This window comes from Aquimarina sp. MAR_2010_214 (assembly GCF_002846555.1).
In the GTDB taxonomy this organism is placed as follows: Bacteria; Bacteroidota; Bacteroidia; order Flavobacteriales; family Flavobacteriaceae; genus Aquimarina.
Map to the genome: position 1 here is coordinate 3,517,957 of NZ_PJMS01000001.1, position 115,343 is coordinate 3,633,299.

Genomic DNA, 115,343 nt, shown 5'->3' on the forward strand with positions numbered 1-115,343 from the left:
ATAATTCATGATGAAAACATTTTACATTTTTCTATTTGTTATCACATCTATAGTAGGGCATGCCCAAACAGTAACTACAATTTTGGACTCACCCACAGAGGATATTGATGATGCCTTAGCACTTGATTCTGAAGGAAATTTATATGGCTCTAATTTTTCTGGCGATACCGTATATAAGATTACACCATCGGGAGAAATAAGTGCATTTGTAACAGGATTAAGTAACCCTAATGGATTGGCTTTTGACTCAGAAGATAATCTTTTTGTGGTAGAATATACAGGAGCGGCAATACGTAAATATGATAATGAAGGAAATCTTTTACATACATATCCTGTAGGGGACTTTCCGTCAGGGATAATCAAGGCATTTTGTAGTGATGCTATGATATTTACATATGCAGATTTTGGTAATGCAGAGAACAATAGCGTAAATGAGTTGTTGCCAGACGGAACTATAAGAGAGCTTTATCAAGGAGCACCATTAAGTGTTCCTGTGGGGTTAACTTTTGATCATAGCGGAGTACTCTATATAGGTAATTATTTAGATAGAAAAATTTATAGGTTACGTCCTGGTAAAAATGAATTAAAATATATAGCAACGGTTCCTGATTCTGGTACTAATGCTCCGTATTTAGCTTTTATTGCTTATGCCAAAGGATCACTTTATGGAACCGTATATGGAGAGCACAAGATTTATAAAATACACCCTTGGTTTACTGATCGTGTAGAAATATTTGCAGGTAGCACTTCAGGGAGTATGGATGGCGATATTTCTGAGGCTACTTTTTCTTTTCCTTCCGGAATTATCTCAAATAAGAGAGAAAACACACTTTATGTTTCAGAATTTAGCGGAGTAGGAAATGTTAGAAAAATATCGCTACGAAAAAAGAAGTGTAATCTTGATATAAAACTTAAAGCATATCCTAATCCAGTTTCAGAATTACTAAATATCAAAGTAGAATTGTCAGAAGAAACGAATTTTAGAATTAAAGTTGAATCTCTATTTGGAGGAAATGTAGTTTTTGAGAGTCAGGAAACTTATGACGGAGAAGATTTTTTAAAAACGATTTCTGTAGAGAATTGGTCGCCTGGTTTTTATAGAGTACTAATTTCTAAAAATAGTTGTAGGAAGTCTAAACTACTAATTGTTAGATGAAAAAATATTTAAAAGGCTGGTTGTCATGTCCAATCAGCCTTTTAATTTAGCTCATTTCCTACCAATTTCTAATTCTATATCATAAAAAAAAAGCATTATCCAATGCAAGAAACAATGCCGATTTAATAGCTACTTCTTAGGTGGCCAAAATGGCCCAATCATACTCGCTTTGTAAATCTCTTTTCTATTTCTTCAGTAAATATTTTAGTTATCTCATTTTATCAAATATTGGTGTTACAATTAGATCTACCATCATTGAATTGTCTTTTTATTTTTCGATAGTAATACGATGCATTTTGAAAAGACAAGAGGTGGGTGTATTTATTTGAATTACAGTGTTTTGTAGGAGGTATACTTCTCGGTTTAGATAAGGATATTTAACTGTTTATTGTTAAATAATTAAGTTTTTTTTAACCTGATCTTAAAAAAAAGTGAAAAAAAAATAGGGTACAGCATGAATTAACTGTTGTGTAAGAAAAGTAATAAACGTTTGAGAGTAAAATTAGGATATATTATTTTCTCATAAGAACGAAGGGAATAAAATTGCGATTGAGGATAATTATAGAGTAATAGCTATGGGAGTAACTAACCAATAGTCATTGTTCTATATAGGCTTGAATTATTAATTTTAATATATATACCTTATGAAAACTCAACTTTCATTAATGATGGTGCTATTTGTAGTAACCATTGGCTTTTCTCAAAATGACATTTGGAAAAGAACCTCAAATTCTAAAAACTTACAAAAAAACAAAAGTACAGCAAGTTATTTGCCGGGCAATATCCTTTATGAGTTGGATATAGAGCAAATGAAAAAAACGCTTAAAGCCTCTCCGCTCAGAAGTAAATCTAGTAAAGGCTCTGGCAAGGTAATGTCATTTCCGAATGATAATGGAATCATGGAATCCTATACCATATTAGAATCTCCGGTTATGAGTCCAGAACTATCGGCACAATATCCCGATATTAAATCTTATGTTGGATACGGAATTGAAGATCCAACCGCAACAATTCACTTTAGTGTTTCGCCAAGTGGTTTACAAACTATGCGTTTATCAGGGAGATCAAAAGCTGTATTTATCGAACCCTATACCATAGATGGTAATACCTATAGCGTGTATACAAAAGATAGCAAAATAAGTGAGATAAAAAGGTTTACCTGTGGAGCAATAGAAGATGATCATCAAAAATCTACACAAGGTATTAGAGCAAAAAACGCAGACGATGGTAGATTAAGAACATATGATTTAGCGATTTCTACGACAGATGAGTATACTGCTTTTTATGGAGGAGTAGCACAAGCACAAGCTGCTATTAATGCCACTATAAACAGAGTAAATGCAATTTTTGAAAGAGATTTTTCGATAACACTCAATTTAGTACATACCAAAATTTATCCAAATAACAGAGAGACCCCTGATCCATATAATTTTGTTCGAAGGGGACGTAACATAATCACTAATTATAGTACTATGCTACAAAGAGTGCTAGATGCAGAGAGAGTTGATAATAACCCCATTAATTATGATATAGGTCATCTTTTTGGAGGAGTAGATAGTTCTGGTAACGCAGGAGAGATAGCATCTGTATGTGATGCTGATAATAAAGGGAAAGGATATACAACTTCTAGGGAACCTAGAGGTGATACATTTGATATAGATTTTGTAGCTCATGAAATGGGACATCAATTTGGAGCTAATCATACCTGGACATTTGGACCAAATGAAAGAACCAATAGACAAGTGGAACCAGGAAGCGGTACTACCATTATGGGATATGCGGGGATAACAGGTGCTAATACAGATGTGCAGCAAAATAGTGATGCCTATTTTCATGCGGTTTCTATCAAACAAGTTACAGATTTTGTGAAAGCTTCACAATGTGCTACAGTTACTAATACTCGTAATAATGTTCCTGTAGTAAACGCTGGAGCAGATTATACCATTCCTAAAGGAACACCTTTTGTGTTAACAGGCGAAGGAAGAGATGCCGATGCTAGAGATAATCTTACCTATTGTTGGGAACAAATGGATGAAGATGATGCTAGGACCAAGTTACCTACTAAAAATGCAACAACAGGAGTAGCTTTTAGATCATATAGTCCTAAAGCTTCTAAAAAACGATATTTCCCTAGGTTAAGTACTATAAAAAAAGGGAAAACAGCATGGAAATGGGAGGCAGTTCCTGATGTTGCCAGAGCTTTAAACTTTAGGTTAACAGTAAGAGATAGGAGAGAAGGTGTTGGAGCAAATAAAAGTGATGATATGAGAGTGAATGTTATTGAAGCAGCAGGGCCATTTAAGGTTACTAATTTAAATCGTAAACATATAAGGTTAAGACCTAACACGATGCATACATTAACCTGGGATGTAGCAGAGACTAATCGAAATGGAATAAATGCTGCAAATGTTGATATTTTATTATCAGAGGATGAAGGGAAAACATACCCATTAAATAAAGCTTTGGCTAGAAACGTTAGAAATGATGGTGAACATGAAGTAAGACTTCCAGAAACATTAGCTAAAAAGTATAGAATCATGGTAAAACCTGTGAATAATATCTTTTTTGATATCACTAATGAAAACTTTGAAATCGCAAACTGTATTGATGCAACTATAACTATACGATTAGATAAATATCCTAAGGAAACTACTTGGAAAATTGTTGATAGCAATAATAATATTGTATCAGAAGGAGGTCCATACAAAGATGATCAAAAAGAAACAGAAATTGTTTTGCCTGATTGTTTTATACCTGGTAGATATACATTTACTATTAATGACTCTCAGAACGATGGTATATGTTGTGGTTATGGTAGAGGTTCATACGCTATAACTTCTGGAGGTAATCCGTTGATTTCTGGAGCAGAAAATATTGGTAGTTCAGAATCTAAAGAGTTTGAGATTGCTGCCCCAGCAGTTGTTGCTCGAAATGGAATTAATAATAAAAATGAAGTAACCAAAGTGTATCCTAATCCAATAATAAATAATGGGATTTTAAATGTAGCTACTCCTTCTGATAATACTCTTTTTGCTATACATGATGTATTAGGAAGGAAAGTATTACAAGGGAAAATAAATAATAATAATAAGATTGATTTAAACTCTCTTAAAGCAGGCTTATATATGGTAACGTTAGATCTCGATGGGAAAAAGTTTGTACATCAGGTTGTTAAGCAATAAATAATATTTACTTCATGAAGTGGTTTTTATTTTTTCAATAGGCTTCAAAAAGCTTCTCTTCATATTTTATTCCTTTACGAATAAAAGCTAGCTATTTCTTGCTTCAATAAAAAATTTAGACCACTTCTATTTTTTAAAGGCAATCAGAAAATTTTCTGATTGCCTTTATATTATATGTATCATTAGTTATGACCTAAATTAAACTTGAGTCATCCCGCCGTCAACTTCCAATTCTATACCATTGATATATGATGCATCATCTGATGCCAGAAATAATGCAGATTTAGCTATTTCTTCTGGGGTTCCGAAACGACCTAGTGGGACTTGCTGTGCAAAACCTTTTCCCATTTCTTCTGAAACATCTTTTGGTAACCCCATTTTACTGAAAATTGGAGTAGTAATAGGCCCTGGAGAAATAGAATTAACACGAATAAATCTGGACTTTACTTCTGATGTTAAAACCCGTTGATACGCCCGTAATGCACCCTTAGTAGCAGAATATATCGCCAGGCCATCAAAAGCTCGATGTGTAACGACAGAATTATTAAATAAAATAGTTCCCTCGTTATTGATATGAGGTAATGCTTCCTTTACTGCTAATATTGGTCCTTTTACATTAATGTTAAAGATCTCTTCATAATGTTCTTCTGTGATCTCATGTGTTGGAGTAGGGTGTAAAACAACGCCTGCATTAAGAAATAGGATATCAATTTTACCATATTTATCGATAGCTTCTTTAATTAATCTTTTATTATCCTCTGGTTTAGCTACATCTGCAGTAACGGTTATAAAATCACCTTCAAGTGTTTCTGCAACTTCATCTAGTGCCTCTTGACGTCTTCCCGAGAGTACCACTTTGGCACCTTCCTTTAAGTACAATTTTGCCGTGGCTAATCCAATTCCACTATTTGCTCCAGTTATCACGGCTACTTTGTTGTGTAATTTTTTCATTCTAATTGCTTTTTGGTTAATGAATATTTATATAGAGTAATTATTTTAATATATATTGGATGAAATAGATTATTCAAAATATGGTTAATAGTTTTTAGATAAGAAATAGAACTGTTTTTTTGAACTAATAACAGAAACTATCATTTCAACTATCAAGAGGTGAATAGTCATATAATTATGATGTATATCTACTATGGGAATTTTAGAATTCTTGAATATAGTATATATCCAGTACAATATATTTGAAGTCCTTTGATAGAACCACTTGTAATTATTTTTTCCCCTTCCATTGTGTATCATATTTTACGAAATATACACCAGATGGGATTTGTCTGGAAATTATGTGAAAAACCTCTATTTTTTATGTGATAACAGGTTTTAAATCGATAATATACAAATAATCAGTGTGTTATGCAAAAGTTTGATATTGTGAGTTTTTATGAGAATTTGATGTTAAGAAAGATTATGATGGAAATGAAGCAAATTTAAAAAGGCCGATTTTTATAGAAATCAGCCTTTTCTATTTTATAGAGAAGTATTTTATATTTGGCTTAATCCACCATCAATTTCTAAATCCACACCATTAATAAAAGATGCATCTTCTGAAGCTAGAAATAAAGCAGATTTAGCAACTTCTTCAGAAGTCCCGAAACGACCTAAAGGTACTTGTTGAGCAAAACTTTTACCCATTTCTTCTACAACACCTTCTGGTAGTCCCATTTTACCATAAAGAGGTGTTTCGATGGGGCCTGGGGCAATAGAATTAACACGAATACCTCTAGATTTTACCTCAGAGGTTAAAACGCGTTGGTAAGCTCTTAAGGCTCCTTTGGTTGCAGAATAGACACCTAATCCATCAAACCCTTTTTGAGTTACAACAGAGTTAGTGAATAATATGGTTCCACCATCATTTATATGTGGCAAAGCTTCTTTGGTAGCTAATATTGGTCCTTTTACATTAATACTAAATAGCGTATCGTAATGCTCTTCTGTTATTTCATGTACGGGAGCTACCGGTGCGATTCCTGCATTTAGAAAGAGAATATCAATTTTTCCGTATTTAGAAGTCGCTTCATTAATTAACCTTTTGTTGTCTTCTTCTATGGCGACATCGGCTTTTACTGTAATAAAATCCCCTTCCAGAGCTTTTGCAACTTCATCTAATGCCTCTTGACGTCTTCCTGAAAGTACCACTTTGGCGCCTTCTTGTAAATACAGTTTTGCTGTTGCCAATCCTATTCCGCTATTGGCTCCTGTAATAACCGCTACTTTGTTTTGTAACTTTTTCATTGTATCATTTTTAAGTTTATAAATAGTTTATTTGGAACAATCGTTTCAAATTAAGTTAAAAAAAATTAGTATAGTACTTTTAGTATAGTACGAATGAGATTTCTTAAATCTTCTTCGTTTTTGTTTAATATCCCTGTCATTCTAAGCCCTTGTATAGATGAAAAGAGGTAAAGTGCATATTGGCTAGCTGTTTGGTTCTGATTAAATATCTTTTCCATTTGTCCTTTGGTCACAATATCTTCAAGCATTGCAATCATTCTATCTTGATTTTTTTCCATAAAGGATTTGATTAAAGGCTCTTGATTTGTCATTTCGGACTTACAATTAACAACCAAACAACCTTTACGATTATTATCATTAATAATTTCATGAACATATAAATCAAAGATTGCTTCAATAGCCTCGGTAGCATTATATGATTGTGCTAATTTTTGACTAATATTATTTCCAAACGTAGATTGATAATACGAAAGAACCTCTAGAAACATATGCAATTTACTTCCAAAAGAGTTATAAATACTCGATCGATTTAAATCTGTTGCATCTACCAAATCTTGCATAGAGGTACCATTATATCCTTTTACATGAAATACTTCGGTAGCTTTTTGCAAAACTGTATTTCTATCAAATGTTTCTACTTTTGGCATATCTTAAATGAAATGATCGTTTCAAAATTAGCTAAAATTAGCAAGGAGTATTGTTATAAAAATCATAAAGTTTTATAAAGCAAGTTTCATCATCATATCAGTTTGGAGGTCTGTTCCTAACATAAATTGATGGGTATCAAAGATTTTAAAACCATTTCTTTTATAAAAGGTTATCGCTCTAGGGTTTTTCTCCCAAACACCTAACCAAATAAATTCAATAGATTTTTCTTTTGCTATTTGTAGAGTTTTTTGAAATAATAATTGCCCAATTTTCTTGCCCTGATGTTCCTTTACAACATATATTCGTTCTATTTCTAGAGTATTACCTTCTAGAGGTTCTGTTTGAGCATTACCTGAGTTTAGTTTTATATATCCAGCTATTTGATTATTTACCCATGCAAAATAAAACTCAGAGTTTGGATTATGAAGCTCTTTTGTAATGTTATCTAAAGTGAATTTTTTATTTAGATATTCATTGATATTTTTTTCTGTGTTGTGAGGAGGCCCAAAGGCATCATAAAATGTTTGACGGCCGATATCCAATAACTTATAGATGTCGTTTGATTGCACTGTTTTAATTTGAACTTCTTTTAATATCATTTTGACAATGAATTAGTAGCTAAACAGCATATATGCCTTTTTTGAATGATATACTTTCTTAGATAGCCTTTACAGGTCTTACTATTATAATTATACTAAAACGTACTTTTTAAACTAAATAATACGTTTGATTACTCTTAATTGATGAGTATGCGTACGTTTCTCGGCGTTATAGATTCCGGTGTGGTCAATTCGATCTACGCGCACTTTGCCATGGGCATGGATGATGTAGTTGTCTTTCATCATAATACCTACATGGGTAATTGCACCTTCTTCATTATCAAAAAATGCCAAATCTCCGGGTTCACTTTCTTCAATAAAACTTAAAGGATCGCCTTGAGTTGCTTGTTGAGATGCGTCCCGTAATAGCTTATAACCATTAAGTTTATATACCATTTGAGAAAACCCGCTACAATCAATACCAAAATTTGTTTTTCCACCCCAAAGATATGGAGCATTAAGAAATAGAAAAGCGGTATTCACTATATTTTCTTTGGATTGTTTTTCTGTAATTCTCGTACCTTCATAATGATGTCTAAAAAAATCTAATGCTTTCAGAGATGCCCCAAGAGGGATAGGCATTAGTTGATCATCATTGCAACTTACAAATTCGACCATATCTCCCACCAGACAGAGCGGTTGTTTATCAAAATTGATATATTCTTCCTCGGTGACCTCTATGTATTGTTTGTTATCAATCCAGCCTTCATAATGATCAAAGGCCAAACGAATTTTACTCCATTTTTTACGTTTTTCTAACACTTTAAAATGTTCGCCATATAATATCTGGGAAACCATTTCACTGGAATCCTGAGGCTCGAAACGTAATGGAACAATACTTAGATTACAAATACCGTATTGCATGAATTTTTATAGAAAAACAGACGAATAAACGTCAGATATTAAACAATTTGATTGAGATTCAGAAAATAGAAGTTAAGAGGAAAAACCTTTGATCTCTTAACTTCTATTTTCTGATTTATAATTATACTCTTTCGATTACCATGGCAGATGCACCACCACCACCGTTACAGATAGCAGCAGCACCAATTTTGGCGTTATTTTGTTCTAATACATTGATTAGAGTGATCAATATTCGTACTCCAGAACACCCTAGAGGATGCCCAAGGGAAACGGCACCACCATTTACATTAGTATTAGAATCATTAAGCCCTAGAATTTTTAGATTTGCTAGTCCTACAACAGAGAAAGCCTCATTAAATTCAAAGAAATCTATATCATCAAGTGAAATCCCAGCTTTTTCTATAGCCTTAGGTAATGCTTTTGCAGGAGCAGTCGTAAACCACTTTGGTTCCTGTGCTGCATCAGCATAACTTTTTATTCTTACAAGAGGTGCTAATCCTAGTTCTTTAGCCTTTTCAGCACTCATAACAACAACCGCTCCGGCTCCGTCATTAATTGTAGAAGCGTTTGCAGCAGTAACTGTTCCTTCTTTAGAAAAAGCAGCGCGTAAAGCAGGAATTTTTTCCATTTTCACATTTTTATACTCTTCATCTTCTGTAACCATAACTGGTTCTCCACGTCGTTGAGGCACTGCTACAGGAACTACTTCATTATTAAATTTTCCATCGGCCCAAGCCTTTGCAGAACGCTCATAAGATTGTATTGCAAAAGTATCTTGATCTTCTCTACTAAAATTATGTTCTGTGGCACAAAGATCTGCACAAACTCCCATTGCATTATGGTCATAGGCATCTACTAATCCATCTTTCTGCATACCATCTTCCATTGTCTGAGGCCCAAATTTATGCCCTGCTCTTAGTCGCACATAATGAGGTATTAAGCTCATGTTTTCCATTCCTCCGGCAACTACAATGTCTGCATCTCCTAAGGCAATAGTTTGTGCGGCATGCATAACAGCTTTCATACCACTTGCGCATACTTTATTTACTGTAGTACAAGGAACTGTATCCTTAATCCCCGCTGCTAATGCAGCTTGCCTAGCTGGAGCTTGTCCATTCCCCGCTTGCACTACATTACCCATGAATACTTCCTGAACTAATGAAGGGTCAAGGTTTATTTTATCTAATGCACCTTTAATTGCAGTAGCTCCCAATTGAGTTGCAGGAACAGTAGATAAACTTCCCATAAAACTTCCTATTGGTGTGCGTACTGCAGATACGATTACTACTTCTTTACTCATTATTTATGTTTTAAAAATGTGTGTATTGATTTTTGCGAATTTAGTGATTTTTAAAGGATATGCATAGTGAAGTTACTAACAAGAATACAAATGTGGTACTGACTTATTTTTTACTACTTTTGAGTAATTTAAATAATACTGTTGAAAAAATGAATATTATTAATGATAATCACCTTTTTTGTGAATTATTATCTGATTGTTTTTAATGAGAGAATGACCAAATGAAGATGTTATATGGAGTATTAAATTTTTAATCAGATTAGATTGATTAAAAAAGACAATATCATGAAAAGATTTTTAAATAGATTATATGAAAGACAATCCTCTATCTATAGGATTTTTCTTTTTATATGCACTACAGCACTTATTGTATATTTATTTCCTAAAGGAGGAATATTTAAATACGAATTTACCAAAGGGAAACCTTGGCAATATGAAAACCTATATGCCCCTTTTGATTTTGCAATTGCAAAAACTGAAGCAGAAATTGAGGCAGAGAAAAGACGAATTAATGATGATGTAATTCCATATTTTGAATATGATACTATAATTGCTAATACTGCTAAAGAATATTATGATACTGCATTTTCTAATTATTTAAAAGTATTAGATCAAAGTGGTAGTAGGGATCAGGCAAAACTTTTTGGTAGAATATTGCTAAATGATATATATAGACATGGGGTTTTGCAAGAAAAGTATTCCTATGATGATGATAGGCAAATTTTTTTAAATAAAGGAAACACAGCAGAAGCAATAACGTATGGTCAAATTCTAACTTCTAATGTCTTAACCAGAACAATTAATTCTCGTATTGATAAAAGTGAATATACGAAGTTTAAAAGTGATTATGTAGCCCTGTTTTATGATTTGATAAAGCCTAATGTAAGATTAAATAAAAGATTAACTGAGAGTACTTTAGAAATTGAACTAGAGAAAGTTCTTACTACCAGAGGAGGAGTGTCTAGAGGGAGTAGAATTATTGCTAAAGGAGAAGTAGTAGAAGGAGATAAACTGCAAATATTAAATTCGTTAAAAGCAGAATATGAATCTCAGGTTTGGAGCGATAAAAACTTCTATTGGATCGTATTGGGTTATTGTCTATTGGTTTCATTGGCACTTATGATGCTTTTATTGTTTATTAAAAAATATAGAGCAGATATATATGAAAATAATACTCAGGTAACCTTTATTTTTTTTAATGTTCTTTTTCTTGTGTTAATAACCACATTGGTGGTTAAATATCGATCAGATTATATCTATGTGGTTCCGTTGTGTATTCTTCCTTTGATTCTTAAAGCATTTTTTGATTCGAGATTAGGATTGTTTACCCATGTAATTACAGTATTGATACTGGGATTTGTTGTTCCCAATAGTTATGAGTATACCTTTTTGCAGATTATAGCAGGAATTGTAACGATATTAACAATTTCAGAATCTTTTAAAAGAGCTAATTTGTTTATTTCTGTGGGACAGATCACCTTAATTTATATCTTGGCATATATTGCATTTCATGTTATTCATGAAGGAAGTATAAGCAATATCGATTGGATGACAGTTGGATTGTTTGTGATAAGTGGGTTTGCAACACTTATAGTGCACCCTTTAATCTATGCATATGAAAAGATTTTCGGATTGATTTCTGATGTCTCGTTATTAGAACTTAGTGATACAAATTCGGTTTTACTTAAAGAATTATCGAATAAAGCACCTGGAACATTTCATCATTCCCTTAATGTAGCGAATATTGCAGAAGCAGCTGCCAATGAAATCGGAGCTAATGCAATGCTGGTAAGAGTAGGAGCTTTATATCATGATATTGGTAAAATGGCTAATCCTACTTATTTTACTGAAAATCAATTAACTTCGGGTAATGCGCATGATGTATTGTCCCCCAAAGAGAGTGCAAGAATTATTATTAATCATGTAATACGGGGTATAGAGATTGCAAAAAAGAATAATTTACCGGATCGTGTCATCGATTTTATCAGAACCCACCATGGAACAAGTACTGTGTATTATTTCTATAGCAAAGAAAAAGAAGCTAATGAAAATGTGAATATTGAAGATTTTCAATACCCAGGGCCAAGGCCATTTTCTAAAGAAACGGCCATTTTGATGATGAGTGATAGTGTAGAAGCAGCTTCAAAAAGTTTGAAAAACCCTACAAGTAGTTTGATTGATTCTTTCGTAGAAAAAATAGTAAGTAAACAAATGGAGGATAATCAGTTCTTGAACGCTAATATTACTTTTAAAGAAATTCAACAAGTTAAAAAAGTCTTTAAACGTAAATTAACCAATATTTACCATCTTAGAATAGAATACCCGGAGTAATTCTTAACTATAGACATCAATTATGATCTAATCTCAATTTTCAATTACTCTACTTTCTTTAAATATTTTCTATCCATCCAAAAGGTTCCGAAAGGAATAATAGAGCAAGCTAAAACAATCATAAGTGTTTTGATGTTCCATTGTTTTTCTGGTTTCACAAGAAATGCAAATACAATATAAATTAGGAAAAGAAACCCATGAGCCATTCCTATTATTTGATTAGGTTCTGGAGATTCGAAAATATATTTTAAAGGCATGGTTACAAAGAGGATAAGTAAGTAAGAAATACCCTCAAGATAGCTGATTAGTCTGAAACTGGTAATCATAAAATTATATTGATATTAAGTTATTTTTCTGAAGTATAATTTAGCTCGAATACCTCTAGATTAAAATACGGTATAGCAGATAATAAATGGTCAAAAATATCGGCCATTATTTGTTCATAGTTTTTCCAAATTTTATTATTACTAAAGGCATATATTTCTAAAGGTGTTCCTTGAGCAGAAGGCGGTAATTGACGACTCATAATTGTCATTTCTTTATTGATAAACGGATGGTTTTCTAAATATAATTCTACATACATTCTAAAAACTCCCATATTAGTTAGGTTTCTTCCATTCATCAATACACTTTTGTCAATCTTGGATTTCTGATTATAAGAGTCTATATCTTGTTGTGTGGTGGTAAGGTAAGATTCAATAAGCTCAATTTTTTTTAATTTATCGAGATCACCTTCAGATAAAAAGGAAATGCTGGATGTTTTGATTAACAGTGCTCTTTTAATTCTTCTTCCGCCCGAGTTCATCATACCACGCCAATTTTTAAATGACTGCGATGTAAGATAATATGTTGGGATCGTAGTGATGGTTTTGTCAAAATTTTGAACTTTTACTGATGATAGATTAATCTCGATGACATCGCCATCGGCCCCATATTTTTGCATAGTGATCCAATCTCCAATTCTAACGGTATCATTTACTGCTACTTGTATGCTTGCAACAAAACCCAGAATGGTATCTTTAAAAATTAGAAGAATAACGGCAGACATTGCTCCAAGAGCTGTTAAGAATGTCCATATCGACTTTCCTGTCATCAATGAAAACACTAGAATAGCTCCTATAAACCATACAAATATCATAAACACCTGTACATAACTATCGATAGGTTTATCTTTAAAAGAATCTAAAGACTTTAAAAAATCTCTAAAAGTTCTAAGAATACTTCTTAATACCCATATTATTAGTACGATAACCATAACATTAAACAGGGTTTCCAGATATTTTTCTGCTGTAGGAAAAGCAATAAATAACATAGGAACAATCCATATTGTTAGGGATAATGGTACTATATGTGCCAGATAATCAAAGGTTTTATTTTTGACTAGATAATCGTCGAAGGTATTTTTAGATTTTGAGGCATAGCTTTTAAAGATGGCTACAATAACTTTTTTCATTACAAAATCTAATAGAAAAAGAACAACTACCAGGATACATATCCCTATAAGAAGGTTTAAGTATTCTGCTGTATTTTCTGAAATACCTTTTGAAACAAGAAGGTTATAGAAGTAACGGGTTAAATCTTTCATGACTGTCTGGTACTAAAATTCATGCAAAAATAGGATTCTAGCTTTTTATAAAGTAAATAAAATGAAAGATTTTATTTTTTTAAAAGATATTGGAAGAGGTAAGGAGATCTGAAAAATTTATTTTCCTGCCATTTAGAGCAGCGTCGAAAGACAATCATCTTTTATTATTGGTATTTTTTGACGCTGCTCAACATGACAGAATGAATGTTTCTTAAACAATCTGTTTTAATATAATTTAATCTATGTTGTTACTATAGTTTATAATTTAAAGATAGATTAAACATAGTTCCTAATTGACTAAAATGAAAACCATCATAAGTCATCTGTGAATATCTTTGATTAAAAGTGATTAGGTTGGAAGCTGTTTTTAATTCTGCCGGATCATTCATCATTGCATCACCCGCGGCGTTAAGAGATTTAAACTCCCATTCTGGTAAAACATTTAATAGGTTATTAACATTTACGGCAACAGTAAATTTGTCTGTTGCATTAAAATTAATACCTAAATCTGTAACAATTTTAGGGATGAACTCGGTTTTTAAATTAGGACTTAAGCCCTGTTGTCTAAATTCTGTTTTTCCGAAATATGTATTATTTATAGAAAAACCAAATTTACCAATATCATAACTAGTTCCCAAAATCCATTTGGTTTTAGGTCTAGAAGTAAAGAATAAGGCTTCCTGAGTAAGGTTAACTACAGATTGTCCAGCACTAGCAACAATTGCTGGGTTTTTAACATCCCCATCTCTTTCGTTTTCTATTGTATAATTACCAGATAAACTAAATCCAAGGGAGCCACCAGCTAGATTTATATTTTTATAATTTGCAACAACATCTATACCAGAAGTTCTGGTATCGAGTGCATTAACAAAAAAACTTAGGTCATTTAAGTTATTGTCATTTAGTAATTGATCAAGGTTTGTATTACCAATACTATTACCAACAGCATCGGTAGCAGTTTTTCCAATTTCGGTACTTAGTACAATCCTGTCTTCAACCTGAATATTATAATAATCAATAGTAAAGTTTATATTACTATTAATCTTAGCACCAATACCAACAGTGATATTTGTGGATTCTTCTGCATCTAATTGTGGAATATCTAATAATTTTGCTTGCGGAGAAACATTATTTATTAATCCACCAACTTGAATCCCTGCTCCCGGAACAAAACTATACTGCGCTTTTTGAGTATAAATTTGATGAAGTGTTGGTGCTCTAAATCCTGTAGAAATTGAGGCTCTTAGAGTTAATTTATCGTCTAAAAATTTGTAGCGCGAACTTAGTTTCCACACAAAAGCGTCACCAAAATCACTATAATCTTCTAATCTAACCGTACCGTTAACTAGAAAATCTTCGGTAATATCATATGCTATATCCAAATATCCACCAAAATTATAACGATTAAAAGTTCCAGAATTTTCAGGACTATTCCCAGCAAAAGAATCGGCACCACCGCCATCATATGAAGCGAGATCTCCTTCAATAATTTCAAAGGTTTCTGTTCTAAATTCTGTTCCAAAACCAATGCTGATTTTATCAGTAACTAATTTTGCAATATCAATATTTCCTACACTATGTCTAAATCCAGTTCCTCCTGGATCAAACGATATAGGGCTATTTTCTCTATACAATTCAGAACCTTGTGTAAGTTCACCAGGATCTACAGAACCATTGTTATTTGTATCAATCCATGTAGAGGGAGAATAAACAGTATTGCGATTGTGCGAATTATTTACTTTATAGGTTTGTGTGTTTCCTCCAGTAGTGTAACTTAGATCATAATTCCAACCATTTCTTTTCGTTTTAAAACCAATGGTAGCATTATAATCATTAAGATCTCCTTCAAAAGTAGGTACATATCCAACATACTGACCATTTGGACCATCAGGAAAAAAATCAGCTAAATAAGGAAAATCGGCTTCCGTTCTCCAATATGGAGTTCTGTAATTAGCGAAGCTATTTATTTTCTTATATACATAGGCAGCATTTAAGTAGATCTGCGTATTTTTATTTATATCATATCCACCATTTACCAAAAATTTAGCTGCTGCTGTTTCTGGTGACCCATTGATATTTCCTGCATCAGGTTTGAGGGCCAAAAATTGATCAACATCTGCTCTTCCCTGTGTATTAGAAGCATTGATTTCTGCAAGTCTGGTAGTATGATTAGCAGTACCCACATAGTTATCGATAAATTCTTGCTGAGCTTGTTCTGCTGTAAGACCTGTTAGAGTAGCTCCTCCGTTTAAAGCTTGCCCTCCAGCATCTAAATAACTACTATAGCTATCAGGATTTGTGAAAACGAAATCATCAAATTCTCCTTGTCCATCTACAGTTCCTGGTCTATTGGCTAGGCTTACTTTAGAGAAATCTACAGTATAGTTAAAGAACCCTTTGTCTTCTCCAATAGAACTACCATTGTTTAAGCTAATTCCTATCGTTTCTCCGTCTCCTTCAGATGTAATTCCTGACCTAATAGTTACAGAACCTTCTTCGGGATTATCTTTTAGAATAATGTTCATTACACCGGCAATGGCATCAGATCCATATTGTGCTGATGCACCATCTCTTAATATTTCTACACGTTTTATGGCATCTGTTGGTATTGCAGAAATATCAGAACCAGTTTCACCTCTTCCAGGAGAAGTTTGAGTGTACAATAAAGCACTTAGATTTTTCCGTTTTCCGTTAATAAGAATTAAGGTTCTACTAGGCCCCATATTTCTAATCTCATAAGGGTCTAATAATGAGGTTGCATCATTAACTGGTGTTTGAACAGTATTAAATGATGGTATTTTATATTGTAATGCTTTATCAAATGTAATTTGACCTGTAGAAGTTAATTCTTTTGCAGGCAATACATCAACAGGGAGCGAAGAAGTAGTATTACTTCTAGGTAGTGCTCTAGATCCTACTAAAATGATCTCTTCAAGTTCTGCTCCGGCACTTAAGGAAATATTAATGGTAGTTTGAGAATTTACAGAGACTTCTTTAGAATTAAAACCTATATAACTAAAGACCAGAATACCTTCTGGATTGACTTCGATACTATATTTACCATCAAAATCTGTAGTAGAACCATTGCTGGTTCCTTTTTCAATAATATTTACTCCGGGTAAAGGAGAACCATCTGCATCTGAGACGACTCCTGTTACTGTCTGTTGCGAAAAGCACAGACTTGTGGATAGTGCGATTAAAATAAATGCGAGTTTTTTCATGTAATAATTTGTGTTTAAATAGTTGTTGATTTAAGATGATTGTTGGTTAAATATATTTAAAAATGATAGTATTTAACATAAAGTATTATGAATTTTTTAAAATATATGTGAAAAAATCATAAAAAATTATGTTTTTTGTTTTGAAAATATTGTGAATTTGTATTTACAATATTTAACAAATAGGAGTTGTGTTATAAGGCTAGTATCTAAGTTTTACTACTATATCTAAGATGTCAAAACGATGAACTAATCTAGGGAAATATCACAAAATTGTCAGAAAGAAGATGAGTACTATAATGGGTTTAAGTAAGCTTTACTTTTTATGCTCCAATGTGAAATAATAGTAAGTAGGAATTGAAAAAGATATTTCTTATTTCTGAATGTTCAAAAAAATAAAAAGACCGTCTAAAAACTTAGACGGTCTTACAAAATATGTTTTTAATGTTTTTTAGAAATTAAAATCTAATCTAGCATAGTAATAAGCTCCACCAAATCCCATTTGAACAGCATCCCAGTATCCACCAGCTTCTGTTTCTCCATCATTCTGTTGATCGGGATATTCATTAAAAATATTGTTTCCTCCAATGGTAAACTTTAGGTTATCAGTTAGCCTGTATCCTGCATTTAGGTCTGCAGTAATTTTAGCACCATATACATCTTCTGCGTCCGTAAAATCGATAAGAACAATCTCACTAAAGTGTGTTAAACCAACCCCAGCATTAAACTTGTTTTTGCTGTAATTGGCATTGAAAGCAAATTTGCTTTCTGGAGCAGAAGCTAATAAAAAGGCTTTTTCTCTTTCTCCAAAAAAGGTGGCTTCATCTAAGCTCCCATTGTTTACATCCTCAATAGTCATATTGTTGATGTTTCCTGCTAGTGTTGCTGATACATCACCAAAGTCAAAGTTTCCTTTCCAAGATAGTATTAAATCTAAACCAATAGTTTCTGTATCTACACCATTAACGAAGAATTGAGCTTCTGCAACATTTGGTATTTGAGGAGCAGCAAATGTTCCCGTCAATACAATTCTATCTTTAACACTAATATAATAACCATCTACTGTAGCTGTAAAACCACCAAAAGTAGCTGTTGCTCCTAAGGCTCCATTTAATGCTATTTCTTCGTCGAGTTGTTTGATCCCAAAAGAAGCTGTTACCGGGCTATTATTAGCAGATAATAAGGTTTCTGTTGCGACTCCACCCTGGAAATCAGTAAATCTAAGGTTGTAATATATTTGAGCTAGGGAAGGAGCTCTAAAACCTGTACTTACAGATCCACGAATATTAACACCTTCTGTAGCTTTAATTCTAAAAGCTAATTTACCATTAGTAGTACTTCCAAAATCACTATATTCTTCAAATCTTCCTGCAACTCCTAATAAAAAACTATCAGAAATATCTAATTCTGCATCCGCATATACAGATAGGTTAGATCTAGAACGATCTACCTCGTTTGCAGGGCTATATCCTGGGAACCCTTGAGATCCACCAGGTCTCAATGCTCCAGTAGGATCTGTAGGCTGTGTTTGAGTAGCAGGATTTGTAATAGGTAAGCCATCTACATCGTATGTTGCGTATGACGCTTCTTCACCAGCAAAAATCTCGAAATTCTCAGTTCTGTATTCTGTACCAAAAGCAATATTTAATCCTTTAAGGATATTTGGGTAATATCTGGAAAGGTCAAGACTGGTTGTGTTTTGACTAAGACTATGTCCTCCAGCATCAAAATCTGTTGGTGAAGAGTCTTGTAGAGAAGCATTCAAAGTTCCTTTTATGAAATAATGAAAATTATTTTTACCCCAAGTATTATTGATATCGATTTTCCAACCGCTTTCTGTTTCGGTTCTAACACCAGCAGAAACAGAATTATCGATAATATTTGATGTTATCCTTGGTGTAAAACCATTTGGAAAAATAGAGGTAACTACACGTTCTCCATCATTACGAGTAAATGCAAAAGCATCAGTATCCCGATAGTTTCTCCCTCCAAAAGCATATATTTCAGTTTTTTTAGATATAGGAATTGCAGCATTAGCAAAGAAATTAAAACCATCTATAGCGGCTTCACCAAAACCTCTCCTGAAATCAAAACCGGGACGTAGTGTTTTGTTTTTACTAAGATATTCTGTAGTGAAGTTTGCATAACCACCATCTCCAATCTCTACTCCATAGTTGGCAGTTATTTTTACGGATCCCCCATCAAAACTTTTATCATCAGCAATGATGTTTCCATCATTTTCGGTATCCAAACGATTTCCATCAGTATTAGGTGTTCCGGCAGGAAAATCTCCTTTTGCATTTGTGTTATACGTACCATAGCTGATACTTCCTGTTAATTTGTTAACGTTATCCTTTAGAACAATATTAATAACACCGGCAATAGCATCAGATCCATATTGTGCAGCAGCACCGTCTCTTAATACTTCAATTCTTTTTATAGCAGATGCCGGAATAGCATTAAGATCCGTTCCAGAATTACCTCTTCCACGAGTTCCGAAAACATTAATCAAAGAAGAAGAATGTCTTCTTTTTCCGTTTATTAAAACCAAAGTTTGATCAGGCCCAAGACCACGTAATGTTGCAGGATCTATATGATCTGCTCCATCAGATCCGGATTGCTTGTTTGCATTAAAAGAAGGAGCAGTATATTGTAAGAGTTCATTAATTTCTATTTTACCACTTTTGGTAATAATATCTTGCATATCAATGATATCAATTGCTACAGGAGTATCTGTTGCCGTTCTTTTAGGACTTCTGGATCCAACTACTACAATAGTACTTAAAGCCTCTCCTTCAAGAAGAACTACATCAATTTTTTCTTGCGTTCCTACTTCTATTTCTTGTGTCTCAAAACCTATAAAACTGAAAACAAGAATAGTATTTGCGTCTACGGTAATTGAATATATACCTTGATCATCTGTTGTAGTTCCTTTGGCAGACCCTTTTTCTATAATATTTACATAAGGTAATGGAGTTCCTGAAGAATCTGTAACTGTACCTGTTACGACCTGTTGACCAAAACACCAACTGGTGAATAAGCTCAATAAAATGAGTGTGAATTTTTTCATAAAAAAATAGTTGTTTAAGATGATTGTGTCCTTAAATATATCTAAAAAGGATGGTATTTGACATAAAGTACTACGTGTTTTTTAATTAAAGATGTAGTTTTATTTGTGAATACAATTGAAAAGAAGAGTAATTAGGAAGGTTTTTAAAATTAAAAAATATGCCCATTTATTTATATAATGAGGGTGTAAAAACTTGTAGAAGTATTTACACCTTCATTTTTAATTGTTTACTAATTATGCACATGGCGAATTCGAAGATAACGCACATAAGGGAGCACTCCATTCACCACCACAGGCAAGACAATCTTCTTCGTTTCTGGGCCATCCTGAGCCTTTAATGATTTGAAGTTGTGTTCTGTTAAGTTTTTGTACTCCTTTGAAGTTTAAAATAGTTTGTAACATGATTTTAGGTTTTAAGATTTATATTATGGTTTGAATACTCATTTAAATTAAGTTTTTTTATTACAATAATCGTTATTGTTTATAAATAAATGTTTAAATAAAAAAACCGAATCCACAGGATTCGGTTTTATCTATTAAAATTTTACTGATAAAGATTCAGTTTACTTTATATACAGTTGTAGTTACCTCATCGATTTTTGAATCATACATCTCTAGGATTAAGTTCTCATCTTTGTCAAAATGTCCAAGACAATTATTGTTATCTCCTGAGTTAACAATATAGTATCCATTACTTAATGGCCTTATCTTCGCAACCTTATTACCAGATTTATGTAAAAGAGTTACTATAAAGCCTTTTTCATCAGTAACTTTAGTATAACCTGCCATATCTGAAGTGGTTTGAAACTTTTGCACAACTACTTCATCATCTTCATAAATAGCTGATTGATTAATTTTGTCTTTTCCATCAGGGCTAAACTTTATTTTACCTTTTTTAGTAATAACTTCCTGTTTTTTAATGACTTTTTCTTCACCATTAGGCCCTTTGATGCGAATAATTTTGGTTACTGTTTCTTGTGACGAATTTTTATTGTCGCTTTTTTCGTCTGATTGCGCGTGGTTAACAGCAGTACAAATCATAAATACCACTGTGATTAGGGTTTTTAAAGTTTTCATTTGTGTATTTATTTAGACACAAATTTACATAAAAACTAAAATATGCTAAAATCTAAATATCAGGAAGAAGAGAATTTATATTTAGAAATGTAATTTTTACTGTAAATTATGTATTGAATAATCTTATGCATCTGTACTTGTTTACTATACATGAATAGCATTATCTTTGCACTCTTAAAAATTGGGAGTAAACTATAGAAAATATCCCAACCATTATTAATATACGTAACATGAAAGCAGGAATTGTAGGGTTACCAAATGTTGGAAAATCAACATTGTTTAATTGTTTGTCTAATGCAAAAGCACAGAGTGCTAATTTTCCTTTTTGTACCATAGAACCAAATATTGGGGTAGTGAATGTGCCAGACTCTAGATTGGAGAAGCTAGAAGAATTAGTAGTACCCGAACGGGTAATCCCCGCAACAGTAGAAATTGTTGATATTGCGGGTTTAGTAAAAGGAGCGAGTAAAGGAGAAGGACTAGGAAACCAGTTTTTAGGTAATATTAGAGAAACAGATGCTATAATACATGTATTACGTTGTTTTGATAATGATAATATTGTTCATGTAGATGGCTCGATCGACCCAATTAGAGATAAAGAAACGATTGATATAGAATTACAGCTTAAAGATCTAGAGAGCATAGAAAAAAAACTAGATAAAGTAAAAAGAGCTGCTAAAACTGGAAATAAAGAAGCCCAGAAAGAAGAAGCTATTTTATTAAAACTTAAAGAAGGATTAGAAGCGGGAGTATCAGTTAGAGCAATTGATGTCTCTGAAGATGACCATGAAGCATATGTTAAACCTTCTCAGTTTATAACAGACAAACCAGTACTTTATGTTTGTAATGTTGATGAAGGATCAGCAGTAGACGGAAATGATTATGTAAAAAAGGTAAAAGAAGCTGTTGCATCAGAAAAGGCAGAAGTGATAGTACTAGCAGTAGGTACCGAAGCTGATATTACTGAATTAGACGACTATGAAGAGCGTCAATTGTTTTTGCAGGATATGGGACTAGAAGAAGCAGGCGCATCAGTATTAATTCGCGCAGCATATAAGCTATTGAACCAGCAAACATATTTTACAGCAGGAGTGAAGGAAGTAAGAGCATGGACGATTAATGTTGGGTCTACTGCACCACAAGCAGCAGGAGTGATTCATACCGATTTTGAGAAAGGTTTTATACGAGCAGAAGTTATTAAATATGATGATTTTGTAAAATATGGTAGTGAGTCTAAAGCAAGAGAAGCTGGGAAACTTGGAGTAGAAGGAAAAGCATATGTTGTAAATGATGGAGATGTAATGCATTTCTTATTTAATGTATAGAAAATACGTTGTTTATTTATAGAGCCTTTCTGGTATTCCCAGAAAGGTTTTTTTGTTGGGTGTCGTAATTGATAGAAGTATAAGATTTTCTGTAAAATCAATACTACTATTTTTGAAAAATGCAAAACACTAAATTATCTACTTACGGAATTGCACTTGCAATTATAGGCATCATTTTATTTTCTGCAAAAGCAGTATTAGTCAAATTAGCATATAAATTTGATATAAGCTCAGAACATCTATTATTGTTTAGAATGTTGTTTTCTCTACCTATTTATGTACTACTTGCTTTTTTTAACAAACCTAAGGATAAAGAAAAGATCAAAAATGTAGATTACCTTTGGGTTTTGTTTTTTGGATTTGTAGGGTACTATTTAGCAAGTTATTTTGATTTCCTTGGATTGCAATACATTAAGGCTGGGTTAGAACGAATAATTCTTTTTATTTATCCAACACTAGTTATTATTATTTCACGGATTTTTTTGAAGAATATAATAACTAAGCGACAACTATTAGCTATTTTACTAACATATATAGGTGTGATTATTACGTTTTGGGGAGAGTTTCAAATCGAAACTACTCACATGGCTTTAGGAGGATTTTTAATTTTCTTGAGTGCATTAACTTATGCGATTTATCTAGTGGGAAGTGGGTGGTTAATACCTAAGTTTGGGGTAGTAACTTTTACTTCATATGCAATGATAGTTTCATCGTTATGTATTATTATTCAGTATTTGATCTTTGATAGACAAGATATAATGAATTATCCTTTAGAAGTATATCTTATTTGTATAATCATGGCAGTATTTTCTACAATTATACCTTCATATTTGGTATCTGCAGCTATTGCAAAACTTGGAGCTTCTAATTTTTCGATTATAGCAAGTTTAGGACCTGTATCTACAATTCTTTTGGCTTATTTCCTTTTGGGAGAAAATTTATCAATAGTCCAGATTATTGGAGCTACAATAGTGATTTTTGGAGTGTATGTAATCTCAAAGAAAAAATAAAATATGGCAAAATCTATTTACCAATAAAAAGTTTCAATGTTGTTTTTGAGCATTTATTAATGTTTTTTTATTAAATTAACAATCTAAATTCGTAAGTTTTCACTTACATTGATGGGGGACGCTTTCCAAAAAAACATTGGCAAAGTAAATTAGATTTGTAATATTTATGAGTAAAGGGGGCTTAAGGGTAATAATACTCTACTGTTTTGTATATATAGGTGTTTCCAGTTATGGACAAACGAACTATAAAGCTGATGGCGACAAAGTGGCATTAGTAGAGGAATCTAGTAAAGAAAAATCAAAACCCGTAGATGTTAGGAAAGGAAACTTTGATGATGCTATATATCAAAGTGAACTTGAAAATAATGAAAAAGAAGCATATTTAGCAGAAATAGCCAAAAAAAATACGGTTATCAATATACTATTGGTTAGTCTTGTTCTACTACTCATAGCGTTTCTTTTCTTTTATTGGAAATATAGGGTAAGAAAAAAAAATAGTGATGTCTTAAAAGAAAAAAATGAACAACTCATTGAAGCAAAGGCAGAAGCTGAAAAACTTACCAATACAAAATCTCAATTTATTTCTACCGTAAGTCATGAACTAAGAACACCTCTATATGGTGTGGTCGGAATTACTACATTATTATTAGAAGAAAAAGATATCTCCTTAAAACATAAAAAATTACTTAATTCATTAAAATTTTCTGGAGACTACCTTCTTGATTTAATAAATAAGGTATTGAAAATAAGTAAGATTGAATCTAATAATGAAAAACTTACAAAGACGCCTACAAATCTACTTCAACTTTCTCAAAATTTACTATATTCTTTTGAGTATCAGGCAAAAAACAAAAACAATGAACTTGTTTTAGAAATACCTAATGAATTACCCGATGTATTAGATGTGGATTCTCTTAAAATATCGGAAGTTCTAATTAATTTAATTGGAAATTCAACAAAGTTTACAGAAAATGGTAAGATATGGCTTAGAATAAAAATTCTCTCCATAGATAATGAAATGATTACGATACGATACGAAGTAGAAGATAATGGGGTAGGAATCCCTGAAGATAAAAAAGAGTTTGTATTCGAAAAATTTTCTCAAGTAGGTAGAGAGTTTAATAAATCCGAAGGAACAGGGTTAGGTTTGTCTATTGTTAAAAACCTTATAGAGATGATGGATAGCGAAATATATTTGGACAGTAAAGAAGGGAGAGGAACCAAATTTTATTTTGATTTACAATTAGAAATTATAGACGAAAAGGAAGAGAAAGAAATAGATCCAAATAGTAGTAATATCAATACTATTTATAGACGAATCTTGGTTGCAGAAGACAACAAAATAAATCAAATCGTTACCAAAAACCTTCTAAATATCATAGGATATGATTGTATTATTGTAGAGAATGGTTTTAACGCACTACAAATGGTTAAAAAAGAAGATTTTGATCTTATTCTGATGGATTTGAATATGCCATATCTTAACGGAACAGAAGCCACCAGACGTATACGAGAATTTAATCAGACCACACCTATTATTGCTCTTACTGCTTCAGAGTTAAGTGAAGTGCAAGAAGAATGTATGGGAATCGGAATGAATGATATTATTAATAAGCCATTAAATAAAAATGATCTCAAAAATATTATAACAAAGCACTTGCTGCCTTAAAGATATTCATGCTATAAAAAAAAATAGGTCTTTTGCACAAAAGACCTATTTTTTTATACTTCTAATTTGTTTCTTCTGTTTTAATTTTTTTTCTGTGTTTTACATATTTTTCTAACCACTGATCTTGTTCCCATAACAAATGTAATATAGATTCTTTTGCTCTATATCCATGACTTTCTTTAGGTAACATAACTAGTCTTGTAGTAGCACCCAATCCTTTTAATGCATTAAAATACCGTTCACTTTGAAGAGGATATGTTCCTGAATTATTATCAGCCTCTCCATGTATTAATAAAAGGGGAGTCTTCATTTTTTCTGCATGCATAAAAGGAGACATCTTATAGTATATTTCTGGAGCTTCCCAATAACTTCGTTCTTCACTTTGAAAACCAAAAGGGGTAAGTGTTCTGTTATAAGCACCACTTCTAGCTATTCCTGCCGCAAAGAGATTAGAATGTGATAATAAATTTGCTGTCATAAAGGCACCATAAGAATGTCCTCCGACAGCTACTCTATTTGGATCGATATATCCTAATGCATTTACAGCATCTATAGCAGCTTTTCCATTTGCAACTAATTGTTTTCTAAAAGAATCATTTGGTTCTTCAACTCCTTCTCCCACAATGGGGAATGAAGCATCGTCTAATACAACATACCCTCTGGTAACCCAATATAACATCGACCCCCAAAATGGATATGTAAATTCATTGGGATTAGAAGTAGATTGTGATGCACTAGTTTTGTTTTTAAACTCAACAGGATATGCCCATAGAATCATTGGCATTTTTTCTTTTTTTGATTTATCATAACCAATAGGAAGATATAGTGTTCCAGAAAGCTCTAATCCATCATCTCTTTTATATTTAATAACTTCTTTATGGATGTTTTGAATGCTAGTAAATGGATTTTTAAAAAAAGTAATCTGTTTTAAATCGTTTACCTTGTTGATGTTTCTTATATAATAATTAGGATACTCGGTAGGGGATTCTATTCGTATTAAAAATTCTCCTTTTTCCATATTAATAGCAGAGTAGATATTCTCTATTTTATCTGTAAATTCGGATTGATAAATTCGAGAAGTTTTGTTAGATTTTAGATCGAATTTATCAATGAATGGAAATTGTCCATTTTTAGTATAACCATCTCCAATCATATAAATATTGTTATTCTGAACATTAATAACAGAATATCCATATTTGTTTTTAATACTTACCGGATCTCCAGGATCATTATATTTATCTTGATAATTTCTATTATGAATAATATTAGGTTTTTGATTAGGTTTAGATGGATCAAAAACATAAGTTCTAGTGTTTCGAGTATTCCACCAATAATCATAAGCAATTGCTAATTCACTGTTCGTCCACTGTATTCCTGCATAACGGTCAATTGTTTTTAAAATAGATTTAGCAGGTTTGGTAAAAGGAGCACTGAGTTGGAATATTTCGTCACGAAACTCTACTTTTACTTTCGGATCCCCTTTATCTAATGCTTCGGCCCATACTAATGTAGCCGGATGATCTCTACGCCAAACCATTGATCTTTTACCTAATCGTGTAGACATAAATCCTTTAGGTAAAACTTCGTTAAGAGGTACTTTATTGATTGTTTTAATAACTTTTCCTGTTTTCTCATATAATTTTGTTTCCTGAGGAAAACGTCTATATGGAACCAAGTAAGAAAAAGGCTTTTGAATAGCTGTTGCTATAACAAAATTTCCATCTGGAGAAAAAGAAAAACCATTATACATAGCTGGAGGAGCCCAATTTGTGATCGTACCATCAAGAGTTACCTTTTTGATTTCTGAAATGGCTAGTTGTTCAAAGTTATACTCATCATTAGGGTTCTTTAATAAATCCTGATATGTACGATTTTGAGCTTTTGTTCCTTCGCTAATAGTTATTGTGGGACCTGTAGGAACAGCATCCAGTGGATTAATTAATGTTTTTTTGTCAGATGGTATAAATTTTACTAATAAAGATGAATTGTCCCTAGACCATCTATATGGCATTCCCATATTTGCATTTAGATTATCCTCTGTAATTTTATTAGCTTTTCTTTCAGAAATATCTAAAATCCATAACTCTACACCTTTTGATGTCGTATTTGTAAATGCAACTTTACTTTGATCAGGAGACCAACTAAAATTAGCTATTCTTGTATTTTCTGGCAATCCAATAATTTGATTAGCACTCTTATCATCTGTTTTTTTTAATTTGATTTTATTAAAATAATTAACTCTACTAGAAATATTAGTTTTTGGATTAATTCGTAATCCAGCCAATCGCATTTCTTTCTCTGATAACTCTGCAATAGTTTTATAGTTATCTCTATAAAGGAAAATTAGATTTTCACCTTTTTTATCAACACGAACGGAAGGAGCAGGAGATACATCTACAAGGTCTAAAATTTCTTTTGGAGGTTTTTGATAGTCGACACTTTCTTGAGCATTACTACTATATATAGCAAAGAATAAAAATAGAATTAACTTAATGGGTTTCATGAATAGAGTTTTAGATTAATGTGTTTGTAATATGATAAAATAACTTTGTTGTATTTGTTAATGTTCTTAAAAGAATAATTGTTACAAGTTTCTGTATAATTAAATAAAAAATATAGGTTTTACTATTCCCTTAACAAGATACAATTAGTCTGCTTATAAATCTACTTACTTTATCAATTACAATTTTTGCATTCTCTTTATGTGGCGTATGACCACTATCTGGAATTAATAAAGCTTTTGAGTTCCCTGATGTGTTTTTTATAATCGAATTTATCTGATCCAGTGTTCCATATTCATCTTTTTCACCCTGAATTATTAGTGAAGGACATTCGATTTTTGGTAAATATTTTTCAATATTCCAGGATTGAAAAGTTTCAGAAAGCCATGTCTCTGTCCACATTCTAAAAACAGCATCAGTCTTATTTCCGTGGTATTTATATAATTTCTCTTTCAGTGAAGTATTTTGATAGGCCAGAACTGCTGATTTAATACCATTAATGGTTTCTTCTTCTACAAATACATGAGCTCCTTCGGTGATAATACCTATAACTTTTTCTGGAAACAGAGCAGCTGTTAATAAAGCAATACTACCACCATCACTATGACCAAACAGTATTATATTTTTTAATTCTAGCTTCTGTATTATTTCCCCCAGAATATATGCCTCTTCTTTTAAATAGTCATTATTTCTTTTTGAAGTAATAAAAGGAGCAGATTTACCATACCCCAGACGATCATAAGAAAGAATGTTACAATCCGTTTTTGAAGCAATATGTTTGGGGAAATCTTTCCATAACTCGATACATCCTAAAGAATCGTGTAGGAAAATAATTGTTTTTTTTTCTGGTGAGAGTAACTTAGGGTTTTTAGAGAATCGTAATCGATGTTTGTTTATTATTAAATCCAAAGACAGTGGTTTTGTTATAAAAGTGCTAAAAATAAGCCAAAGTCTATGCAAATTGTATATTTTGCGCCACTAAATTTGAAACACTAGGCATTTTTTTAAGTCTAGCTATAGTAAATAGTTAATCCAATACAATGAAAAAAACATTAGCCAAGATTTCCATTGGTGTATTATTAATTGGTTGTGGAACCAGTAACCTTACAAATGATATAGCAACAAATGTACCTATAGCAACCGCTATAGATCTAACTCAGGTAAAAGACGATAAAGTCCCAGTTACTATAGATCCGGGACGCTTTATTCAGGATACTGTAAAATACCGTATTCCCAAAGTGGTTCAAGGTACTTATGCTGTAAGTGATTTTGGGAAATTTGTAGATGATTTCAAAGCTTTTGATTATCAGGGTAATGAGATTAAAGTAGAAAAAAAAGATACCAATACATGGTTAATTACAAATGCCAAGCAACTTGACAAAATTAGTTACCTGGTAAATGATACTTATGATATAGAGAATACAGATGTCGGGACACCTTTCTCTCCTTCTGGGACTAATATAGAACCAGAAAATTATGTATTGAATCTTCATGGGTTTATTGGGTATTTTGATGTGCTGAAAAATAACCAGTATGTATTAGAGGTAAAAGCACCATCAGAAATGAAAAGAACTTCTGCGCTACAAAAAGTAGGATCAGAACCAAGTGAAGATAAACTAGTTACTACAGATAAATATCTGGCAACACGTTATTTTGAAATTACTGATAACCCAATGATGTATGGAGATCTCGATGTCGAAGAGTTTATGGTAGGAGATATCAAAATTGTATTAAGTATATATTCTCCAAACAAGGTGCATACAGCAGCTAAGATAAAAGAGACGGTATTTAAAATGATGAAAGGGCAAAAGGCATATCTTGGAGATATCAATAGTACCCCTCGTTATGATGTATATTTGTATTTAGCACCCAGTACCGAAAATGCTCCTACAGGATTTGGAGCACTAGAGCATCATACATCTACCATAGTCGTTTTACCAGAGCAAATGCCCGATGAAGCATTGGCATCTGCAATGATTGATGTGGTTTCTCATGAATTTTTTCATATTGTAACTCCTCTTAGTGTACATTCTGAAGATGTACATTACTTTGATTATAATAAACCTACTTTTTCAAAGCATTTGTGGATGTATGAAGGGGTGACCGAGTATTTTGCAACCTTATTTCAGGTTAATCAAGAATTAGTAGACGAGCAAGAGTTTTATGATAAAATCATGGGTAAAATTCAAAGTGCAAGTGGATATGATGATACTATGAGTTTTACTACAATGAGTGAGAATATACTTGATCAACCCTATGCGGCTAATTATGCTAATGTATATGAAAAAGGAGCATTAATTGGTATGTGCATTGATATTCTGATGCGCGAAGAGAGTAACGGAAATCGTGGAATTTTATCATTGATGAAGGAATTATCTATTAAATATGGGAAAAACAAGCCTTTTAAGGATGATAAAATTATAGAAGAGATTACAACAATGACTTATCCAGCAATTGGTGAATTTTTGAAAACACATGTTGTAGGGAAGATTCCAATTAATTATGAAGAATTCTTTAAAAAAGCAGGATTAGCGATAGAATCAGAAAGAGTAGAAACAAATTATATTCAGAATTCTGGAGTTTTAATTGTAGCTGGAAATCAAGAAAAGGGAACGATATTTTTTACAGATTTAGTTTCTGATAATAGTTTCTGGAAAGAAAATGGTGTAAAACCCAATGATGATATCGTAGAAATAAATGGTACTAAATTGACGTTACAGAATGCTAATAGTATATTAGGTGCTACTTTTCAATGGAAAGAAGGTGATGATGTTGAAGTTAAACTTAATAGAGCAGGAGAGGAAGTTGTTATTAAAACTAAAGTAACAAAATCCTTCACCAAAGGAAAAAAACTTAAAGTAATTGATAATTCTACAGATGTGCAATCAGAGCTTAGAAAAGCTTGGTTAAAAGGGTAGATTTACATAGAACAAAACTAAAAAAGGCCCTTGTATAGGGCCTTTTTTAGTTTTAAACAAGTTCTTCTTCTTCTTCTTCTTTATATGGAATAGTATCTAAGACATATTGTATCGCTTTAATTCGTGCTTCGGTTTTACGATCAGCCTCGATAATAACCCAGGGAGAAAGCTCAGTATTGGTCTTTTCAAACATTTTTACCTTATACTTAGTATATTCATCCCAGAGTTCTTGAGCCTTTTCATCTACAGGGGTCATTTTCCATTTTTTTAACGGACTTGATTTAATATCTTTAAAACGAGAAGCTTGTTCTTCTTTAGTAATAGAAAAATAGAATTTGATGAGATAAGTGTCAGACTCAAGTATCATTCGTTCAAAATCGTTTACCTGCCCCATAAATGTATGATATTGTTCTGTGCTACAAAAACCATTCACAGGTTCTACCACAGCTCTATTATACCAGCTACGGTCAAAAAGAACCATTTCTCCTGGGGTTGGTAGTTGATTAACATAACGTTGGAAATACCATTGCCCTTCCTCTTCACTGGTAGGTTTTGGTAGTGCTACAATGCGAAAATGCCTGGGGTTTATATGAGAAGTAATACGGCGAATTGCCCCGCCTTTTCCTGCTGCATCACGACCTTCGAAAATGATAACTATTTTCTTTCCATTTTTTATGGTCCAGTTTTGTAATTTGATGAGTTCGGCCTGAAGCTTTTTTAATTGGATTTCATATTTAACCATCCTCAATACCTTTTCAACATCAGTCTTTTTATCCATATATAGATATTTTAAACCGATAGGAGAATTTAGTATTTCGAGATCTTCTTTAGAAAGATCAATATTTTTTATTTTTTGAGTTGTCGTCATAAATCAAATATCTATTTGTTCAATATATCTATAGTATCTTAGGATCACATTAGGATCAGGAAGTAATGTGGTTTTTGCTTTGGATTTACCGGTATAATCAAACCTCGATAACACATATCTCATACTTTCTAACCGAGCAGTTTTCTTGCTATTGGTTTTTACAATAACCCAGGGGCTAAATGTAGTATGGGTCTTTGAGAACATTTGTTCCTTGTACTTAGTGTATTTGTTCCATAACTGTTGTCCTTTCATATCTACAGGACTAAATTTCCATATTTTTAAAGGATTCTGTAGTCTTGCATCAAAACGTTTTTTCTGCTCTTCTTTTGATATCGAGAACCAAAACTTGATTACTATAACTCCATCTTCATATAACATATGTTCAAATTCTGGAACCTGAACCATAAAATTTTTATGTTGTTTATTGGTGCAAAACCCCATAACAGGTTCTACAACGGCACGATTATACCAGCTACGATCAAAAAAAACAATTTCCCCCGGATTAGGTAATTCTTTAATGTATCTTCTAAAATACCATTGTCCTTTTTCGACTTCGGTAGGTTTTGATAATGCAACGATACGCATAGAACGAGGATTAAGGTGCTCTGTAAATCGTTTTATAGAGCCTCCTTTACCTGCAGCATCTCTTCCTTCAAAAATGATTGCTACACGTAGCTTCTTTTTGGCGATCCATTGCTGAAGATTTACTAGTTCTCCTTGTAGAAAACGAAGCTCTTCTTCGTATCTGATTTTCTGTAATATTTTTTTAATGTCAATGTTTTTTTGATCAGCAATATTGATCAAATGCTTCCGTTTTTTGACTTGATTTAATTCTTCAAGTGTAAACATAAATTTTGTAATTTGTTATTCTAAATAAGTGAGGATTAAAGGTAAAAAGAAAATGAATTTTATCGATCTTTAATGATATTTTTTTTGCATAAAATCACTAGAAAAATATATTTAGTTATTTGTCTAATGATACTTTCCAGAAGAACCTTTCTTTGATTTTTGATTTCTACTTATTTTTGTGAAATATAGTAGTATCTCTATTAAAAATAGAAGTTTACCATTGAGTTAATATTACAATTTGCGTTGCAGCGTGTTCTCTTATTATAGTCATTATTTTTATGCCAATTTCTTTTTCAGAAACATTAAAAACGGTCTCTGTATATTAAGAGCCTTTAAAACCTAATATAATTATTCCATTTTAAATTTTTTGCTATCTCACTTATCGAAGTTTCTTTGGGAATAGTGAATACAAATAGGGAGTTATGTGTATGCCAAAATAGGCACTAAAATAATTTAAAGTTTCAGAAGATTTGAATTTTAACAGGATAGGAGTGTATGTATTATCTCATGGTAAGAAAGATAAAAACAAAAAGGATATTAATGGTTTTGTTTCAAGTTTTGAAGAAGAATTTTCAACCCTTAATGTTATTTGATATCAGATGTGATATTAAAAAACGCCTAATGAAATATAATCTTAGGCGTTTTTAGATTGATTAAGCTTTTGTTTTATTAAGTTAATTACGGAATAACAATAGAAAATGCATCTACAGTATTTGGATTAACATTAGGGAATACATCTCTTCCCAATTCAGAATCTAGATAAGTATTACTATAGAAATTTTCTCCATAAACTCTAAACCACAAGGTATCACCACTTTTAAAACCTAATGTTCTAAAAAAGGCAATAGAGAATGTTAAATTGGCAGGATTACCAGTAGTGCCAATAATTGGAGAATAATGAGAATGTACTTCGTTGCTAACATCATCACTAGAATGATAAAAAATTCGCATTCTTTTCACCAAAAGATTTTCTGTACTAGGACGATCCATAGTCAATATAAAAAAATTACCTTGTTGTCTAACAGAAGCCTTGGTGATCACGCTATTAGATATTTGACCTAATTTTAGCACATTGGCCATTAATGTAAATTCTCCTTCATCTTTATGCTCAACATCAAAAATTTTATAAGTTCCAAAACCTTCTTTCTCAAAGATCAGGTTATATGTCCCAAAAGGAACATCTTTTAATGAATAATTACCAGTGGGGTCTGTTGTAGCGGTAATTAGAGGATCACTTCCTTCTATACTAATAGTCATTCCAGAGTTATCTACCATATTTCGATCATCGTCAAATAAATCTACTGTTCCGATAATATCTGCAGAAGGTATTGGATCTGGTTCGGGCTCTGGCTCTGGTTCAGGTTCAGGCTCTGGTTCAGCTATTGGTTCAGGCTCTGGTATGGCAATAAAATTATCATCATTACTACAACTCGGTAGTAGTAAAAATGTGAAAAGTAAAAAGTAAATTGACTGTGTTTTCATGATTTGTATGTTTTAGTTTTCCAATTTGTATTCTTTAATTGTTACTTTAATTGTTGATTTTAAGGTTGTTACTGTTTTAATGAGCAAATATATGACGCAAAGTATACTAGAGTCCATACGTGTTTCTACGTATTTCTTATGTGATCCTTGTCTTTAAAAGCATATTTATGGGTTTGTCCATTTGACAAATATTAAAAACCATCTTCAAAATTGATTCAAAAAAACTATTGATGATTCTATTATGAAATAATGACTTTTAGGCTTCTTTTTTTATTTAAAAACGGTCTATTTAGATAGATCAAATGGCTGCATACCAAATAATCAACAAAATTCACTATCGATTTGTTAATTACTTTGTAGAAAGGCTATTTTAATTTTGTAAGTGAAACCTTATATTAGCGAGCATTCTACCCAAAATTTATGAGCAAAGAAACCAAATATACCGAAGATAATATACGATCCCTTGACTGGAAAGAACATATACGTATGCGACCCGGAATGTATATCGGGAAACTGGGTGATGGTTCTTCTGCAGATGATGGAATTTATATTTTAGTAAAAGAAGTACTCGACAATTCGATTGATGAATATGTAATGGGTGCCGGTAAGACGATTGAGATTTCTATACAAGGTGAAAAAGTAGTTGTTCGAGATTACGGTCGTGGAATCCCATTAGGTAAGGTTGTAGATGTAGTTTCTAAAATGAACACGGGAGGTAAATATGATTCCCGGGCATTTAAAAAATCAGTGGGTTTAAATGGTGTGGGTACCAAAGCGGTTAATGCATTATCTGCATTCTTTAAAGTAGAATCTACGCGAGACGGCAAATCAGCTTCGGCAGAATTCGAAAAAGGAAACCTCACAAATCAGGAAACATTAGAAGAAACTTCTCGTAGAAGAGGAACTAAAGTATCTTTTGTACCAGATAATACCATCTTTAAGCATTATAAGTACCGCGCAGAGTATGTGGCCAAAATGCTAAAAAACTATGTGTACCTTAACCCTGGTTTGACCATTATTTTTAATGGAGAGAAGTATTTTTCAGAAAATGGATTAAAAGATTTACTTTCTGACACGATAAATCAAGAAGATAGATTATACGATATTATTCATCTTCAAGGAGATGATATCGAAATTGCAATTACACATAGCAAAACACAATATAGCGAAGAATACCATTCTTTTGTAAATGGCCAACATACTACACAAGGAGGAACACATCAGGCAGCTTTTCGAGAAGCAGTAGTGAAAACAATTAGAGAATTTTATGGTAAAAATTATGAAGCCAGTGATATTCGTAAGTCGATTGTATCTGCGATAAGCATAAAAGTAATGGAACCCGTTTTTGAAAGTCAGACTAAGACAAAATTGGGATCAACAGAAATGGGAGGAGACTTACCAACAGTTCGAACCTATATTAATGATTTTGTAAAAACTAAGTTAGATAACTTTCTTCATAAAAATACTAATACGGCAGAAAGTTTACAACGTAAAATATTACAAGCAGAGCGCGAACGTAAAGATTTATCTGGAATTCGAAAACTTGCAAAAGAGAGAGCAAAGAAAGCCAGTTTACATAATAAGAAATTAAGAGATTGTCGTGTTCATCTTACCGATAGCAAGAAAGATCGTAATCTCGAAAGCACGCTTTTCATTACCGAGGGAGATTCTGCAAGTGGATCTATAACCAAATCCAGAGATGTAAATACCCAAGCTGTTTTTAGCTTACGCGGAAAACCGTTGAATAGCTATAACATGAGCAAAAAGATTGTGTATGAAAATGAAGAATTCAATCTGTTACAAGCAGCACTTAATATAGAAGAGTCATTAGAAGATTTACGTTATAATAATATTGTAATTGCTACTGATGCCGATGTAGATGGAATGCACATACGATTGTTATTAATCACCTTTTTCTTACAATTCTTTCCAGAAGTTATAAAAGAAGGACATTTATATATATTACAGACTCCATTATTTAGAGTACGTAATAAAAAAGAAACCATTTATTGCTACTCAGAACAGGAAAGAAGAGATGCAATAGAAAAGTTATCGGGTAAACCAGAAATTACACGATTTAAGGGATTAGGGGAGATTTCTCCAGACGAATTTGTGCATTTTATAGGGGATGATATACGTTTAGATCCTGTAATGCTAGATAAAGAAAAGTCGATCGAAGAATTACTGTCTTTTTATATGGGAAAAAATACACCACAAAGACAAGAATTTATTATCGATAATTTAAAAGTAGAATTGGATTCGGTAGAGGAAGAATTATAATTATTAGAAGCCCCAGAAGTTATATATGGATTTGGAAAACGAAAACGAAGAACTACATCACGATGTAAACCCTGAAGACCACGAACCACAAGAGGTGATTACTAAGGTCACAGGAATGTACAAAGACTGGTTTTTGGATTATGCATCTTATGTAATCTTAGAGCGAGCAGTACCGGCAATTGAAGATGGTTTAAAACCAGTACAACGTCGTATTCTTCATTCTATGAAGGATCTCGATGATGGTCGATATAATAAAGTGGCCAATATTGTAGGGCACACGATGCAGTATCATCCCCATGGTGATGCCAGTATCGCTGATGCGATGGTACAAGTTGGACAAAAAGAATTGCTGATTGATATGCAAGGTAACTGGGGTAATATCCTTACCGGTGATAGAGCAGCCGCATCGAGATATATAGAAGCCCGGTTATCTAAATTTGCATTAGATGTAGTATACAATCCCAAAGTTACCGATTGGCAATTATCATATGATGGTAGAAAGAAAGAACCTATTAATCTTCCGGTTAAATTTCCATTGTTGTTAGCACAAGGTGCAGAAGGAATAGCCGTTGGATTAAGCACCAAGATTCTTCCTCATAATTTTATAGAATTAATAGATGCATCTATAAAGCATTTGCAAGGAAAACGATTTACTATCTTGCCTGATTTTCCTACGTCAGGTATTGCAGATTTTACAAACTATAATGATGGTAACCGTGGCGGTAAAGTTAGGGTACGTGCCGAGATATCTCAATATGAGAAGAATACTTTGGTTATAAATGAGATACCATTTTCTACAACCACCACATCTTTAATAGATTCTATTCTTAAGGCTAATGAAAAAGGAAAGATAAAGATTAAGAAAATAGAAGATAATACTGCAGCAAAAGTAGAGATATTAATACATCTTCCTTCTGGTATCTCCCCTGATAAAACGATCGATGCACTTTATGCATTTACAAACTGCGAAGTGTCTATATCACCATTAGGATGTGTTATAGAAGATAATAAACCAAACTTTATTGGTGTTTCAGAAATGCTACGTCGTTCTACAGATAATACAGTAGAATTACTGAAAAAGGAACTGGAAATTCAATTAGAAGAATTACAGGAACAATGGCATTTTGCTTCACTAGAAAGAATATTTATCGAAAACCGTATCTACCGGGATATAGAAGAAGTAGAAACATGGCCAGGGGTGATTGAAGCTATTGATAAAGGATTACAACCTCATATTAAACATCTAAAACGAGCGATTACCGAGGAAGATATTGTACGTCTAACAGAAATTCGAATTAAGCGTATTTCTAAATTTGATATAGATAAAGCACAACAAAAAATAGATGCACTTGAAGAAGATATAGCCCAGGTAAAACACAATCTTGAGCACCTTATAGAGTTTGCTATAGATTACTTTAAAAGGCTAAAAACTACATATGGTAAAGGAAAAGAACGTAAGACCGAAATCAAGATTTTTGATGATATTGAAGCGACCAAAGTAGTAATTCGAAATACAAAACTATATGTAAATCGAGAAGAAGGGTTTATAGGTACTTCATTACGTAAGGATGAGTATGTAGCAGATTGTTCTGATATTGATGATATTATTTGTTTTACAGGAGAAGGAAAATTGATGATTACCAAAGTTGGATCAAAGACCTTTATTGGTAAAAATATAATTCATATAGCTGTCTTTAAGAAAAAAGATAAACGTACAATTTATAATATGATTTATCAAGATGGTAAGGGTGGAGCATCATATGTTAAGCGATTTGCCGTTACAGGAGTAACAAGAGATAAAGAATATGACCTTGCACAAGGAAAAAAAGGATCAAAAATCACTTATTTCTCTGCTAATCCAAATGGTGAGGCTGAGGTAATTACTATTTTCTTACGACAAGCAGGAAGTATCAAAAAATTAAAATTTGATCTCGACTTTGCAGATTTATTAATCAAAGGTAGAGGGGTAAAAGGTAATATTGTTACCAAATATAATATCAAGCGAGTTGAATTGAAAGAACAAGGAGTATCTACTCTAAAACCACGAAGAATCTGGTTTGACGATTCGGTACAACGCCTTAATGTAGATGGAAGAGGAGAATTATTAGGTGAATTTAGAGGAGAGGATCGTCTTTTGGTTATTACCCAAAAAGGGAATGCAAAAACAATAATTCCCGAAATGACATTGCATTTCAGTTCGGATATGATTGTTTTAGAAAAATGGAAACCCAAAAAACCAATATCTGCAATATATTGGGATGGAGAGAAAGAACGATACTATATAAAACGTTTCCTAATAGAACACCCAGAGCGAGAAGAAACTTTTATTACAGAGCACCAAAAGTCTTTCTTAGAAGTTGTCTCTACAGATTATAGACCTATGGCAGAAATAGTATTTACTAAGCTAAGAGGTAAAGATCAACGACCCAATGAAGAAATAAATCTCGAAGAATTTATATCCATAAAAGGATCAAAAGCATTAGGAAATCAATTAACTACACATAAAGTAAAACAGATTAATCTGCTGGATTCATTACCGTATGAAGAAGAAGAAGATCTTCCTACCGAAGAAATCGAAGTGATAGAAGAAGAAAATGTGTCTCCTGAAACAACCAACAATCAAGCTTCAGCAAAATCTTTAGATAATGATAATGATGCAGGTGAAGAAGGAGAGCAGGCGAGTTTATTTTGATAATAAAGTGGGTGATGATTTGGATTATTACTTTTGATTGAAGGAGTCATTCAAATTTGGGTTATTTCATACTACAACCAATACCAAATGTAAATCCCTGCACTGAAAGTGCAGGGATTTAGTTGTTTATATTTTTGTTTCAAAATCTGATATTTTAATAAATTTTTGAGAAGAGTATAAAAATATATCATTTTTCTTAATCAAAAATTTATCAACTCCTCCCCATTCTGTACCATAGCTACCATTATTACTATCTTTTAGTTTTATTTCACCTGTTAGATACTCCTCTAATGAGTTGTTTGAAATATTTAACTTATAGATTCCTTTGTTATCTACTAACACTAATATATTTCCGTTCTTATCAACTGCAATGTCATTAAAGCTGTTTGTATAATCAGAAATTACAGTTGTTACATTAAATTCATTTCCAGTTTTCTCAATTTTTCTTAAATTATTAGAATCATCTATAACATAGATAATTTCATTTGTAGATAATATTTTTGTAACAAATTTAAAGCTGGCATTTAACCCTGTTCCGTCTGTTATTGAAGAATCACCTGAACCAGCAATAATCATATCGGTCTCTAAATTTGGAAAATATCTTCTTAAACCTAATGCACTGTAATCAAAAGTTATATATGTTTCATCACCAAAATTTTCAATAGCACTCATTCTGATCGGCCCCACAAAAGGAGATGATATTGGTGTCATTGAGTAAGTTGAAGAAGATGAAGAATTAACAGAATAAATATGTACTTTATTTCCTTCATTATGTGAATCTGTAACATAATAGATGTTTTCATCACCCGAATTTGTAATTCCCATTTCATTTCCAAATAATGAAAAGTCCAATTCATCTAAAACAGTGATATCTCCAGTATTGCTCATTTTTCTAATTGAAAGATTAACTCCTCCATCACTATTACCTGTGTGTATATAATATATTTCATTATTTGCATTAATAGAAAAGTCCTTAATACTACCAATATTAGCAATATAATCTGCTAATATTGAGTCATCATTGGGTATATTAGATTCTGAATCATCAGAACCACAAGAAAAGATCGAAATTGAAATAATAAACACAAATAGGTTTTTTAGGGCACTTAATTTGTTCATAATGGTATTCTTATTAATTAATTTTTATTACTTTATTTAGTTAAGTATTATTGCATTGTAGGTATCATTTTATATTTGTGTCGTAGAAGAGCGAAATGTTACCTTGATTTTTGATTTTTTTGTGGAATGAATACTGTTTTTTCCTAGGAAGTATTATGATTTACCAAGGGTAAATCACTTATTCGATTAATCACTTAACTGCTATAAACACATGTCATATTGTACTACTTATATTTTTTAATTACCTCTGGTAAAAATATAAAATAAAGTTACCCAAAACTCACATTGGTTAATTACGGTTTTTTAGGCTTTCTTTACAAACTTTGTTAGGATAACAATATGTTGCCCATTTGCACGACCTTCAATTTGTTCTGCATTATCATGAACCAATGAGATGTTTCTAACATGAGTACCTCTTTTAGCGGTAAAATTTGCTCCTTTTACATCCAGATCTTTAATTAAAACAACAGAGTCTCCAGCTTGCAATAGTGCACCATTAGCATCTAAATGTTTAATGGTATTTTCTTTATCATCACCATCTCCAGTAGCATTTGCCCATGCTGCCATATCTTCATCGAGATAAAGCATATCTAATAAATCTTGCGACCAACCTGCAGATTTTAATCTATGTAACATTCTCCATGCCATAACTTGTACAGCAGGAACTTCACTCCACATACTATCATTAAGACAACGCCAGTGATTTACATCTACTTTTTCAGGGTCTTCTATTTGTTCTAAACATACTTGAGAGATAAGAATGTGAGAATCCAGATCTGTTCCTGGAGACTTAGGAACTTCATAGACTTTTAAATTTTCAGTTTCTCCTGATAATTCGCATACAGATCCGCTACGCTTATGTAATTCTCTTTCTAGACTCATTATAATAATATGTTTAATATATAGATTATTTAGTACTGCAAAAGTGCATTAAAATTTGTAATTATGAAATACCTGATAAACTATTTATTGATGATAGCAAATAATAACAAAATTCATTAGAATTAGAAAGCCTAATAGGTTTTTATTAACTGAAATTTTGCTACCAATATATTGATTAGTCTGGTAAACGGTCACGATCAGATTTTTTACGATTAAAACGATATGTAAGAGTTGCACTAACTCTTCTGCCACTTCTGGTAGTAGAAGAAACCAAACTGTAATTTTGTCCTGTAACTGTGGATTTATTAATTCTCGAATCAAAAATGTTATTCGCATTAAGTGTTAGAGAGACTTTGTCTTTAAATAAGTCTTTACTAATCCCAAAGTTTGCCCAATATTGTGATTTGATAAGTCTTTGCCCACTATTACTTTTTCCTTGATAAGTAAAATTTGTTTGTATAGAAAACCCTTTTGAAAACTTCATTCTAGAATTTACTCTTGTAGACCATTTTGTATCTTCTGTATCATAATTGATATTTTCATAAGTTCCTTCTTGTGTAAAAGTATAATAATTAAACTCACCAGATAAGCGCCACCATTTAAACGGATTATATGTTGTTGCCAGCTCAAATCCTAGACGTTCCTCATGAGATAAATTTACTGGTGTTGTTATAAAACCTCCTTCAGCAGTAGGAGAGGTAATAAATTGGAAGAAATCAGTATGATATTGATAGTAAATTGATGGATTGAGCGTTATTTTTGTCCATCTTTTTAATAATGCAAGTTCAAGAACATTTGCATATGCAGGGTTTAAATCAGGATTTCCTGCAAAGAGATCTCTAGGATCCGAAAGCCCTCCAAAAGGATTTAGTTGCCAAAATCGCGGTCGATTAATTCTTCTGCTATAACTTAATTGAAGATTGGTTCTTTCTGTAAAATTATAGGTGAAATGAGTGGTAGGAAATATGTCTGTGTATTTTTTCTTATTACTAAAAAGTGCTTCGCGATCACTAATACCGATATCAGAATGTTCTAGCCTAACCCCAAGAAGATAATTAAACTTTTTTCTATTGTTACCATATTGCATATATGTTCCATAAATACGCTCGTCATAATCCAGGCGGTTATCAAAACCTTCTAATATTTGATCGTCTACCCATGCAGTATAGTCACTTGTAATTCTCCTGATTTCTCCTCGAACACCTGTTTCTAATCTTGATTTTTCGGTCAAAGGAGATATAAAGTCAGATAGTATAAGGAGATCTTTACTACTTTCTACATCCCGAGTTCTGATTCTTGTTAGACCTCCTTCGGTAGGTAAAATACGTTGTTGAGTGATCATTTCATTTTCATCATCATTCCAAAAATCATACTGAACATTAGCTGTTAATTTTTGTCCCTTTTTATCAAATGTTTTTACATAGTTGATTTCTAACTGATTAAAGTTTTGTGGTTCTTTATAATCCTCTTTTCGTGATATGATACTATCTGTTTCTTTATTGGTATTTAGATAAGTATAAGTGAAATCAGTTTCATCAGTATTCTTTAATTTGTTATGATAAAAGCTTGTGGTAAGTGTATTTTTGTCATTAATGTAATAATCTCCTCCAAAGTAAATATTGTAGTGATCATCATTTCTTTTGGTGTCTGCATTAAGGTTTACACTATTAGTTATTGTGTTTGTTTGAGTTGTTTGTGTTTGTTTTTCTTCTCCAAAAAAATTAGCATATCTATATCCCAGATTAGCGAATACATTAATTTTTTCTGTTTTATAATTTAAGTTAATATTTGCATTGTGATTTGCAGGAATTCCTGAAGTAAGTTGAAAAGAACCACCAAAACCAGAACGTTTATTTTTTTTGAGAATAATGTTTATAATACCTGCAGCTCCTTCAGATTCATATCTGGCTGAAGGATTAGTAATTACCTCTACTTTTTCGATGTTTTCTGCCGGAATCTGCTCAAGCCCATTGTTTGCAGTAAGTACAGATGGTTTGCCATTAATTAGTATTCTAACACTTGGATTTCCTCTAAGACTAACAGCCCCTGCAGCATCTACACTTACCGAAGGAACATTGTCTAGTACATCACTTATTGTTCCTCCTTTATGAATAAGATCTTTTCCTACATTAAATACTTTTTTATCTAATTTATACTCTACAGTAGTTTTTTCTGATACTAATGTTACTTCTGCTAATTGCTCATTATCTTCCTCAAGTATTATAGTATCAAGAACCATATCGTCATCGATAGTGATGTTATTTATTATGTATGCTTTAAAAGAGATGTATTCTATTTTAATATTATATTTTCCAGGGGGAACTTCTATAACAAAATTTCCTTCTGCATTGGTGATTCCACCCGTAATGGTTTTTTGATTTACAGAGTTTATGATTGCTATTGTAGCAAACTCTAAAGGTTGTTTATATACTTTTTCTATTACCTTACCGCTAAGAGTTAGTTGTTTTGACATTTGTGCTTGTAAAGACATAATACAGCTTAACAAGAATATAAACGCTATTTTTTTCATCCTGACTAGTTTTTTAATTTTGGTCAAAAATGATTGTTTTATGAGTATGGGTTTTGAGTTATCGACCAATACCAGCAAAAAATCGTCGGATGATAAAAGATGATGAGTAAGAGATATTCGTCGTTTATTTTAACTGATTCAGGCAGTTTTTTTATGAATTCGTCTACTTCATTCATTTAAAGGCAATACAGGCTTTATTTTTGAATTGGGAATTAAAAATAATACCCAATATTGGCCATAATCATCGAAAAATGGGAGCATCTGCCGCCGAGTTCCTATATAAAAAGTAGTTGGCCTATAGTAAAAGATCTCTTCAAAAAAGCAGTAATTTGGAGTAAAATTATTGAATAATATTTTTTAGAGAATAAGTCGTATATAACAGCATATTTAGATTATGAATTTTAAAAAATTAAAAGAAGATTTTAGACAGTCAAGATTATCTTTCCATATTATATTTTGGTTGGTCGTGTTATTGTTTTTTATGGTTAGAGATGATTTTGAAGAAAATCATACAATGGTCGCTTCTTTGGTGTATAAGATTTGCATTATGATTCCCCAAATATTGGCATCTTATTCTTTGACATACATTTTGGTTCCCAAATTTATTTACACCAAAAAATATGTGCGTTTTACGATCTTAATGCTTCTTAGTGCTTACATATTTAGTGCGTTAAGTAGAGTTCTAATAGTTCATGTAGCAGAACCATTGGTACGAATACCTCCGTTTACTCAAGAAACGGTCGCTCAAATTTTTCTGGATGTAAAATTTTTGATGGCACACTATTTTCCTAGTATTTATATAGCAGCACTAATTTTTCTGGCAGTTCAGTTTATAGTAGATATTTCTAAGGTGAAACAGCAAAATTTGTTATTAGAAAAAGAGAAAGTAGGAGCAGAATTAAAAATGCTTAAGACTCAATTACATCCTCATTTTCTATTTAATACACTTAATAATATTTATATGTTGTCTTTGGATAATTCTCCAAAAACTCCAGAATCAATAAGTAAACTATCAGAGATATTGGATTATGTGCTATATAGATGTAATACTAAATTTGTTTCTGTTACAAACGAAATTTCTTTTCTAGAAAATTATATCGCCCTTGAAAAACTAAGATATGACGATCGTTTGCAGGTGACATTTAATACATCATTGGAGAAGGATATTGAAATAGCTCCACTTATTTTACTTCCATTAGTTGAAAATGCATTTAAGCATGGAGCAGGAGAGGATAGCGGATCCCCAAAAATTGATATTTCTATTAGTTATCAAGACACTATTTTTACCTTTGTAGTAGCTAATTCTATTGCTAACTCTACACAAGAGGGAGTTAAAGAATCTATCGGACTTAATAACATCAAGCAACAATTGGATTTAATTTACCCCAATGGTTATATCCTTAATATCGACGAAAAAGAAAGCTTATTTACAGTAACTCTAGAACTTACAGTATGAATACATTTACTACAAAGACAAGATGTTTAATTGTTGATGATGAGCCTTTGGCTGTACGACTTATAGAAAAGCACATTTCTCAAATAGAGTCTTTAGAAGTGGTTGCTTCATGTAATAATGCACTAAAAGCTTTTGAGATTTTGAATAATGAAGCTATTGATTTATTGTTTTTGGATGTAAAAATGCCTTCGGTTACAGGGATAGATCTTTTAAAAACAATAAAACATCCTCCTAGTACTATCCTAACAACTGCTTATAGAGATTATGCTCTAGAAGGGTATGACTTGGATATAGTAGATTACATTTTGAAACCTGTGACTTTTGATAGGTTTTTTAAAGCGGTAGAGCGTTATTTCAGAATAAAAAATGGAATTCAGAGAGATACAGAAGCACCTATTAATGCATTAACAGGAGAAGATCCCTATATTCTTATCAAATCAGGAAACAAACATCACAAAATACATTTAAATACCATTCTATATATTGAAAGTTTAAAAGATTATATAAAAATACATACCAATAAGAAATGTATTGTGGCTAAGTATAAAATCGGGGATATAGAACTTGAATTAATAGATAAAGAATTTTTAAGGACACATCGATCTTATATTATTAATCTAAAAAAAGTAACGGCTTTTACAATAAACGATATTGATATTGATACTGTAGAGATTCCTATAGGTGTTAGTTACAGAGATAAGGTATTTCCATTTTTAGAAAAAATATAATGTCGATGATTATACAATTCATTGAATAGGAACCCAGATTTCTTCTTCAGATTTTGGATGATGTGGGCCATGGTATTTGTCTCCCATAATTGCAAAATGATTTCTTTGATCTAATTCATAACCCGAATTAGGAAGCCATTTTCCGTGTATATAATCCATTGTTTTTTTGAAAGTATCAACAGGTCCTTTATGAATGAATATAGCGTATTTACCACCTGGTAGTAGATAAGAAACCATACCTTCTGGAACCTGATTAAAATCTGTGACTTCGACGGCAGCCCATTTTTCGAATATTACATCTTCTGTAAAAGTATCGAAAGTGATATCTTCATCATATGTTTGTACAGAATAATATCCCGTGTTTTTATTATTTTTGATCTCAAATCTTCTGGGCATAAATTGTTGCCACATTTGAGATGTTGTGTCATTAGATAGCGAAGTTTTTATTCGCATTCCTATTAATTTTCTATCTATAATCGTAATAATTTTTGGCTCCATAGAAACAAAATCACTTTGTAGTTTATTGATATCAGCTGGTGATAAAGTATATCGTTCAAAAGCTACGAATCGATGCCTTTTTTTTCGATATTTCCCAGGGCTTGTTTTAAAAACAGATTGAAAAGCACGAGTATATGCTTGCTGAGAATCAAATTGATAACGTTCTGCAATAGCTACAATAGGTTCTTGGGTAAGGATTAACTCATGAGCAGACTCAGATACTCTTCGTTTTCTTACATAGTTTACCACTGTTTCTCCCGTAACAGCTGCAAAAAGACGAATAAAATGATATTTAGAGTAACACGCTTCTTGTGCAATACGATCTAGTGTAAGTACGTTTTTTAGGTTTTCTTCTATAAAAGTAATTGCATTAGAAATTCTATATTGGTATGAGTCTTTAGCGCTTTCAGGCATAATTTGCTTTTTGAACACTACAATAGTACATCTAAAACTTTACTATTTTTTGACCGGTATTGCGGAAATAATTTAGAAAAACTAAATAATACACTTATTCTCTGGTAAAGTCAAAAAACCTATCTCAAAAATACGTGAATGATTATAGGTGTATCGATTAACTTAACTGCGGTTTAAATTTTCCTTTACTTTTTCTTATCCGAACAGCGACAACTTTATATTCTGGACACATCGCTTCAGAATCATGAATATCTCCGGTTAAATTATTAATCATAATTTCTGGGAAATGAAAAGTAGTACTCAATACTCCTTTTTTAACTTCATCCGTAATTCTGGCTTTTACATCTACTTTCCCTCTAGGAGATTCTAGACACACATAATCACCTTCATTTACTAAGTTTTCTTGTGCATCTTCTGGATGAATCATTAGATAATCATCAGATAGTATTTGTTCATTAGCCGTTCTACGAGTCATAGCTCCACAATTATAATGCTCTAGCTCCCTGTTTGTTGTTAAGATATATGGATAATCTTTGGCATGTGAAGTTAATTCTTTGGTTTCCTCCCAAGAATTAAATTCAAATAACCCTTTTCCTCGTTTAAAATCTGTTTTATGAAGAATTTGTGTATCTGTACCATCTTTTGCAACAGGCCATTGCAGTCCATTTACACCTAATCTATCCCATGAAATCCCTGCAAAGAAAGGAACAATTTGAGATATTTCTTCCAACATTCCATCGGGAGTATAGTCTGCTTGAGCATATCCCATTTTATTCATAATATCTACAATAATTTGTCCGTCTGGTTTAGATCCTTCAATAGGTTCAACAACTTTATGAACCGCTTGCACACGTCTCTCTCCATTGGTAAACGTTCCGTTTTTCTCCAGGAACGATGCGCCTGGTAAAATAACATCTGCATATTTTGCAGTCTCAGTCATGAATAATTCTTGAACAATTACCAGATCGGTTGCCTGAAGCGCTTTAATAACTTTTTGTGTGTTAGGATCTGTTTGTACTACATCTTCTCCTATAATCCAAATAGCTTTTAGGTCTCCAGCCAGGGCAGCATCAAACATTTCTGGTATTTTGTATCCTATGTTCATAGGTACATTTACACCGTAAAATTCATTATACTGTTTATTTACCTTATGGCTAGTAATATCCAAATATCCTGCTCCCTGATGTGGTTGTACACCCATATCGGCAGAACCTTGTACATTATTTTGCCCACGTAGCGGATTTACACCAACACCGCGTCTTCCAATATTACCTGTAAGCAAAGCCAAATCGGCAATTTGCATTACTGTAAATGTACCTTGAGAATGCTCTGTTACTCCTAATCCATGAAAAGACATAGCATTTGGAGCAGAAGCATAGGCAATGGCCGCTTCACGTACCTGATTGCGATCCACACCAGAAACAGCTTCTAGTTTGTCTATATTTATGGAAAGAATCTCTTTTTTATATTCTTCAAATCCTTCTGTTCTGCTTTCGATAAAAGAAGCATCTGCCAGTTCTTCGGTTATAATGTAAAACATCATCATATTAAGAACAGCCACATTAGTTCCTGGTCGTAATGCTAAGTGATGTGTTGCATATTTAGCCAATTCGGTACGTCTTGGGTCAATAACAATAGAAACATTGTCACTCTTCATGGCAAACTGCTTTAATTTGGCTCCTGTTACGGGGTGCGCATCGGTTGGGTTAGCCCCAATAACCATAATACAGTTTGTGTCTTTTAAATCATCAATAGAATTAGTAGCTGCTCCGGTACCATACGTACGCTGCATTCCTAAAGCAGTAGGCGAGTGGCATACTCGTGCACAACCATCTATATTGTTAGTCTGAATTACAGCTCTAAAGAATTTTTGCATTAAATAATTCTCTTCATTGGTACATCGTGAAGACGAAATCCCTGCCATAGAATCCGAGCCAAATTCATTTTTATAAGAGCTTAATTTTGAAGCGATATATTCATATACTTCATCCCAGCTAACCTTTTCAAATGCCCCATTTCTTTTGATCATAGGAGAATTTAAACGCTCAGGGTGATCGTAAAACTTAAATGCATAACGACCTTTTAAACAGGTATGCCCCTGGTTTACCTCGGCATCATAGGGAGCTTGAATACTTAATATTTCTCCATTACTGGTAGCAACTTCAAGATTACATCCTACACCGCAATAGGTACAAATAGTTCTCGTTGTATCGGTGGCTTTAATAGCTTTTGACTGAAAAACATCTGAAATAGCAGAAGTTGGGCATGCTTGAGAGCAAGCACCGCAACTTACACAATCAGAATCCATAAAAGATTGATCTAATCCTTTGATAATAGAAGAATCAAAGCCTCGACCAGACATACTCAATACAAATTGCCCTTGTACTTCATCACAGGCACGTACACATCGATAACAGTTAATGCATTTGGATAAATCTGAAGTCATATAGGGATGACTTAAATCTTTTGTTTTATAAAGGTGATTATCTCCTTCTGGATAACGTACTTCTCTAATTCCTACCTGGGCGGCAACTGTTTGTAGCTCACAATTTCCATTTACCTCACAGGTTAAACAATCAAGAGGATGGTCTGTTAGTACCAACTCTACGATATTTTTTCGTAATTCTTTAACCGATTCAGAATTTGTGTATATGTATTGTCCTTCTGAAACTGGTGTATGGCAAGAGGCCAAAGTCTTAACAGCTCCGTTTTCTTCTAAGGCCACTTCTACGCTACACACACGGCAAGAACCAAAAGGATCTAAATTTGGTGCATCACATAAGGTTGGAACAAGATTTTTTTCTTTATACCTTCTTATAAAAGAGAGCATAGTTTCTCCTTCAACTATTTCGAAAGCCTGATTATCTATATAAGCTGTTTTCATGATAATAAATGTTTAGTTGAAGTACGTTTTCAATTCATCTTCAAAATAGTGTAACGTATTTCGGATAGGTAGTGGAATACCACCTCCGTGCGCGCATAATGACCCTTGTTCGAGAGTAGTTAAAAGATCTGAGAACAATTTTTGATCTATTTTATAATCTGATTGTAATGCTTTGTTAGAAAGCTCATGCCCTCGTTTTGTTCCTAGTCTACAAGGAAAACATTTTCCGCAACTTTCATAAGAAGCAAAATCAAAAAGATGTTCTATAAATTTCATCATTGGAAAACTAGAAGGAATACAAATAATTGATGCATGTCCCAGTAAGAAACCTTCTTTTGAAAAAGATTCAAAATCTATTGTCAAATCATTAATTTTTGAGATGGGGACTACTCCTCCAAGAGGACCGCCAATCTGAAGCGCTTTAATATCGGATTTAAATCCACCACCCAAGTCGTTAATAACTACAGAAAGAGAGGTTCCCATTTCTACTTCATAGAGGCCAGGTCGATTAAAAAAGCTATCTAAGGAAACTAGTTTTGTTCCAGAAGAACGTTCAGTTCCAATTTGTTTCCAGGCATTTCCTCCATTACTTATAATGTAATGTAAAGCGGCTAGTGTTTCTACATTATTAACTACAGTTGGCTTATTAAATAAGCCTTTTTGAGCTGGATAGGGCGGACGAACACGAACTTCTGGTCGTTGTCCTTCTATAGAGTTGATAAGCGCCGTTTCTTCTCCACAAATGTATGATCCTTGTGCTTGTATGATTTTGAAATCAAAGTTAAATCCACTATCATGAATATTATCCCCGATCAATCCTTCATTTCGAAGATCATCGATAGCATCCTGTACGATTTTTGCAGCTTCAGGATATTCTGCACGTATATACACAATCCCGTAACTTGCATGTGTAACATATCCAGAAATAAGCATTCCGAATAATACCGAATGGGGTTGATGTTCTAATAAATATCGATCAGAAAAAGCACCGGGATCTCCTTCATCGGCATTACAAATAATAAATTTTGTTGTGTTTTCTACATTTCTGCAAAACTCTAATTTTAATCCCATCGGGAAACCTGCACCACCACGACCTCGAACATTTGAAGTTTTGATTTCTTCTAATATTTCTGCGGAATCTTTTTTAAGAGCACCTATAAACGGCTTATAAAAATCAGAAATAGTAGTGAATGATTGGGTAAGTATTGCTTTTCCACTAGCTTTTATATTGTAATTATCTTGATTTAACTCATTTTTTGAATTAATAATTTGATCAAGATTATGAAGTGCATCACCAGAATAATTTTTTCCATCATAATGAAATGCGTTATTTTCATGACACCTCCCAAGGCATGTCATATGCCCAATTTCATCTTCCTTAAAATGATTTTTAAGTGAATTGCCTAGAGTATCTTGGGTACCAGCACAAACACATGCGGTCCCATTACAAACATATACTTTTTTACCTTTGTTTTCGGGTTTTAAAAAATCATAGAAACTAGCTGTACCATAAGTATTGGCTTTTCCAATTAAGAACTCATCAGCCAATTTTACTAATTCTTCATCACTTGGTGTGCCTGTAGGTTTTGCCAGCTCTCCCATTTTATTGAAGAGACTCTGATCTACTTTTTTTCTACCTAATAATTCACTTAAATTATCTGACATATATTCTTTTTAACCTGCTTTTGTATCGATATCTCGAAATTGTTTAGTTGTTTTAGTTCGATAGGGATTAGAGTAACAGGTTGCTCTCTGATTACGGCAAAATGCTAATAATGTAATCCCTAGTTCTTTAGAGTAATCAACTGCTAAAGACGATGGTGCAGAAACTGCCGCTAAAAACGGAATTTTTGCTTTAAAACATTTAATAACGATTTCATAAGAAACACGTCCACTCACAGTAATTATTTTTGCTTGATCTAGTTTGTTTAATAAAATTAGTTTACCAATAACTTTATCTACCGCATTATGACGGCCAATATCTTCCATAGAACATAGTAGTTCTCCGGTATTAGTAAATGCAGCAGCAGCATGTGCACCACCTGATTGGTTAAAATTATCCTGCAAAGCACTCATTTTTGTAAATAATTGATGAATAATATTGACATCAATTATTTCGGTATCATCAATAGTTTTTCCTAGAAATGATAGATCTCCAAGTTCTGTTCGGCCACAAATACCACAAGAAGAGACAGATAATAAACTTCTGCTATTAGAATATCCATCACCTAGTTCTTCTTCAGGAATAGTAAGATTCACTATGGTTACAATACCATCGTCATTCTCTTTTTTTAAAACAATATCGGGCTGGAAATTTACATTTTTAATGATATCTTCAGAGTGAAGCATTCCTCGAATTAGGCTAATATCTTCTCCCGGAGTCCTCATAGACACCGTAAAGGGTTTATTGTTGATATTTATTTGCAATGCTTCTTCAATAGTAAGTGAATCTAATGTTTTATTCACTGAATCTACTTCATATTTCTTGCCTTCATAATTTCTAATTGCCATAAGAACTATTAATTAATAAAGAGCTATTTACACAAAGTTAATAGAAATAATTGTATTACATTAAACATTAACTATAACGTAAAAAGCGTATTTATTGATATCAGCTTCTAAAATAATCCTGTAATATTACCATCATTATCAATATTGATGTTTTCTGATGCTGGATGGGCAGGAAGACCGGGCATTCTCATCATGTTTCCTGTAATTGGAACTAAAAACCCTGCACCTGCAGCTATTTCTATTTCTCTAATAGTTATTGTAAAATCTTTTGGGCGACCTATTAATTTGGGATTATCAGATAATGATTTTTGAGTCTTGGCAATACAAACCGGAAGATTTTCTAATCCTAATTCTGCAATTGTTTTTAGGTTTTTCTTTGCTTTTGCAGTATAATCAACTCGATTTGCACCATATATTTTGGTAGCAATAGTTTCGATCTTATCGGTTACATCTGTTTCCCAATTGTATAAGGGAGAAAAGTTTGATTCACCAGATTCTACAATTTCTACCACATGCTTTGCAAGATCTAAAGCACCTTTTCCTCCTTTAGCCCAAACTTCAGCTAAAGCAACTCTTACGTTATTTTTTTTCGCAAACTCTTGAATAGCAGCAATCTCTTCATCACTATCAGATACAAATCTGTTGATAGCAATAACAGGAGTAATCCCAAACTGCTTTACATTTTCTAAATGCTTTTCAAGATTAGGTATTCCGTTTTTTAGCGCTTCTACATTAGGATCTGTCAACGATTTTAAATCTGCTCCTCCGTGATATTTTAATGCTCGTATTGTAGTAGTGATTACAATTGCTTTTGGTGAAATCCCTGCGCTTTGGCATTTTATATCCAAAAATTTCTCTGCACCCAAATCCGCACCAAAACCTGCTTCTGTTACGGTATAATCAGAAAGCGACATTCCCATACGTGTTGCAATTACAGAGTTGGTACCTTGGGCGATATTTGCAAAAGGTCCGCCATGAATAATTGCCGGGTTACCTTCGATTGTTTGTACCAGGTTTGGCTTAACCGCATCTTTAAGAAGGGCAGCCATAGCGCCTTCAACTTTTAAGTCTTTGGCATAGATTGGTTTTTTATCAAAGGTATATCCAATAAAAATATTACCTAATCGTTTTTTTAGATTTTCTAAATCATCCGCCAGACACAAGATTGCCATTATTTCTGATGCTGCCGTAATATCAAAGCCTGTTTCTCTTGGTACTCCAGAAGTTGTTCCTCCTAGTCCCACAACAATATTTCTAAGTGCTCTGTCATTCATGTCCATTACCCTTTTCCAGGTAACTGTTCTGGCATCTATACTCAATGAATTTGTTTTGCTTTGTATATTATTGTCAATAACAGCAGAGAGTAAATTATGTGCTTTTTCAATCGCTGAAAAATCACCAGTAAAGTGTAGGTTAATATCCTCCATAGGAAGTACTTGTGAGTAACCACCTCCTGTTGCTCCACCTTTAATGCCGAAAACCGGACCTAAAGAAGGTTCTCTTAAAACTACTGTAGTTTGTTTTCCTAATTGGTTTAAACCTTCAGAAAGACCAATAGACATTGTAGTTTTTCCTTCACCTGCAGGCGTTGGAGAAATAGCAGTAACAAGAATTAAGTTACTTTTGTTTACCTTATTTTTATCAATAACCGAATGTGGCAATTTGGCTTTATACTTACCATACATTTCGATATTGTCAGAATTTAATCCTAGTTTTTCGGCAATAGTACTTATGTGCTTGAGCTCTATCTGTTTTGCTATTTCTAAATCATTCATGTGAAAATTATTTTTTAGGAGTATAATATTAACCAAATTATTTTGATTCTAATATTATACTTGTGAAAAACATTTTCAAATATTAATAATTTGTCTTCATTATAATTAAGGAGGTGATTAGAATCTAATCCGAGATTATTTTTTAAATATAGGTTGCTTATGAAATGAGATTATTTTTATAATGAATATCCTTCTTTATTTTACATTCATCCTTTTGATCTAGAAGAAGCCTGCAATCGTAAAAACATGAAAATATCCCAAACTATAATTATATATGGATACAGTATAACATAAAACCAAAGTCTATTTTTTTTGATTTTTTATATGCATAAAATAAAAACATAGGAAATATTTTTTTCTTATGCTTCACTACTATTAAATTTACAATAATGAATGCAGTAAATAATTATAATTATTTTATTTTTAATTAGTTATGGTTATTTGTTTAACCTAATAATTTAAGAGTATTCAATATAAGCTTTAAGAGTGAAATCACTTCAAAATTTTTAGTTTGTAAGTATAAATCAAGTGATTATTTATCTTCTATTCTGAATTAAATCCTGTTTCATTTCAAAATATATATTCTATTGTGATTTTATTTTTTTTAATTCTATTGGGAATAAGAAAATTTTGTTAAAGCTTGTTTAACACATCTTCATAATAATAAATATCACAATCTATATCTTAAGCATTTTATTTAGCTACTTTTTGTTTTTTACGTAGTTTGAAGTTTAGAAACTCAACCAATAATGAGAATGCAATTGTAAAATAGAGGTATCCTTTTGGTATAGTACCAACTTCGCTTTCAAAAATCTGAAGATGAGCTAAATGTGCAGCTTCAGCAATAAGCATAAACCCAATAAGGATTAGAAAAGAAAGTCCAAGTATCTGAATTGATGGATGTTTGTTTACAAAACGTCCTACAGGAGTTGCAAATAGCATCATAATTAGAACAGATACTACCACAGCAATAATCATTAATAATAAAGCATCATTGGGATTATCACTTAATCCATTTGTCATCCCTACTGCGGTAAGGATAGAATCAAAAGAAAAGACAACATTAATTAGTGTAATCTGTACAATGGCATTAGAAAGAGAAGAAGAGCTTTTAGCTTGGATTTCTTTTTCTTCTTCACCCTTTTCATCGACTTTTTCATGGATTTCGTGAACACTTTTATATAATAAAAACATCCCGCCGCCAAATAGGATTAAAGCTTGACCGCTAATACCTGCTTCTATCCAGGGAAGGTTGATATGCCAGAAAGGAGCTTCCATAGCGACTAATAATGATATACCAAACAATAAAACAACACGCATGACCATAGCTAATAGCAGTCCAATATTGGTTGCTTTTTTTTGCTGCTGATCAGGTAGTTTACTAGATGCTAGGGAGATAAAAATGATATTATCAATACCAAGAACAATTTCCAAAAATGTAAGTGTTAATAGGGCGACCCAGGCATCTGCAGATGTAAAGATTTCGAACATTATTTTATTTTTTTTGCGGTTCCACGTTGTTTATTGGTTGCATCTACTAACCCATACTCAAAGGTGTAGATATCTTTATCGGTAGTTAAGATTTTCATATGTATGGCTTTTTTTTCAGCCATATTTTTGGGAGATAATTTCTGTACAATATATTCACAATTATTAATCCATCGAATACTGGCTGTGTCGGTCTTACCCCTGAAATAATCAATTTCTATGGTGTCATTGCGAATAAAAGTGGTTTTAACCAACTCACCATCCAGAAAAGTTTCGAATTCAAAAGTTCCTGTGTGAAAATTTGTACAGTTACGTTCTTGTTGGTAACAACCGCTGATACATAAAGTACAGAAAAATACTAAAGCAAATCGCTTCATAATAGTTATAAATAAAAAACGAAAATAATTCTATTTCCAGAAAGTTGATAGAAAGGAAGAGAAAAGTTGTTAAGTTTTTTTCATCTGATATGAATTGAAGGTGCCATCAGTATAAAAAATGACAATTCTGTCTATGTTATTTTCAGTAGAAATTCCTCGAGAAATTTTTTCTAGTGTAGGAGTATTTGGTGTTGCTGTTTTTTCTTCTGGGGATGATTGTGAAAATAAATCTTGTTTAGAAATTGTAGTTGGAGCAGATGTAGGTTGATTAATAGTTGAAGTATTTGGTAAAGGATTTTTTTTCTCCACAGAAACATTCTCAGATTTAGGAAATGTTCCTTTCCCATATAATAACCATTGTAAATCTACATCAGTATATGCATCAACAATCTTCATTACAAAATCAAGACTAGGTTTGTTTCGTCCGCTAAGAATATGAGAAATAGAAGAGCGACCTACACCCATGTAATCTGCAAAAGATGAAGCAGATACAGCATGGTAATCCATTATTTTTTGGATTCTTTTGCCAAAATCTTTATTGTTTACCATTGTAAACTAGTTTAAGAGTAAATATTGGTTACAAAGGTAAACAAATTTGTTGAAAACAGTGGTTTACAATTGTAAACCGACAATACGGAGTTTTAAATCTTTAATTTAGATAAATACCTATAATACCTTGATTAATAAGTTTTTATTTTGTTATGCTAAAACGCTTTATTTTTTTTGTTAATAACTAGAATACATTTGGAAACATAGTAAGAATCACTGTTTAACTATGTAAACAAACGAATCTATTTTAAGTGTTTACAAATGTAAATAAGGTGTTGTTACAGTTGTAAACAGTGCCTTGGTTTACAACTGTAAATATTAATCTAATTTGTTATGAATCTTCGGTAAACTGTAGTAATTTCGTAGCTTTATAAAACGAATTAATGGATACTCGTATACTGCATAACTGGTACAACACTTATAAAGAACTTTCCTTATTTGGACGTTATATTACTTCAGATCATATTTCCCCTTTATTGGATCTTTTCTCTTTAAAAACTGAAATTGAACAGATAGGACTTTCTGAAAATGATGCTCCTATACATCTTATTAAATTAGGTAATGGATCTAAAAAACTTTTGTTTTGGTCCCAGATGCATGGTAATGAAAGTACAACGACAAAAGCTGTATTTGATTTCTTAAACTTCGTTACAGACACCTCAAATGATTCGGCAAAAACTATTTTAGAAGAGTGTACAATATATATAGTACCTATTTTAAGTCCAGATGGGGCAAAAGCATATACGAGACTTAATTATAATCAGATAGATCTTAATAGAGATGCACAGCAGAAAACACAAAAGGAAAGTGTCGTGTTTAGTAAACTGGTTCAGCGTATCCAACCAGATTTTGCGTTTAATCTTCATGGACAACGTACTATTTTTAGCGCAGGAGAAACAAAATACCCAGCTACGGTGTCTTTTTTGTCACCGGCAAGTGATTTAGAACGGTCAATAACTCCAAGTCGTAAAATAGCTATGGAAATCATTGCAAAAATGAATGCTGTACTCCAGAAGTATATTCCAAATCAAGTAGGAAGGTATGATGATGGTTTTAATTTAAACTGTGTGGGGGATACTTTAGCTAATATGGGAGTGCCTATCATACTATTTGAAGCTGGACATTACCCAAATGATTATGATCGTGAAATAACCAGAGAATATATATTTTATTCCCTTATAACTTCTATAGAATATATAGCTACTACCAAAATCACAGGAGATATGTATAAAGAATATTTTTTAATACCAGAAAATGGAAAATGTTTTTATGATGTCATTATAAGAGATGTGGTGTTAGGAGGTGAAAACGTAGATATAGCCGTTCAATACAGTGAAGAATTGATCAAAAATAATGTGAAATTCATACCAAAAATTGTTAAAATTGATAATCTTCAAAAATTTTACGGTCATAGAGAGATTATTGGTAAAAAAAGAACAATACACAACGAAAACGTTACAGTAGAGATAGTTCCAGAGGCTGAGCTGTTAAAGTTTTACCTAAATTCTGAATTATTCTTAATAGAATCGGTAAAAAGTTAAAATAAAATGTATGAAAACTGTATTTTTCTGCTAAATTTGCAATGTAAACTAATCGGGAAAATTATATTAAAATACTATGGCAAAGTTTAAATTAGACGAAGTTGATCATCAAATTCTAGACATGTTAATCGAGAATACCCGTACGCCTTTTACAGATATAGCAAAAAAATTGCTGATTTCTGCGGGTACTGTACATGTGCGAGTTAAAAAAATGGAAGAAGCCGGTATTATTGAAGGATCTTCTTTAACATTAGACTATAAGAAATTAGGATATTCATTTATAGCGTATGTTGGTATTTATCTTCAAAATACTTCACAGACCAAATTTGTATTACAAAGAATTAATGAAATACCATTTGTAACAGTTGCTCATATTACGACAGGAAAATTTAATATTTTCTGTAAACTTAGAGCTAGAGATACTAACCATGCAAAGGAGATTATTTTTAAACTTGATGATATCGATGGTGTATATCGTACCGAGACTATGATTTCATTAGAAGAGAGTATTAATGATAAGAAACGATTAATGCATTCTATTTTCCAGGATTTATAAAGGGATATACTAAACAAATATAGATAAGCCCTTTAAGATTTTCTTAAAGGGCTTATTAATTAAAAAGACTTTTTATAACTAAGCATGAGATGTTTAAAAAATCTCTCTGCTGTATTTAGTAGAAAAGCATATTAACCATAAACAAGTACCACCACACCAATGGCTAGAAAACCAAAAATTGAACGTTTTAATGAAAACGTTCTTGCTAAGTATCAGATATACAATAGTATATTTATAACATTACCTTTTGATACGATAAGTAACACAGGGGTTTTATTACCTCTTTTTAAAGAAGTATGTGAAAAAGGTTATGATCAACACAAAAACCCTACAGAAATTGTAGAAGACTTTTTTTCATTGTATCAAGACAACCCCAAACCAAAAGAAAAACATGATTTACTATTTAGGTTTATCCAGTATATTGAGCGTCAAGTTGTGTTATTTGATGCAATAGAAGATGCGGCTTTTCCTGTTGTGAATAATATGGATGGTCGCGGAACTTTAAGAAGTATTAAAGAAGAAGCTCAGGCAAAAGGTAAATTAGAAGAATTAAAAGATTATCTGAGGAGGTTTAAAATTCGTCCAACCTTAACAGCCCATCCTACACAGTTTTACCCGGGAACAGTACTTGGGATTATTCATGATTTGGATGCAGCAATTCGTGATAACGATTCACCTAAAATAAAAAAACTATTAGCCCAGTTAGGTAAAACTGCTTTTTTTAAGAAAGAAAAACCAACACCTTATGATGAAGCAGTAAGTTTGATTTGGTATTTAGAAAATGTATTCTACCATTCGGCAGGAACCATATATAATTATGTGCAACAAAATATATTTGAAGGAGAGGATCTTGAAAACGATTTAATCAATTTAGGGTTCTGGCCTGGAGGAGATAGGGATGGAAACCCATTTGTAACCACAGAGATTACATTAAAAGTAGCAAAACGATTACGCAAAACAATTTTGATAAATTATTATCGAGATATTAGAGCATTAAAACGTAGAATTACTTTTGGTAATCTTCAGGATAAAATAGCGGTTTTAGAAAATGCATTATATGATAACTTTTATTATGCAAAAACTGCAGAACCGCTATCGATAGAAACATTAATGAATGGATTGCTAGAGATTAGAGAAGAATTAATAGAAGAGCATCAATCCTTGTTTCTAGAAGACCTGCAAGATTTAATTAATAAAGTGAAAATTTTTGGTTTTCATTTCGGGACATTAGATGTTCGCCAAGATTCAAGAGTTCATCATAAAGTGCTTACAGAAGTTGTGCAGAAGACTACCGAACTAGGGTTGGGTGTTTTTCCAGAACAATATGAATCTCTTTCTGAAAACGAACAAATTAATGTGCTTTCTACTCTTAAAGGAAAAATAGACCCTTCTATTTTTGATGATGATATAACAAGAGCAACAATAGAATCCATTTATGCTATCAAAACAATACAGCAAAATAATGGAGAGCGAGCTGCTAATCGTTACATCATTAGTAATAATGGAAATGAACTTAATATAGTCGAAACATTTGCATTGATACGACTTTGTGATTGGGAGTTTCCTACGGTAGATGTAATTCCTCTCTTTGAAACGGTACCAGATTTACAGGTTTCACATCAGGTAATGGAGTCGTTGTATAACAATCCAGAATATATGCAGCATCTGAAACGTCGTGGAATGAAACAAACTATTATGCTAGGTTTTTCTGATGGAACCAAGGATGGAGGGTATCTTATGGCGAATTGGGGAATCTTTAAAGCAAAAGAGATGCTAACCGAAGTTTCTAGAAAATATGATGTAAAAGTCGTGTTCTTTGATGGTAGAGGAGGGCCACCTGCAAGAGGAGGAGGAAATACAAACCAATTTTATGCTTCTCTTGGTCCAACAATTGAAGACGAGGAAATACAATTAACCGTTCAGGGACAAACAATCAGTTCTAATTTTGGTACACTGGATTCTTGTCAATATAATTTAGAACAACTGCTAGGGGCCGGAGTGGAAAATGAATTGACTAGTAATGAGGGTAATCTTTTCTCTGTAAAGAATAAGCAAACGATGCAGGAACTTGCAGATATAAGTTATAAAACATATGTTGATTTTAAAAACCACCCTAAATTTCTTCCATATCTTGAGCACATGAGTACATTAAAGTACTACGGAAAAGCAAATATTGGTAGCCGACCTTCTAAAAGAAGTAAAAGTGCAACCTTAGATTTTGGCGATTTAAGAGCAATACCTTTTGTAGGGAGTTGGAGTCAGTTAAAACAGAATGTTCCTGGGTTTTATGGAGTTGGAACAGCCTTAAAGACATTTGAAGAAAAAGGAGAATTTGATAAAGTAATGTCACTTTATAGAGATTCACCGTTTTTTAGAACGTTGATTGGTAATAGTATGATGAGTCTTACTAAATCCTTTTTTGAATTAACTTCTTATATGAAAGAAGATGAGGAATACGGTGTGTTTTGGGACATCATTCATGATGAATACTTGTTAACAAAAAGATTGTTATTTAAGTTAACCGGATATTCTGAGTTAATGCAAAACGAACCTGCAGGAAAAGCATCTATCGATATTAGAGAAAATATCGTATTACCTCTGCTTACCATACAACAATATGCATTGAAAAAAATTCAAGATCTAAGTAGGGATAAAGATGCAAACCCTGAAGATATTGCAATTTATGAGAAGATGGTAACTCGTTCTTTGTTTGGAAATATTAATGCAAGTCGTAATTCGGCATAATTTTTTAATAAAGTACTGTTAAGGATATTATATTATGAAGCTGGAATGATTAAATTTCAGCTTCATTTATTAACTCATATTATACTTCATGACAAAGTTTTATAGTGTAATGTGAGTTTATATACTATTACAAATAAATTGGAATTTAATCTATATCTAATACACTATGGTATCACAGTTAAAAGAAGGAGAATTTAATCCGTATTATGGAATATATATTGCTAAAGCAGAGTCACCTGATATTGTAAAGGGACTACAAAGCAGTCAAAAAGAATTTGTTGATTTTGTGCAATCCATTCCTGAGGAAAAATTCACTCATGCCTATGCAGAGGGTAAATGGACTGTAGCAGAGGTATTGCAGCATATAATTGATACCGAACGTATTTTTGCATATCGTGCTTTGTGCTTTGCAAGGAATGATAAAACATCAATTATGGGGTTTGAACAGGATGATTATGTTCCGTATTCAAATGCGAATAACTACAGTAAAGAAGAATTGATTTCAGATTTTGTATCAGCAAGAAGTAACTCTATTTCTTTATTCAAAAGTTTTACCGATGAAATGCTAACCAGAATAGGTGAAGCGAGTGGTAGTCCTATGAGTGCAAGAGCAGCAGGGTATATATTAGAAGGTCATCAAAAACACCATTTTGAGGTTATAAAAGAAAGGTATTTATAAGGTATGACAAAAGAAGAAGTTGCTAGGAATTACTTGTTGTTTTTAGAAAAAAATGAAGTGAATAAAGTTGTTAGTTTATTTGCAGACGATGGGATTGTTGAATCTCCATTGTATGGAACAATGCCAGCTAGTAAATTTTATAAAGCGTTGGCCGATGATACTACTACTTCAAAACTAAAATTTGATGGTTTATTCTCAGAAAAAGATTCGAATAGAATTTCATTACTTTTTGATTTTAATTGGGAACTAAAAGATGGGAAAAGAGTTGTGTTTAAGGTGGTAGATATTATAGTACTAAATTCTGAAAATAAGATTCAAAAGCTCACTATTATTTACGATACTGTTCATAGCAGATCAGCAATGGAACAGTTAAAAAAGTAATAGAGTAGATTTATAATAAATCGATCAAGGTTTTTGGTTCTAGCTCATGTCCACCTGGGTGAGTTCTAAACTCAATTTGCGGTAGTATTTGCTTTACTCGTACTTTCTCAGCTTCAACTTTTTCTATTTCAAAAAAAGGATCTTTTTCTCCCAGAATATGAGTGATTTTTGTCTGATCAGTAAGAAAAGTAAAATCTTCTCTAGATAGTTCTTTAGGAAAACCACCAGAGATCATGACCAAAGCATCACAATTAATTTTGCGACTGGCGATCCATCTACTGGCAATACTTACACCTTGAGAATACCCTAAAACGATTAACCTCGCATGCTCAGGAATTTCTTCAGATGATAATATTGCATCAACATATCGTAGTACATTTTTGGTTTCTGTCTGGGTGTTTTCTTTAGTTAACCAACTAGAACCAACTCTTCTGTAATCATCACCTTTGTAATATTTTGATGGAGCCTGCGGTGCAATAAAATAATTATCTTCTTTATTAAGACTTTCAAACAATCGTATAAAGTATCTGCTTAAATACCCAATTCCATGAAAAACTAACCAAACATTTTTAGTGCCAGGATGTAAAGTATTAAGTGTAGAATATGTGTTTGTAGCAGTGTAAGAAATTTCTTTTTCGGTAGCACTCATATGATATATGATAATAGATCTTTTGTGTTTAACTAAGATGAAACCAATCATCAATAATTGGCCACAAGATATCTCGATTTTTTGTTCTAAAAAAATCAAAATGACCAATATTTTTTAGGTTAAAATCACTTGGTTTTAGATGTTTCCTGGTCACTTTTGCATTTTTGTATACGCGCTCACCCAAAATGTCGACTGATTTTTTTGGAGCAAACGAGTCATCATCAATACTTAATAAAAGCATAGGCTCTTTGATTTCTTTATAATATGTGCTAGTGTCTTTTTGGGTAAAATATAACATTGAATCCGGGTGTAATAAAAAAATAGCCCAATCTTTGACCACTCTTGTGGTTAGGGGTTTTCCTAGTCCAAACCAACCAGAAGGGTAGTATTCTAAAAAGGAAGTGGTAAGCGGTACAAAAAACTTGAAATTAAGATAGATAAGTATTCTCATTTTTATGGTAAAATGTTTATAAAACCCAAATTGCGAAGCTACATTCAAGTATTTGTCATAATATTGATATGCATCGCTAAAACCAACACTATTACCGCCATAACTATGACCGATCATGTACTGTTCGTTTTTAGGAAATTCTTCTTTAGCATGTTTAGAAACTGATTTAAAATCCTGTGCCCAGAATAAAAAACCATGTTCTTTTAAAGATTGAATACTTTGAGAAATAGAATCTCCTATTCCTCGATAATCAAAAGTAAATACATTACATCCTTTGTTAGCAAGGTGTTCTGCCAGATTAAAATAAATTTTTTGAGGAACCGCTACTGCAGGAGCAAAAACGATTGTTTTGTGATTAGGAGATTTAGGAACAAACTCATGTACCGAAATGGGGTAGCCGTCAGAAGAACGGATAGTGTATGATTCCATAGTTTTACTTATTTAATATTGCTATTTCTGTTCTTTCAATGGCATTGTTAAGATATTTTGGATCGTCATAAATCTGCATCAATAAAATACCACCCTCGATATCCTGTACCATTTGTTCTGCCAGTAATAATGCTTTTTCTGTTGTGTGATTTACTTCTAGCAGTTGCTGTAGTCCTAAAATAAAATCCTTAAAAAATGATTGTATTTCTTTTTTATATATAGGGTCGAGGTGTATGGTTTCTAATGCGGTATTTGCCATGATACATCCACCATCCGAAGCTTTAAATAATTTGTTCAGAAGTAACTTCATTTTTAACACTTTTTCATTAAGAGTTAAAGTGCTACTTTCAATAATTCTAAATAGATTGTAATTAAAATAACTATGAACAGTTGCCAGAACTTCTCTAATTAGATCTTCTTTATTGCTGAAATAATAATAAAAATGAGACTTCTGTATACCGCAAACTTTAGAAAGTTCACTCATGCTACTGTTTTGAACTCCTCGAGAGCGCAGGATAGGGATTACTTTTTTTAGAACTTCTTCTTTAGATGTTTTTATCTTTGGCATTTTATTGAACGTTCGTTAAAATAATAATCAAATATAGTTAGAATTATTAGATAGCATTGTATATTTTTGGTCTAAATTATAAAGCTTATGAATTTGACACAGGCAGAGGTGCTAGAACAATGTGCTAAGATGTGTAAAAATACTTTGATGGAAACTTTGGAGATTTCTTTCTGTGAAGTTGGTAAAGATTATCTGGTGGCCAAAATGCCAGTGACTCCTAAAGTACATCAACCAGATGGTGTTTTACATGGTGGAGCGATGGTGGCACTAGCAGAAAGTGTGGGTAGTGCAGCATCATTTATTTTTCTTAATGCAGAAGATTTTTATATAAGAGGAATAGAGATTTCTGCAAATCATGTAAAAAGTGTTAAGCAGGGGTATGTATTCGCTAAAGCGGAAATTTTACACCAAGGGCGTACTACCCAGTTATGGGATATAAAGATAAAGGATGAAGAAGGTAACCTGGTTTCAATAGTTAAATTGACCACTATTGCACTTCCCAAAACCAAATAGGATGAACATAGAAGATGTTTATACTAAAATTGAAGAGCAGTTAGATCAAAATTTACCTTTTGTAGTGTATAGGAAAGCTGATTCTATGACATTACACGCTATTTTTCAGAAAAATAATCAAATATATGAAGTAGAGGATTATACCGTTTCGGGATTTGTTTTTGCTCCTTTTAGTGCTTCTGATAAAACGGTTATTATTCCTTCAGAGAAAAGTAACTATTGCAATGCTACTATTTCATCACAAACCATAAGTAGCGAAAAAAGAACTTCAGGAAAATTAGCAGATTCTTTTTTAGTAAAACCTGAAATCAAAAAAAAACATGTCGAGCTTGTAAAAAAAGGAATCAAAGCAATACAATCTGACCGTTTTAAAAAAGTAGTGTTGTCACGAAAAGAGGAGGTTTCAATACCAAATTCTTTTAGTAATCTACATATATTTAAAAATCTAATACATCATTATCCAAAAGCTTTTGTATACTTATGGTATCATCCTAAAGTTAGTACATGGATGGGAGCAACTCCAGAGACTTTGATTAGAGTAAAAAACAATGATTTTTTTACTATGGCTTTGGCAGGTACACAATCATATATAAACACTACAGATGTTGATTGGGGGGAAAAGGAGCTAGTAGAGCAAGAAATGGTAACTTCTTTTGTTACTAATGAACTATCTTCAATTATTAATAATATAAAACATTCTAAAACCTATACCCATAAAGCAGGTACACTTTTGCATCTGCGTACTGATATTAGTGGGGTTTTGGGTAATGAAAATTCAAGAATAGAAAAAATAATTAAAGTGTTGCATCCAACACCAGCTGTTTGCGGACTTCCTAAAGGCGAGGCTAAATCTTTTATTCTTGCTACAGAAGAGTACAATCGTAAGTATTATACGGGTTTTCTTGGAGAACTTAATATGAATAAAGAAGGTGTTGTTAAATCTGATCTGTTTGTAAACCTTCGGTGCATGGAGTTAAGTGATGGTAAAGCAATTCTTTATGTAGGAGGAGGGATCACAAAAGATTCTGATCCAGAGAAAGAGTGGGAGGAAACTGTAAAGAAAACAGAGACAATGAAAAGAGTTTTGTTTTAGCCAGGGTTAAATTACTTAAAATTCTGGTGTAAATTAGTTCGATATTGTAATTTAGCGATTCGAATGAAGAAACGCTTATATTCAAAAATTCCTTTAGCACAATCTATTGTTACCTTATGCGAAGCAAAAGGAATCACTCATATTGTTATTTCGCCAGGATCTCGTAATGCACCACTAATCATTGGTTTTAGTGAACATCCGGATATGCAGTGTTATAGTATCGTAGATGAGCGATGTGCTGCTTTTTTTGCATTAGGTATTGCGCAACAAACCCAAAAACCAGTTGCTTTGGTTTGTTCGTCAGGTAGTGCATTACTAAATTATTATCCTGCAATTTCAGAAGCATTTTATAGTGATATACCATTAGTAGTTTTAAGTGCAGATCGCCCTATTGAAAGAATAGACGTGGGAGATGGCCAAACGATTCGTCAAAAAAATGTGTTCGAGAACCATATTTTGTATTCGGGTAATTTATATTCTGAAGTTGTTGCAGAAACACAAATTGACGATCCCAAAGTACGCCAAAAACAGCATGAAGCTCAAAAACATAATGAAAGAGAAATTAATCTGGCATTAAATAAAGCAATAGAGCAAAAAGGACCAGTACATATTAATGTACCTTTTTACGAACCTTTATATGATAAACTGGAACACCCTACTATTATTTCCAGGAATATCCCTGTAGAAAAACCACATCATCAGTTTTCTGAAGGTTTACAACTAGAAATGCATGAAGAATGGAATCAGGCAAACCGTAAAATGGTATTAATAGGTGTCAATTCACCAGGAACAGTTGAGCAAAAGTGGATAGAATATTTTGCTGATGACCCTTCGGTTTTAGTATTAACAGAAACAACATCTAATATTCATCATGCATCTCATATTAATTGTATTGATCAATTGATTTCTACTTTGAATGAGGATGAATTTAAAGCATTGCAGCCAGATATTCTTTTAACTATCGGAGGGATGGTTATCTCTAAACGAATTAAAGCATTTTTACGACAATATCAGCCGAAATCACACTGGCATATTGATTCAAAAAAAGCATATGATACTTATTTCTGTCTCACAGAGCATATAAAATTGCAGCCCAATGTATTCTTCTCACGTTTTTTTCAAGACATGAAGAGCGTCGATAGTACTTATAAGTCTTTTTGGATTTCTGTAAGAGATCATCGCAGAGTAAGGCATGCAGCATATCTTGATAAAACCCCTTTTACTGACCTTAAAGCATTTGAAGCTATTTTTAATGTAATTACTGATGGACAAATGATACAGTTAAGTAATAGCTCTACGGTTAGATATGCGCAATTATTTACGTTAAATCCAACCTTTCAGGTATTTTGTAATAGAGGGACAAGCGGTATTGATGGAAGTACATCTACTGCTATTGGTGCAGCCCTGGCTTCGGAGATACCTACAACTTTGATAACGGGAGATCTTAGCTTCTTTTATGATAGTAATGGGTTATGGAATGAATATATTCCTTCAAATTTTAAAATCATTGTTATTAATAATGAAGGAGGAGGGATATTCAGAATTTTACCAGGAAAAGAGGAGAGTGTTAATTTTGAAAAATATTTTGAAACGAAACACCACCTTACAGCAATACATTTGTGTAAAATGTTTGGTTTTGAGTATCGTACAGCACATACCCTTGAAGAGTTAATTCAAGAATCAAAAAAAATGTATGAAACTAATAATACACCACAATTGCTAGAGGTTTTTACTCCCCGAAAAGAAAACGATAGTACTTTAGTCGGTTATTTTAGGTATTTTGTCTAATATCCTTATTTTATTGTGCTTTATAGATGAATTATTTATGAATAATTCATCTATATTTGATATATATAGAAAAAGTGAACTAAAAACCTAAAAACACAATTATCCTATGAGTAAAAGAGATGAGTTAATTACAAAATACGCCGCAGATATCAAAGATAAAATTGGGCAAACTCCGGATATGGATCTTTTAACCAAAGTTACAATTGGATGTGGTCCTTCAATTTACAATGCAGATGCTGCTACAGTATCTGGTTCGGATCAAAGTGAATTAGATACAGTAAAGAAAAACTTCTTAATCAAAAAATTAGGTCTTTCTGATGGACCAAAATTAGACGAAGGTATTGCTTCTGTAATTGAAGCTTATGGTAAATCAAACCGTAATAAATATAGAGCGGTTGTTTATTATCTTTTGACAAAACATTTTGGAAAAGAATCTACTTACAAATAGTAGATTGTTTTTATAATTTTAGAATAGTATAGCTATATGATTTATAGTCTGTTAATCTAGAATTATAAGATATGTATGCAAGCTATAAGGCCTTCATTAGTTAGTTGTGAATTTCAAAATTTGTAACAAGTAACTAATGAAGGTTTTTTTGTGAGCAATGTGAGTGCTATAGATCTAAATGCTAAAATTTTTACATTTTTGAAACTTCTTCTTTTATTGCACTTATAAGAAAATCTACATCTTGTTTTTTTCGTGTTGCAATTCTAAAGTGTTGTTTAGTAGAGCCCATTTTATTTTCACAATTTCTAATAAAACAGGATTTATCTTTCAGTAGTCTATTTCTTAATTCTTCTCCGTCGATTTGTGAATCTAATCGAGCAAATATGAAATTTGAATTTGTGGGGAAAACTTTAAAAAAATCTAATTCACTAAAACGATCTGCCAAATACATTGTGTCGTGAATTACTTTAATTCTACTTTCGTCGTATGTTGGTTTTTCTTCTTGTATGAGCATTAATAGCATTTCTGATATTCCATTAATGTTCCAATATGGTAGGTGTTTTTTAAGCTTGTTAATGTTATTTTCATTGCTAATGGCATATCCCATTCTAAGTCCATGTAAACCAACATTTTTTCCTAAACTTTTGATTACCCATGCATTGGAGAATAGATGGACATCATTTTTTATTGTTGGAGGGGTTTTAGAAGAAAAATCAATAAAAGATTCATCAATGATGATGTTATCCAAATGATCTAGTTTACTTAATATAAATAATAGTTCGGTTCTTGAGAAAATAGAACCCGTTGGATTGTTTGGGTTGCAGATAACAGCATTTTTTGCTCCAGATTTTAGTACAGCTTCTACAAATTTCTCTGAAGAGAGTAGTTGATTGTTATCATCACAATATTGTATGGTGTGTAGCTCTATACCTAAGTTTATTGGTTCTTCTATCCATCTTCCAAAAGAAGGTACAGGTACAAATAGGCTATCTTTTATGAATATAGAATTAAGCCAAGAAATGATTTCAGTTGATCCATTTCCTGCAATAATTCTTTTTGGATTTTCAATATTAGAGAAACTTGCAATATATTCTGTGATGTGGTTGTTAGAACTGGGATAATATTTTAAAGCACTCGGTATTTTTTCATATAGACTATCCATTAATGATTTTGAAGGGAAATAAGTATTTACAGGAATACAAAAATCTTTTAACCCGTTTATTTTTTCAAAATTGTCTGTTAGACTTGCATAAGAAGGATTATGAGTTGTTTGGTTAAATAGATTAAGGTCAATGTGTGTATTGTTATTTTTAGGTTTAGGGAGTAAGTGAGTTTTGTGGGTCATCTTTTGTGATTTATGTTTGTTTTCGTATAAACAACAATGTAATTTAGATAGACCCTATTTTTTATTGTAATTTAAATATTGTGTTGGTTTGAAAATTTATTTTTTATGAAGTGGTTTAAACTTTTTTGATTCTGGCGAAGAATAGTTGTTTTTTGATCAATTGAAGTGTTTTTTGCATTTCATAGCAGCGCTACGAAGTAAGAAAAAGACAAAAATTGAATAAAAAAGAGCATTTTTATAGCGAATTGAAAAAAGTTTAAACCACTTCGGTATATAGATTTGTTTATAGAGAAACCGATTTACTTTGTTGATTAAATTTCTTGATGTTCTGTAGTATATTAATCAGGTTAAAAGAATTATATTTGCGCAAAAAAAGAGATATGCTTAAGCTTGGGGAATATAACATGTTAGAGGTTGTTAGAGAAAGGGATCAGGGGATTTATCTTTGTGACGAAGAAGGGGATGAGGTTTTATTACCCAATAAGTATGTACCAGAACAATTTCAAATAAGAGATGTTTTAAAGGTATTTGTGTATTTGGATAGTGCTGAACGTATCGTTGCTACTACTTTAGAACCATTTGCAACTGTAAAATCTTTTGCCTATTTAAAATGTACAAATGTGTCAGAGATTGGTGCTTTTTTGGATTGGGGATTAGAAAAAGATCTTTTTGTTCCTTTTAGAGAGCAATCTTCAAAAATGAGAGTGGGTAGTTGGTATCTTGTTTATGTGTATCTAGATGAAGAAACCAATCGACTTGTTGCATCAAGTAAGACCAATGCTTTTTTAGATAATTCTTTAGTTTTACTGTCTTCATATGATGAAGTTGACCTTATTGCTTCTCATCCTTCACCACAAGGTTGGAATATGATTGTAAATCAAAAACATCTGGGGTTAGTATATGGTGATGAAATTTTTCAAAAGATAACACCAGGAGATCAACTTAAAGGGTTTGTAAAAAAAGTCCGCCCTGATGGAAAGATAGATCTTACATTGCAACGACACGGATTTAGAGGGATAGAACCAAATGCAGAGCAGGTTTTAAAGGAGTTAAAGTCTAGCGGTGGTTTTATTGATCTGAATGATAAATCTGATCCCGAAGATATTAAAGAGGTTTTTCAATTGAGTAAGAAAAGTTTTAAAAAAGCTATCGGATCGTTATATAAAGAAAGAAAAATTATTATCGAGAAAGAAGGAATACGTCTGGTAGAGGAGTAGATCAAAAATATAACTCGAAGTTATAGTTAAAGGAAAAGCTGATTTTATTTGGATTAAATCTAAATAAAAAGTATTTTAGCGGCCGTTAATTATGGAATTAATTTTTTCTTCAACATATTACTCCTCTTATCAATCATCAACAGAGCGATGTTATTATATCGATTTTGGCCATAAAATGGTTAAAATTTCATTCTGTCAATTGCTTAGCTTAAGATATAAAGCAAAACAAATGTCTGCATTTGACTATATAGATAATTTACTTAATCATAATGACACCGTATTATTATCGTTATGCGATAAAGAACATTTAATTTTATTAGACACATTAATGGTGTTGGATTTTGTAGATCTTATGAAAGGAACATTTGCAATGATAGAATTAAATGCTATGCTGGTATCATGATATTTTGATATTAGAATTTAGATTTACTATAAATTGAGTGTCAATTAAGTTTTACATCAGGATTTTTCTATACTTTTATTAGAAATATTGGAAAATGGAAAATCTAACACGACAAGAAATAAGCATTAATCTAGAAGTAATGGATATGCTTAATAAGCAAATAGAAAAAGAACAAAGAGCTTCGTCACTGTATTTAGCGATGGCCTCATGGTGTGATCAAAAAACACTTGTAAATAGTGCTTCCTTTTTTTATAAGCAGGCAGCTGAAGAAAGAGAGCACATGATGAAAATTTTTAAGTTTATTAATGATACAGGAGGATCAGCATACTCTCCAGATGTTTCGAATATAACTCATGAATTTTCTTCTCTTAGAGAAATTTTTGAAACTGCACTAAACCATGAAATATCCATCACACAATCTATATACAAAATTGTTGCAAAATGCAGACAAGTAAATGATTTTGGTTCAGAAAACTTCTTAATGTGGTTTGTAGAAGAACAGCTTGAGGAAGAAGAGACTATTAAAGATATTTTAGATATGTTTGACTTATCAGGGGATATGCCACTTCAATTCATTGATGAAAGAATACCTGTTGGTAAATAACTATACAAAGTAAGTCTGTAACGAAGATGTTTTTGTAGAGATACAAATGTTAATAGGTTAAACCAGTGATAGGATAGAAAGTACCACGATATAAGCTAGCATCCTTATAAGCAGTATTTTTTATACCCCCAATGTTTGTATTAGGGGTGTAACCATTACCATATACCCTAAAACCAGATGTTTTTGGTTGAGGGGTTGTAACATTGTATTTTGATGAAATATCTTTATACTTTGGAGTATCAATATACATTGTGTAGCTTTTTTTAAATGCTTGTTGTCTTAAATCTATGGTTAAATCTACTTTCTGTAATTGATATTTCTCTATTTTATGCTCATTTTTAGTGATAGATAGTGGAGCACTTAATTGCTCCCATTTTATAGAAATTGCATGTATTACATTTTCCTGTCCATAAGATGAAAAACCAATGCCTGCGATAAGTATTGTAAAAAAGAGTTTCATAATGGTAAATATATTATCAATTCAGATAAAACCATCAAAAACTATACTAAAATCTATTTTTTTATTTAAAATAAAATTAAAAATTAGAGGATTTACCCCATAATTGATGCAGTGAGATATCATATATTGTAGTATTTTTGAGAATACAAAAAAACATATTAATGAGTTCAATAGATTGGAAAACTGTAAAAGAATACGAAGACATCACCTATAAAAAATCGGGAGGTGTTGCCCGAATAGCATTTAATAGACCAAATGTACGTAATGCTTTTAGGCCAAATACAACAAGTGAACTTTATGATGCTTTTTATAATGCTCAAGAAGATACATCTATAGGTGTGGTTTTGCTTTCTGCAGAAGGGCCTTCTACAAAAGACGGAGTATATAGTTTTTGTAGTGGAGGAGATCAAAAAGCTAGAGGTCACCAAGGATATGTGGGAGAAGATGGTAGGCACAGGCTAAATATTTTAGAGGTGCAAAGACTTATTAGATTCATGCCAAAAGTTGTTATTGCGGTAGTGCCAGGTTGGGCTGTAGGAGGAGGGCATAGCCTTCATGTTGTTTGTGATCTTACTCTGGCAAGTAAAGAACATGCTATTTTTAAACAAACCGATGCAGATGTAACAAGTTTTGATGGAGGATATGGATCTGCGTATTTGGCAAAGATGGTTGGACAGAAAAAAGCACGTGAAATTTTCTTTTTAGGGAGAGATTACTCTGCGCAAGATGCATATGAAATGGGAATGGTAAATGCTGTAATCCCTCATGATGATCTTGAGGATACTGCATATGAATGGGCAAAAGAAATACTTGAAAAATCACCAACATCTATTAAAATGTTGAAATTTGCAATGAATCTTACAGATGATGGTATGGTAGGGCAACAAGTATTTGCAGGCGAAGCAACACGACTAGCATATATGACAGATGAAGCCAAAGAAGGAAGAGATGCATTTCTTGAAAAACGAAAACCGGATTTCAAAAATATTAAATGGATGCCTTAATTTTGTAAGTACTGATCTTTTCTATATTAGGAGTTATTTTAATATATAATGAACAAGAAAGAAGAAGAGCTTATATCGATGCATTATCAGATGGAAAAAACTGATATTAAACAGCAACGACTGGAGGATCGTCTTATTTCTATTTCTGAAGATTTGAGGAGAAGTAAAAAGAAACGTAATTTTTACTTTGTTTTTATTCTTGTTTTGATGTTGTTGTTAACTACAGGAAGTCTTTATATTATCCTCAATGAAAAAGAACGCTCAGTTGTAAAGAAGTCTTTAGAAGGAGATATGGATGTTCAGCAGCTTATATTTGAAAATGATTCTTTACAAAGAGAAGTAAGTAAGCTTAAAACCGATATTTCTAAATATCAAAATAACGATTTATTAATCAAAACAGGTTCGATAACTTCTCTATCTGATACTATTGAGAATGTAAAGAAAAGAGAAGAACTTGTTGCAGATGCTGAGTCTAAACTAAAATTTGAAAAGAAATATTGTTACATAAACAGGGTTTATAAAAGCAATGATGTTGTTTTTATAGAAGCAGATATAATAGAGTATTATCAGGGTAGAAAAGCAGTTAAAAAAGCTAAAGAATTAGGTGATGCAGAATATGATTTAGATAAAAATGGAGATACATTGTATTTTTTATATAATAATTATTATATTCATAACCAGAGTTCTAAATCTAAAATATTAGAACTTGACGATAAGGCAAGGGTGAAGATTGAGAATATTAATCAGATTTCTTCAGGTTTTCCATTAAAAGCTTTCCAGAAAGTGATTACAGATAAGCCTGTTTTGATTCTGGAAATTAGTAATGGAATAGTATATCGAATAACCGAACAGAAACTCCCTTAAGCATTGTTTGAAATATATCTTTTGGATAATAACTAACTAAACTTTTCAAGTACCCCTACAATGAAAGTTATGAAAGAAGAGGATCTTCTGTCGTTACATTATCAGATAGAAAAAGCCGAAATTAAACAAAAAAAGCTCGAAGATCTTCTGAATGAAGAGTCTGGTAAGCTTAAAAAAAGTAAGAAATCTAATAGACTATTTGGATCATTCTCGCTTGTTCTATTTTTATTAACTATTTTTCTTGTTGCTAATGCTTTTTATTTTAGCAGACCATTATCAAAAAATAGTGAAGCAGAAAATAAAGAACTTTCTGTTATAAAACAAGAGCTAGCCTCTGCCAATAAGAAATTAGAAGTATTAAAAAAAGAAAAAATTAACCTTAAAGAAATCAAAAATCTATATTTATATAGAAGTTTGATTAAAAAAGATACAGTGTATTCAGTGCAATTAAAAGCATTTAATGCAAAAAACACTCCTGCTATTTCTAAGAAGTTTACAAATACACTTATTTATAGTGATACTTCATTCTATAAAATGAGTTTAGGTATTTTTGAAACCCTAGTTGAAGCTCAGGATTTTAGAAAAACACTTATAGCCTCTGGATTTGATAAGAGAATATTTGTAATATCCTATAAAGATGGAAAACGATTAAAAATTGAAGATTTTCAATAGTTAATTATCTTAATTTAGGAAAATTAGCAGGGTCTACTTCATGTATAATGTCATATACGGTTTCGAATATGTCTTCTATTGAAGGTTTACTAAAATAATCTCCATCAGTTCCAAAAGCAGGTCTGTGTGGCTGCGCACTTAAGGTTTGTGGTTTGCTGTCTAAATATTGATATACATTTTGTTCATCAATCAATTTGTGTAAAATATATCCTGTAGCGCCACCCGGTACATCTTCGTCAATGATCAATAATCGGTTAGTTTTAGTAATACTTTTTACAATATCGTGGTTTAGATCAAAAGGAAGTAAAGATTGTACATCGATTACTTCGGCATTAATTCCTACAGATAATAATTCTTTTGCAGCTTGTTCAACCAATCGCAATGTAGATCCGTAGGATACTAAAGTAATATCTGTTCCTTCTTTAATTGTTTCAACGATGCCAATTGGTGTTCTAATTTCTGATAAATTAGAAGGTATTTTCTCTTTTAGACGATATCCGTTAAGACATTCTACAACTAGAGCAGGTTCATCGCTATCCATTAATGTATTGTAAAAACCTGCAGCTTTGGTCATATTTCGAGGTACAAGAATATGGATACCTCTTAGTAGGTGAACAAGACCGCCCATTTGAGAACCAGAATGCCAGATTCCTTCTAATCTGTGTCCTCGGGTTCTGATTACTAAAGGAGCTTTTTGTTTTGCAAAAGTCCTATATCGTAACGTGGCAAGATCATCACTTAATCCTTGTACACAATATAGAATGTAGTCTAAGTATTGGATTTCTGCAATAGGTCTTAGTCCTCGCATAGCCATTCCAATTCCTTGTCCTATTATTGTAGCTTCTCTAATTCCGACATCAGATACCCTAGTTTCTCCAAACTTTTCCTGAAGTCCCTCAAGTCCTTGATTTACATCACCAATTTTACCGCTATCTTCTCCAAAAATAAGAGCTTCGGGGATTCTACTAAATAATTTTTCAAAGTTGTCTCTTATAATAACTCTACCATCAACTAGTGGTGTGTTGGCATCATATTGAGCTTTTACTTCTTCAATATGTATAGCATTAGAGTCATTTTCATTGTATAGGTGGCTACTGTATTTTGGTTGAATACGAGAAATGTAATTATTTATCCATTCCTGTAGAGTAGATTTTTCTACAAAGTTTTCTTTGGTAATATATTGTAATGTTTTTCTTGTTACCTCAAGGATATCTTTACGTATTGGTTCTTCTTTGGATGCTAAAACATTAATCAGAGGAGAAATAAAGTTTTTATTTGCACTTTTATTTTCTACTGATTTAAGAATTTCTAATGCTTCTTTTTGCTCTGATTTGATTTCTGATAAATAAGCATTCCAAGATTCATTTTTTCCTTTTCTTACCTCTTTTTTTGCTGTCTTTTCAAAATCCAGAAGTTCTTCTGCTGATGCAATATTATGTTCAATGATCCATTCTTTAAACTTTTTATTGCAATCATACTCGCGTTCCCAATTTAATCGTTCTTCACTTTTGTATCTTTCGTGAGATCCAGAAGTGGAGTGTCCTTGTGGTTGTGTTAACTCTTTAACATGAATGATAACTGGAATATGCTTTTCACGTGCTAGTTTCTCAGCTTTTTCATAGGTGTCCATGAGTGCAGGGTAGTCCCAACCGTTAACTTTTAATATTTCATAGCCTTCATGATTTTCATCACGTCTAAAACCTTCTAGAATAAGAGAAATATCTTCTTTAGTAGTTTGATGTTTTGCATGAACAGAGATACCGTATTCATCATCCCATACACTAACAACCATTGGTACTTGTAGAACACCTCCTGCATTAATAGTCTCCCAAAATAGGCCTTCACTGGTACTTGCATTACCAATAGTTCCCCAGGCTACTTCGTTTCCTTGAATTGAAAAATTAGAATGATTAGAAACACCTTTTTCGTTACGATACACCTTTGATGCTTGAGCTAGACCTAATAATCTAGGCATTTGACCAGCAGTAGGAGAGATATCTGCACTCGAATTCTTTTGTTGTGTTAGGTTTTTCCATGTGCCATCTTCATTAAGACTATGTGTTGAAAAATGCCCTCCCATCTGTCTTCCTGCAGCAAAAGGTTCTTTGTTAATATCTGTATGGGCATATAATCCAGCAAAGAATTGCTCTACAGTATATTGATCAATAGCCATCATAAATGTTTGATCTCTGTAGTATCCTGATCTAAAATCACCATCACGAAAAACTCTAGCCATCGCAAGCTGCGGTAATTCTTTTCCTCCTCCAAAAATTCCAAACTTAGACTTACCCGTCAATACTTCTCGTCTTCCTAGCAAACTACATTCTCTACTAATCAATGCTATTTTGTAGTCTCTAAGTATTTGATCTCTATATTCTTCGAATGAAATATTAGATGAAGTAATGGTTTCAGGCTGCATGTGAACGATGTTTTAATGTTTTGCAAATTTAGCTAAAATACTAACCATTTGCAAGGCTGAAACTCTTAATTTTTTTGAATATAATTCATTAAAACTATGGTTTTGTTGATGAATTGTAGTTTTTGAACAATATTTTAAGGATTGGTTAACAAATATTCAAAATTTTCACATTTATTTTTTAAGTGTTTTTTTATAAAGAAATTAATACCATTCTCTAGTAAAAAGACCTATTAGTGTTTCTGGGCTTAATGTTATGATAAATCGAATTTGTTGTTCATAATTTGGTTGTGATATTTCCCATCCTTTATTAGATACTATAGGGAAAAACACCTCAAAATAATCTGCAACTAAACTGAGTCGTACTCCTGCATCGTAGACAAATTTTGGAGAGATTTTTTTATTTTTCACCAATCCTACATCTCCATACATATAAATCCATTTCCATAAATTAGTATTTGCATTTAAGGTAGTGATCCATTGATTTGCAAATGAGTATTCTAGTTGAGATTTAAACCCTCCTTCAGCCAAAATTATCTGTTGACTTACGAGTCCAGTGTTTTCACTACGTCCCAGATAATTGTAATCGAATAAATAATCTGTTGGTCTGTCCAGGGCAAAACTAAAGAAATTGCCATCCTTTTCTTCTGTATCATTAAAGATAAAAGATCCTGCGAATAAACGTAAATTTAGTTGTCTGTTATTAAGGAATAACTTTCTGTAATTAACGGTAGCTGATAGCTTGCTAAAGTTTTTTGATACTTGATAATCAATTGTATATCCTAAAAAGTTGATAAGATTGAAATCAGAATATTTATACCTTGCATTGAATACATTATAATCAGGGGTTGCTACAGGGTTTTCTTCACTTCGATCTCTAAAAACATTTACATTCCTGATATGAAGTCTCTGCTTTTTATTAGATCTAAGGTCTTTAGGTCTAAAATGAAAACTTAAAGAAGCAGAAAAACGTTTAAATAATAAATCGGGGGCATAGCTATACATGCTACCATTTACCCCATACCGTACTTTATATAATCCATAATCTGAAAGTTGTTGTCTACAGAAGATAGATGCTGATCCTAATAGTTTTTTAGATTTAAAACCATAAGCAGGAGATAAGTTATATTGAAAATTTCTTTTTATAAAAGATTTGTTGTAAAATTTTGAAGCTAACGTAAAACCATCATATACATTAAACTCTATTTCTGGAATAAAAAATACTTGAGTATATCTTGGGTCTTCTATATCCTGTAAAAATCTAAATTGTATAGGTTTGTTAAATATCCATTTTAGATTTCTATAATTATTACGTCTGTTTACTTCTGGGACGTTTTGATCATAATCCAAGACTAGTTTGCTAATATCTTCATTGGGAATCTTTACCTTTTTGGTTCCAGTAATGCCCATAACCCATGTTTTTGAAACTATATCTTTTTTTCTAAATCCATAGAGAGAAATTGGCATTGTATTGTTGCCTTTATTTTTGATCGTAACTTCAATCGAATCTTTTCTCTTTTTAACGGATTTTATTTTGAAGTCAAGTTTTTCATTGGTTTGCACATAATCTTCAAAAAACCATTCTATATCCAGAGGAGCTATGTTGGTAAGCACCTTTTTGTATTTGTCAGAATTTGTATATTTTAATACATTTTGAGTGTAAAAATCTTTAATACTCTGATCAACAATATTATCATCGCCTAAGTAATCTTCAAGATATTTAAATCCTACTCCCGCTTTATACGCATTTGCTATGTTCTTATTAAATTTTACCAACTCATCTTGAGGCTGTAAAAGAGGTTGATCTAAAAACAATCGAGCCATATTTTTATAGGCTAAGAAGTATTGGTCATTAAAATCTAGGTCTGCCGCATGAAACCATCGTATACCGATTACTTTACTAAGTTTACCGATAATTTTCATCTCAGGATAATATTGCTCTGTGTATGCCATCATTAAATAGATGTGTATGGCATCTTTTACCCAGGCATCATATCGAGGGTTTATAATAAGTGTTCTTTCTAGAAAATTTTCAGTAATTGTTTTAAGTTGTTTTATTTCAAATTGAAAACCATCAGGAAAAGGCCTTAATATATCTGGTAATTGATTTAATCCATATACGGGATTATTTTTATAATCATTTTCGGAAATTACAATTTTATCAAAAGGATATGGCCCTAATTTTTTTTGTAAAAAACCAATAATTCTATCGGTTGCTACCGATTTCATTTCTGGCATTAAATCATTATCATCTATATTGCTTATAAATTGTACACCGTCAGAAGAGAAACTGTAGAAAGATGATGTTCTTTCTATGTATAAATTTACTTCGTTTCTCTTGTTACCTTTGAGTTGTATGGTTTTGGTTGTTTCGTCATCTGATAAAATGCTATTCTTCTGTTGTAGATCACTAACTATTTCATATGTAGAGGGTAAAGTGAAGTTAAGTTGATAATCTGCTATGGGAGCATATAGATCATCAAGATTTTTATGACTATAGATATTCCATTTTGTATCATATACAGCAGGAAGAATATACCAGTATTTTAAACTAAAATTTCCATTTGCATGATATCCATATCTAGTAAATTTGTTACTGGGAATTTTGATTTGATATTTTAATAGAAAAGTTTGATTTTCTCCTGGATAAATAGGTTTAGAAGATTTTATCCATATAATATCCTGGGTTCCTTCGTGTCGTCCCCATTGTAAAGATTGTAATTCTTTATTGCTAACATTTTGAATTATGGTTCTTCCTCGCTCTTCATCTTTGGCAAAATAAAACCGTTTTATAAAATCTTCTGCAAATCTTTTACCAAGAGGAGTGGTCTTATCAGAGAAGCTATTGGCCCAATCATGAAAAAATACTTTTGTAAGTGTATCTTTTGACGAATTTGTATATGTAATTTCCTGCTCTATAGTTACTATCTTTTTTTTGGTATTCAGGTTAGCATTTATAATGATATTGTGCTGTGCAAACCCTGCAGTAAGTGCAAAAAAGATAATTACAAAACTATATATTTTTAAAATATTCAATTTTTATATTTAATTATAGGCATTTTTAATAGATAAATCAAAAAGGAATAATGTTACCTGTCTGAAGTTATCTATCAAAACTTTATTACTTATAACAATGCCTTGCTATGATATTTTCCAAAACCGATTTATATTAGTGATTGATTGATTATAAAATGAATTAGAAATTCGGACTTAAATTGTACTGAGTATAGAACTTATCTAAAATTCCTAATACTTCGCCTGGGGTGTCTACAATATGTATTAAATCTAAATCTCCCGGGCTTATATTTCCGAATTTTTGTAGCAATGTACTTTTTATCCAATCAATTAGTCCACCCCAAAATTCAGTACTTACTAATATAATTGGGAATTTCGCAATTTTTTTGGTTTGTATTAATGTTATTGCTTCAAATAATTCATCTAAAGTTCCAAACCCTCCTGGCATAACTACAAATCCTTGAGAATATTTTACAAACATCACTTTACGTACAAAAAAATAGTCAAAATCCAGGCTTTTATCGCTATCGATGTATGGATTATCATGTTGTTCAAAAGGTAAATCTATGTTAAGTCCTACAGAAGTTCCTCCTCCCAGATGTGCTCCTTTATTTCCTGCTTCCATTATACCGGGACCACCACCAGTGATAACTCCGTAACCTTGATCTACAATTTCTTTGGCCACATCTACAGCTAGTTGATAGTATTTATCATCTGTTTTTGTGCGGGCAGATCCAAAAATAGATACACAAGGTCCTATTTTACTCATTTTTTCAAACCCATTAACAAATTCTCCCATAATCTTGAAGATTGCCCATGAATCATTTGTTTTTATTTCATTCCAGCCTTTATGGTGTTGCTCTTTTCTCATAAATTTATTTTTTAATATTGTCTACTTACAGTTCTTTCTTTAAAAACTGTGCAGTATAGCTTTTTTTATCTTTTATAATTTCTTCTGGTGTTCCCTTAGCTACGATTTTCCCTCCATTTTTTCCTCCTTCATATCCAATATCAACAATATAATCGGCCATTTTGATTACATCCATATTGTGTTCAATAATTAGAACTGTATTTCCTTTATTTACTAATTCATTTAGTACTTCCATCAAAACACGAATATCTTCAAAATGAAGACCTGTCGTAGGTTCATCAAGAATATAAAAAGTGTTACCAGTATCTCTTTTTGATAATTCTGTCGCTAGTTTGATACGTTGTGCTTCCCCTCCGGATAATGTAGTCGATTGTTGCCCAAGAGTAATATATCCTAATCCAACATTTTGGATGGTTTTTAATTTTCTTGAAATCTTAGGGATATGCTCAAAAAATAAGCAGGATTCATTGATTGTCATTTCTAAGACATCAGAGATAGATTTTCCTTTATATCGAATTTCTAAGGTTTCTCTATTGAATCGTTTTCCCTGGCAGGTTTCACATTCTACATATACATCGGGTAAGAAATTCATTTCTATTACTCTTAATCCACCACCTTTACAGGTTTCACATCTTCCTCCTTGAACATTAAAGCTGAAACGTCCCGGTTTATATCCGCGAATCATAGCTTCGGGAGTTTTAGCAAATAGACTTCGTATTTCAGAAAACACCCCCGTATATGTTGCAGGATTAGATCTTGGTGTGCGACCTATAGGAGATTGATTAATGTCAATTACTTTATCCGAGTGTTCGAGACCTTTGATGCTTTTATATGGCATTGGTTTTTTTACACCATTAAAATAATACGCATTTAGGATAGGGTAGAGTGTCTCGTTAATGAGTGTAGATTTTCCACTACCCGAAACTCCAGTAATGGCAACCATCTTACCTAAAGGAATATCGATAGATACATTCTTTAAATTATTTCCTGTAGCTCCTTTTAGTGAAATAGTTTTTCCATTCCCTTTTCTTCGTTTGGCAGGGGTTTCGATTTGCTTTTTACCACTTAAATAATCAGCTGTTAGTGTATCGTGTTTTTGTAATTCTTCGGGAGTACCTTCACTAATAATTTCTCCACCGTGTTTTCCTGCCAAAGGACCTATGTCGATAACATGATCAGCACGTTCAATCATATCTTTATCATGCTCTACAACGATAACAGAATTACCAATATCCCGTAACTGAATTAATGAGTTGATTAGTTTCTGGTTATCTCTCTGGTGTAAACCAATACTGGGTTCATCCAGAATATATAAAACTCCTACGAGTTGCGAACCGATTTGAGTAGCTAGCCGTATACGCTGCGCTTCACCACCAGAGAGTGATTTACTACTTCGGTTTAAAGATAAATAGGTGAGCCCTACATCTACCAAAAACTGAAGTCTGGCATTAATTTCTTTTAATATTTCTCCTGAAATCTTGTTTTGCTTTTCGCTTAAATGCTCGGGAAGAGATTTAAACCAATCGGAAAGTTCATTAATATCCATTGCAGATAATTCTGCTATATTTTTTGTATTTACTTTAAAATATAAGGACTCTTTACGCAATCTTGATCCTTCACAAGACGGGCATTGGATATTATCCATAAAATCTTTGGCCCATCTTCGTAATGAAGTAGAGTCATTGTTTTTATATGTATTATCAATAAATGTAGCTACGCCTTCAAAATCAATTTTATAGTCTCTGGTAACTCCAAGAGATTTACTGTTTATGGTAAACTTTTCTTTTCCACCATGAAGGATGATTTGCATGGCTTCTTTAGGGATCTTTTTTATAGGATCACTTAATTTAAAATCATAGCGTTGTGCGATTAGTTCTAATTGCTTAAAAATCCAATTGTTTTTTTGAGGTCCTTGCGGAACTAACCCTCCATTTTTTATGGATTTAGAATCATCTGGAATAATCTTTTTTAAGTTTACTTCATACAAATTTCCGATACCATTACATTTAGGGCAAGCTCCTTTTGGAGAGTTAAATGAAAAATTATTAGGCTCTGGATTAGGATATGAAATACCACTAGATGGGCACATTAAATTTCGACTGAAAAAGCGTACCTCTTGAGATTCTTGTTCGATTACCATCAATACATCATTACCATGGTACATTGCAGTATTGATCGTTTCCATCAAGCGTTTTGAATTATCTTGATCCTTATTAACCATTAATCGATCTATAACGATTTCGATATCATGAGTCTTATAACGGTCAAGCTTCATACCTTTGGTGATATCTTTAATCTCTCCATCAGTACGCACTTTTACAAAACCTTGTTTTGCAATTTGTTCAAATAATTCTCGATAGTGTCCTTTTCTAGAACGAACGATAGGGGCTAGGATGCTTATTTTCTTTTCAGCAAAATCTTTTAAGATTAGATTCTTGATCTGCTCATCACTATAGCTTATCATTTTTTCTCCTGTATTATAGCTATAGGCATCACTTCCTCTGGCGAACAATAATCTAAGGAAATCATAAATTTCGGTAATGGTTCCAACGGTACTACGTGGGCTCTTGCTGGTAGTTTTTTGCTCTATTGCAATAACAGGAGAAAGACCATCAATTTTATCTACATCTGGTCGTTCTAATCCTCCCAAAAATTGTCTTGCATAGGCAGAAAAAGTTTCTATATAACGTCGTTGTCCTTCGGCATAGATAGTATCAAAGGCCAAAGAAGATTTACCTGATCCTGATAAACCAGTTATCACTACCAATTTTTCACGAGGTATGGTAACGTCGATGTTTTTCAAGTTATGAACACGCGCTCCTAAAACTTCAATATTTTCTTCTGATGCAACCATAAATTTTAAACCAAGATTGCAAATGTAGTTATTTGATAGCGTTTTGTGAAATAGGTTTTGCTTCGGTTTTACTAAATACGTGTTATTTTTTAATGAAGTGAAAATAACAAAGTACTTCTGTAGTAAAAAGAGATACGAATTTATAGTTAATAATGATTATAATAATAGGGTGAAATCAATTTCATATAGGAAGATATATATCATAACAAGATGATTGATTTTGTATTGGGTCATAACATGATTTAGGACGCTTTATACGTGTTATTGGACATGTAATAGTTGTTGAAACCCATTTTTTTCTTCAAGTTTGTATTAACTTTTATTAACTACACAAATTCATTCTTAATGTTATTATTACAATCTACAAGACCATCTGCAGTGTATACTGTTAAAATAACAGCCACTGATATTACTTCGCATGATCTGCAAAAAAATTATCTCGCTTTGGGATGTTATTCAATTTCTTATCTTAAATAAGTTTGTTGTAACGGTGAGATATAGATGATCTTGTGGATTATTCTTCATGAATTCTACGATTGTTTCTTTTAGATTAGAATCAAATTTTTAACTAACACATACAAACTCTTTGAAGTTTTAACTATTGATAGTATAAATAGCCCAATGGAGTCAATAGAGGAATTCTTCGAAATTAAAACTATTCACGATGAAAAACATGTTCAAAATTGCAATTACCTTTTTTATGGTAATAAATTTTATGCATGCTCAACAGCAGCATAAACCTAATGAGCTGGTAAAACAGCAAAAAACAATGGGTTCTGATTTTCAAGACGTTAATTTGTTTAGTTTAATAACTGCTAAACAAAAAGCAAATGTTCAATTGCCAAAAGAGGTTAAAGATTATACTTTATTTTCTTTAGATACTAAAAAGTTGGTATCTATGAAGTCTAATGCTCCCAAAACTATGAATTTGGAAATACCAGGGCAAAAATCTTCTATGGTATTAGAATTAGTTAAGGTAGATATCGCTACAGATGACTTTAAAACTGTAGAAATGCCTTCTGGTAAAGTTGTTAAATCAGATAATACTCTTTCTCATTATAGAGGAGTAGTGCGCGGTAAAACAAATTCTATTGCGGCCGTTAGTTTATTAAACGGCGAAGTTTCTGGTATCATTAGTATTGATGGAGGAAACGGAAACCTTGTTATGGGGCGACTAGAGAACAGCTCAGAACATATCATATATGAGGATAATAACTTACTTCATTTACAAGATTTCACTTGTAATACTGAATTGGATTATGAAGGTTATACAAAAGAAGAGCTTTCGGATAATCCTTCTACCAGTAAAGCAGCAGAAAAGTGTGTTAAAGTATATTTTGATATAGGAAATGATGTTGTAACAGATAAAGGAGGAAGCCAGCAGGCATCTGATTATCTGCAATCAATATTTAATCAGGTAGCTATATTGTATTCGAATGATAACGTGACTGTAAAAATATCACAGATAAATGCGTGGACTTCTCAAAACCCTTTTAGTGGGTTATCTGATTATTCAAGTTATAGAAAGCAAAATGGTCTTAATGGAGCAGATCTTGGGCATTTTGTAACGTATGACTTCTCTGGTGGAGTAGCGTATTTAGGTGGTGTTTGCCAATCTAATTATAGATTTGGAGTTTCTGGTATTAATAAAACTTTTAGTAATGTACCAACATACTCATTTTCTGTAATGGTAATTGCTCATGAAATGGGACATAACCTAGGTTCTAGTCATACTCATGCTTGTGTTTGGAATGGCAATAATACAGCTATTGATGGTTGCTATAATGTAGAAGGTAGTTGTTCTACACCAGCAGTCCCATCAGATGGAGGTACTATTATGAGTTATTGTCACCTTACTAATTCAGGAATTAATTTTACTAAAGGATTTGGTACCCAACCGGGTAATGTGATTCGTAATAAAATTAGTTCTTCAAGTTGTCTTCAGACATGTGGTACTACTGGATGTAATACTGGTGATTCTGCAACTGTAACGTTTAACAATAATACAGATTGTACTTTAGAGTATTTTACAAATAATAGTTCTCAGTTTTCGATTAATTCTGGTCAGACCAGACAGGTATCAACTACACGAGGAGCAAGTTGGGAAGCTAAAAAATCATCTAATACTGTAGTGAACTCTTTTACAGTTCAATGTGGTCAAGATAGTTATGCTTCTACTGGTAATTGTAGTGATGGTGGAGGAATCACCTGTGAGGGAGTACAGCCATATTCTAGTGGTACAACATACTCTGCAGGAGATCGAGTTACCTATCAAGGTAATTTATTTGAGTGGACAGGTTCTAGTTGGACAGATCTTGGTCCATGTCCAACTACTCCAAATGATCCATGTGCAGGAGTACAGCCACATTCTAGTGGTACAACATACTCTGCAGGAGATCGAGTTACCTATCAAGGTAATTTATTTGAATGGACAGGTTCTAGTTGGAAAGATCTTGGTTCTTGTGGGGCTGCTACTCGAGTTTCTCTACAAAGAGGTGAGATTTTGAAAGAACTAAGTATCAAAACGTATCCAAATCCAGCTGATGAAGTTCTTACTATTGAAGTTAGTAATGTATTAAATACTTCTTCTACATTATCGATTAAAGATATTAATGGTAGGGTCTTAAGAGTTATTGATTTAGATACTCCTCCAGGAGGGAAAGATCGTCATACAATAGATGTTAGTACGCTCTCACCGGGAATGTACTTTGTTCAGGTAACGGATTCTAAAAAGACAGTTACTCAAAAAGTATCTATAAAATAATTAGAATATAATATTTGGGCTATTTATAGGGGTGAAACATAACGTTTTGCCCCTTTTTTATTTTAGTCATTCCAGGTTTTGAGATCACTAATAGGGATTCCGAAACCAAGTAATTTATGGTGTTGAGAGAAATGAGCCCCTGTTTTTGTGATAGTCCAGTTTTCCCAGGTGGCTTCTAGACCTCCAATCGGAATGATAGATACCCACATTTTGTAACTTATCGGTCTGTAGTTTGTATCTACTTTCCAAAGATAAGAATCTCCTGGAGTAGTTCCTCCAGATTGATAGGTTACTAATAATCCTTTAGTATTATCTTTTATAGTTACTACTTTACGAATTACTCCTTTATCAAAAAGCTTATGAGGAGCAACCAGCCAAAAGGAATCATTGTTAAAATTCACCAATGCTTTTTCTATCATTTTTTTCTTTTCCTGATCATTAAAATACAATGTACTTAGTATTTCATTTTTTTCTGGTGAATCTAAATGTAGAAGCACTGAGTGATCATCTATTTTTACCGTCACGATATTTAATTTTTTATTCCAGAGATAATGATTTTTATTTCTAAAAGTCCATTTTAGATAATCTGTATTTAAATAGTTATCGTGCTTAACAGCATCTAGTATTTTTAATGCAAACTCATCGGCTTCCTGACCAGGTTTTCCTTCAGGAAGTTTTTCATGTAAAGAGAAATACAAGGTTGCAATAGTAATAATCAACAATGTAAGTATGCTTAGTAGTAGTATTTTAAGAAGCTTAATAAGTTTTTTTCTCAAAGGATTACGATTTTTTACATTTTATCTTTTACGAATGTAATGAAATACTAAGAATGAGATCTTTTTCAATATTAAGTTTACTTGTTTTAATGAATAACATTAGTACATATGCTTGTGTAAACCGCATGGATTTGCTGTAAAGTGTTATAAATTAGTTATGTAATATGTTATCGTAAGTGTTTAAAGAGAGGCGTAATACTCAAAAGAATTAAGAATTAATTCGTCTGATACAATACAGTTATATTTTGCATCACCAATAGTATTTAACAGAACAAAGTAAATATTTCCTTTCTCATTCTTTTTATCATGAATAAGAAGTTCCATAATTCTTTTATAATCTCCTGAATCAATATCTATTTTTGGAAATGTAGCCAAAATTACAGAGCTGATATATTGCAAATCTCCTTCGGTTAAGGATAGCAGTTTTGTAGATAAATAAGCTTCCATAATCATTCCTATGGCAATTGCCTCACCATGTAGTAGTGTAGATTTTTCTGGATGAGTTAGATAAAAAGATTCAATAGCATGACCTAGTGTATGACCAAAGTTTAGAAACTTACGAACATTTTGCTCGGTAGGATCTTCAGAAACAATTTTATTTTTAATCACAACAGAATCATAGATCATTTGATCCAGATCTTCAAAATTAAGTTGAGAAAGATCACTTATTTTTTTCCAATAATTTCGATCTTGAATGAGTCCGTGTTTCAGCATTTCTGCAAATCCACTGCACATTTGATTTACCGGTAGAGTTGCTAGATATTCTGTGTCTACAAGAACCATTTCTGATTCACTGATCACACCCACCATATTTTTTAAATTTCCTAAATCCACTCCTGTTTTTCCTCCTACAGAAGCATCTACCATTGCCAGTAGCGAAGTCGGAATATTGATATAGCTAATCCCTCTTTTGTAGGTGCAAGCTATAAAACCACCTAGATCTGTAATAACTCCACCACCTAGATTAATCATTAAACTTTTTCTGTCCATACCTAATTCAGAAAGAGCATTCCAGATACCACTACATGTTTCTATATTCTTATGAATTTCACCATTTTCTATTTCAATAACCTCGATATCATATTCTTTCTCAATCTTACTCATCAATAAAGACAAACAATGCTCATGGGTGTTATCATCCACCAGGATACATATTTTTGAATGGTTGGCTGTTGAAAGATATGTATTCAATGCAGTGTAACATTCTTCTCCAAAATACACAACAGAGTCTTTAGAAACTATGGGCTTCATATAGTATTAAATTATTGGGTGCGAAATTAAGCAGAATTTATAATAAAATAAACTCGCAAGTTCTATATTTGCAGATATCTTAAAATAAATGCAATGTATGCATAGAAATTTATCATATTTCTAGGTGCATATTTTTAAAATTAACTTTTGATGAACCAAGACAATTTGTTCGATAATACTGAGATTGCTTTTACCTTAAAAAGTGACTCAGAGCTAGAAAGAGCGTACTTTCTGTTTAAAATGATTTCTAATGAACCTTTGGTTAGAATAGGAACTGCGGTTACAAATTTTGCTATAAAAGCACATTTGCCAGTTCAAGGGTTGATAAGAGCAACTGTTTTTGATCATTTCTGTGGTGGGGTTAGTGAAGAAGATTGCTTATCGGTAGTAGATAAAATGTATAACAAGAAGGTATGTTCTGTATTAGATTATTCGGTAGAAGGAAAAGAAGAAGAAGCACAATTTGATGCAGTATTAGAAAAAACAATGACACTCCTTGAGTTTGCAGATCAAAAAGATGCAATGCCTTTTGGGGTATTTAAACCTACGGGATTTGGGCGTTTTTTAATTTGGCAAAAGAAAACCGAAGGTGTTGTTTTAACAAAAGAAGAGGAAAAGGAGTGGGAGCGGATCGAAGAGCGTTTTGATATGGTGTGTAAAAAAGCCTATGATTGCGATGTAGCTTTGTTAATTGATGGAGAGGAAAGCTGGATGCAAACCGCAGCAGATGAACTGGTGGCTAAAATGATGAGGAAGTATAATAAAGAAAAAGCTATAGTGTATAATACATTACAATTGTATAGACACGATCGCCTGGAGTACTTACAAAAACTACATGAAGAAGCAAGAGTATATGATTTTAAGATAGGTATAAAAATCGTTCGTGGGGCATATATGGAAAAAGAAAACGAACGTGCTAGTGAAAAAGGATATCCTACACCTATTTGTAAAGATAAAGAACATACAGATCAGAACTTTGATACTACAATGAAATATATTCTTGAAAACATAGATGATATCTCTATTTTTATAGGAACGCATAATGAAGAGAGTAGTTATCTGGCGATGAAGCTAATGGCAGAACTTAATATTGCTAAAAATGATTTTAGAGTTTGGTTTGGTCAATTGTATGGAATGAGTGATCATATTAGTTTTAATCAGGCAGTAGAAGGGTATAATGTGGCAAAATACTTGCCTTTTGGCCCTGTACGTGATGTAATGCCCTATCTAATTCGAAGAGCAGAAGAAAATACCTCGGTTGCCGGACAAACTAGTAGAGAATTGAATTTACTTTCTCAAGAGAAAAAAAGAAGAAAATTGTAGATGTATCTTAGAAATTTTGAAAAGATGAATATGCAGTAAAGTGGGGATACAGCTTTTATAAGCTAAAGAATATAAAAATGAATCTAAACCAAGTTACCATCCCATCCCTCGATGTTGAAACATCTATTTCTTTTTATAAGAAATTAGGATTACATCTTATTGTTGAATCATTACCAAATTATGCTCGTTTTGAATGTATAGAAGGTGATGCTACTTTTTCTATTCATTTGGTTGATGCATTGCCTGACAATGATGGAGTACATGTATATTTTGAAACAGAAAAATTAGATAAAGAAGTAGAGCGACTTATAAATGAAGGAATAGACTTTGATTTATTACCAACAGATCAACGTTGGTTATGGCGGGAAGCAAGACTCAAAGATCCCGATGGAAACCTAATCATTTTATATTTTGCTGGAGATAACAGAAAAAATCCACCCTGGAGGATAAACTAACGCATTGACATTCAATTTTTATGAGTAACCCAATAATCGATCAAACCTTTGAAAACCAGGATTTTTCTAGTCAAAAATTAACATCAAGGGAATATGATAATTGCACATTTATAAATTGTAATTTCTCTAAGACAGATATGTCTGTAGTTACTTTTTTAGAATGTAGGTTTGATACCTGCAATTTTAATGCGGTAATGATGAAAGAGACTTCTCTTCAGGAGGTTGTTTTCGAGGCTTGTAAAATGTTGGGTTTAGATTTTAGTACATGCAACGATTTTTTATTTGAAGTAAAATTTAATCACTGCAACCTTGATTACACATCTTTTTATGGGTTTTCTATGAAAAATACTACGTTTAACGATTGTAGTTTAAAAGAAGCAGATTTTACAGATGCTAACCTTACTGGTTCAATATTTTCTAACGGTAATTTATCAGGAGCTATTTTTGAAAGAACTATTGTAGAGAAAGTTGATTTTAGAACCGCTAAAAACTTTACAATTGATCCAGAAATCAATCAATTAAAGAAAGCGAAATTTAGTACATTAGGACTTATAGGACTGTTAACAAAATATGATTTGATTGTAGAATAAACATTATTTAATTAAGTATAAGTAGTTTTTGTTTTAAAAAATATTAATTTTGAATACTACTTTTCGTATATAAAAAATACCCAGAATCTCTATGTTTAAATTTCAAAAGAAGTACTTTTTTTTAACAATTTTTATCTTTTTGATTGAAATTCTGATAGCACTTTTTGTAGATGATAAGATTATTCGCCCATATTTGGGAGATACTATTGTTGTAATACTGATCTATTGTTTTTTTAGGAGTTTTTTAAAAGGAAAAGCAAGACTAATTGCAATAGGTACTTTACTTTTTTCATATACAATTGAAATTTTACAGTATTTTAATTTTGTAGAAGTTTTGGGATTAGGGCATTATAAATTAGCAAGAATTATATTGGGTAATTCTTTTTCATGGTTAGATATGCTTTCTTATACTTTTGGGTTTATCATAGTAGTTTGGTTAGATAAAATACAATTAAATAAACGAGAAGTGAAAGTAAGCTAATACTAGTTTTTTATTTTGTAGGTTTTATAGTATCAAATATAGTTGTCAACCTGTCAATAACTTCACGAATCTCTTCTTCGTTTAATGAAGCGAATCCCATTCTGATTCCGTTATGTCTTGAGTTGTCATTATCATAACGACGCCAGTCTGGATTAAGCTCCAGACCTAATTTTCCTGATTCGTTACAGATGGTATCCCAATCGTATGTTTTGTGTAGTTTTATCCATATTGCCATTCCGCCTTTAGGGATTTCAAAATCAAAATAATCACCTAGTTTTTCTTTTAGTAGAGAACAAAACAAATCTCTTCGACTTTTATAAATCTTTAATACTTTATTACTGTGTCTTTGTACATCCCCTGTACTAATCATTTGAGCTAAGGTTTGTTCTAATAGCGCATCACCTTGCCGGTCGATAATTCGTCTTAGCCTCGCAGCTTCGTCAACAAAATCTTTTGGTGCAATTAAATACCCTATCCGTATAGCAGGAGCTATGATTTTGGTAAAACCACCGATATAGATTACATTTCCGTGGTTATCATTACTGGCTAAGGGTAAAATTGGAGCATTGCTGTAATGAAAATCATAGTCATAATCATCTTCAATGATTGCAAAGTTATAGTGCTGAGCCAATTGCAATAAGTGCATACGTCGTTCTGCAGAAAGCGTTACTGTAGTAGGATGATGGTGGTGTGAAGTAGCATATACGGCATTGATTCTTTTTGTTTTACATAAGTTTTCGATGGCATTTGTGTCTAGACCTTGGCTATCTACAGGTACTTGCTCTATATGGGCCCCTGCTTCTTTAAATGTGTTATCCGCAGTCATGTAATTAGTATTACCAACAACGATAACATTGTTTTTAGAGGAAAGTAGTAATTGACCATTTAAATAAATCCCCATTTGGCTTCCGCGTGTAATCAAAATATTATCAATAGTAATATGTAATCCTCTGGTTTGATTAAGATAAGTAACCAAAGCTTTTCTAAGTTCTAAATTTCCATGCGGAGAACTATAGGTCAGTAAATTTTCATGATGACTTTTTTTAGTGATATTTCGGTATATTTTTGCAATTTCCTCTATAGGGGCTAATCTATGATCAGGGCATCCATCATCAACGACTAGCATTTTTTGATTGATTTTATTCTTAGATTTTCGTATTAAATGTGGTCGAGTTAGGAATGAGAAACCGCTTTTCTCTTTTCTGTTGTTTTTAAGAGTAGGTTCAACAAAACTTTTAGGGTTAATTATAGGTAGAGAACTGCTAACAAAAGTGCCTTTTGTTGGAATAGTCTCTACCCACCCTTGCGAAATGAGTTCTTCATATGCCGAGATTACTGTTTTGCGATGAATATTAAGATCATCAGCGAGTTTTCTAGACCCTGGTAATTTTGTAGAAGGAGGTAGTTTTCCAGATTTTATAAATCCAATAACCTGATCACATAATTGAAGGTATAAATTACGATTACTATTTCTTATAAGAACTATGTTGTTTTTAAATGGAAACAAAACTGGACTACTGATTATTTATAAACTGGATTGTTTTAACGTACCATAAAACTATTATTTTTGAGTGAGAAATAAAAAAAATTATGGCAGAATATTCAATTTCAGGACTTAATAAGGTAGTTCGAGGACCAAAAAGAGCAAATTATGATATAGATACTATTAATACTATATTAGATGATGCATTTTTATGTCACATAGGGTATGTGTATAATAATCAAGCTATTGTGATCCCTACAGCATATGCCAGAAAGGATGATAAAATTTATATACACGGATCACTTAAAAACCGAATGATGTTAAGCTTATTAGACGCAGGAGAGGCAAGTGTATCGATAACACATCTTGATGGGTTGGTATTGGCAAGGTCTGCTTTTCATCATTCTGCAAATTACAGATCGGTCAATATATTTGGTAAAGTGAAAAAAGTAGAAGATCATCAAGAAAAAATGAATGCTCTGGAGTATATACTAAATCATATGATTCCTGATCATTGGAACAATGTAAGACAACCAAACGAAAAGGAATTTAAGGCAACTTTGGTATTAGAGATTACTATAGAAACAGCTTCGGCAAAAATAAGGGCAGAAGGAGTGAATGATGAACCTGCCGATCTCAATTTGCCAATATGGGCAGGGGTAATTCCTATCAAACAAGTAGCTTTTGAAGCAATTTCAGATACTGATCTACCAAAAGATATAGAAGTACCAAAAGCAGTGCTAAACTATGTAAGGAATAATAAAAGATAAAAATTTGATTAAGGAAAAATTCCTCTTGTGTACTTGGTACAAGACTTTTAATAATAAAAATCAAAATGAAGAAAATAGGACTCGTTGGAGGAATTAGTTGGACTTCAACTTTAGATTATTACAAATATATTAATGAAGGGATTAATCAGAAATTGGGTGGTTTGGAATCGGTAGAATGTATAATATACTCTTTAAATTTTGCAGATGTTCAGAGAAAAACCTGGACAAATTCTTTTGATCTCATATATAAAGCATGTAAAAGTTTAATTTCTAGTGGTGTAGATGCAATTGCATTATGTGCTAATACGGCTCATTTATTTGCGGATGAAATACAATCTAAAATTAATGTTCCAATAATTCATATTGTCACAAATACAGCGCATGCAATAAAAAACCAAAAACTGTCTAGAGTTGCATTATTGGGAACTAAATTCACAATGGAAATGAATTTTTACAAAAAAAAATTAGAAGAAAACAATATAGAAGTTTTGATTCCCAAAGAAAAAGCTGATATAGATACAATTCAATATATAGTGAAAGAGGAACTTGGCAAAGGACTTGTTGTAGGAGAATCTAGAAAAAAAATGATTCAGGTTTCAGAACAATTAATTCAAAGAGGAGCCGAGGGAATTGTTTTAGGATGTACAGAAATTCCTATGTTAATTGGAAAAAACGATTTTACGATACCTGTTTTTGATACAGTAAAAATTCATGTTGATAGTATTATAGATTTTGTATTGGATACAAAAAATAGTTACCTATAAGATAATGTAAGACAACCAAACGAAAAACGAAAAATAAAAAATAATACTGGAAATGATTACTGCCGAAATAAAAAAATATGTTGATAAAAGTGTTTTATGTTGGCTAGCTACATCTTCATTGGATAATATTCCTAATGTATCACCCAAAGAAGTTTTTACATATTATGGAAATACTAATATTATTATTGCCAATATTGCTTCTCCTCAAACGGTGAAAAATATTAAAGAAAATAATAATATATGTGTAAGCTTTATAGATGTTTTTATTCAAAAAGGTTTTCAGTTAAAAGGAGTGGCTAATATTGTAGGAAAGGATGATACTGATTATGATACCATCCAAGCCCCTTTGTTACAGATAACGGGAGGTAAGTTTCCATTCGCGACTATTACAAATATTGTTGTTAAAGAAGTAAAGCGAATACTAGCACCAAAATATATTTTGTATCCAGAAACTACTGAAGAGCAACAAATACAAAGTGCACTAAAGCAATACAAAACATGAAAAACAAAAGATATGTTAGAAATAAAGCCCAGTTGTGAGCATTGCAATAAAACTTTACCTAATGATAGTGATGAGGCGATGATTTGTTCTTATGAATGTACTTTTTGCATTAGCTGTGTAGATACTATTCTATATAATGTATGTCCTAATTGTGGAGGTGGTTTTGAAAAAAGACCAACTCGACCTGTAAATTGTCTGACAGGTAATTGTGTCGAAAAACACCCTGTAAGCTCAAGAATAGTATACAAACCAATTGATGAAAATGCCTTTAAAGAGATTTTAAAAGAATTTACTGACATAGAACCAAGGAAAAGATAAATAAAGTAATGGTTGATATAAGAAGAGCAACAATAAAGGATGCAGAAAAAATTTCATCTTTAGGAAGAAAGACTTTTGATGAATCCTATGGAGAATTTTTTAATAATAAGAATAACCTGGTAAGTTATTTGGATGGAGCTTTTTCTATTGATAAAATTAAAAGTAGTTTGATAAAACCCGAAAACCTATATTGGCTGGTTACTGATGCTTATAATTCATTACCAATAGGGTATGCTAAATTAAAATTAGATTCTCCTTTAGAATTTATTGATGGAGAGCATACTTGTAAGCTTCAACGTATATATTTGCTGCAGGGATATGAAGCAAAAGGTATAGGAGGGAAGTTACATAAATGTATTGTACAGGCTGCTATTGATAATAAATACAATTGTATATGGTTGTCTAATCTCAAACTAAAAAAACAAGCTGTTACTTTTTATAAAAAGAAAGGCTATCAAATTGCTGGAGAACACAATTTTACTATTGGGGATGAAACTTTTGAGTTTTGGGCAATGAAAACTAAACTGAAATAGTTTAAATGAGTAAAGATTTGAAGTATAGAGTAGCTGATATAAATGACCTGGAAGGATTACGACAATTAGGGAAAATTTCATATGCAGAGTATTCAAATGCATTAAGTACAGAGAACTGGAATACGTTGAGTGCTATTTTGGAAAGCGAAGAAAATGTATTAAACCTGATAGAAATTAGTAAAATTTTTATTTGTGAAATAGATTCAGATATAGCTGGGATGATTTATTTCATTCCAAATGGAAATCCAACAGAATTGTACGAATCTGATTGGTGTTATATACGATTCTTGGGAGTTGATCCAAAATATCGAGGTCATGGGATAGGAAAAGAACTAGTTAATCTCTGTTTAGCCTATGCAAAAAAGAATGGAGAAAAAACCATTGCTCTGCACACATCAGAATTTATGAATGCTGCTCGGGTCATGTATGAGAAAAAAGGATTTAAAAGAGTAAAAGAAATTAAACGTTTAGGAAAAAAGTATTGGGTGTATACCATGAAGTTATCTTTCATTACAAAACTCAACTTAAAAACATAAGGATTAAAGATGGAAATACGCATTGCCCAACTTAAAGATATAGAAGTATTGATTCCCACACTTTTGGAGTTAAGGCCAAATTTAAACTGCGTAACTGTAAAACAGAAGCTCATAAATCAACTAGATGAAGGGTATCAAATCGTTTTTATTGGGAATGATAAACTTGCTTTTGCTATAGCAGGTTTCAGAACGTTAAATTTTTTCTTTAGTGGTAAAATGCTTTATATTGATCACTTAGTAACGAATTCAAATCATAAGAGAAATGGATACGCAGGACTATTGTTGGATTGGATTAAAGACTAAGCAAAAAAATAAGTATAACCATGTTTCCTTAGATTCTGGTTTCCAAAGAAAAGATGCGTATCGTTTATATTTAAATAAAGGGTTCGAAGTCGAGTCTCTACATTTTGGAAGAAAAGTTGTGGACTTGTAAATTCTCCTTCATTATAAACTCCTTAATTTTATACAACTTTCATGTATTAACTTTTTATGATTTTGTTCTAAATATGACCGTAAATCTGTAAAAACGATCTTTTTTCGGATATTTTTGTCCGAATTCCTTTTGGAGATTAATTTTATACCTAAACAATTAGTATATTACCACCTAACTCATTTATTTCTTTTTATGAGTGCAACTACAATGTAAATAAACCTAACTTTATTTTTGTGTAATGAATTATATTCATAACCGTATTCTTGCCCTAGTTTTTATTCTTTCAACGTCCCATCTGTATAGTCAGCAGAATTATTTCAAAACTCTTGAGAGACAATTTGATAGTATTGAAAACGAGTCATCTGATAAAGCATTGGTACATGCCCGAAAGATGATAAATTATAGTGTAAAATCTAAAAATAGTACCTATATGGTTAGTAGTTATGTAAAACTAGCCACCGCTTATGAGAATTTAGCGAAGTCAGATTCTGCAGTTGTGTTTTATGACAAAGCTCTTGATATAAGTAGAACTGTTGATAGTGATACTTTGTTTGCTTTTTCAGTGATAAAAATGAGTCAATTAAATAGTGTACGTGGAGATCAGGAAAGGGTTGTAGAGTTAATTTTTGAAGCATTAAAACAAATAGAAAACAACCCAAATCCAAAACAAAAACATGAGTTGTATTATAAACTATCTGAAGTACACAGAGAATTAGGAAGTTTCGATAAAGCAAAGCATTATCTACAGCTTATCATTGAAGAAACAAAATTAGATCATTTACTAGCAGCTGCTTATAACTCTTTGGGATTAATCCAATATAGTAATAAGGATTATGATATAGGAAAAGCTAATCTTTTAAAAAGCTTAGAACTGTATAAAAAACAGGAAGATAATTATAATATATGTAGTATGTTGATAAATTTAGGCGCTATACATTATCAATTAGATGAATATAAAAATGCAAAGGAATATTGGATTGAAGCCCGGAAAACGACCAAAGAATCAGGCTATATGAATTTATATAGCATGGTATTGGCTAATTTATCAGCAATATTTCATGAAGAAAAGAATTATGAAGAAGAACTTGTTTATTTAAAAGAATCAGAGAAACTAGCAAAAAAGACAGGTAATTATCAAACACTTTCTACAGTAGCAAATAATATGATGTTTGTATACGCTTTACAATCCGATATGAAAAATGTTAGACGATATGTTAAGCGATATAGAAATGCGATTGATAGTTTGTATAAAATAGAACAGAATAAGAAAATATTTGAAATTGAAACCAGATACGAAACTTCAAAAAAAGAATTAGAAATAGCACGTCAAAAAGAGTTAGTGCTTACACAAAGAACACATATTGTTATTGCTGTGGTGTTGGTCATATTATTAAGTGTCATATTGTTTATGTATATACAGCGATTGAAGAGTCAAAAATTCTTATATGTTAATCAGAAAGAACTAAACGAAGAAAAAGTTAATAATTTATTAGATACACATAAATTACAAAAAATTAGGGCCTATGTCGATGGGCAAAATAAAGAACGAGAAAGAATTTCAAAAGATTTACATGATGGCATTGGAGGGAATTTAGCTGCTATCAAAATGCGATTGAATCGTATAAAGAATAGGTTGCCTTCAGAGTTAGAACCTATAATTGCTAGTGTAGATTCTACCTATAATGAAATTCGATCTATTTCTCATGATTTAATGCCAAAAAATATTAATCACTTGTATTTCACAGATTTAATGAAAGAACTAGTTGGTTTTTCTACCAGTAAAGATATAGAGTATAAATATTATATTCATCCTGAGAAAAAACTAAATAGTATATCAGAAAGTCTACAATTAACAATTTATAGAATTATTCAAGAATTGATAACTAATATAAGTAAGCATGCCCAGGCGACCGAAGTATCCATAAATATTGCAATTCATGAAGAAAGTAATATAGTGAATATGATAGTTGAAGATAATGGTAGAGGTTTTAATACTAAAAAAAATAATTCGGGAGTTGGATTAAGAAGTATAAAACAAAGAATATCAGATAATAATGGGCTTATAAAAATAGATTCTAATTATGGTATTGGTACGGTAATTTGCGTAGAACTTCCGATAAGGATGTAAGTATAGTTAAATTATTGAATAATATCCAACACATTAACTCTGGCAATAGAATCACAATTTTCAATAAGCATGCTAATATTTTTTTCTTTAACAGAACCTTCAATGAAATAGATTTTGCAGGAATCTAGTTTGGTATTACTTTTAGAAAAACTTACATCTCCATTTGTTAATAATAAAGCAATATCCACAGTGTCTATTTGGTATTTCAACATGTTGTCTGATGCTTGTTCAGAAAAAGTTTTTTTCTTTATTCTGATGTTTTTAAGAACCCTAGCCGAAGGACCATAATCACAGGAAGCTTTTTTTCCACCCAAAAAGAAAAATAAAAGAATAAGACCGATGGCAAACCCACCTAAGTAATAAAATAATCGTTGTGCTAATTTCATAAACAGAATGCAATATTATGATGCCAAAAGTAAGTAAAGTTTTAAAGAATCATACTCTTATGAGTTGCAAAGTTTACTGTAAAAAAAGTAGCACATAAATGCTATAAAATTAATAGGTTTATATCTCTATAAGAAAGGTCAAACCAATCAGCAATAGGTTTGCTGGTCAAAATTCCATGATAAAAATATAATCCATTCTTAAGTCCACGATCAAAGCGTACGGCATTTTCTATTCCTCCTTCATCACCAATTTGTAATAAATAAGGTGTAAAGATATTGCTTATCGATAATGAAGATGTTCTGGCATATCGAGAAGGGATGTTGGGTACGCAATAATGTATAACCCCATGTTTTTCAAAAGTAGGGTGGTCGTGAGAAGTAACTTCACTTGTTTCAAAACATCCGCCCATGTCTATACTTACATCAATAATTACTGATCCCTGTTTCATAGCTTCTACCATTGTTTCTGTAACTAAAATCGGAGCACGATTTTTTCCTCTTATAGCTCCAATTACCACATCACAACGGCGTAGCGCTTTTAATAGATTTTTTGGTTGAATAGTGGATGTGTATAACGGCCTGCCTACATTAGTTTGTATACAACGAAGTTTGGTAATAGAGTTGTCAAAGACCTTTACATTTGCACCTAGCCCAATAGCCGAACGTGCAGCAAACTCGCCAACAGTACCTGCGCCAAGAATAACAACTTCTACAGGAGGTACACCACTAATATTACCCATCATTAATCCTGACCCCAGAGTTGTAACACTACTCATCAATTCTGAAGCAATGAGTACTGCTGCTGTTCCTGCAATCTCGCTAAGTGCTCTTACAGCAGGATAGGCACCATCAATATCTCGAATAAACTCAAAACCAAGAGCTGTAATTCTTTTTTTTGCAAGTCCTTGAAAATATTCTTTAGACTGTGTTTTAAGTTGTAGCGCAGAAATTAATACAGTTTGCGGATTTATATATTCAAGCTCTTCTAAAGAAGGTGGTTCTACTTTTAGGATAATCGGACATCCAAAAACTTTTCTTTTGTCATTAGTGATTTCTGCACCTGCTTCACTATAATCTCTATCGGTAAAACTAGCTCCAATACCAGCATTGGTTTCTAATAAAACTCTATGACCATGTGCTGTTAATGCAGCTACAGCATCTGGTGTAAGGCATACTCGCTTTTCTTGATAGTGGGTTTCTTTTGGGATTCCAATAAAAAGTTTTCCTTTTTTGCGGGCTACTTCGATCATTTCCTCCTGTGGTAGCAGCTGCTCTTTAGTAAAAGGAGATTTTGGTGTACTCATTTGCGTGAAATTCTGTAACTCAAATTACGAATAAAAATGCCAAGAAAACAAATAGGATTACTTATTTGATAATATAAATTCAATAATCAATATTTCTAGAACGAGAGAACCCGCTTTTTATCATCAAGTAAATCGATAGTGATAGTAACACAGTTTTCTGGCAATAATCTGTTAACTTTTTTTGGCCATTCTATAAAAACCCATGCATCAGAATCTAAATACTCTTCAAATCCTATTTGATACGCTTCTTCTTCTTCTTTTATTCTATAAAAATCAAAATGATATACTAAACCTTCTTTACTTTCATATTCATTTACCAATGAATAGGTTGGACTGGAGATAATATCTTTTACCCCCAGATGTTTACATATTTCTTTTATCAAAGTAGTTTTTCCAACTGCCATTTCTGCATCAAAGAGAATTATTTTGCTCGTTACATTCGAGATTATTTTTTCTGCTACATCAGGAAGATCCTGCAAGGTATATTCTATTGTCATTTCAATAATTCTATTCTATAAATCCAAAATACGCTACAAAAACTTTAAAGTTATCTAGGATTTAATACTATAAAAGGAATGATCATTTCTTCTAACGAAACGCCACCATGTTGGTATGTGTTTCTATAATACCCAACATAATGATTATAGTTATTGGGATATGCAAAGAAATAATCTCCTTTTGCAAAAATAAAAGAACTACTCATATTTATAGATGGTAAATGTACAGTTTTTGGGTTTGTGGCTTCCAAAACTTCTTTTCTTTCATAAGTAAGGCTTTTTCCTGTCTTATATCGAAGATTAAGACTTGTATTTTTATCACCTATCACTTTAGAAGGATTTTTTACATTTATCGTACCATGGTCTGTGGTTATAAGTAATTTGAACCCTAGTTGTTGCGCTTGCTGGATCATTTCTAGTAAAGGAGAGTTTTTAAACCAACTTTGAGTCAAAGATCTATATGATTTGTCGTTTGAGGCAAGTTCTTTAATAACTTCCATTTCCGTTTTGCTATGAGAAAGCATATCCACAAAATTGTATACTACGACTGTTAAGTCATTGTCTTTTAGTCCTTTGAAATTTGCAGCTAAAGTTTTTCCTGATCTTTCATTAGTGATTTTATAATATTCATGTTTGATATCCATGCCCAATCGTTTTAATTGTGCAGTTAGAAAATCATTCTCATGCATGTTTTTTCCTCCTTCATCTGTATCGTCTAACCAGAGATCAGGATGCATTTTTTTCATTTCAGAAGGCATAAGCCCAGAAAAAATTGAATTCCTGGCATATTGTGTTGCTGTTGGCAGAATACTGCAATATGAAACTTCTTGTTCTTTTTTGTAATAATTATTTATAATAGGCTCAAAAGCTTTCCATTGGTCATACCGTAGATTATCAATTACAACCAAAAGAGTGGATTGTTTTTTGCTAATTTCGGGTACTACTTTTTCTCTAAATAGAGTGTGAGACATTATTGGAGCTTCGTTTTTTTTATCAAACCAATCGGGATAATTTTTATCGATAAATTTGCAAAATTGAGAATTAGCTTCCACTTTTTGTGATTCCAAAATTTCGAACATCCCGGTATCTTCAATATTCTCTAGTTGTAATTCCCAGTAAATTAGTCTCTGATATAAATCAGACCACTCTTCATAAGAATTTACCATAGCCATATCCATAGCTATTTTTCTAAACTCCTGTTGATAGTTGGCTGTGGTTTTTTCTGAAACCAAACGAGAATTATCCAAATTCTTCTTTAAACTTAGAAGTATTTGATTTGGATTAACTGGTTTAATAAGATAATCAGCGATCTTACTACCAATTGCCTCTTCCATGATATATTCCTCTTCACTTTTGGTAATCATTACTACAGGAATACTATCTTCTTTTTCCTTAATTTCTGATAATGTCTCTATTCCAGAAAGACCAGGCATGTTTTCATCCAAAAAAATGATATCAAAATTATCATCATCTATTATATCTAATGCTTCAGTACCACTTTGGCATTTTGTAACATCATAATTTTTCTGTTCCAAAAATAATATATGTGGTTTAAGCAAATCAATCTCATCATCAACCCAAAGTATCTTTATTTTACTCATCAATTTTTATTTTTTTTATTTATAAACTTAATATATAGCCTATTTATTCACGTTACTAAGAAAACTTTAATAATTTAAATTCATTTTGAAATGTTTTATATGCCTAGCATATATGTATATTTGCTTCCGTAAATGCAAGATAAACTTGAAAAAAAGAAATAAGCTTAAAATATTAAACGACCCAATTTACGGTTTTATTACGATACCTAATGAACTAATTTTTGATCTAATCGAACATAGGTATTTTCAGAGGTTACGTCGTATATCTCAGATGGGACTCTCATATTTGGTATATCCGGGAGCACATCATACAAGATTTCACCATGCTTTAGGATGTATGCATCTTATGCAAAAAGCTGTGAGAGTTCTTGGTTTTAAGGGAGTTAATATTTCTGAAGAAGAAGAAGAAGCTCTTTATGTAGCCATCTTATTACATGATATTGGGCATGGTCCTTTTTCTCATGCGATGGAACACAGTATCGTTAATGAGGTGAATCATGAATCAATTTCTCTTATGTTTATGGAGAAAATTAATGAAGAATTTAACGGTAGTTTAACGCTGGCAATTCAGATTTTTAAAGGAGAATATCATCGTAATTTTTTACATCAGTTGATTTCGAGTCAATTAGATATGGATCGTTTAGATTACCTGAAACGAGACAGTTTTTATACCGGTGTAGCCGAAGGAAACATCAATAGTGAACGCTTGATTACGATGCTTACCGTAGTAGATGATGAATTGGTGGTAGAGGAAAAAGGGATTTATTCTGTTGAGAAATTTTTGCTAGCAAGACGTTTGATGTATTGGCAGGTATATCTTCATAAAACAAGTTTGGTAGCAGAGAATTTATTAATTAGAGTATTGAAAAGAGCTAAAGAATTAGTAGAAACTGGAGTGACACTAAAAGCTAGTGAAGCATTAACATTTTTTCTCGAAAATAAGATAACAGCAAAAAACTTTACTTCTGAAGTTTTGGAAACATTTTCTAGGTTAGATGATTACGATATTATTTCTGCAATGAAAGAATGGTCTCGTTCAGAAGATTTTGTTCTAAGTATGTTGTCATCAATGATTATTGACAGGGATCTTTTGAAAATAAAAGTTAAAAAGAAACCTTTTCAGAGTCATAAAAAAGAAAATCATATCGAAAAATTCAAGAAACAATATAAAATTTCTGACGAAGAAGCTCGTTATTTTATTTTTGAAGGGACTATTTCTAACCAAGCATATCACCTTAATAAACAGAATATAAATATTTTATATAAGTCAAAAAAAATTATAGATGTAGTTAAAGCTACTGATGAGTTTAATCTTGAAGCCCTATCAAAACCAGTAACCAAATATTTTATGTGCTATCCAAAGCACAAACATTAACACATTTTTTATACTTTTGCTAGAATGATTTTTACAGCCACACAAATTGCGGGTATTTTGAACGGAGAAATCGAAGGGGATGAAACCGTTGAAGTATCCAAACTAGCTAAAATTGAGGAAGGAACTAAAGGTTCGTTAACCTTTTTGTCAAATCCTAAATACACCCAATATATCTATTCTACTGATGCATCAATAACGATCGTAGATAAAAGCTTTGAGGCAGAGTCCGAAATTAAAACAACTCTTATTAGAGTAGATGATGCATATAAAGCTTTTTCCCAATTGCTAGAGTATTATAATATGGTAAAGATGAATAAAGCAGGAATAGAACAACCGAGTTTTATTTCTGAAACTGCATCTTTTGGAGAAAATATTTATTTTGGTGCATTTTCTTATATAGGAGATAATGCTAAAATTGGTGAAAATGCTAAGATTTTTCCTAATGTGTATATTGGAGATAATGTAACAATTGGTGATAATGTAATTGTTTTTGCCGGAGCAAAAATATATTCGGAAACCATAATTGGAAATGACTGTGTAATTCATAGCGGAGCTATAGTAGGAGCAGATGGTTTTGGATTTACACCAAATGAAAAAGGAGAATATAGTAAAGTACCCCAAACAGGTAATGTTGTAATAGAAAATAATGTCGATGTAGGAGCCGGTACAACGATTGATAGAGCTACACTAGGATCTACAATCATTCGTACAGGAGTAAAACTAGACAATCAAATACAAATTGCTCATAATGTAGAAATAGGAGAACATACAGCAATTGCTGCTCAGACAGGGATCGCAGGATCTACCAAAATAGGTAAACATTGCTTGATTGGTGGACAAGTAGGTATTGCGGGTCACCTTGTTATTGGTAATAATGTAAGAATTCAAGCGCAATCAGGTATAGGAAGAAATATAAAAGATGGAGAAGCTATTCAAGGTTCTCCCGCTTTAGGATATTCTGACTTTAATAAATCTTATGTGCATTTTAAAAATCTTCCCAAAATAGTGGATAGAGTATACAAACTAGAGAAAAAGACAAACAACAATGAGTAATATTGTCGTAGGCAAACAAAGAACCATTAATAAGGAGGTAAAGCTTACAGGTGTAGGCTTACATACTGGAAAAGAAGTAACGTTAACTTTTAAACCGGCACCCGAGAATCATGGCTATGCATTTTGCAGAATTGATCTAGAAGGTAGTCCTATTATTGAGGCTGATGCTAATTACGTTGTAAATACACAACGAGGGACAAATTTAGAGAAAAATGGAGTTAGCATTCAGACATCAGAACACGTACTTGCTGCTTGTGTAGGATTAGAAATCGATAATCTTTTGATAGAGTTAAATGCATCAGAACCCCCAATTATGGATGGTTCTAGTAAGTTTTTTATCGAAGCTCTGGAACAAGCTGGTATTGTAGAACAAGAATCAGAAAGAGAAGAGTATATCGTAAAAGATGTGATCTCTTATATCGATGAAGAATCTGGTAGTGAAATTATTGTAATGCCATCTGATGAATATCAGGTGACAACTATGGTAGATTTTGGAACCAAAGTTTTAGGGACTCAAAATGCTTCTTTAAAACATCTTTCAGATTTTAAAAAGGAAATTGCCGATGCTAGAACTTTTAGTTTTCTACACGAGTTAGAAATGTTATTAGAACATGGTCTGATTAAAGGAGGAGACTTAAATAATGCTATAGTGTATGTGGATAAGGAATTAAGTCCAAGCACAATGGAAAAACTTAAAGTAGCCTTCGGAAAAGAATCTATCGCTATAAAGCCTAATGGTATTTTGGATAATTTAACATTACATTACCCAAACGAGGCAGCACGTCATAAACTATTGGATGTTATAGGAGATATAGCATTAATAGGAACTAGGATTAGAGGTAAAATTATAGCTAATAAACCAGGGCACTATGTGAATACCCAGTTTGCTAAAAAACTTTCGAAGATTATAAAAATTGAAAAACGTAATAAAGTTCCTCAATTTGATCTTTCAAAAGAGCCTTTAATGGATATTAATAAGATAATGGGTATGCTTCCGCATAGACCTCCTTTCTTATTAATAGACAGGATTTTAGAAATGTCTGATAAGCACGTAGTTGGTCTTAAGAATGTAACTATGAATGAGCCTTTTTTTGTAGGACATTTTCCAGGTGCACCAGTAATGCCTGGAGTACTTCAGATTGAAGCTATGGCTCAGACAGGTGGAATTTTAGCATTAAGTACAGTACCAGATCCAGAAAATTACCTTACCTATTTTATGAAAATAGATAAGGTGAAATTCAAACAGCAAGTATTACCAGGTGACACTTTGATATTTAAATTAGAATTGATAACACCTATTCGTCGCGGTATATGTCATATGCAAGCCTTTGCTTATGCTAATGGAAAATTAGTTACCGAGGCAGAACTTATGGCACAAATTGTAAAATCAAAATAATCAATAAAAAATAGATGAATCAACCGTTAGCATACGTTCATCCAGGAGCAAAAATTGCAAAGAATGTTGTAATAGAACCTTTTACAACTATACATAATAATGTAGTGATAGGAGAAGGAACCTGGATAGGTTCTAATGTTACTATTATGGAAGGAGCGCGCATAGGGAAAAATTGTAGTATTTTTCCAGGAGCCGTTATTTCTGCTACTCCCCAGGATAAAAAATTTAATGATGAAGATACTATAACTGAAATTGGAGATAATACTACAATTCGGGAATGTGTTACAATCAATAGAGGAACGACCGATAGAATGAAAACCAAAATAGGAAAGAATTGTTGGATTATGGCATATTGCCATATAGCCCACGATTGCATTGTTGGTGATAATTGTATATTCTCTAATAATAGTACATTAGCAGGTCACATCAATGTTGGTGATTATGTAGTTTTGGCGGGTATGGCTGCGGTACAACAGTTTTGTAGTATTGGTAATCACGCATTTGTAACAGGAGGGTCATTAGTACGTAAAGATGTACCTCCATTTGTTAAAGCTGCCAGAGAACCTTTATCATATGTTGGGATTAACTCTATAGGACTGCGCCGAAGAGGTTTCTCAACAGAGAAAATAAGAGAAATACAAAATATTTATCGAATATTATATCAACAGAATTATAATAATACTCAAGCAGTAGCAATTATTGAAGCCGAAATGGAAGCAACTCCAGAAAGAGATGAGGTTTTAGAATTTATTAAAAACTCTCAGAGAGGAATTATGAAAGGATATTTTTCTAATTAGGTAATTCGATACAGATAATAATCATAAGAAATTAAAGAATAATGGCAAGTACTAGTGATATAAGAAATGGATTGTGTATCAAATACAATCACGACATCTTTAAAGTTATTGAATTTTTACATGTGAAACCTGGTAAAGGACCTGCTTTTGTACGTACAAAGTTAAAAAGTGTCACTACAGGAAAAGTAATTGATAATACATTTTCTGCAGGTCATAAGATTGACGATGTGCGAGTTGAAACGCATAAATTTCAATTTCTGTATGCAGAAGGAGACACGTATCATTTTATGAATACAGAAGATTATAATCAAATAACTTTAGAGAAATCTACTTTGGATGCTCCTGGATTATTAAAAGAAGGAGAAGTGGTAACTGTTATTATCAATTCTGAAGACCAAATGCCTCTTTCTGTAGAAATGCCTGCGAGTGTTATTCTTGAAGTAACAGCGACAGAACCTGGTGTTAAAGGAAATACGGCTACCAATGCGACTAAACCAGCTACCGTAGAAACGGGAGCAGAAGTAATGGTACCTCTTTTTATTAATGAAGGAGATAAAATTAAAGTCGAAACAGAAAAAGGAACGTATAAAGAAAGAATAAAAGAATAACATTTTATATTCCGAATTTTTAGAATGAAATTTCCGCAAGCGCATACCTTACAACAAATAGCTACAATTATATCATCAGAGTATGTAGGGGACTCTAATTTCCCGATTTTAGGGATGAATGAAATACATGTAGTTTCTCCTGGAGATATCGTTTTTGTTGATCATCCCAAATATTATGATAAAGCATTGGAAAGTGCGGCAACAGTAATTTTGATTAATAAAGAAGTAGAATGCCCAGAAGGAAAAGCTCTTTTAATCTCGGATGACCCTTTTAGAGATTTTAATAAACTTACCACATATTTTAGACCATTCAAAAAAGCTGATTCGTTAATTTCAGAAACAGCCAAAATTGGTAAAAATACAACCATACAGCCTGGTAGTTTTATCGGGAATAATGTTATTATTGGTGATAATTGCCTTATTCATGCCAATGTTAGTATTTATGATAATACTATTATTGGTAATAATGTTACTATACATGCGGGTACTGTTTTAGGAACAGATGCTTTTTATTATCAGAAAAGACCCCATGGATTTGATAAATTAATTTCTGGAGGACGTGTAGTAATAGAGGATTATGTAGATTTGGGTTCTTCATGTACTATAGATAAGGGAGTTACCGGAGATACTATAATAAAAGAAGGTACCAAAATAGATAATCAAGTACAAGTTGGTCATGATACAGTTATTGGAAGAAAATGTTTGATCGCTTCTCAAGTTGGTATTGCGGGTTGTGTTGTCATTGAAGATGAAGTAACAATCTGGGGGCAAGTTGGTATTACTAGCGCTATTACAATTGGAGCAAAGGCTGTTATTTCTGCCCAATCAGGAGTTAGTAAATCTTTAGAACCTAATAAAAGTTATTTTGGGACTCCTGCAGATGATTTTAGAAAAAAATACAAGGAAATTGCTGCAATACGACAGATTCCTGATTTAATAGACAAATTGAATAAAAATGAGTAAAACAGTTAAGGATATAGTACGATCTTTTTATGAAGCAGATCTTATTCATGATACTAAAGCCTTTTCTGAATATTTACATCCTGAAATTGAATTGTATTGGAATAGCAGTTTTGGATTCAGCAAAAAAGATTTTAATGATATTAAGACCATGTTTAATGAAATGGCCTTGTCTTTTGAAACTTTAAGATGCGAAATTAGCCACCTTATTGCCGAAGGAAATACGGTAACTATACGGTACACATATTTTGTTCAAACTATTGAAACACCAGATAAAGAAGATCCCCTAGCTCATTTTATTGCAATTTGGGACTTAAGAATGATAAATTATATAGAGGATATCAAATAAGTCAACAAGGAGATAATGCTTCTGAAAGTATAATGTCATTTATTTCAAAATAATTAGTTTTTCATTTCAACCATAATTTTCAAAAGCTTACTTTTGAAGCTCTAAAAAAATAAAAAATCATAACGCAATGAGTGTTTTAGTTAATAAAGATTCAAAAATTATTGTACAAGGATTTACAGGTAGTGAAGGTACTTTTCATGCAGGTCAAATGATCGAGTATGGAACAAATGTTGTTGGAGGAGTGACCCCCGGAAAAGGAGGACAAACTCATTTGGATAAACCCGTTTTTAATACCGTAGAAGATGCAGTTAGAGAAGTAGGTGCTGATACTACAATTATTTTTGTACCACCAGCTTTTGCTGCAGATGCAATTATGGAAGCTGCTGATGCAGGAATAAAAGTAATTATTACAATTACAGAAGGTATTCCCGTTGCAGATATGATTACAGCATCAAACTATATTAGTGATAAAGAATGTAGACTTATTGGCCCAAATTGCCCAGGAGTAATTACTCCAGGAGAAGCAAAAGTTGGTATTATGCCAGGGTTTGTATTCAAAAAAGGAAATGTAGGTATTGTTTCAAAATCGGGTACTCTAACATATGAAGCAGCAGATCAAGTTGTAAAACAAGGACTTGGGATAACTACTGCAATAGGAATTGGTGGAGATCCAATTATTGGTACTACTACAAAAGAAGCTGTTGAATTATTAATCAATGATCCAGAAACAGACTGTGTGGTTATGATTGGTGAAATTGGAGGTCAGTTAGAGGCAGATGCTGCAAAATGGATAAAAGAAAGCGGAACTTCTAAACCTGTTGTAGGTTTTATTGCTGGTGAAACTGCACCTGCTGGTCGTACTATGGGACATGCTGGAGCTATTGTCGGTGGAAGCGAAGATACTGCGGCAGCCAAAAAAGAAATCATGAGAGAATGTGGAATTCATGTAGTAAACTCTCCTGCAGAAATAGGAAAGAAAGTAGCTGAAGTGTTAGGCTAGAAAAAAATATTTGGAATTAATATCGTAGAAATTACGAATAGCTTTTCTAAACTAAAAACGTCCATGAAATTTCATGGACGTTTTTAGTTTAGAAAAAATGTAGAAATGCAAACCAAACAAAATATTCTGTATATATGTAATTTATAGAAGTAATTAAACGGCGTAAAAACAATTTTGAGATGATAGATAGTCATAGGACCAAAAATTATAGTAAATTAACAAACGAGTTTATGTAATCACTAGAGATTGTTTTAACAAACATAAAACGATAACGATGTTGATTAAGAAATTATACCTTTGTTGCTTGATATACACTTTAAAAATCTTAATATTTACTAGGGAAGAAGAATAATGCCAAAAAATAAAGTAACCATTCAATCTATTGCTGATGCTTTGGGAGTATCAGTTTCAACCGTTTCTAGAGTAATGAATGGAGTAGGGAAAAAGTATAGGATAAGTACCAAGACAAGAGATATTATCCTCAAAAAAGCTAAAGAATTAGATTACACTCCTAATAAAATAGCAAAAAGCCTGCGTTTACAAAAAACATTTACAATAGGTCTTATTATACCTGATATTTCTAATCCATGGTTCTCTAAAATTGCAATGAAAATAGAAGAAGAATCAAGAAAGAAAAAATATAATGTCTTTTTATGCAATACTAATGGTGACATTAATATAGAAAAAGAATCCTTAGAATTAATGGAGAACTGGCATGTAGATGGCGTTGTAATAGTACCAATTGGCTTGGAATATGAACATTTGCTAAAATCTTATAAAAACGGAATGCCCTTAGTGTTTGTTGATAGATTTTTTGAAGGAATAGATATACCTTATGTATCCACCAATGATCTAGAAGGAGCCTACGAAGCAAATGAATATTTAATAAAAAATGGGCATAGAAATATTGCTTGTATTCAAGGTTTAATAGGAACTTCTCAAAATACGCAAAGAGTTAAAGGGTATAAAAAGGCATTAGAAGATAATAACTTACCTTATAGATCGGATCTTATTGTCGGTTATGATTTTGGATTTCAGAATGGGTATGATCAAGCAAAGAAAATTATAGAACAAATTGATAAAACTAAGGTAACTGCAATTTTTTCTACAGGAAACCAGATAACACTGGGTATTTTAAAAGCCTTAAAAGAAAAAAACATTCGTATTCCTGAGGATTTATCATTGATCTCATTCGATGAAAACAACTATTCAGAGTTGTTGTATACCCCAATTTCTACAGTATCTCATGTTGATGAGAAAATAGGGGATAAGGCGATAGAACTTTTATTCAATCAAATTAATAAAACAATTGCGGATAATAATTATATTTTGACCCCTACCCATTTAATAAAAAGAGATTCTGTGAAGCAATTGTAAGGTACCCCCAGTATTTTCTATTTAGGCTTGTTTCCTCTATTCGAACAGTATGGATGCATTTAAAAAATAATGATGCATTGTTTAAACATTAAAATACAATATAATTCTACTAATGTGTGTAATAGTGTTAATTAAATGGTTGTTTGTTTAGTATTTTGTTAAAGTTTTGAATAAAACAGTATTATATTGATGAAAGTGTAAGTGTTTGATTATTAGTCATGTGTGCTTTTTAGAATGCTTTTTTTCTGAATTATTTTGAGAGTAACCAGTTTCCATGATTTGGATAATAGAAAAAAATAATTAAATTGCACAAACGTTTGCGCAAAATATGATTAACACTGCCCAAAGAATATTATCAATAACGTTTAAATAAATGTAGATAGTAATGATTGGATTAAATTCCATTTCAAAACTATCAATTTTCTTAAAACCAGTAACAACAAATTGTATTAATCATTAAGCTAATTTAATTTTCTGTTATTATGAAAAAAATATTTCTTTTTGCCTTTTTGTTATTGTTTTTTGAGGGTACAATAATCGCGCAGGTCACAACTTCAAACATTAGAGGTAAAATATTTGACGATCAAAATATTTCTTTAATGGGAGCAGATGTAATTTGGCCTACGCTATATTTTTTAAAAATGTAATCTTTTGATATATAATATTTTTTTGAGACCCATATTTGTAAAGTATTATTAAATTTAGGAGAGTTAATATAAGTTCTTACATGATTATGGTTTATGATAAATCTGAATATATGATTTACGTTAAAAATTGAAGTTTTATAGATGCTATTTTTTTGTGGAATATAATCTTAATCAAATTAATGTAGTTACAAGGAATAGAAGAGCATAGTTATTTTTGAATTAATAGATAAAAGAATATAGAATGAAAAAAATTATAACTGTTATAGGAAGTTATAATCGTGATATGGTGTTTCAAACTCCATATTTTCCAAGACCAGGAGAGACAATTACAGCAAGAAACTTTGAAATGTTTTCTGGTGGTAAGGGAGCAAACCAAGCAGTAGCTGCATCAAGATTAGGAGGAGATGTTTTTTTTATTACGAAAATGGGGAATGATGAATTAGAGAATAAATCAAAAGATAAATTTTCTAAAGATGGTATTCGGGTTAATTATATTCTTCAGGATTCAGATCTTCCTTCTGGAACAGCTGTGATTATGGTTAATGATAATGGACAAAACTGCATTGTAATAACTCCAGGAGCAAATGATAATCTTTTATCTAGTGATATCGATGCATGTTCTCATGCCATAGAAAAAGCATCCTTTGTTTTAATGCAATTAGAAATCCCTTACAATACAGTAAAACATGCATTAGATATAAGCTATAAGATGAAAAAAAAGGTCATTCTTAATCCTGCACCTACAGTTCCCTTAGAAGATGATATTTATCAAAAACTATATTTAATCACACCTAATCAAACAGAAGCAACATTATTAACCGGTATTGAAGTAGAGAACGCAAAATCTGCATCTAAGGCAGCAGATATATTTCTAAAGAAAGGGGTGCAGAACGTAATTATTACACTAGGAGAGAATGGAGCCTATTTTAAAAATAATGAAGAACAGTTTCTGGTACCCATACAAGAAGTAGAAGTAAAGGATACTACAGGAGCAGGTGATATCTTTAATGGAGCATTAGTTGTCGCATTATCAGAAGGGAAGAACTGGAGACAAGCTGTAGAATTCGCTAACTCGGCATCTTCAATAGGAGTTAGTCGTTTGGGAGCACAATCATCAGCACCATATAGAAATGAGATCTCTATTTAACAAAGATTAAAAAGAAATTGAAATATGAATAAATACAAAGCAAAATATAAAATATGTATACAAAAACGTAATATAAATAGAATGAGTTTTATTATAAAGAATCATACGGTATTGATACTTTTACTATCGATTTTTATAAGTTGTAAGAACTCAAATAATACGACCACTCCAGAAACGATAACATCACAAGAAACATATAATGAAAGAAGAGAGCAATTAATCGCTATTCATGAAAAAAACTCTTTTGATGTTGATATTCAATTATCTAAAGAAGAGTTAGAATTGGAACAAAAGATAAGTGCGTATAGGAACGCTTTTGAAAAAAAACGTAAACGAGATAACATTCCATTTTTTAATCAACCCTTTCACGCTATTCAACCAATTATTGATTCATCAACTCTTTACAAAGTGTTACAAAAAATGCCTAAAGGAGGTTTATTACATACACATAGCATAGGGATGACAGATATAAAATGGCTTATAGAAGAAGCTATTAAAACTCCTAACTGTTATGTATATGTCGGAAAAGATAATGAAATGCATATATATGGGGAGTTGGCTATTTTTAAAGAAGAAAATGTTCCCAATGACTTTGTTTTATTAAAAGACCAAATTAAATCGGATACTGATTTTAAAGCAAATTTGTACGAATTATTAGTATTGAAAAGAGTATCATTTTCTGATCGTACAGATTACTGGACAGAATTTGAAAAAAGATTCAGGAGAGTTAGTAAACTACTCAATTTCAGACCTTTTTTTTTAGCATATTATAAAAAGGCATTTTTAGACCTTATAGAAGATAAAGTATCGCATGTAGAAATTAGAATGGTATTTAACAATTTATATGATTTAGAAAAAAGTGATTATCCTATAGAAATAATGGTATCAGATCTTCAAAAAGTTATAAGTGAAATAGAAAAGGAAGGAAAAGAATTAAGTATTAGTTTGATTTATACCAGTTTTAAATTTTTCAATACCCAAGAGATAGATAAGGAGATTGCTAAAGCATTTAACCTAAAGAAAAAATTTCCAAATATGATTTCTGGATTTGATCTGGTTGCAGAAGAGGATAAAGGAAATAGTGTACAGTATTATGAAAAAAATTGGCAAAAGATAGATTCTATGTCTTCAAAATTTGGATTAGAATTACCTCTTTTCCTACATGCTGGTGAAAGCAAATCAATAACAAACACAAATCTTATAGATGTATCTGTTTTGAAAAATAGAAGAATCGGACATGCTTTAAACTTGGTGTTGTTTCCAGAAATAATGCGGCAAGTAAAAGAAAAAGATATGCTTGTAGAAGTTTGCCCGATTAGTAATCAGATTTTAGGGTATGTAAATGATTTAAGAAATCATCCTGCACGAATATTACTTAATAATGGAATACAATGTTCGATTAATAGTGATGATCCAGGGGTATTTGCATATGAAGGATTGAGTTATGATTTCTGGATGGTATGTATGGCATGGGAACTAGATATAAAAGCCATTAAAAAATTGGTTTTTAATTCTATTACCTATTCTGGATTGACAAATGACAAAAAAGAAATATTGCTTTTGAAATTAAAAAAAGATTGGAATGTATTCATAAATGAAGCAAATCTAATTATGGATAAACAATTTTTAAATTAAACAAAACCCGAGATGAAAAGAAAGTTTATTATTGATACAGACACTGCTTCTGATGATGCTGTAGCATTAATTATGGCAATGAATTACCCGGATATAGAAATAGAAGGATTTACACTCGTTGCGGGAAATGTAAAATTAGAACAAGGTATTCAGAATGCAATGTACACGATGTCTTTGTGTAATAAAGATATACCCGTGTATCCTGGAATAGATAAACCAATGATGAGACCTCTAAATACAGCGGATCATGTACATGGAGAAGATGGTATGGGAGATATAGAGTTGCCGCTTTCTGGATTTACTCCAGAAAAAACGCATGCAGTATCAGCGCTTATCGAGAAAATTAATCAATATCCTGATGAAATTACTTTAGTATGTTTGGCTCCATTAACCAATATTGCAGTGGCTTTACTTATGGATAAAACGATAGCAAGTAAAGTAAAGGAATGTATTATTATGGGA

At 32.1% G+C, this 115,343-nt stretch carries 96 protein-coding genes (1 of these 96 running past the window's edge); 52 read left to right on the top strand and 44 right to left on the bottom strand.

Going from position 1 to position 115,343, the window contains the following annotated elements; translation table 11 throughout:
* The first annotated feature begins 10 nt into the window (after positions 1–10).
* Positions 11–1,156, top strand: coding sequence for a T9SS type A sorting domain-containing protein (locus ATE84_RS15115; RefSeq protein ID WP_101448754.1), 1,146 nt, complete (start codon positions 11–13; stop codon positions 1,154–1,156).
* Between the two features lie 644 nt (positions 1,157–1,800).
* A complete protein-coding gene (locus tag ATE84_RS15120; protein ID WP_101448755.1) occupies positions 1,801–4,338 on the top strand; it encodes a zinc-dependent metalloprotease in 2,538 nt (845 codons plus the stop codon).
* A 198-nt stretch (positions 4,339–4,536) separates the two neighbouring features.
* Here ATE84_RS15120 and ATE84_RS15125 read toward each other — a convergent pair whose 3' ends face one another.
* From ATE84_RS15125 to ATE84_RS15150, 6 genes are all read right to left on the bottom strand, one after another.
* Entirely contained in the window at positions 4,537–5,289 is a 753-nt protein-coding gene (locus ATE84_RS15125; RefSeq protein WP_101448756.1) for an SDR family NAD(P)-dependent oxidoreductase, read from the bottom strand.
* Between the two features lie 540 nt (positions 5,290–5,829).
* Positions 5,830–6,579 carry an SDR family NAD(P)-dependent oxidoreductase gene (locus tag ATE84_RS15130; protein ID WP_101448757.1) on the bottom strand — a complete coding sequence of 250 codons (750 nt, stop codon included), beginning with the start codon at positions 6,577–6,579 and terminating at the stop codon, positions 5,830–5,832.
* Positions 6,580–6,644: 65 nt separating this feature from the next.
* The gene (locus ATE84_RS15135; RefSeq protein WP_101448758.1) at positions 6,645–7,226 is read right to left on the bottom strand and encodes a TetR/AcrR family transcriptional regulator; all 582 of its coding nucleotides are present in this window, start codon (positions 7,224–7,226) and stop codon (positions 6,645–6,647) included.
* Positions 7,227–7,298: 72 nt separating this feature from the next.
* Positions 7,299–7,826: a GNAT family N-acetyltransferase gene (locus tag ATE84_RS15140; RefSeq protein ID WP_101448759.1), complete on the bottom strand. Its 528-nt coding sequence runs from the start codon at positions 7,824–7,826 to the stop codon at positions 7,299–7,301.
* Between the two features lie 114 nt (positions 7,827–7,940).
* Complete coding sequence (locus tag ATE84_RS15145) at positions 7,941–8,690, bottom strand: C40 family peptidase (protein WP_101448760.1); 750 nt, start codon at positions 8,688–8,690, stop codon at positions 7,941–7,943.
* Between the two features lie 121 nt (positions 8,691–8,811).
* Complete coding sequence (locus tag ATE84_RS15150) at positions 8,812–9,990, bottom strand: acetyl-CoA C-acyltransferase (protein WP_101448761.1); 1,179 nt, start codon at positions 9,988–9,990, stop codon at positions 8,812–8,814.
* Positions 9,991–10,275: 285 nt separating this feature from the next.
* On the opposite strand from ATE84_RS15150, the gene ATE84_RS15155 reads away from it, so the two are divergent.
* The gene (locus ATE84_RS15155; RefSeq protein WP_101448762.1) at positions 10,276–12,321 is read left to right on the top strand and encodes an HD family phosphohydrolase; all 2,046 of its coding nucleotides are present in this window, start codon (positions 10,276–10,278) and stop codon (positions 12,319–12,321) included.
* A gap of 44 nt (positions 12,322–12,365) precedes the next feature.
* On the opposite strand, the gene ATE84_RS15160 is transcribed toward ATE84_RS15155, so the two are convergent.
* The 6 genes from ATE84_RS15160 to ATE84_RS15180 form a co-directional block, all read right to left on the bottom strand.
* Positions 12,366–12,647 carry a DUF3817 domain-containing protein gene (locus ATE84_RS15160; RefSeq protein ID WP_101448763.1) on the bottom strand — a complete coding sequence of 94 codons (282 nt, stop codon included), beginning with the start codon at positions 12,645–12,647 and terminating at the stop codon, positions 12,366–12,368.
* A gap of 20 nt (positions 12,648–12,667) precedes the next feature.
* Positions 12,668–13,906 (bottom strand): mechanosensitive ion channel family protein, encoded by a 1,239-nt coding sequence (locus ATE84_RS15165; protein WP_101448764.1) that lies wholly within the window; start codon positions 13,904–13,906, stop codon positions 12,668–12,670.
* 251 nt (positions 13,907–14,157) lie between these two features.
* Entirely contained in the window at positions 14,158–17,127 is a 2,970-nt protein-coding gene (locus ATE84_RS15170) for a TonB-dependent receptor domain-containing protein (RefSeq protein WP_101448765.1), read from the bottom strand.
* A gap of 448 nt (positions 17,128–17,575) precedes the next feature.
* Complete coding sequence (locus ATE84_RS15175; protein ID WP_101448766.1) at positions 17,576–20,194, bottom strand: TonB-dependent receptor domain-containing protein; 2,619 nt, start codon at positions 20,192–20,194, stop codon at positions 17,576–17,578.
* Between the two features lie 234 nt (positions 20,195–20,428).
* Entirely contained in the window at positions 20,429–20,596 is a 168-nt protein-coding gene (locus ATE84_RS26475; protein WP_199176882.1) for a hypothetical protein, read from the bottom strand.
* A gap of 156 nt (positions 20,597–20,752) precedes the next feature.
* Positions 20,753–21,271, bottom strand: coding sequence for a hypothetical protein (locus tag ATE84_RS15180; protein ID WP_143273649.1), 519 nt, complete (start codon positions 21,269–21,271; stop codon positions 20,753–20,755).
* A 230-nt stretch (positions 21,272–21,501) separates the two neighbouring features.
* Here ATE84_RS15180 and ychF point away from each other — a divergent pair, with 230 nt between their 5' ends.
* The 3 genes from ychF to ATE84_RS15195 all read left to right on the top strand — a co-directional run bounded on the left by ychF (position 21,502) and on the right by ATE84_RS15195 (position 25,275).
* Positions 21,502–22,596, top strand: coding sequence for a redox-regulated ATPase YchF (ychF, locus tag ATE84_RS15185; protein ID WP_101448768.1), 1,095 nt, complete (start codon positions 21,502–21,504; stop codon positions 22,594–22,596).
* A gap of 119 nt (positions 22,597–22,715) precedes the next feature.
* Positions 22,716–23,606 (top strand): DMT family transporter, encoded by an 891-nt coding sequence (locus tag ATE84_RS15190; RefSeq protein WP_101448769.1) that lies wholly within the window; start codon positions 22,716–22,718, stop codon positions 23,604–23,606.
* Positions 23,607–23,772: 166 nt separating this feature from the next.
* Positions 23,773–25,275 carry a response regulator gene (locus ATE84_RS15195; RefSeq protein WP_101448770.1) on the top strand — a complete coding sequence of 501 codons (1,503 nt, stop codon included), beginning with the start codon at positions 23,773–23,775 and terminating at the stop codon, positions 25,273–25,275.
* A 61-nt stretch (positions 25,276–25,336) separates the two neighbouring features.
* Here the strand turns inward: ATE84_RS15195 and ATE84_RS15200 are convergent, their stop codons facing one another.
* Positions 25,337–27,778 carry a S9 family peptidase gene (locus ATE84_RS15200; RefSeq protein ID WP_101448771.1) on the bottom strand — a complete coding sequence of 814 codons (2,442 nt, stop codon included), beginning with the start codon at positions 27,776–27,778 and terminating at the stop codon, positions 25,337–25,339.
* 130 nt (positions 27,779–27,908) lie between these two features.
* Positions 27,909–28,685 (bottom strand): alpha/beta fold hydrolase, encoded by a 777-nt coding sequence (locus tag ATE84_RS15205; protein WP_233195821.1) that lies wholly within the window; start codon positions 28,683–28,685, stop codon positions 27,909–27,911.
* A 131-nt stretch (positions 28,686–28,816) separates the two neighbouring features.
* Here ATE84_RS15205 and ATE84_RS15210 point away from each other — a divergent pair, with 131 nt between their 5' ends.
* Positions 28,817–30,694, top strand: coding sequence for a peptidase M61 (locus tag ATE84_RS15210; protein WP_101448772.1), 1,878 nt, complete (start codon positions 28,817–28,819; stop codon positions 30,692–30,694).
* A 52-nt stretch (positions 30,695–30,746) separates the two neighbouring features.
* On the opposite strand, the gene ppk2 (ATE84_RS15215) is transcribed toward ATE84_RS15210, so the two are convergent.
* From ppk2 (ATE84_RS15215) to ATE84_RS15225, 3 genes are all read right to left on the bottom strand, one after another.
* Entirely contained in the window at positions 30,747–31,562 is an 816-nt protein-coding gene (ppk2, locus tag ATE84_RS15215; RefSeq protein ID WP_199176883.1) for a polyphosphate kinase 2, read from the bottom strand.
* A gap of 3 nt (positions 31,563–31,565) precedes the next feature.
* On the bottom strand, positions 31,566–32,411 hold the full coding sequence (gene ppk2 / locus ATE84_RS15220) for a polyphosphate kinase 2 (RefSeq protein WP_101448773.1): 846 nt from the start codon (positions 32,409–32,411) through the stop codon (positions 31,566–31,568).
* A 678-nt stretch (positions 32,412–33,089) separates the two neighbouring features.
* Positions 33,090–33,893 (bottom strand): carboxypeptidase-like regulatory domain-containing protein, encoded by an 804-nt coding sequence (locus ATE84_RS15225; RefSeq protein ID WP_199176884.1) that lies wholly within the window; start codon positions 33,891–33,893, stop codon positions 33,090–33,092.
* Between the two features lie 420 nt (positions 33,894–34,313).
* On the opposite strand from ATE84_RS15225, the gene ATE84_RS15235 reads away from it, so the two are divergent.
* Entirely contained in the window at positions 34,314–36,173 is a 1,860-nt protein-coding gene (locus ATE84_RS15235) for a DNA topoisomerase IV subunit B (RefSeq protein ID WP_101448775.1), read from the top strand.
* Between the two features lie 25 nt (positions 36,174–36,198).
* Positions 36,199–38,865, top strand: coding sequence for a DNA gyrase/topoisomerase IV subunit A (locus tag ATE84_RS15240; RefSeq protein ID WP_101448776.1), 2,667 nt, complete (start codon positions 36,199–36,201; stop codon positions 38,863–38,865).
* A 126-nt stretch (positions 38,866–38,991) separates the two neighbouring features.
* On the opposite strand, the gene ATE84_RS15245 is transcribed toward ATE84_RS15240, so the two are convergent.
* From ATE84_RS15245 to ATE84_RS15255, 3 genes are all read right to left on the bottom strand, one after another.
* Positions 38,992–39,984: a hypothetical protein gene (locus ATE84_RS15245; protein WP_101448777.1), complete on the bottom strand. Its 993-nt coding sequence runs from the start codon at positions 39,982–39,984 to the stop codon at positions 38,992–38,994.
* A gap of 303 nt (positions 39,985–40,287) precedes the next feature.
* Positions 40,288–40,866 (bottom strand): alkylphosphonate utilization protein, encoded by a 579-nt coding sequence (locus tag ATE84_RS15250; RefSeq protein WP_101448778.1) that lies wholly within the window; start codon positions 40,864–40,866, stop codon positions 40,288–40,290.
* 175 nt (positions 40,867–41,041) lie between these two features.
* A complete protein-coding gene (locus tag ATE84_RS15255) occupies positions 41,042–43,396 on the bottom strand; it encodes an outer membrane beta-barrel family protein (protein ID WP_101448779.1) in 2,355 nt (784 codons plus the stop codon).
* A 394-nt stretch (positions 43,397–43,790) separates the two neighbouring features.
* On the opposite strand from ATE84_RS15255, the gene ATE84_RS15260 reads away from it, so the two are divergent.
* Together ATE84_RS15260 and ATE84_RS15265 are read left to right on the top strand one after the other, a co-directional pair.
* Positions 43,791–44,852 (top strand): sensor histidine kinase, encoded by a 1,062-nt coding sequence (locus ATE84_RS15260; protein WP_233195822.1) that lies wholly within the window; start codon positions 43,791–43,793, stop codon positions 44,850–44,852.
* Positions 44,849–45,580, top strand: a complete 732-nt coding sequence (locus tag ATE84_RS15265; RefSeq protein ID WP_101448780.1) for a LytTR family DNA-binding domain-containing protein — start codon at positions 44,849–44,851, stop codon at positions 45,578–45,580. The genes ATE84_RS15260 and ATE84_RS15265 overlap by 4 nt, the downstream gene beginning before the upstream one ends.
* Positions 45,581–45,598: 18 nt before the next feature.
* Here ATE84_RS15265 and ATE84_RS15270 read toward each other — a convergent pair whose 3' ends face one another.
* From ATE84_RS15270 to ATE84_RS15305, 8 genes are all read right to left on the bottom strand, one after another.
* Positions 45,599–46,492 (bottom strand): GyrI-like domain-containing protein, encoded by an 894-nt coding sequence (locus ATE84_RS15270; RefSeq protein WP_101448781.1) that lies wholly within the window; start codon positions 46,490–46,492, stop codon positions 45,599–45,601.
* Positions 46,493–46,649: 157 nt separating this feature from the next.
* Positions 46,650–49,376: a formate dehydrogenase subunit alpha gene (gene fdhF / locus ATE84_RS15275; protein ID WP_101448782.1), complete on the bottom strand. Its 2,727-nt coding sequence runs from the start codon at positions 49,374–49,376 to the stop codon at positions 46,650–46,652.
* A 12-nt stretch (positions 49,377–49,388) separates the two neighbouring features.
* A complete protein-coding gene (locus ATE84_RS15280; RefSeq protein WP_101448783.1) occupies positions 49,389–51,041 on the bottom strand; it encodes an NADH-ubiquinone oxidoreductase-F iron-sulfur binding region domain-containing protein in 1,653 nt (550 codons plus the stop codon).
* A 9-nt stretch (positions 51,042–51,050) separates the two neighbouring features.
* Positions 51,051–51,887, bottom strand: coding sequence for a formate dehydrogenase accessory sulfurtransferase FdhD (gene fdhD / locus ATE84_RS15285; protein WP_101448784.1), 837 nt, complete (start codon positions 51,885–51,887; stop codon positions 51,051–51,053).
* A 107-nt stretch (positions 51,888–51,994) separates the two neighbouring features.
* Positions 51,995–53,662: a formate--tetrahydrofolate ligase gene (locus ATE84_RS15290; RefSeq protein ID WP_101448785.1), complete on the bottom strand. Its 1,668-nt coding sequence runs from the start codon at positions 53,660–53,662 to the stop codon at positions 51,995–51,997.
* A gap of 693 nt (positions 53,663–54,355) precedes the next feature.
* Entirely contained in the window at positions 54,356–55,153 is a 798-nt protein-coding gene (locus ATE84_RS15295; RefSeq protein WP_101448786.1) for a TerC family protein, read from the bottom strand.
* Positions 55,153–55,527 (bottom strand): DNA topoisomerase IV, encoded by a 375-nt coding sequence (locus tag ATE84_RS15300; RefSeq protein WP_101448787.1) that lies wholly within the window; start codon positions 55,525–55,527, stop codon positions 55,153–55,155. Before ATE84_RS15300 ends, ATE84_RS15295 begins: the two co-directional genes overlap by 1 nt.
* Positions 55,528–55,596: 69 nt before the next feature.
* Positions 55,597–56,076, bottom strand: a complete 480-nt coding sequence (locus tag ATE84_RS15305) for a helix-turn-helix domain-containing protein (RefSeq protein WP_101448788.1) — start codon at positions 56,074–56,076, stop codon at positions 55,597–55,599.
* Positions 56,077–56,459: 383 nt separating this feature from the next.
* Here ATE84_RS15305 and ATE84_RS15310 point away from each other — a divergent pair, with 383 nt between their 5' ends.
* From ATE84_RS15310 to ATE84_RS15330, 5 genes are all read left to right on the top strand, one after another.
* Entirely contained in the window at positions 56,460–57,617 is a 1,158-nt protein-coding gene (locus ATE84_RS15310) for a M14 family zinc carboxypeptidase (protein WP_101448789.1), read from the top strand.
* Between the two features lie 76 nt (positions 57,618–57,693).
* Entirely contained in the window at positions 57,694–58,173 is a 480-nt protein-coding gene (locus ATE84_RS15315; RefSeq protein ID WP_101448790.1) for an Lrp/AsnC family transcriptional regulator, read from the top strand.
* A 159-nt stretch (positions 58,174–58,332) separates the two neighbouring features.
* The gene (locus ATE84_RS15320; protein ID WP_101448791.1) at positions 58,333–60,918 is read left to right on the top strand and encodes a phosphoenolpyruvate carboxylase; all 2,586 of its coding nucleotides are present in this window, start codon (positions 58,333–58,335) and stop codon (positions 60,916–60,918) included.
* A 166-nt stretch (positions 60,919–61,084) separates the two neighbouring features.
* Positions 61,085–61,597 carry a DinB family protein gene (locus ATE84_RS15325; RefSeq protein WP_101448792.1) on the top strand — a complete coding sequence of 171 codons (513 nt, stop codon included), beginning with the start codon at positions 61,085–61,087 and terminating at the stop codon, positions 61,595–61,597.
* A 3-nt stretch (positions 61,598–61,600) separates the two neighbouring features.
* Positions 61,601–61,978, top strand: coding sequence for a nuclear transport factor 2 family protein (locus tag ATE84_RS15330; RefSeq protein WP_101448793.1), 378 nt, complete (start codon positions 61,601–61,603; stop codon positions 61,976–61,978).
* A 10-nt stretch (positions 61,979–61,988) separates the two neighbouring features.
* On the opposite strand, the gene ATE84_RS15335 is transcribed toward ATE84_RS15330, so the two are convergent.
* The 3 genes from ATE84_RS15335 to ATE84_RS15345 are packed head-to-tail and all read right to left on the bottom strand — an operon-like array spanning position 61,989 to position 64,075.
* The gene (locus ATE84_RS15335) at positions 61,989–62,627 is read right to left on the bottom strand and encodes an alpha/beta hydrolase (RefSeq protein ID WP_101451057.1); all 639 of its coding nucleotides are present in this window, start codon (positions 62,625–62,627) and stop codon (positions 61,989–61,991) included.
* 28 nt (positions 62,628–62,655) lie between these two features.
* Entirely contained in the window at positions 62,656–63,507 is an 852-nt protein-coding gene (locus ATE84_RS15340) for an alpha/beta fold hydrolase (RefSeq protein WP_101448794.1), read from the bottom strand.
* A 4-nt stretch (positions 63,508–63,511) separates the two neighbouring features.
* Complete coding sequence (locus ATE84_RS15345) at positions 63,512–64,075, bottom strand: TetR/AcrR family transcriptional regulator (RefSeq protein WP_101448795.1); 564 nt, start codon at positions 64,073–64,075, stop codon at positions 63,512–63,514.
* Positions 64,076–64,162: 87 nt separating this feature from the next.
* Between ATE84_RS15345 and ATE84_RS15350 the strand changes: the two genes are divergently transcribed.
* The 4 genes from ATE84_RS15350 (at position 64,163) to ATE84_RS15365 (ending at position 67,917) form a co-directional block, all read left to right on the top strand.
* Positions 64,163–64,588 carry a PaaI family thioesterase gene (locus tag ATE84_RS15350; protein ID WP_101448796.1) on the top strand — a complete coding sequence of 142 codons (426 nt, stop codon included), beginning with the start codon at positions 64,163–64,165 and terminating at the stop codon, positions 64,586–64,588.
* 1 nt (position 64,589) lies between these two features.
* A complete protein-coding gene (locus tag ATE84_RS15355; protein WP_101448797.1) occupies positions 64,590–65,681 on the top strand; it encodes a chorismate-binding protein in 1,092 nt (363 codons plus the stop codon).
* A 63-nt stretch (positions 65,682–65,744) separates the two neighbouring features.
* Positions 65,745–67,469, top strand: coding sequence for a 2-succinyl-5-enolpyruvyl-6-hydroxy-3-cyclohexene-1-carboxylic-acid synthase (gene menD / locus ATE84_RS15360; RefSeq protein ID WP_101448798.1), 1,725 nt, complete (start codon positions 65,745–65,747; stop codon positions 67,467–67,469).
* Between the two features lie 106 nt (positions 67,470–67,575).
* Positions 67,576–67,917: a DUF2853 family protein gene (locus tag ATE84_RS15365; protein WP_101448799.1), complete on the top strand. Its 342-nt coding sequence runs from the start codon at positions 67,576–67,578 to the stop codon at positions 67,915–67,917.
* Positions 67,918–68,107: 190 nt separating this feature from the next.
* Here the strand turns inward: ATE84_RS15365 and ATE84_RS15370 are convergent, their stop codons facing one another.
* Positions 68,108–69,262, bottom strand: coding sequence for a histidinol-phosphate transaminase (locus ATE84_RS15370; RefSeq protein ID WP_101448800.1), 1,155 nt, complete (start codon positions 69,260–69,262; stop codon positions 68,108–68,110).
* A 380-nt stretch (positions 69,263–69,642) separates the two neighbouring features.
* On the opposite strand from ATE84_RS15370, the gene ATE84_RS15375 reads away from it, so the two are divergent.
* From ATE84_RS15375 to ATE84_RS15385, 3 genes are all read left to right on the top strand, one after another.
* Positions 69,643–70,479, top strand: coding sequence for a S1 RNA-binding domain-containing protein (locus ATE84_RS15375; RefSeq protein ID WP_101451059.1), 837 nt, complete (start codon positions 69,643–69,645; stop codon positions 70,477–70,479).
* Positions 70,480–70,708: 229 nt separating this feature from the next.
* Complete coding sequence (locus ATE84_RS26610; protein ID WP_233195823.1) at positions 70,709–70,882, top strand: hypothetical protein; 174 nt, start codon at positions 70,709–70,711, stop codon at positions 70,880–70,882.
* A gap of 94 nt (positions 70,883–70,976) precedes the next feature.
* Positions 70,977–71,486 carry a ferritin gene (locus tag ATE84_RS15385; RefSeq protein ID WP_101448802.1) on the top strand — a complete coding sequence of 170 codons (510 nt, stop codon included), beginning with the start codon at positions 70,977–70,979 and terminating at the stop codon, positions 71,484–71,486.
* Positions 71,487–71,535: 49 nt separating this feature from the next.
* Here the strand turns inward: ATE84_RS15385 and ATE84_RS15390 are convergent, their stop codons facing one another.
* The gene (locus ATE84_RS15390; protein WP_101448803.1) at positions 71,536–71,946 is read right to left on the bottom strand and encodes a hypothetical protein; all 411 of its coding nucleotides are present in this window, start codon (positions 71,944–71,946) and stop codon (positions 71,536–71,538) included.
* Positions 71,947–72,107: 161 nt separating this feature from the next.
* Here ATE84_RS15390 and ATE84_RS15395 point away from each other — a divergent pair, with 161 nt between their 5' ends.
* From ATE84_RS15395 to ATE84_RS15405, 3 genes are read left to right on the top strand one after another with little or no spacing between them, the layout of a single operon-like run.
* On the top strand, positions 72,108–72,950 hold the full coding sequence (locus ATE84_RS15395; RefSeq protein WP_101448804.1) for a 1,4-dihydroxy-2-naphthoyl-CoA synthase: 843 nt from the start codon (positions 72,108–72,110) through the stop codon (positions 72,948–72,950).
* A gap of 48 nt (positions 72,951–72,998) precedes the next feature.
* A complete protein-coding gene (locus ATE84_RS15400; protein WP_101448805.1) occupies positions 72,999–73,814 on the top strand; it encodes a hypothetical protein in 816 nt (271 codons plus the stop codon).
* A gap of 60 nt (positions 73,815–73,874) precedes the next feature.
* Positions 73,875–74,486 carry a hypothetical protein gene (locus ATE84_RS15405; protein ID WP_101448806.1) on the top strand — a complete coding sequence of 204 codons (612 nt, stop codon included), beginning with the start codon at positions 73,875–73,877 and terminating at the stop codon, positions 74,484–74,486.
* A 4-nt stretch (positions 74,487–74,490) separates the two neighbouring features.
* On the opposite strand, the gene ATE84_RS15410 is transcribed toward ATE84_RS15405, so the two are convergent.
* The 4 genes from ATE84_RS15410 to uvrA form a co-directional block, all read right to left on the bottom strand.
* Positions 74,491–76,905: a thiamine pyrophosphate-dependent enzyme gene (locus ATE84_RS15410; RefSeq protein WP_101448807.1), complete on the bottom strand. Its 2,415-nt coding sequence runs from the start codon at positions 76,903–76,905 to the stop codon at positions 74,491–74,493.
* A 201-nt stretch (positions 76,906–77,106) separates the two neighbouring features.
* Positions 77,107–79,938: a metalloprotease gene (locus tag ATE84_RS15415; RefSeq protein ID WP_101448808.1), complete on the bottom strand. Its 2,832-nt coding sequence runs from the start codon at positions 79,936–79,938 to the stop codon at positions 77,107–77,109.
* 160 nt (positions 79,939–80,098) lie between these two features.
* Positions 80,099–80,788 (bottom strand): TIGR00730 family Rossman fold protein, encoded by a 690-nt coding sequence (locus ATE84_RS15420; protein ID WP_101448809.1) that lies wholly within the window; start codon positions 80,786–80,788, stop codon positions 80,099–80,101.
* A 25-nt stretch (positions 80,789–80,813) separates the two neighbouring features.
* Positions 80,814–83,642 (bottom strand): excinuclease ABC subunit UvrA, encoded by a 2,829-nt coding sequence (uvrA, locus tag ATE84_RS15425; RefSeq protein ID WP_101448810.1) that lies wholly within the window; start codon positions 83,640–83,642, stop codon positions 80,814–80,816.
* A gap of 664 nt (positions 83,643–84,306) precedes the next feature.
* On the opposite strand from uvrA, the gene ATE84_RS15430 reads away from it, so the two are divergent.
* Entirely contained in the window at positions 84,307–86,406 is a 2,100-nt protein-coding gene (locus tag ATE84_RS15430; protein WP_101448811.1) for a M12 family metallo-peptidase, read from the top strand.
* A gap of 62 nt (positions 86,407–86,468) precedes the next feature.
* Here ATE84_RS15430 and ATE84_RS15435 read toward each other — a convergent pair whose 3' ends face one another.
* Both ATE84_RS15435 and aroB read right to left on the bottom strand, forming a co-directional pair.
* Positions 86,469–87,182 carry a hypothetical protein gene (locus tag ATE84_RS15435; protein ID WP_143273651.1) on the bottom strand — a complete coding sequence of 238 codons (714 nt, stop codon included), beginning with the start codon at positions 87,180–87,182 and terminating at the stop codon, positions 86,469–86,471.
* A gap of 180 nt (positions 87,183–87,362) precedes the next feature.
* Positions 87,363–88,433 (bottom strand): 3-dehydroquinate synthase, encoded by a 1,071-nt coding sequence (gene aroB / locus ATE84_RS15440; RefSeq protein WP_101448813.1) that lies wholly within the window; start codon positions 88,431–88,433, stop codon positions 87,363–87,365.
* A 150-nt stretch (positions 88,434–88,583) separates the two neighbouring features.
* On the opposite strand from aroB, the gene ATE84_RS15445 reads away from it, so the two are divergent.
* From ATE84_RS15445 to ATE84_RS15460, 4 genes are all read left to right on the top strand, one after another.
* Positions 88,584–89,756, top strand: a complete 1,173-nt coding sequence (locus ATE84_RS15445; protein WP_101448814.1) for a proline dehydrogenase family protein — start codon at positions 88,584–88,586, stop codon at positions 89,754–89,756.
* Between the two features lie 77 nt (positions 89,757–89,833).
* Positions 89,834–90,211: a VOC family protein gene (locus ATE84_RS15450; protein ID WP_101448815.1), complete on the top strand. Its 378-nt coding sequence runs from the start codon at positions 89,834–89,836 to the stop codon at positions 90,209–90,211.
* Positions 90,212–90,231: 20 nt separating this feature from the next.
* Positions 90,232–90,801: a pentapeptide repeat-containing protein gene (locus tag ATE84_RS15455; protein ID WP_101448816.1), complete on the top strand. Its 570-nt coding sequence runs from the start codon at positions 90,232–90,234 to the stop codon at positions 90,799–90,801.
* Between the two features lie 139 nt (positions 90,802–90,940).
* Positions 90,941–91,282, top strand: coding sequence for a DUF2809 domain-containing protein (locus tag ATE84_RS15460; protein WP_233195824.1), 342 nt, complete (start codon positions 90,941–90,943; stop codon positions 91,280–91,282).
* A 10-nt stretch (positions 91,283–91,292) separates the two neighbouring features.
* On the opposite strand, the gene ATE84_RS15465 is transcribed toward ATE84_RS15460, so the two are convergent.
* Complete coding sequence (locus tag ATE84_RS15465; RefSeq protein ID WP_101448818.1) at positions 91,293–92,789, bottom strand: PLP-dependent aminotransferase family protein; 1,497 nt, start codon at positions 92,787–92,789, stop codon at positions 91,293–91,295.
* Between the two features lie 83 nt (positions 92,790–92,872).
* On the opposite strand from ATE84_RS15465, the gene ATE84_RS15470 reads away from it, so the two are divergent.
* The 8 genes from ATE84_RS15470 to ATE84_RS15505 all read left to right on the top strand — a co-directional run bounded on the left by ATE84_RS15470 (position 92,873) and on the right by ATE84_RS15505 (position 98,749).
* Positions 92,873–93,535, top strand: coding sequence for a pyridoxamine 5'-phosphate oxidase family protein (locus ATE84_RS15470; protein ID WP_101448819.1), 663 nt, complete (start codon positions 92,873–92,875; stop codon positions 93,533–93,535).
* 65 nt (positions 93,536–93,600) lie between these two features.
* Positions 93,601–94,299, top strand: coding sequence for an aspartate/glutamate racemase family protein (locus ATE84_RS15475; protein ID WP_101448820.1), 699 nt, complete (start codon positions 93,601–93,603; stop codon positions 94,297–94,299).
* Between the two features lie 52 nt (positions 94,300–94,351).
* Complete coding sequence (locus ATE84_RS15480) at positions 94,352–94,801, top strand: pyridoxamine 5'-phosphate oxidase family protein (RefSeq protein ID WP_101448821.1); 450 nt, start codon at positions 94,352–94,354, stop codon at positions 94,799–94,801.
* Positions 94,802–94,813: 12 nt separating this feature from the next.
* Entirely contained in the window at positions 94,814–95,119 is a 306-nt protein-coding gene (locus ATE84_RS15485; RefSeq protein ID WP_101448822.1) for a DUF1272 domain-containing protein, read from the top strand.
* 8 nt (positions 95,120–95,127) lie between these two features.
* Positions 95,128–95,652 carry a GNAT family N-acetyltransferase gene (locus ATE84_RS15490; RefSeq protein ID WP_101448823.1) on the top strand — a complete coding sequence of 175 codons (525 nt, stop codon included), beginning with the start codon at positions 95,128–95,130 and terminating at the stop codon, positions 95,650–95,652.
* A 5-nt stretch (positions 95,653–95,657) separates the two neighbouring features.
* Positions 95,658–96,188 (top strand): GNAT family N-acetyltransferase, encoded by a 531-nt coding sequence (locus tag ATE84_RS15495; protein WP_101448824.1) that lies wholly within the window; start codon positions 95,658–95,660, stop codon positions 96,186–96,188.
* 9 nt (positions 96,189–96,197) lie between these two features.
* Positions 96,198–96,491 (top strand): hypothetical protein, encoded by a 294-nt coding sequence (locus ATE84_RS15500; protein WP_101448825.1) that lies wholly within the window; start codon positions 96,198–96,200, stop codon positions 96,489–96,491.
* Positions 96,492–96,859: 368 nt separating this feature from the next.
* Positions 96,860–98,749 carry an ATP-binding protein gene (locus ATE84_RS15505; protein WP_101448826.1) on the top strand — a complete coding sequence of 630 codons (1,890 nt, stop codon included), beginning with the start codon at positions 96,860–96,862 and terminating at the stop codon, positions 98,747–98,749.
* An 11-nt stretch (positions 98,750–98,760) separates the two neighbouring features.
* On the opposite strand, the gene ATE84_RS15510 is transcribed toward ATE84_RS15505, so the two are convergent.
* The 4 genes from ATE84_RS15510 to ATE84_RS15525 form a co-directional block, all read right to left on the bottom strand.
* The gene (locus ATE84_RS15510) at positions 98,761–99,135 is read right to left on the bottom strand and encodes a DUF4258 domain-containing protein (RefSeq protein ID WP_101448827.1); all 375 of its coding nucleotides are present in this window, start codon (positions 99,133–99,135) and stop codon (positions 98,761–98,763) included.
* Positions 99,136–99,236: 101 nt separating this feature from the next.
* Positions 99,237–100,439, bottom strand: a complete 1,203-nt coding sequence (locus tag ATE84_RS15515) for an alanine dehydrogenase (RefSeq protein WP_101448828.1) — start codon at positions 100,437–100,439, stop codon at positions 99,237–99,239.
* Positions 100,440–100,534: 95 nt separating this feature from the next.
* Positions 100,535–100,936: a tRNA (adenosine(37)-N6)-threonylcarbamoyltransferase complex ATPase subunit type 1 TsaE gene (tsaE, locus tag ATE84_RS15520; RefSeq protein WP_101448829.1), complete on the bottom strand. Its 402-nt coding sequence runs from the start codon at positions 100,934–100,936 to the stop codon at positions 100,535–100,537.
* Positions 100,937–100,986: 50 nt separating this feature from the next.
* Complete coding sequence (locus tag ATE84_RS15525; protein ID WP_101448830.1) at positions 100,987–102,537, bottom strand: bifunctional response regulator/alkaline phosphatase family protein; 1,551 nt, start codon at positions 102,535–102,537, stop codon at positions 100,987–100,989.
* Positions 102,538–102,682: 145 nt separating this feature from the next.
* Here ATE84_RS15525 and ATE84_RS15530 point away from each other — a divergent pair, with 145 nt between their 5' ends.
* From ATE84_RS15530 to ATE84_RS15585, 13 genes are all read left to right on the top strand, one after another.
* Positions 102,683–103,912 (top strand): HD domain-containing protein, encoded by a 1,230-nt coding sequence (locus tag ATE84_RS15530; protein WP_101448831.1) that lies wholly within the window; start codon positions 102,683–102,685, stop codon positions 103,910–103,912.
* Positions 103,913–103,936: 24 nt separating this feature from the next.
* On the top strand, positions 103,937–104,965 hold the full coding sequence (gene lpxD / locus ATE84_RS15535) for a UDP-3-O-(3-hydroxymyristoyl)glucosamine N-acyltransferase (protein ID WP_101448832.1): 1,029 nt from the start codon (positions 103,937–103,939) through the stop codon (positions 104,963–104,965).
* Positions 104,958–106,361 (top strand): bifunctional UDP-3-O-[3-hydroxymyristoyl] N-acetylglucosamine deacetylase/3-hydroxyacyl-ACP dehydratase, encoded by a 1,404-nt coding sequence (locus tag ATE84_RS15540; protein WP_101448833.1) that lies wholly within the window; start codon positions 104,958–104,960, stop codon positions 106,359–106,361. Before lpxD (ATE84_RS15535) ends, ATE84_RS15540 begins: the two co-directional genes overlap by 8 nt.
* A 14-nt stretch (positions 106,362–106,375) precedes the next feature.
* Positions 106,376–107,158: an acyl-ACP--UDP-N-acetylglucosamine O-acyltransferase gene (gene lpxA / locus ATE84_RS15545; protein WP_101448834.1), complete on the top strand. Its 783-nt coding sequence runs from the start codon at positions 106,376–106,378 to the stop codon at positions 107,156–107,158.
* A 41-nt stretch (positions 107,159–107,199) separates the two neighbouring features.
* Positions 107,200–107,766, top strand: coding sequence for an elongation factor P (efp, locus tag ATE84_RS15550; protein WP_101448835.1), 567 nt, complete (start codon positions 107,200–107,202; stop codon positions 107,764–107,766).
* Between the two features lie 24 nt (positions 107,767–107,790).
* Entirely contained in the window at positions 107,791–108,729 is a 939-nt protein-coding gene (gene lpxD, locus ATE84_RS15555; RefSeq protein ID WP_101448836.1) for a UDP-3-O-(3-hydroxymyristoyl)glucosamine N-acyltransferase, read from the top strand.
* Positions 108,722–109,075 carry a nuclear transport factor 2 family protein gene (locus ATE84_RS15560; RefSeq protein WP_233195825.1) on the top strand — a complete coding sequence of 118 codons (354 nt, stop codon included), beginning with the start codon at positions 108,722–108,724 and terminating at the stop codon, positions 109,073–109,075. The genes lpxD (ATE84_RS15555) and ATE84_RS15560 overlap by 8 nt, the downstream gene beginning before the upstream one ends.
* A 127-nt stretch (positions 109,076–109,202) precedes the next feature.
* Positions 109,203–110,075 (top strand): succinate--CoA ligase subunit alpha, encoded by an 873-nt coding sequence (gene sucD / locus ATE84_RS15565; RefSeq protein WP_101448837.1) that lies wholly within the window; start codon positions 109,203–109,205, stop codon positions 110,073–110,075.
* Positions 110,076–110,426: 351 nt separating this feature from the next.
* Entirely contained in the window at positions 110,427–111,452 is a 1,026-nt protein-coding gene (locus ATE84_RS15570; RefSeq protein WP_101448838.1) for a LacI family DNA-binding transcriptional regulator, read from the top strand.
* Between the two features lie 482 nt (positions 111,453–111,934).
* Positions 111,935–112,099 (top strand): hypothetical protein, encoded by a 165-nt coding sequence (locus ATE84_RS26225; protein WP_158237264.1) that lies wholly within the window; start codon positions 111,935–111,937, stop codon positions 112,097–112,099.
* Positions 112,100–112,340: 241 nt separating this feature from the next.
* Positions 112,341–113,246 (top strand): ribokinase, encoded by a 906-nt coding sequence (gene rbsK, locus ATE84_RS15575; protein WP_101448839.1) that lies wholly within the window; start codon positions 112,341–112,343, stop codon positions 113,244–113,246.
* A 24-nt stretch (positions 113,247–113,270) separates the two neighbouring features.
* Positions 113,271–114,881: an adenosine kinase gene (locus ATE84_RS15580; RefSeq protein WP_101448840.1), complete on the top strand. Its 1,611-nt coding sequence runs from the start codon at positions 113,271–113,273 to the stop codon at positions 114,879–114,881.
* 12 nt (positions 114,882–114,893) lie between these two features.
* A protein-coding gene (locus ATE84_RS15585; RefSeq protein ID WP_101448841.1) for a nucleoside hydrolase crosses the window boundary here: on the top strand, positions 114,894–115,343 show its start. The gene runs 480 nt beyond the window's last position; 450 of the gene's 930 nt are visible here — the first part of the coding sequence; its start codon is at positions 114,894–114,896; its stop codon lies off the right edge, out of view.

Coding starts and splice junctions, on each gene's coding strand:
- lpxD (WP_101448832.1), top strand. CDS start 103,937: ATGATTTTTACAGCCACACAAATTGCGGGTATTTTGAACGGAGAAATC.
- ATE84_RS15280 (WP_101448783.1), bottom strand. CDS start 51,041: ATGTCAGATAATTTAAGTGAATTATTAGGTAGAAAAAAAGTAGATCAG.
- ATE84_RS15385 (WP_101448802.1), top strand. CDS start 70,977: ATGGAAAATCTAACACGACAAGAAATAAGCATTAATCTAGAAGTAATG.
- ATE84_RS15375 (WP_101451059.1), top strand. CDS start 69,643: ATGCTTAAGCTTGGGGAATATAACATGTTAGAGGTTGTTAGAGAAAGG.
- ATE84_RS15240 (WP_101448776.1), top strand. CDS start 36,199: ATGGATTTGGAAAACGAAAACGAAGAACTACATCACGATGTAAACCCT.
- ATE84_RS15495 (WP_101448824.1), top strand. CDS start 95,658: ATGAGTAAAGATTTGAAGTATAGAGTAGCTGATATAAATGACCTGGAA.
- ATE84_RS26475 (WP_199176882.1), bottom strand. CDS start 20,596: ATGTTACAAACTATTTTAAACTTCAAAGGAGTACAAAAACTTAACAGA.
- ATE84_RS15390 (WP_101448803.1), bottom strand. CDS start 71,946: ATGAAACTCTTTTTTACAATACTTATCGCAGGCATTGGTTTTTCATCT.
- ATE84_RS15420 (WP_101448809.1), bottom strand. CDS start 80,788: ATGAGAAAAGAGCAACACCATAAAGGCTGGAATGAAATAAAAACAAAT.
- ATE84_RS15470 (WP_101448819.1), top strand. CDS start 92,873: ATGGCAGAATATTCAATTTCAGGACTTAATAAGGTAGTTCGAGGACCA.
- ATE84_RS15350 (WP_101448796.1), top strand. CDS start 64,163: ATGAATTTGACACAGGCAGAGGTGCTAGAACAATGTGCTAAGATGTGT.
- ATE84_RS15310 (WP_101448789.1), top strand. CDS start 56,460: ATGGATACTCGTATACTGCATAACTGGTACAACACTTATAAAGAACTT.
- ppk2 (WP_199176883.1), bottom strand. CDS start 31,562: ATGACGACAACTCAAAAAATAAAAAATATTGATCTTTCTAAAGAAGAT.
- ATE84_RS15315 (WP_101448790.1), top strand. CDS start 57,694: ATGGCAAAGTTTAAATTAGACGAAGTTGATCATCAAATTCTAGACATG.
- ATE84_RS15450 (WP_101448815.1), top strand. CDS start 89,834: ATGAATCTAAACCAAGTTACCATCCCATCCCTCGATGTTGAAACATCT.
- aroB (WP_101448813.1), bottom strand. CDS start 88,433: ATGAAGCCCATAGTTTCTAAAGACTCTGTTGTGTATTTTGGAGAAGAA.
- uvrA (WP_101448810.1), bottom strand. CDS start 83,642: ATGGTTGCATCAGAAGAAAATATTGAAGTTTTAGGAGCGCGTGTTCAT.
- ATE84_RS15300 (WP_101448787.1), bottom strand. CDS start 55,527: ATGAAGCGATTTGCTTTAGTATTTTTCTGTACTTTATGTATCAGCGGT.
- ATE84_RS15370 (WP_101448800.1), bottom strand. CDS start 69,262: ATGACCCACAAAACTCACTTACTCCCTAAACCTAAAAATAACAATACA.
- menD (WP_101448798.1), top strand. CDS start 65,745: ATGAAGAAACGCTTATATTCAAAAATTCCTTTAGCACAATCTATTGTT.
- ATE84_RS15500 (WP_101448825.1), top strand. CDS start 96,198: ATGGAAATACGCATTGCCCAACTTAAAGATATAGAAGTATTGATTCCC.
- ATE84_RS15195 (WP_101448770.1), top strand. CDS start 23,773: ATGAGTAAAGGGGGCTTAAGGGTAATAATACTCTACTGTTTTGTATAT.
- ATE84_RS15400 (WP_101448805.1), top strand. CDS start 72,999: ATGAACAAGAAAGAAGAAGAGCTTATATCGATGCATTATCAGATGGAA.
- ATE84_RS15170 (WP_101448765.1), bottom strand. CDS start 17,127: ATGAAAAAACTCGCATTTATTTTAATCGCACTATCCACAAGTCTGTGC.
- ATE84_RS15580 (WP_101448840.1), top strand. CDS start 113,271: ATGAATAAATACAAAGCAAAATATAAAATATGTATACAAAAACGTAAT.
- ATE84_RS15365 (WP_101448799.1), top strand. CDS start 67,576: ATGAGTAAAAGAGATGAGTTAATTACAAAATACGCCGCAGATATCAAA.
- ATE84_RS15245 (WP_101448777.1), bottom strand. CDS start 39,984: ATGAACAAATTAAGTGCCCTAAAAAACCTATTTGTGTTTATTATTTCA.
- ATE84_RS15345 (WP_101448795.1), bottom strand. CDS start 64,075: ATGCCAAAGATAAAAACATCTAAAGAAGAAGTTCTAAAAAAAGTAATC.
- ATE84_RS15125 (WP_101448756.1), bottom strand. CDS start 5,289: ATGAAAAAATTACACAACAAAGTAGCCGTGATAACTGGAGCAAATAGT.
- ATE84_RS15260 (WP_233195822.1), top strand. CDS start 43,791: ATGAATTTTAAAAAATTAAAAGAAGATTTTAGACAGTCAAGATTATCT.
- ATE84_RS15130 (WP_101448757.1), bottom strand. CDS start 6,579: ATGAAAAAGTTACAAAACAAAGTAGCGGTTATTACAGGAGCCAATAGC.
- lpxA (WP_101448834.1), top strand. CDS start 106,376: ATGAATCAACCGTTAGCATACGTTCATCCAGGAGCAAAAATTGCAAAG.
- ATE84_RS15560 (WP_233195825.1), top strand. CDS start 108,722: ATGAGTAAAACAGTTAAGGATATAGTACGATCTTTTTATGAAGCAGAT.
- ATE84_RS15330 (WP_101448793.1), top strand. CDS start 61,601: ATGACAAAAGAAGAAGTTGCTAGGAATTACTTGTTGTTTTTAGAAAAA.
- rbsK (WP_101448839.1), top strand. CDS start 112,341: ATGAAAAAAATTATAACTGTTATAGGAAGTTATAATCGTGATATGGTG.
- ATE84_RS15490 (WP_101448823.1), top strand. CDS start 95,128: ATGGTTGATATAAGAAGAGCAACAATAAAGGATGCAGAAAAAATTTCA.
- ATE84_RS26225 (WP_158237264.1), top strand. CDS start 111,935: ATGAAAAAAATATTTCTTTTTGCCTTTTTGTTATTGTTTTTTGAGGGT.
- ATE84_RS15160 (WP_101448763.1), bottom strand. CDS start 12,647: ATGATTACCAGTTTCAGACTAATCAGCTATCTTGAGGGTATTTCTTAC.
- ATE84_RS15510 (WP_101448827.1), bottom strand. CDS start 99,135: ATGAAATTAGCACAACGATTATTTTATTACTTAGGTGGGTTTGCCATC.
- ATE84_RS15165 (WP_101448764.1), bottom strand. CDS start 13,906: ATGAAAGATTTAACCCGTTACTTCTATAACCTTCTTGTTTCAAAAGGT.
- ATE84_RS15150 (WP_101448761.1), bottom strand. CDS start 9,990: ATGAGTAAAGAAGTAGTAATCGTATCTGCAGTACGCACACCAATAGGA.
- ATE84_RS15250 (WP_101448778.1), bottom strand. CDS start 40,866: ATGAGTCTAGAAAGAGAATTACATAAGCGTAGCGGATCTGTATGCGAA.
- tsaE (WP_101448829.1), bottom strand. CDS start 100,936: ATGACAATAGAATATACCTTGCAGGATCTTCCTGATGTAGCAGAAAAA.
- ATE84_RS15325 (WP_101448792.1), top strand. CDS start 61,085: ATGGTATCACAGTTAAAAGAAGGAGAATTTAATCCGTATTATGGAATA.
- ATE84_RS15290 (WP_101448785.1), bottom strand. CDS start 53,662: ATGAATGATTTAGAAATAGCAAAACAGATAGAGCTCAAGCACATAAGT.
- ATE84_RS15335 (WP_101451057.1), bottom strand. CDS start 62,627: ATGAGTGCTACCGAAAAAGAAATTTCTTACACTGCTACAAACACATAT.
- ATE84_RS15140 (WP_101448759.1), bottom strand. CDS start 7,826: ATGATATTAAAAGAAGTTCAAATTAAAACAGTGCAATCAAACGACATC.
- ATE84_RS15225 (WP_199176884.1), bottom strand. CDS start 33,893: ATGAAAACACAGTCAATTTACTTTTTACTTTTCACATTTTTACTACTA.
- ATE84_RS15295 (WP_101448786.1), bottom strand. CDS start 55,153: ATGTTCGAAATCTTTACATCTGCAGATGCCTGGGTCGCCCTATTAACA.
- ATE84_RS15540 (WP_101448833.1), top strand. CDS start 104,958: ATGAGTAATATTGTCGTAGGCAAACAAAGAACCATTAATAAGGAGGTA.
- ATE84_RS15155 (WP_101448762.1), top strand. CDS start 10,276: ATGAAAAGATTTTTAAATAGATTATATGAAAGACAATCCTCTATCTAT.
- ATE84_RS15120 (WP_101448755.1), top strand. CDS start 1,801: ATGAAAACTCAACTTTCATTAATGATGGTGCTATTTGTAGTAACCATT.
- ATE84_RS15235 (WP_101448775.1), top strand. CDS start 34,314: ATGAGCAAAGAAACCAAATATACCGAAGATAATATACGATCCCTTGAC.
- ATE84_RS15340 (WP_101448794.1), bottom strand. CDS start 63,507: ATGGAATCATACACTATCCGTTCTTCTGACGGCTACCCCATTTCGGTA.
- ATE84_RS15190 (WP_101448769.1), top strand. CDS start 22,716: ATGCAAAACACTAAATTATCTACTTACGGAATTGCACTTGCAATTATA.
- ATE84_RS15455 (WP_101448816.1), top strand. CDS start 90,232: ATGAGTAACCCAATAATCGATCAAACCTTTGAAAACCAGGATTTTTCT.
- lpxD (WP_101448836.1), top strand. CDS start 107,791: ATGAAATTTCCGCAAGCGCATACCTTACAACAAATAGCTACAATTATA.
- fdhF (WP_101448782.1), bottom strand. CDS start 49,376: ATGAAAACAGCTTATATAGATAATCAGGCTTTCGAAATAGTTGAAGGA.
- ATE84_RS15505 (WP_101448826.1), top strand. CDS start 96,860: ATGAATTATATTCATAACCGTATTCTTGCCCTAGTTTTTATTCTTTCA.
- ATE84_RS15265 (WP_101448780.1), top strand. CDS start 44,849: ATGAATACATTTACTACAAAGACAAGATGTTTAATTGTTGATGATGAG.
- ATE84_RS15210 (WP_101448772.1), top strand. CDS start 28,817: ATGAAAAAAACATTAGCCAAGATTTCCATTGGTGTATTATTAATTGGT.
- ATE84_RS15480 (WP_101448821.1), top strand. CDS start 94,352: ATGATTACTGCCGAAATAAAAAAATATGTTGATAAAAGTGTTTTATGT.
- ATE84_RS15515 (WP_101448828.1), bottom strand. CDS start 100,439: ATGAGTACACCAAAATCTCCTTTTACTAAAGAGCAGCTGCTACCACAG.
- ATE84_RS15270 (WP_101448781.1), bottom strand. CDS start 46,492: ATGCCTGAAAGCGCTAAAGACTCATACCAATATAGAATTTCTAATGCA.
- ATE84_RS15305 (WP_101448788.1), bottom strand. CDS start 56,076: ATGGTAAACAATAAAGATTTTGGCAAAAGAATCCAAAAAATAATGGAT.
- ATE84_RS15525 (WP_101448830.1), bottom strand. CDS start 102,537: ATGAGTAAAATAAAGATACTTTGGGTTGATGATGAGATTGATTTGCTT.
- ATE84_RS15445 (WP_101448814.1), top strand. CDS start 88,584: ATGAACCAAGACAATTTGTTCGATAATACTGAGATTGCTTTTACCTTA.
- ATE84_RS15135 (WP_101448758.1), bottom strand. CDS start 7,226: ATGCCAAAAGTAGAAACATTTGATAGAAATACAGTTTTGCAAAAAGCT.
- ychF (WP_101448768.1), top strand. CDS start 21,502: ATGAAAGCAGGAATTGTAGGGTTACCAAATGTTGGAAAATCAACATTG.
- ATE84_RS15570 (WP_101448838.1), top strand. CDS start 110,427: ATGCCAAAAAATAAAGTAACCATTCAATCTATTGCTGATGCTTTGGGA.
- ATE84_RS15395 (WP_101448804.1), top strand. CDS start 72,108: ATGAGTTCAATAGATTGGAAAACTGTAAAAGAATACGAAGACATCACC.
- efp (WP_101448835.1), top strand. CDS start 107,200: ATGGCAAGTACTAGTGATATAAGAAATGGATTGTGTATCAAATACAAT.
- ATE84_RS15355 (WP_101448797.1), top strand. CDS start 64,590: ATGAACATAGAAGATGTTTATACTAAAATTGAAGAGCAGTTAGATCAA.
- ATE84_RS15180 (WP_143273649.1), bottom strand. CDS start 21,271: ATGAAAACTTTAAAAACCCTAATCACAGTGGTATTTATGATTTGTACT.
- ATE84_RS15320 (WP_101448791.1), top strand. CDS start 58,333: ATGGCTAGAAAACCAAAAATTGAACGTTTTAATGAAAACGTTCTTGCT.
- ATE84_RS15410 (WP_101448807.1), bottom strand. CDS start 76,905: ATGCAGCCTGAAACCATTACTTCATCTAATATTTCATTCGAAGAATAT.
- ATE84_RS15485 (WP_101448822.1), top strand. CDS start 94,814: ATGTTAGAAATAAAGCCCAGTTGTGAGCATTGCAATAAAACTTTACCT.
- ATE84_RS15115 (WP_101448754.1), top strand. CDS start 11: ATGAAAACATTTTACATTTTTCTATTTGTTATCACATCTATAGTAGGG.
- ATE84_RS15175 (WP_101448766.1), bottom strand. CDS start 20,194: ATGAAAAAATTCACACTCATTTTATTGAGCTTATTCACCAGTTGGTGT.
- fdhD (WP_101448784.1), bottom strand. CDS start 51,887: ATGGCAATTAGAAATTATGAAGGCAAGAAATATGAAGTAGATTCAGTG.
- ATE84_RS15145 (WP_101448760.1), bottom strand. CDS start 8,690: ATGCAATACGGTATTTGTAATCTAAGTATTGTTCCATTACGTTTCGAG.
- ATE84_RS15475 (WP_101448820.1), top strand. CDS start 93,601: ATGAAGAAAATAGGACTCGTTGGAGGAATTAGTTGGACTTCAACTTTA.
- ATE84_RS15430 (WP_101448811.1), top strand. CDS start 84,307: ATGAAAAACATGTTCAAAATTGCAATTACCTTTTTTATGGTAATAAAT.
- ATE84_RS15200 (WP_101448771.1), bottom strand. CDS start 27,778: ATGAAACCCATTAAGTTAATTCTATTTTTATTCTTTGCTATATATAGT.
- ppk2 (WP_101448773.1), bottom strand. CDS start 32,411: ATGTTTACACTTGAAGAATTAAATCAAGTCAAAAAACGGAAGCATTTG.
- ATE84_RS15255 (WP_101448779.1), bottom strand. CDS start 43,396: ATGAAAAAAATAGCGTTTATATTCTTGTTAAGCTGTATTATGTCTTTA.
- ATE84_RS26610 (WP_233195823.1), top strand. CDS start 70,709: ATGTCTGCATTTGACTATATAGATAATTTACTTAATCATAATGACACC.
- sucD (WP_101448837.1), top strand. CDS start 109,203: ATGAGTGTTTTAGTTAATAAAGATTCAAAAATTATTGTACAAGGATTT.
- ATE84_RS15405 (WP_101448806.1), top strand. CDS start 73,875: ATGAAAGTTATGAAAGAAGAGGATCTTCTGTCGTTACATTATCAGATA.